We start from the raw sequence: 111535 nt of genomic DNA on the forward strand, positions 1-111535 counted from the left end.
GCACTGCTGATCGCCGTGATCGGAGTCGTCGACGACCTGTGGGACCTCGACTGGATGATCAAGCTCGGCGCGCAGTTCCTCGCGGCAGGGATCCTCACGATCGGGGGAGGGCTGCAGATCCTCTCCCTCCCGTTCGGCGATCTCATCGTCTTCTCGAGCTGGCTGAGCATCACGATCACGATGTTCGCGATCGTCGTGGTCATGAACGCCGTCAACTTCATCGACGGTCTCGACGGCCTCGTCGCTGGCGTCTGCCTCATCGCCAACGGCGTCTTCTTCGCCTACTCCTACATCTTCACGCGCGACTCCGGCGCCTCGAGCTACTTCAACCTCTCGACCTTCATCGCCGCCGTCCTCATCGGCGCCTGCATCGGTTTCCTGCCCTGGAACTGGAGTCCGGCGAAGCTCTTCATGGGCGACTCGGGCGCACTCGTGCTCGGTCTGCTGATGGCCGTCTCCGCGATCTCCCTCACCGGACAGATGGATCCTTCCGCGCTCGACCCCGAGCGTCTCGGGCGGTCCCAACTGCTCGGTGCGTTCATCCCGATCCTGCTGCCACTGATGGTGGTGCTGCTGCCGTTGCTCGATTTCGGCCTGGCGGTGCTGCGCCGCATGCACGCCGGCAAGTCGCCGTTCTCGCCGGACCGCAAGCACCTGCACCACCGCATGCTCGACCTCGGTCACCGCGACCGTGATGCCGTCCTCATCTTCTACGCCTGGACGGCGGTGATCTCGCTCGCCGTCCTCCTCATGTACGTCGGAGCCCGCGAGGACTGGCCGGGCCAGTACCTTCCCGGCGTGGGATTCGGTGTGGTCGGCATCGCGGCCTGCCTGGTTCTCACCCTGAAGCCCTCGCGACGAGCCGTCCCCGCAACCCCCGACTCCGACCCGACACCCGTGGAGCCCTCATGAGTCCGAACCCCGTTTCCAGCACGCCGATCCTTCGACGCACTCTCATCTGGTCGGGAGTCGCCACCGTGGTCCTCGCGATCGCCGCGGCGGTCGTGGGCTACCTCGTCGGGCAGGAGAACGGACTGATCAGCGGCCTGCTCGGTGTGCTCATCGCCGCCGTGTTCCTCGGGATCACCGGTGCGAGCATCCTGATCGCGAACCGGTGGTTCGGCGAGCCGCTCTACGTCCAGTTCTTCTTTGCGATCGTGCTCGGCGGGTGGTTGCTCAAGCTGATCGTGTTCTTCCTCGGCGTCATCGTCCTCAAGGACCAGCCCTGGCTCGACCCCGTGATCTTCTTCGTCGCGATCGTCGCCGGCGTGCTGATGTCGCTGATCGTCGACGCCGTCGTCCTCATGACGATGCGCCTTCCGAATGTCAGCGATGCATCGCTTCCCTCGGTCGCGCCGGAGGACGTCGCTCCGGGGGCCCCGACCGCCGACGAGGGCCCCCAGAGGTCTTAGGGCCGCCTCATACTCTGATAGTGTTGAGACGTGCCCGCCGCTCGCCCGCGAGCGCTTGCGCTGTGAAGCACACCGACCATCGTCGCCCCGGTTCTGACCGGTGCCCCGAAGCTGGAGCCCGCGCTGTTTAATCTTGCTGCGACCCTGACGCCACGACTTGCCACCGATGACGAGTTCCACGCTCCGTCGATCGCGGAGTTCTTCCCCGATGCGGTGTTCCAGATCGGCGACCTGGTCATCCACCGCATCCACCTGATCCAGTTCCTGGCCACGATCGCGGTCGTGCTGATCCTCTGGCTCGGAACGCGCAACATGCGCGTCGTCCCCGGGCGCTTCCAGAGCCTCGTCGAGATGGGCCTCGACTTCGTGCGAGTGAACGTCGCCGAGGACCTGCTCGGGCGCAAGGACGGCCGTCGCTTCCTGCCGATCCTCGCCACCATCTTCTTCATGGTGCTGTTCATGAACATCACGGGAATCATCCCGTTCCTGAACATCGCGGGTACGAGCATCATCGCCGTCCCGCTGCTGCTGGCCGTCGTCAGCTACGTCACCTTCATCTACGCCGGCATCAAGAAGAGCCCCAAGGGCTTCTTCAAGAACTCGCTGTTCCCGTCGGGCGTCCCCCCGTTCCTCTACATCATCGTGACGCCGCTCGAGTTCCTCTCGACATTCATCATCCGGCCCGTCACGCTGACCCTCCGACTGCTGATGAACATGATCGTCGGGCACCTGATGCTCGTCCTGTTCTTCTCCGCAACGCAGTTCTTCGTCATCACTCTCGGAGGGTGGTGGACGGCACTCGGCGCGGGCACGCTCGCGTTCGGCTTCGCGTTCACCCTGTTCGAGATCCTGGTGGCGTTCCTGCAGGCCTACGTCTTCACCATCCTCACCGCGGTCTACATCCAGCTCGCGGTCGCAGAAGAGCACTGAGCGGGTCGGCAACAACCGCCTTCCCACCCAACGAAAGGAAAAACCCGTGGACGCAACTACGGTTCTCGCTGAAATCTCCGGCAACATCGGCACCGTCGGCTACGGCCTCGCGGCTATCGGACCGGCCATCGGCGTGGGTATCGTCGTCGGCAAGACGATCGAGGGCGTCGCCCGTCAGCCCGAGCTGGCCGGTCGCCTCCAGGTCCTCATGTGGATCGGTATCGCCTTCACCGAGGCGCTCGCCTTCATCGGCATCGCGACCTACTTCATCTTCCAGTCCTGACAGACACCCTCTGCGATAAGGAGACAGGATGCTGAACGCTCTTGTCACGTACGCGGCGGAGGAGGCGGACCACAATCCGCTCATCCCCGCCTGGTACGACATCATCTGGTCGGCGGTCTGCTTCGTCGTGATCCTGGTCGTCGTCTGGAAGGTGGCGCTGCCCAAGCTCTACACCCTCCTCGACGCTCGCTCCAACGCGATCGAGGGCAACATCGCCAAGGCCGACGAGGCCCAGAAGCAGGCCGAGGCGGCTCTCGAGGAGTACACCCGTCAGCTCGCCGAGGCACGCACCGAGGCCGGTGAGATCCGAGAGGCCGCCCGCGAGGACGGCAAGAAGATCGTCGCCGAGGCCAAGGAAGCCGCTTCGTCCGAAGCAGCTCGCATCACGGCGACCGCGCACACGCAGATCGAGGCCGAGCGTCAGACCGCTCTCGTCTCGCTGCGCAGCGAGGTCGGCACGCTGGCCATCGACCTCGCCGGTGGCGTCGTCGGTGAGACGCTCTCCGACGATGCCCGCGCGACGGCGGTCGTCGACCGCTTCCTCGCCGACCTCGAAGCATCCGAGAAGGCGGCTCAGTAATGGGCAGCGCGACCACTCAGGCACTCGCGGCATCCATCCAGACGCTTGCCGCAGCGAAGGACGTCACCCTCGACACCGCGCGGGAGCTCTTCGCCGCCGCGCACGCCGTGGGCGATTCGTCTCAGCTGAGCGGCGCGCTGGCTGACCCGGCGGCCCCGGCAGCGGCACGGCAGAACGTCGTGACCGCGGTGTTCGGCGGGCTGTCGGCGAACACGCAGGCCGTGCTCAAGACGGTCGTCTCGGAACGCTGGTCCAACGCCGACGAGCTCGTCGACGGCATCGACGAGCTCGCGATCCGCGCCTCGGCGATCGCCGAGGCCGGCGCCGACATCGAGGGGGAGCTGTTCGGCTTCTCCCGCGTCGTCGCCGCGAACCCCGAGCTCGAGCTCGCACTGGGAAGCCGTCTCGGCGGTCAGGACGCGAAGTCGGCTCTCGTCGAGCGTCTGCTCTCCGGAGCGACCAGCGCCCCCGCGGCCCTGATCGTCTCCTCCCTCGTGCGTCAGCCGCGCGGGCGGCGGATCCGTCAGCTCCTCAACCGCGCCATGCGGATCGTCTCCGACCAGCGTGACCGCGTCGTCGCGACGGTCTACAGCGCGAGCGAGCTGAACGACGCGCAGCGCGCCCGCCTCGGCGAAGCGCTCTCGCGACGCTACGACGGTCAGGTGGCGCTCAACGTCGTCATCGACCCGACGATCATCGGTGGTCTGCGCGTGCAGATCGCCGACGACGTGATCGACGGCAGCATCTCCGCACGACTCGCCGACCTTCGCCAGAAGCTCGCGGGCTAACACGACTTCGCGCGGGGAACCGCGCACCCAGATACAAAGGGAAGACAATGGCAGAACTATCGATCAGCCCCGACGTCATCCGTGACGCGCTGAAGGACTTCGCCGCCGCTTACGAGCCCACCGGGGCCGCGGCGACCGAGGTCGGCACGGTCATCGACGCCGCTGATGGCATCGCGCACGTCGAAGGACTGCCCGGTGTCATGGCGAACGAGCTCGTGATCTTCGCCGACGGCACCAAGGGCCTCGCCCAGAGCCTCGACGAGCACGAGATCGGCGTCGTGGTCCTCGGCGACTTCGCCGGCATCGAGGCCGGTCAGGAAGTCACCCGCACGGGTGAGGTCCTCTCCGTCCCCGTCGGCGACGGCTACCTCGGCCGCGTGGTGGACCCGCTCGGAAACCCGATCGACGGCCTCGGCGCGATCGCCACCGAAGCCGTCCGCGAGCTCGAGCTGCAGGCGCCCGGCGTCATGCAGCGCAAGTCGGTGCACGAGCCGATGCAGACCGGCATCAAGGCCATCGACGCGATGATCCCCGTCGGCCGCGGCCAGCGTCAGCTGATCATCGGTGACCGCCAGACCGGTAAGACGGCCATCGCGATCGACACGATCATCAACCAGAAGGCCAACTGGGAGTCGGGCGACGTCAACAAGCAGGTTCGCTGCATCTACGTCGCCATCGGCCAGAAGGGCTCGACCATCGCTTCGGTGAAGGGCGCGCTCGAAGAGGCCGGCGCTCTGGAGTACACCACGATCGTGGCCGCTCCGGCATCCGACCCCGCGGGCTTCAAGTACCTCGCCCCCTACACCGGTTCGGCCATCGGTCAGCACTGGATGTACGGCGGCAAGCACGTCCTCATCATCTTCGACGACCTGTCGAAGCAGGCCGAGGCCTACCGTGCCGTCTCCCTTCTGCTGCGCCGCCCGCCGGGCCGCGAGGCTTACCCGGGTGACGTCTTCTACCTGCACTCGCGTCTGCTCGAGCGTTGCGCGAAGCTGTCCGACGAGCTCGGCGCCGGTTCCATGACGGGCCTCCCGATCATCGAGACCAAGGCGAACGACGTCTCGGCGTACATCCCGACCAACGTGATCTCGATCACCGACGGCCAGATCTTCCTGCAGTCCGACCTCTTCAACGCCAACCAGCGTCCGGCGGTCGACGTGGGTATCTCGGTGTCGCGAGTCGGTGGTGACGCTCAGGTCAAGTCGATCAAGAAGGTCTCCGGAACGCTGAAGCTCGAGCTCGCGCAGTACCGCTCGCTCGAGGCGTTCGCGATGTTCGCCTCCGACCTCGATGCCGCCTCGCGTCGTCAGCTGTCGCGCGGTGCACGTCTGACCGAGCTGCTCAAGCAGCCGCAGTACTCGCCGTACCCGGTCGAGGAGCAGGTCGTCTCGATCTGGGCCGGAACCAACGGCAAGCTCGACACGATCGAGGTCGAGGACGTCCTGCGCTTCGAGCGCGAACTGCTCGACTACCTGCGTCGCAACACCTCGGTGCTCGACACCCTGCGTGAGACCAACGTCCTCAGCGACGACACGGTCGCGGAGCTCGAGAAGCACACGGATGCCTTCGTCCTGGAGTTCCAGGGTGGCAAGGGACACGCCATCGGCGCCCCGGGCCACGAGGAGCACGCCGCTGCGGAGGCAGACGACGTCAACCAGGAGAAGATCGTCAAGGGTCGTCGCGCGTAATCGCGTGAGGTACTGATTTCATGGGCGCTCAACTCAGGGTCTACAAGCAGAAGATCAGTTCTGCTCAGACGACCAAGAAGATCACGAAGGCGATGGAACTCATCGCGGCTTCGCGCATCCAGAAGGCGATGGCACGCGTCAAGGCGTCCACCCCCTTCGCGCGAGCCGTGACGAGGGCCGTGTCCGCCGTCGCGACGCACTCGAACGTCGACCACCCGCTCACCCGTGAGCCCGAGAACATCAGCCGCTCCGCGGTCGTGATCTTCTCGTCGGACCGCGGTCTCGCCGGTGCCTTCAACTCGCAGATCCTCCGTGAGGGTCTCGAGGTGGCGGAGCTGCTGCGCGGTCAGGGCAAGGAGCCGGTGTTCTACCTCGTCGGTCGCAAGGCCGTCGGCTACTTCCAGTTCCGTCGCATCGCGGCGGCAGCGGAGTGGACCGGCGACACCGACACCCCGTCGTTCCACACGGCCGAGGAGATCTCGTCGACTCTGCTCGACGCGTTCTCGCGCGGAGGTGCGGGCGGCGGCGTCGACGAGATCCACCTCGTGTACAACCGCTTCGTCAGCATGATGACGCAGTCGCCGGAATCCGTGCGCCTGCTTCCGCTGGAGATCGCGGAGGCCGACGAGTCGGAGGCGGGCAGCGCTGTCTACCCGCTCTACGAATTCGAGCCCGACGCCGAGACCGTGCTCGACGCGATCCTGCCGGTGTACATCCAGAGCCGCGTCTTCAACGCCCTCCTGCAGTCGTCTGCCGCCAAGCAGGCTGCGACGCAGAAGGCGATGAAGTCCGCCAGCGACAACGCCGACAAGCTCATCACCGACTACACCCGTCTGCGCAACAACGCGCGCCAGGCGGAGATCACGCAGCAGATCGCGGAGATCGTCGGCGGCGCCGACGCCCTCTCGTCTGGCAAATAGACCATCAGGAAAGAGACGAAGAAATGACCACCACCGCTACGGCTGACCAGCCCGCGACCGCGGTCGTCGGGCGCGTCGCACGCGTCAACGGTCCGGTTGTCGACATCGAGTTCCCGCACGACTCGATCCCCGGCATCTACAACGCGCTGAAGACGACGATCACCATCGGCGAGGAGTCGACCGAGATCACCCTCGAGGTCGCTCAGCACCTCGGTGACGAGCTCGTCCGCGCCATCGCCCTGAAGCCGACCGACGGCATCGTCCGCGGCCAGGAGGTTCGCGACACCGGAGAGGCCATCTCGGTCCCGGTCGGCGACATCACCAAGGGCAAGGTCTTCAACGTGATCGGCGAGGTCCTCAACGGCGAGCCCGGTGAGACCCTCGAGGTCACGGAGCGCTGGCCGATCCACCGCAAGGCGCCCAACTTCGACCAGCTCGAGTCGAAGACCACGATGTTCGAGACGGGCATCAAGTCCATCGACCTCCTCACCCCGTACGTCCAGGGTGGAAAGATCGGTCTGTTCGGTGGAGCCGGTGTCGGTAAGACCGTCCTCATCCAGGAGATGATCCAGCGTGTGGCGCAGGACCACGGTGGAGTCTCGGTGTTCGCCGGTGTCGGTGAGCGCACCCGTGAGGGCAACGACCTGATCCACGAGATGGAAGAGGCGGGCGTCTTCGACAAGACCGCGCTCGTGTTCGGCCAGATGGACGAGCCGCCGGGGACGCGTCTTCGCGTCGCACTGTCGGCTCTGACGATGGCGGAGTACTTCCGTGACGTGCAGAAGCAGGACGTGCTGCTCTTCATCGACAACATCTTCCGCTTCACGCAGGCCGGTTCCGAGGTCTCCACGCTTCTCGGCCGTATGCCGTCCGCCGTGGGTTACCAGCCGAACCTCGCCGACGAGATGGGTGTGCTCCAGGAGCGCATCACCTCGACGCGTGGTCACTCGATCACCTCGCTGCAGGCGATCTACGTGCCGGCCGATGACTACACCGACCCGGCTCCGGCGACCACCTTCGCCCACCTCGACGCGACGACCGAGCTCTCTCGTGAGATCGCTTCGAAGGGTCTGTACCCGGCCATCGACCCGCTGACCTCGACGTCGCGCATCATGGACCCCCGCTACCTGGGCGAGGACCACTACCGCGTCGCCACGACGGTCAAGCAGATCCTCCAGAAGAACAAGGAGCTGCAGGAGATCATCGCCATCCTCGGTGTCGATGAGCTCTCCGAGGAAGACAAGATCGTCGTGTCGCGTGCGCGTCGCATCCAGCAGTTCCTCTCGCAGAACACCTACATGGCCAAGAAGTTCACGGGTGTCGAGGGTTCGACCGTCCCGCTCAAGGAGACCATCGAGTCCTTCGATGCGATCACCCGCGGTGACTTCGACCACGTGGCCGAGCAGGCCTTCTTCAACGTCGGTGGTATCGGCGACGTCGAAGAGCGCTGGGCGCAGATTCAGAAGGAGAACGCCTGACCATGGCGCTCAACGTCAGCCTCGTCTCCGCCGACGCGGAGGTCTGGACGGGGGAAGCGAGCCTCGTGATCGCCAAGACCGTCGAGGGTGAGATCGGCTTCATGTCCGGTCACGAGCCGGTGCTGGCCATCCTCGCCGAGGGCCAGGTCCGGATCACCCAGACCGATGGCACCAAGGTGCTCGCGAACGCGCAGGACGGCTTCCTCTCGATGGAGGGCAACGTCCTGACGATCGTCGCCGGCAACGCGGCGCTCATCGCCTAGCAGTCGACTACATGCGTCCGCCTCGGACCCGGTCTCGGGTTCCGAGGCGGACGCATCTGCATTCCCCGAGGACTCATGAAGATCCTTCTCCCTCCGTCCGAGACCAAGCATCCCGGCGGTACCGGTGATCCACTCGATCCCGCCGCACTGGCGCTGCCAGGGCTGCACGAGCATCGCACGGCGGTGATTGACGCTCTCGTCGATCTCGCGGCCGATGAGGAGCAGGCTCGACGGGTGCTGAAGCTGAGCGAACGCCAGGTGGGCGACATCGCCCACAATCGGATGCTGCGGAGCGCACCGACGATGCCCGCGATCGACCGCTACACCGGAGTGCTCTTCGATGCGCTCGACGCGCGTGCGCTCTCTCCGGCGTCGCGCCGCTGGCTGGGGGAGCACGTGTGGATCCACTCGGCACCGTTCGGGCCGGTCGGAGCGCTCGACGGCATTCCTCCCTACCGCCTCGCGGCGGGCACCGCCCTCCCGGGACTGGTCGCGATGCGCCGGCACTGGGCCGACGCCACCAGCGCCGCCCTCGCCGAAGCGGAACCCGCGTTCGTCCTGGATCTGCGGAGCGAAGCATACGTCGCTCTGGGCCCGATTCCCACTTCCGTGCCGTCGGCCTACGTCCGGGTCGTCACCGACGATGGCGACGGGGGAGCGCGGGCTCTCAACCATTTCAACAAGAAGTCGAAGGGTCAGTTCGTCCGCGCTCTCGCGGAGAGCCGTCCGCGGATCGGCTCGCTGCGATCGCTCCTCATCTGGGCGTCGAAAAACGACATCGTCCTTCGGCGCACCGAAGACGACCGGGTGCTCGAGCTGGTCGTCACGGAGTGACGCCCGTCCGCGCATGGGGAGATGTCCCCGTGCGTGTCGTTGCCGCGTCGTTATCTGCACCGCTATGGTGGGTCTCGCGGCGTGGATTACGCCACCAATTCGGATCCGGAGGGGATCATGAATCCTTACTACGACTCGAGCTACTGGGCATTCCTCGGTGGCGTCATCATCTTCAGCGTCATCATCGGCCTCGCCGCCTACGTGCTCGTCTCCCTCTTCTTCATGAAGATCTTCGAGAAGGCCGGTGTCGAGGGCAAGTGGCGCGCGTGGGTGCCCGTGTACAACTACATGGTCTTCGCCAAGCTGGGCGACATGTCGCCCTGGCCGGTGCTGATCGTGATCGGTCTTTCGCTCATCCCGTACCTGAACTTCCTCACCGGACTCGCGGCGGCAGCGCTCTTCGCCGTCATCGCATGGCGCGTCGGACTCAAGCTCCAGAAGGATGCGGTGTGGGTGGTCCTGTGGATCTTCCTCTCCATCGTCTGGCTCGGCATCAACGCGTTCGACAAGTCGCGATGGAACCCGAACATCCAGCCCGCTCCGTGGGCCGGAAACGGATTCTTCGCTGACCGCACCGTCTGGGCGGGCATCCCCGTCCAGCCTTCTGCCGCCGCTCCGCAGGCCGGATACGGCGCTCCCGGTTACGGCGCGGCCCCGCAGGGGTACGCACCCCCCGCTCCGCAGGGCTACGCCCCGCCGGCTCAGCCCGGATACGCACCTCCCGCACAGCCCGGATACGGCGCACCTGCGGCGCCCCCGGCGAGTGCACCCGCTACGCCGCCCGCGCCGCCGGCTCCGGCCGCACCGCCCGCGACTCCGCCGGCACCGCCCGCTGCTCCGCCGGCACCGCCCGCTGCTCCGCCTGCTCCGCCGACGGACCCCACGCAGCCTCCGGCCTGATCGTCCCGTGCGAAGAGCCCTCGACCTCACGGTCGGGGGCTCTTCCCGTCTTCACGGCGCTTCGGCCCGTCGCCGAAAACCGGCGCGCCGCTGGGATAGCGTGAGGGTATGGTCATGTCACAGCGCCGCGTCGGTGCGTCCGGACTCCTCGTCTCCGCCACAGGCCTCGGATGCAACAACTTCGGGCGGGCCGGCACCGCCACCGAGACGATCGAGGGCACGCGCGAGGTGATCTCCGCGGCGATCGCCAACGGCATCACCCTGTTCGACACGGCGGACATGTACGGCGCCGTGGCCGGAACGAGTGAGACGCTCATGGGGGAGGCCCTCCAGGGGCGGCGCGACAGCGTCGTGCTCGCGACGAAGTTCGGTCACGAACGCGACATGGGTTACGCCTTCCCCGCAGCCCGGGGATCTCGGCGCTACGTCCGTCGCGCGGTCGAGGAGTCCCTGCGTCGTCTGCAGACGGACTGGATCGATCTGTATCAGTTGCACCTGCCCGATCCCGAGACGCCGATCGCCGAGACCACCGATGCTCTCGACGAGCTGGTCCGTGAGGGCAAGATCCGCTATTACGGTCACTCGAACTTCACCGGTTGGCAGATCGCCGAGGCCGAGTTCACCTCCACCGCTCGCTCGAGCGGTCGCTTCGTCTCGGCGCAGAACCACTACTCGCTGCTCGCCCGCGCCGCCGAGAGGGAGGTCCTCCCCGCGGTCGAACGGTACGGGCTGGGTTTCTTCCCGTTCTTCCCCCTCCACAACGGGCTCCTCACGGGCAAGTTCACCCGCGAGGGTGGACCCGCGAGCAGCCGGATCATGTCGTCTCGGCGTCACGTATGGGAGAACGCGCCGTGGGAGGCGTTGGAGGCGTATCGCGTGTTCTGCGAGGAACGCGGGATCACGATGGTCGAGGCGACGTTCGGCTGGTTGCTGTCCCGTCCCGCGGTCTCCAGTGTCATCGCGGGCGCGACGTCGGCGGCGCAGGTGGAGTCGAATGCGCGCGCCGGCGATGCATGGCGACCCGACGCCGAGGAGCTCGCCGTCATCGATGCGCTCTTCCCGCTGCCTCAGGACCCGGGGGCGCAGGTGTGAGCGCGATCAGCGATTCGACTACGATGTGTGAGTACCTCGCGGCCGTCCGATCCGCCGTGGGACCATCGGAGGCAGCACGTGGCTGAGACGACAACGACGACGCGTAGCGTCACGGTCGCGCAGCGCCCGCTGCTGCTCTCCTGGGCGGGCACGACTGATCAGGGGCGCCGTCGCGACACGAATCAGGATGCATTCCTCGCGGAGTATCCGCTGTTCATCGTCGCCGATGGAATGGGTGGACACGCAGGAGGCGAGATCGCCAGCCGCAGCACGGTTCAGCGGCTGCAGGCACTGGTCGATGACGGATCCGTGGAGCGGCCGGCGATCGAGAAGGCGCTCGAACTCGCGGTGGCGGACATCGCGGATCACCCCGAGACCACCGACGAGGGAACCGGGACCACGCTGACCGGCGTGTTCCTGGAGCTTCAGGACGGGGAGCCGCACTGGGTGTCGCTGAACATCGGCGACTCACGCGTGTATCTCCTGCGCGACGATCGCCTCGTGCAGGTGACGACCGATCACTCGGTCGTCCAGGAACTCATCACGGCGGGGAAGCTGAGCCCGGAGGAAGCGGAAGGGCATCCCTACAGCAACGTGATCACACGGGCGGTCGGGGCGAGCGAGCTGACGCCGCCGGACTACCTGACGATCGAGGTCCGCGCCGGCGATCGGTTCGTGATCTGTTCGGACGGTCTCACTAAGGAGCTCACCGACTACGGCATCCAGCACTTCCTGCGGGAGAACCCTGAACCGGGGCCGGCCGTCGATGCGATGCTCGCCGCGGCCCTCGAGAACGGCGGCCGAGACAATGTCACCGTCATCATCGTGCAGGTGACCGATCCTGCGGACTCCTCCTCCACACCGGACGAGAACGGCGAATAGCCCCGATCGCCTGTGAGCGGAGCCCCTCCGCCGATCCCCATGCCGTCGAATGGAGGGCATGGATCCCCTCCCGATCGTGCTGCCGGCCACGCAGGTCCCGCCTCGACGCGCCCCTCTGCCGTTCCTCGCCGCCGGTATGCCCGTCGTCGCGGGCGTCGTTCTCTGGCTGATCACCGGCTCGCTCTTCTCCCTCTGCTTCGCCGCGCTCGGCCCCGTGATGATGGTGGCCTCGCTCATCGATTCGGGGCGCGGTCGTCGCAGGGAGCAGCGACGCATCCTCGAGGAGGATGAGCGGTCATGGGCGGTGGCGGAGGAACAGCTCTCCTCGCTGCACGGGGAGGAGAGAAACCGCCGCTGGGGCCAGCACCCCGACGCGGCCACCTGCACGCAGGAACCGCCGCTGCGCGGCACGGAGCCGCCCGAGGCGAGGACGCCCGTCGTGGTCGGTTCCGGTGCTGTCGCCAGCATCATCCGTACGACCGGTGGTGACGGTGAGCGGGCACGTGAACTCCAGGAACGTGCGCGTGTGCTCGAGTCCGCACCGATCCTCGTTCCCCTGGGCGCGGGAATCTGCGTGCGGGGCCCGCAGCCTCTCACCCTCGCCGTGGCGCGTGCGCTGGTACTGCAGCTCTCTCTGCGGTTCGCGCCGGGACAGCTGAAGCTCGTCGGCGAGGGGTTCCCCGACGGGGACTACGCCGGGCTTCCGCACTCGTCGTCCCTGCGGCGAGGATTCCGCCTCGGTGTCGGACCCGCGTCGATCCGGGAGGTCGAAGCGGACGCGACGATCTGGCTGGCGCGGTCCGGCGAAGAAGTACCCGACGGCATCCTCACCGTCCTGGATCTGCAGGAACCGCGGGAGTCCACGCTTCGAACCCCGGAGGGCGTCGTCACGATCGCCGCCGAAGGGGTCTCCCGCCAGCAATTCGAGACGATCGCCGCCCGCCGACTCGCCTCCGACGACGAGGCGGATGCCGTGCCGGAGGCGGTGGAGTTCTCTCAGCTCGTGCAGACACCGGCCGAATCAGGGCTGCGGGCGGTCATCGGTCGAGGAGCCGGTGCGGACGGAGAGGTCGACATCGTCGAAGACGGTCCGCACGCCATCGTCACCGGCACCACGGGTACCGGCAAGAGCGAGCTCCTGGTGACCTGGGTCACCGCGATAGCCGCGTCGTACGGCCCTGAGCGAGTGAACTTCGTCCTGGCCGACTTCAAGGGCGGAACGGCGTTCGAACCGCTCCGGGCGCTGGCCCAGGTGACCGCGGTCATGACGGATCTCGACGAGGCGGGAGCGCGACGCGGCGTGGAGAGCCTGCGCGCCGAATTGCGCCGTCGGGAGGGCGCTCTCGCCGCAGCCGGTGTGCGCGATATCGCCGACGTGGAGATTCCGCGACTCCTGATCGTCGTGGACGAGTTCGCGGCCCTCCTGCAGGACCATCCGGATCTCGGCGCCGTGTTCACCGACATCGCCGCGCGAGGCCGCGCGCTGGGGATGCATCTGATCCTCGGCACCCAACGCGCCTCCGGGGTGGTGAGGGACTCCCTCGCCGCGAACTGCCCGTTGCGGCTCAGCCTTCGGGTCAGCGATCCGTCCGACAGCCGCGCGATGATCGGGACGGCGGCCGCGGCGGAGATCCCCGGGGGAGTGAGCGCCCGAGGCCTCTGCCTCGTGCGCCGCCCGCAGGACGACGATGCCGAACCCCTTCGCGTCGCGTTGACCCGTGAGGACGACCTGAGCGGAGTGGCGAAGCGCTGGGCGCACCTGCCCAGGCCCGCGAGTCCCTGGCTGCTTCCGCTCGCCGAGATGATCCCGCTGCCGGAGGATGCGACGAGGACGGAGAGCTCGGAGATCCTCTGGGGAGTCGCCGACGTCCCGGAGTCGCAGGAGCAGCCGCGGCTCGTCATCCGGGCGGGCCAGGATCGCGGGATCGCCGTGATCGGCGCTCCCGGGTCGGGGCGCACCGCCGCTCTCCGCGTGCTCACCGCACAGGTGCCGGAGGCGCTGTGGATCCCCGCCGACCCGGAGCGGATGTGGGACGTCGTGCAGTCGCTGGTCGAGGGACGGACACGGATGCCCGCGCTCGTCCTCTGCGACGACCTCGACGCCCGTGCCGCGGAGCTGCCGCCCGAGTATGCGCAGACTCTGGTGCAGCGGTGGGAGCAGATCCTGCGTGGTGCGACCGGGAGCAGCGTCGTGATCACGGCGACGCGGTCGAGCGGGGCCATCGGGCGCGTGCTCGACGCGCTGCCGCGCCGAGCGCTGCTCCGCGCCGCGAGCAGGGTCGATCACGTCGCCGCCGGCGGAGAGAGCGCGACGTTCGACGAGCGTCGTCCACCCGGCCGTGCTCGCCTCGACGGCCACGAGACGCAGTTCTTCTGGAAGCCCGACGGAGCGGCGAGTGACGGGCGCGCGATCGGTGAGGGGCCGGAGCGCTGGGAGCCGGGAGCGGGGCTCCATGCCATCGTCACGGCCGGGGCCGCGTCGCTCGTCTCCGCGGTTCAGCAGGCATACCCCTCCGCGCGGGTGAGCGTGATCGGATCAGGGGCCGTCATCGGTGCGGGTCAGGGCTTCACGCAGACCCCGGGCGGAGAACACGAGCCGGTCGTCCTTCTCGGCGACACCGATGCCTGGCAGCGCGAGTGGTCGCTCTGGCAGCGCGTCCGCACGGACGGCGAGGTGCTCATCCGCGCGGAGCGGCCTTCGGATCTCCGGCAGTTGGTCGGGCACCGGGAACTGCCGCCGTTCGCGCGGCTTCACGCCGGACGGGTGTGGGCGGTGCGCGGAGCCGAGGCACCGCGGCGACTCGTGGTTCCCGCGCTCCTCGGTGAGCGGGAAACCTGGAGACGTGAGCCCGCGCCCGTGACGGTAGCGAGCGTCGGTGCGCAGCCGCCAGCGGACCAGCCCCGCACACGGCGGAGCCTGCGGGAACGTCGGGGATGAGGCCTCAGATACCGGGGGAGACGAGAACCCGACCGACCGGCTGTCCGCCGCCGAGCACGTCGAGCGAGAGCGCGTCGGCCAGGTCGGCGACATCACGATCCGTGAGTGCCCCGGCTCGCGCGAGCAGCGTCGCAGCCACGATGGTCGATGCGCGTGCTCCGCCGTCGAGCATCTTCAGAGCGACGGTCGTGCCGTTGGGGGCCACCATGACCATGACGCCCTCGGCGCCTCCCTTGGCGAAGACTCCGAGCTTCTCGATGGCGACGGTGTCGGGCCGCCCGGGACCCTCGATGGTCCAGGGGTGCTCGCGCACCGCGCGCACCAGGGAACCGGCGACGCGGTGAAGGGCGAACGGCGAGCGATCCGATGCCGTGCCGATCCGGTGGATCGCGCGGGCGAGGCCCGTCAGCGTCATCGCGTAGACCGGCGCGCCGCAGCCGTCGATCGACGTGTGGGAGATCTTCTCGCCGGTGAGACGCTCGATCACCTCGCGGATGTGCGCCTGCAGAGGGTGGCCCTCCTCCAGATACCCCTCCGTGGGCCAGCCGGTGGCGATGCAGGCCCGCAGCATCGCGGCGTGCTTGCCCGAGCAGTTCATCCGCACGCTCGCCTGCTGGCCGTGCTCCCGCACCATCTCGTCGCGGGTCGCCTGGTCGCTCGGCCAGGCCGGCGGGCAGGCGAGCGCGTCTTCGTTCAGACCACCGGCCGTCAGCATCTCCCGCACCGCGGCGGCATGCCGATCGGTCCCGATGTGACTCGCCGTCGACAGAGCGAGGTACTCGCCCTCGAGCGCGGCTCCCGCCGTGATGCAGGCGACCGCCTGCAGGGGCTTCATGCTGGAGCGCGGCAGGATGAGCGCATCGGCGTTGCCGAGACGCGCGACCACCTCTCCCTCAGAGGAGAGCACCACCGCCGCTCCCGCGTGTCGCGACTCGACGAAGCCGCTCCGCTCTACGACGGCGAGTTCGACGGAATCCTGAACGGTGAGAGTCTCCAGCACCCGTCCAGACTATCCCCGCCGCCCGACGAGTCGCCGAAGCGAGTGCGGCGCCGGGAGTGTCGGCGAGCGGTGGCACACTGGGGAGCATGGCAGAACACGCAACGCGCATCCTCGGAGAGCACCGTTATGCGCTCACGAGCATCTGGACCGGTAACACCGGGACCGGCACGAGCGGTTACCGCGACTATCGGCGCGACGTCGAGATCTCCGTCGAGGGAAAGCCGATGCTCCTCGCATCCGCCGACAAGCCTTTCCGCGGCGACCCCGCGCGATGGAACCCCGAGGACCTCCTCGTCGCAGCGCTGTCGGAATGCCACCTACTCTCGTACCTGCACGCGTGCGTCACCGCGGGCGTGGTCGTCCTCTCCTACCGCGACGACGCGACCGGCACGATGCGCGAAGACGGCGCGGGCGGCGGAGCGTTCTCCGAGGTCACGCTGCACCCGCAGGTCGTCGTCGCCGACGCTTCCATGATCGAGGCCGCGGAGCGCGCGCACGTGCAGGCCAACGAGTGGTGCTTCATCGCGAACTCGATGAACTTCCCCGTGCGGCACGAGGCCACGGTGACCGCCCTCGGCTGAGCGCTCGACGACCGTCAGCGACGCTCGTGCGGCAGTGCCTGCTTGATCTTCTCGATGGCTCCCTGCGCGGGAGCTTCGTTGTAAGCCCCGGCGAGTTCCTGGCCCGAGAGCGCGTGGATCGCGGCCATGATCTCGTCGGTCGCGAGACGACGCGCTCGACCGCTCGTCGCGGGGCCGTGCGGGGCGAGATCGAGGGGTTTGCCGAATCGCACCGTGATGCGCTCCTTCGTCGTGGGGATCTTCGCGCCGACCGGCATCACCTTGTCGGTTCCGATGAGCCCGACGGGGACGACGGGCGCTCCGGTCTGCAGAGCCAGGAAGGCGACGCCCGTGCGGCCCTTGTAGAGCCGACCGTCGGTGGAACGGGTGCCCTCCGGGTAGAGCGCTACGGCGAGTCCCTCATCGAGCAGCTGGCGCTGCAGGTCGAGTGCGTCCAGAGCAGCCTGTCCGGCACCGCGGCGTACCGGTATGGCTCCGATGGATTCGAAGAAGGTCTTGCTGAGCCAGCCCTTGGCGCCGGTGCCCTCGAAGTAACTGGATTTCGCGAGGAAATGCACCGGACGGGGGGCTGCAACCGGGATCGCGATGGAATCGATGAAGGACAGGTGGTTGCTGGCGAAGATCACGGCCCCGGTGCGCGGGACGTTCTCCTTGCCCTCGACGCGCGGACGATAGATCAGCCGTGCGAGCGGGCTGATGATGCTGCGCCCCAGCGCGTAGGCGAATCCGGCGTGACGAGGCTCCGCTGACTTCGAGGTCTCTGCGGTCTCTGCGGGGGACGATTCCGGGTCCACGGACGGCTCAGAGGTCATCAGAGAAGGCTACTCCGAGATCCATGCCGGCACTGGAATGAAGCGGTTGTGTCGCGTCTCCCAGCGCGGGCCAAGCGAAATGCGAGAGGATGAAGCGTCCCGCCCGCGATCTCGAAGGCTCAACTGTGCGCAAGCGTCCGCTCGTCCTCCTGTCCACCGTCGCCGCGGCGACCCTTCTGCTGGCCGGCTGCTCCGGCAGCGCTGAGCCGGAGAGCTCGGCCACGCCGGAGGAGACCGCAGGAGCGACGTCGTGCCTCGCCGACCTCGCATCCGGTGCCGGATCCGACGCCGTCACGGTCGAGGGAACGGACGGCGACGCGAAGGTGACGGTCCCCGCAGGCACCGAGATCACCGAGCCCGAGCGTTCGGTGATCACCGAGGGCGACGGCGACGAGGTGCTTCCCGGCGACCTCGTCTCGCTGCGTTACCAGCTCGTCGACGCGACGACCAACGAGGTGCTGAGCAGCTCCGAGCGCGGCCCGGACGGCATCCTCTCCGCGTTGCTCGCCTCGCAGCAGCAGCAGATCTCCGACCCCACGCAGTCGACCGTGTTCACGGTCGCGGCGGAGTGCCTCCCCGTCGGGTCGAGCGTCGTGCTCACCCTCCCCGCCTCGCAGGAGGGCCTGAACCCGAGCGTGCTCTACGTCCAGACGATCGAGAAGCTCCCGACCATCGCATCGGGTACGGACGTCGAGCCCGAAGCGGGGATGCCCACCGTCGAGCTCGACGCGGACGGCGCCCCCACCATCACTCTCCCGGACGGCGACGCTCCGGCCGAGACGAAGGTCGCGGTCCTGAAGCAGGGCGACGGCGCGACGGTCGCCGAGGGTGATCTCGTCACTGTTCAGTACCGCGGCATCAAGTGGTCGGACGGGGAAGAGTTCGACTCCAGCTGGAGCCGCGGAGCGGCCCCGGCGCAGTTCCCCACGACGGGTGTCGTGACCGGCTTCAAGAAGGCGCTCGAAGGCCAGAAGGTCGGATCGCAGGTCATCGTGACGATGCCGCCGTCCGAGGCGTACGGCGCGAGCGAGGGCAACGAGCTCCAGAACGAGAGCCTCGTGTTCGTCGTGGACATCCTCGCGACCACCCCGCCGGAGCAGGTCCAGCAGTAAGCGGCGGAGCCGAGGGCGTGTCATAGGCTGACGACATGCAGCGCATCATCGTCCTCGGCTCCACCGGCTCCATCGGCACGCAGGCGCTCGACGTCATCCGTGCCAACCCCCGCCGTTTCGAGCTGGTCGGTCTCGCTGCAGGCTCGAACGCAGAGATGCTGGGCGAGCAGGCCGAGAGCTTCCGTGTCGAGAGCACCGCTCTGGGGGCGGTCGAGGCCGAGCAGCTCGTGCGCGACGTCGACGCCGACGTGGTGCTGAACGCGATCACGGGATCGATCGGCCTCGGCTCGACACTCGCCGCTCTGAAGGCCGGACGCACGCTCGCCCTGGCGAACAAGGAATCCCTCATCGTGGGCGGCGAGCTGGTGCTCGCCGCGGCACGGCCCGGGCAGATCGTGCCCGTCGACTCCGAGCACTCCGCGATCGCGCAGGCGCTCCGCAGCGGAACGCACGCGGAGGTGCGTCGACTCGTCGTCACGGCATCCGGCGGTCCCTTCCGCGGGCGCACCCGGCAGGAGCTCGCCGAGGTCACGCCGGCCGAAGCCCTGGCCCACCCCACCTGGGATATGGGGCGCATGGTCACCACCAACTCCGCCACCCTCGTCAACAAGGGCCTCGAGGTCATCGAGGCGCACCTGCTCTTCGACATCGCCTACGACGACATCGACGTCGTGGTGCACCCGCAGTCGATCGTGCACTCGATGGTCGAATTCATCGACGGCTCGACCATCGCCCAGGCATCGCCGCCCGACATGCGCCTGCCGATCTCGCTGGGACTCGACTGGCCGAACCGCGTCGGCGGGGTGGGGCGCCCCCTCGATTGGAAGACCGCGTCCTCCTGGACGTTCGAACCTCTCGACGAGGAGGCCTTCCCCTCCGTCGCGCTCGCGAAGACCGTCGGACGTGCGGGAGCGACGTTCCCCGCCGTCTACAACGCCGCGAACGAGCAGGCGGTCGACGCCTTCCACGAAGGACGACTGCCGTTCCTGGGAATCGTCGACACGATCGCCCGCGTCGTGGATGCGCACGAACCGCCCGAGCAGCTCACGGTGGAGTCGCTCGCCGCAGCCGAGCTCTGGGCGCGGCAGAAGGCGGACCGGCTGATCGCCGCCGCCTGAGCCTCAGTCCTCGTCGGGGTAGGGCACGGGCCAACGCGAGTCCGGCACCGGCCACCCGGCCGCGCGCAGAGCGCGGCGGGCGAGTTCCCTGGCCGAGTACGGCGTGCGCACACCGCGGATATCGCGGTAGTCCTGGTGCCCGGGCCCTGCCCAGAGGATCGCATCGCCGTCCCCGACGAGCTCGACAGCGGCGACGATGGCCGTCTCCGGCGGCGAGTACTCGTGGATCTCGGCATCCGGACGTGCTTGCCGTGCGCCCGCCACCAGCGTCGCACGGATCGACTCGGGATCCTCGAAGCGGGGGTGGTGATCGGTCACGACGAGGATGTCGCTGCCCTGCACGGCCGTGCGGGCCATGTCGAATCGCTTGCTCGCGTCGCGGTCGCCATCGGCGCCGAAGAGCATGACGACGCGTCCCGGCGTCACGCGACGCACGGCGGCGAGTGTCTTCTCGAACGCGTCGGGAGAGTGGCCGAAGTCGACGAAAACGGCCGGGCCGCGTTCGCCCGACACGAGCTGCGTGCGCCCGGGCAGATACGCGCGGATGCCGCCGTCGCGCTCGAGGGCCGTGACGATCCGCTCCCAGGCGTAGCCGCCTTCGAGGAGCATCACGATCGCCAGTGCGGCATTCGCGGCCATGTGCGGGCCGATCACCGGGACCGTCGTCGTGAGGGTTCCCGCGGGGCCCGTCAGGGTGAAGGTGGTGCCGGCGGCGCGCTCGTCGTCGATCGTGACGACCCAGTCCGCGTTCGCTGCGGCCTCCGGGTCGGCGGCGATCAGCGGGGTGCCCACCGTCACGACCGGGATCTCGGCGCGTTCGACGACGATCGCGCCGGAGGGGGAGTCGAGGCAGATGACGCCGCGCTTCGACCGGTCGGGGCGGAAGAGCGGCAGCTTGGCCTCGAAGTACTCCTCCATGTCGGCGTAGTCGTCGAGGTGGTCGTGGCTGAGGTTGGTGAAGCCGGCCACGTCGAAGTGGATGCCGTCGACGCGGTGGCGCGAGAGCGCCTGGGCGCTCACCTCCACGGCCACGGCCTCGACCTCGCGCTCGCGCATGAGGGCGAGGAGGGCGTGGAACTCGGATGCTTCGGGCGTCGTCAGTCGCGAGACGATGACCTCGCCCGCGATGTGCCGTTCGGCGGTCGAGGAGAGCCCGGTGACGACGTCGATCTGGTCGAGGATGCCGGCGAGCAGATGGGAGACGCTCGTCTTGCCGTTGGTCCCGGTGGTCGCGAAGAGCAGGGGGAGAGGATCCTCGGCCCCGGTGCCGTAGACCCAGGCGCTCAGGTCGCCCAGGACCGCACGCGGATCGTCGACGATCAGGATCGGGAGGCCGACAGACTCGGCGATCGCGGCGCCGTCGTCGTCGGTGATGATCGCGACCGCGCCCTTCTCGGCGGCCGCGGCCGAGAACTCGGCGCCGTGGCGGTTCACGCCCCGGATCGCGACGAAGGCCTCTCCCGCGCGGAGGTCGGCGGTCGCGAGGGTGATGCCGCTGACGGCCACCCCCTGCAGCTCGCCGCGCGTGTCGCGAGCGAATCGGGAGGCGAGTTCGGACAGCTGACGCCGGGGCGGGTTCGCGGGGCGGAGCACGGGAGGCAGGCTCGGTTGTTGTTCAATCGACATGTCTCTTCCATGATCTCACGTGCCGGGCGTATTCCTAGGCTCCAGGCAGTAGCGTTGGCGCGTGGAAACCCTGCTCTATGTGGGTGGCATCCTGTTCATGCTGGTCGGGCTCGCGCTCTCGATCGGACTGCACGAGATCGGTCACCTCCTGCCCGCGAAGCTCTTCGGCGTGCGCGTCGGCCAGTACATGATCGGCTTCGGGCCGCGCATCTGGTCGCGTCGGATCGGCGAGACGGAGTACGGGTTCAAGCTGCTGCCGATCGGCGGGTTCATCTCGATGTCGGGCATGTACCCGGCCTCGAAGAACTCCCGCGCAGCGACAGGGATCTTCCGGTCGCTCGTCCAGGACGCGCGCGCCGCGAACGACGAGACGATCGCGGCGGGCGAGGAGGACCGCGTCTTCTACAAGCTCCCGGTCTGGAAGCGCGTGATCGTCATGCTCGGCGGGCCGTTCATGAACCTCGTTCTGGCGCTTCTCATCTTCACGGTTCTCGCTTCCGGGATCGGACTGCAGCAGGGCACCACGACGATCTCGTCGGTGACGGAGTGCGTGCTGCCGGCCGGTTCGTCGCAGACCGAGTGCACGGCCGACGACCCGGCCTCACCGGCGGCCGAAGCCGGGATCCTGCCCAACGACATCCTCGTCTCGATCGACGGCACCCCGGTGTCGACCTTCGCGGAGGCCACCGCGATCGTGCAGGCGGCGCCGGGCGAGACGCTCGACGTGGTCGTGCGGCGGGGCGGCACCGAGCAGAACCTCGAGATCACCCCGATCGTCGCCGAGCGCACGCTGACGGATGCCAGTGGCCGCCCGATCCTCGACGACGCCGGGGATCCGGTGGTGAAGGAGGTCGGCTACGTCGGGATGTTCGCGCAGATGGGCTACGTCCCGCAGCCGCTGTCGGTCGGACCCCAGATGGCCATCGAGAACGTGGGCCGTGTCGCGAATCTGATCGCGACGCTGCCCGTGCGCCTCTGGGACGTCGGCGTCTCCCTGTTCACCGGGAGCGAGCGTGATCCGAACGGACCGCTCAGCGTCGTCGGCGTCGGGCGGCTCGCCGGTGAGGTCGCCGCGACCGATGCGCCGGTGCTCAACCGTTTCGCCGTGCTGCTGAACCTGCTCGGCTCGTTGAACATCGCCCTCTTCGTCTTCAACCTGATCCCGCTGCTGCCGCTCGACGGCGGTCACATCGTCGTCGCGCTGTGGGAGGGGATCAAGCGCGGATGGGCGCGCCTGTTCCGTCGCCCGCCGCCCGCACCGGTCGACGCCACGAAGCTGGTGCCGCTCACCGTCGTGGTCGCGGTCCTGCTGATCGGGATGGGCGCACTTCTGCTCCTCGCCGATCTGTTCAACCCGGTGAACTTCCTGCAGTAGGGGGTCCGCTCAGCGGAGTGCGTGAGCGACGAGGCGTTCCAGGGTGCGGATGCCGTCGCGAGACAGGATCGACTCGAGGTGCCCCTGCACCGACGAGAAGCGCGGCCCGCGCAGAGCGTAGACGTCACCGCTGGTGGAATCGGCCGAGACCTCGGCGTCGCCGATGACGGTCGCACCGGGGGAGACCCGCGCGGTGAACGTGTTGTAGAAGCCGATCGACGCGTCCTCGCCGAAGACCGGGACCGACTTCTGCAGACCCTGGTGGGGAGCATCCAGCGGGGTCAGCGCGATGCCGAGGGAATCGGCGAGGATCTGGTGGCTGAGGCAGACCGCGAGGAGCGGCGCCGCCGCCGAGCGGCGGCGCGCGACGACGTCGCGCATCCGCGAGATGCGCGGGCTCTCGGTGTCGCGGGGGTCTCCCGGCCCGGGACCCGCGACGACCAGGTCGACCGCGTCGATATCGGCGTCGTGCACATCGCTCCACGTGGCGATCCGCACGTCGAGACCCAGGTGCCGCAGCTGATGCGCCAGCATCGTGGTGAAGCGGTCCTCCGCATCGACGACGAGTGCGGTGCGCCCGGCGAACGGACCCGAATCGTCATCGCCCTGCGGGTTCAGCCAGAAATCCGCCAGGCGTGCGTTCCGCGAGGAGAGCAGCGCCGCGACCGTGGGGTCGTCGGCGAGCGTCAGCGGGGCGCCCGGGGCATCCGCATCGCTGCGCTCCTCGGCGACTCGGTCGCGATCGATCGCCCCGATGGCGCCGAGCACACCGGCAGCCTTCCCATGGGTCTCGCTGACCTCACCGTGCGGATCGGAGTGGCGCACGAGCGTCGCTCCGACGGGCACCCGCACCTCCCCGCCCTTCAGGTACACGGTGCGGATGAGGATGGGGGCGTCGAGGTCATGACCGCCGTCGACGTTCGGGGTGAAGAGCGCGGCGACGCCGGAGTAGTAGCCACGCGGTTCGCGTTCGTGCCGGTGGATCACCGCGCAGGCGTTCTGCATGGGAGACCCGGTGACGGTGGGGGCGAACATCGTCTCGCGGAGGATGTCGCGCGGGTCGAGTCGGCTCCGGCCCCGCAGCATGTACTCGGTGTGCGTGAGCCGGGACATCTCCTTGAGGTGCGGCCCCGTGATGCGACCGCCGTCGGAGCAGACCGCGCTCATCATCTTGAGCTCTTCGTCGACGACCATGAAGAGCTCCTCGGTCTCCTTCGTCGATGACAGGAAGTCGACCAGTGTCTCCTTGGTCGCTCCTCCCGCGGGGTGGCGGAACGTGCCGGAGATCGGATTCATCGTGACGATTCCGTCGCGTGCGACGACGTGCGCCTCGGGGCTGGCGCCGACGGCGATGTGACCGGGGGTGAAGACGGCGAAAGTCCAGTAGGCGCCGCGCTCGCGCGTGAGCAGTGCGCGGAACCAGGTGAGGGCCGCGGTGCGCTCGTCGACGTCGATGCGTGCGGTGAAGTCGCGCCGGATGACGAAGTTCGCGCCCTCGCCGCGGCCGATCTCGTCGGCGATGACGCGTTCGACGATCGCGGCGTACTCGTCGTCGGCGATGTCGAAGCCGTCGTCATGCAGGGGGATCCGCGCTTCGGGCAGCGCGGTGAGGAGGTCGGGCGTCGGGAGGTGCAGATGCTCGTCGACGACGATGCAGCGCAGCGGCGCACCGTCGTCCTGCGAGACGAAACCGCGCTCGCGCACCTGGCGATACGGAACGAGGGCGAACACCTCGCGGGCGGCTCCGTCGACGGTCAGCGGGATGTCGGCGAGCAGATCGACGTCGACCACTTCGCCGGTGAGCAGCTCGACGGTGTCGGCGCCATCGCGCGCGATCAGCACGAAGGACGAACGCGGGTCGGCCGTGAGCGCGCCGAGTCGTGAGAGGGTCATCGATGTCTCCTGTGCAGGGCTCCGGCTCGGCGCAACGAAAAGACCGCCCCGGAGGCGGTCTGGATTCGTGGGAACGCGAACACACCGCCTAGGAGGCGGGCCACCAGGTGAAGTTCGCGAGCATGGGGCGAAACTACCACACCGGGGGTGCGTCGGCCGGGCGGATGACGGCCCGTTCCCCCGGCTCCGCTTCCAGCCTGCGCCCATCCTGGCGGCGTAGTCTGGAGCAGTGCCAGCAGTGAACCTCGGAATGCCGAAGATCCCCGAAGTCCTCGCCCCGCGCCGCAAGTCTCGCCAGATCAAGGTGGGCAAGGTGCTCGTGGGTGGGGATGCTCCCGTCACCGTTCAGTCGATGACGACGACGAAGACGACCGACATCAACGGGACCCTCCAGCAGATCGCCGAGCTCACGGCGTCCGGCTGCGAGATCGTGCGCGTGGCCGTTCCCCACCAGGACGACGCGGACGCGCTCAAGATCATCGCGATGAAGAGCCAGATCCCCGTGATCGCCGACATCCACTTCCAGCCGCGCTACATCTACACGGCGATCGACGCCGGATGCGGTGCCGTGCGGGTGAATCCCGGCAACATCCGCGAGTTCGACGGCAACGTCGGCAAGATCGCCGAGGCGGCGAAGGCCGCGGGCGTCTCCCTGCGCATCGGCGTGAACGCCGGTTCGCTCGACCGGCGCATCCTCGCCAAATACGGCAAGGCCACCGCCGAAGCGCTCGTCGAGAGCGCGGTCTGGGAGGCCTCGCTGTTCGAGGAGCACGACTTCCACGACTTCAAGATCTCCGTCAAGCACAACGACCCGATCGTGATGGTGAAGGCATACCGTCAGCTCGCCGAGCGCGGCGACTGGCCCCTCCACCTCGGCGTCACCGAGGCGGGACCGGCGTTCCAGGGCACGATCAAGAGCGCCACCGCGTTCGGCATCCTCCTCGGCGAGGGGATCGGCGACACCATCCGCGTCTCGCTCTCCGCCCCGCCGGCCGAAGAGGTCAAGGTCGGGCATCAGATCCTGCAGTCGCTGAACCTGCGCGAGCGCAAGCTCGAGATCGTCTCCTGCCCCTCGTGCGGCCGTGCGCAGGTCGACGTCTACACGCTCGCCGAGAACGTCACCGAGGGCCTCAAGGACATGACGGTGCCGCTGCGCGTGGCCGTCATGGGCTGTGTGGTCAACGGGCCGGGCGAGGCGCGCGAAGCAGACCTCGGAGTGGCGTCGGGCAACGGCAAGGGCCAGATCTTCGTCAAGGGCGAGGTCATCAAGACCGTGCCCGAAGCCGACATCGTCGCGACGCTGATCGAGGAGGCGAACCGGATCGCCGCCGAGATGGGTCCCGAAGCCCCGCTCGGCACCGCGCAGGTCGTCACCGTCTGACCCGGCAGGGAGAAGCAATGTCGTCGACAGTCGTGTCGTTCGCCCACGGTTCCGTCCGGGGCGAGAGCGTCATCACCCGTATCGAGCCGGTCGACGACGGCGCCGTGGTCGTCGTCGAGGCGACGCCCTTCCACCCGGTCGATCACACGTGGCCCGATCAGCCGGGCGATACGGGAACGATCGTCGTGGGCGAGGAGAGCGTCACGGTCGCGGAGGCGGTCATGGCCGCCGTCAGCGATGAGGGCGACTTCGCGATCGGCGCGGCGATCCCGGTGCGACGCGGGGCCGACGGGTGGACGTGGTTGGTCGCCCATCGCCTCGACGGCTCGGCGCCTGCGGGATTCACGGAGGGCGCGGCGGCCCGCCTCGTGGTCGACGAGCCGCACCGAGCGGGACTCAGCCGTGGTCATACGGCCTGCCATCTCGCGTCGCTGGCGCTCGATCTGGCCGTCGCCGACCTGTGGCGCAAGGACCCGGGAACCGATGCCCTCGGGACGCCCGACTTCGAGGGACGGGCGAATCAGTCCAGCCGTATCCACGAGGACGGCAGCGTCGACGAGTATCGCCTGGGAAAGAGCCTGCGGCGCGCGGGCTTCGACACCGAGACGTTCGCGGCGACGCTCGCCGAGCGGGAGGCATCGATCAACGCGCAGTTGACCGCGTGGGTGTCCTCCGCCGCGGCCAGCCGGATCGTCGCCGAGGGGCCGACGATCGTCGACCGGCGCCGGTGGCACTGCGAGCTCCCCGAGGGGGAGGCGGTGATCCTCTGCGGCGGTACGCACGTGGATTCGCTGGCGGCGTTCGAAGCGATCCGGGTGTCGCTCGATCTGAGCGATCCGCAGCTGCTCGTGATGACGACGACCGTCGTCCCCGCGACCTGACGCACGGTCAGTCCAAGGAGAACTCGATCTCGCCCGCACCGATGTCCGCACGCGCGACACGCAGGCGGACGACGTCTCCCGGGCGCGCATCGATCGGAACGGGTGCGGATGCCGTGACGGCGGGGTCCGCCAGTTGGATCCGCGCGCGCTCCCCGCGGAGCTCGATGATCGTCGCATCGACCCGGGAACCCACCAGCGGGGTGATGAGCGCGGCCTCGACGGCGTTCACGGTGGCGGCGTCGAGCCGGGAGGCGCGCTGCGACGAGTCCTGCATCAGACCGGGCAGGTCGGCGAGCGAGTCCCGCACCCACGAGGGCACGGCTTCACCGCGGGACACGGCGAGGCAGATCGTCAGCGTCCATCGGTCGACGAGTCGGCGCAGCGGCGCCGTCGCGTGGGCGTAGGGCGCGGCGATCGCGGCCTGCACGGTGTCGGTCGGTGTCGAGCCGTCGAAGGTCACGTAGCCGGCACCTCGGAATAGGGTCGCGGCCGCCTGCAGAACGGGAAGTGTCAGCGGGTCGGTGCGATCCAGGTCCCGGAGGAAGTCGCCGTAATCGCCGGTGGTCCAGGGCCGTCCCAGCGCCGCCGTCTGTCGGCGGAACGTGTCGAACGCCGCGTCGTCGGGGCGGGGCATCGTGCGCAGGATCCCCACCTCCGCCTCGAGCATGACTGAGGCGGCCGCCATGCCCGTCATGAGCGACAACTGCGCGTTCCACTCCTCGACGGGGAGGGGGCTGCGCCGTCGGATCGCGTATCCGCCGGCGTCGGTCCGGACGACCTCTTCGTCGGGCAGGTTCAGGCTGGCGCCGCCCCGGGCTCGCTCCTGCGCGATGCGCAGCCGGCCGATCTCGGGCAGGAGGGAGACGGGTCCGTCCTCGCCACGGTCGACCGCATCCTGGGCGCCGGCGTACTCGAGTTGCACCCGCGACCGGATCAGCGCTCGTTCGAGTGAGGTGCCGACGACGGTTCCGTCACCGTCGAGACCGAAGGTCCATACGAGAGCGGGGCGATCGACGTCGGGGAGCAAGGAGGCGCGGTCCTCGCTCAGGACGGGCGGATGCAGCGGGATCGATCCGTCGGCGGCGTAGAGCGTCTGGCCGCGGCGCCGCGCCTCGACATCGACGGCGCCCCCGGGGGAGACGAAGCCGGGGACATCCGCGATCGCGTAGCGCACGGTGTATCCGCGGCCGGCGCGCTCGAGATGGAACGCCTGGTCGAGATCGCGGGAGCCGGGCGGGTCGAGCGTCGCGAACGGCACGTCGCGCAGGTCGAGCTCGGGCGGCGGCGAGGGGGAGGAGAGTGCTTCGTCGAGCGCTTCGGCGGGAAAGTCGACCGGGGCATCGAGGTCTGCACGCAGTGCCGAGAGCGCGACGGCGAGCTCGGTCTGCGCGGCGGAGGGGTCGACGTGCGAACGACGCTGCGGCATGCGTCCACACTAGGCGGATCCTCAAGCGGAGGATCGTCATGGGGCGGTTCCCGGCGGCCCGATCGTCGGGGGTTCGCGTTAGCGTGGAGGACATGACCACTTCAGCCAAGGCTCAGACCCTCGTCGACCTCTATGACGCCCCCGAGATCCTCCGCGTCGTGAACGTATGGGATGTGGTGTCCGCGCGAGCGGTTGCCAAGCTCCCCGAGACCCGGGCGATCGCGACGGCCGGTCACGGCATCGCCGCATCGTTCGGCTACGACGACGGCACGATCCCGCGCGACATCATGCTCGACATGGTCGGCCGGATCGCGGCATCCGTCCACGTGCCGGTCACCGCCGACCTCGACGACGGTTACGACGACGCGGGGGAGACCACGCGTCTCGCCATCGCCGCCGGTGTCGTCGGCGCGAACGTCGAGGATCGCCTCAAGCCCCTCGACGAGTCGGTCGCCGTGGTGGAAGCCATCGTCAAGGCGGCCGAGGCGGAGGGCGTGCCGTTCGCCCTCAACGCACGCACCGACGCGTTCGTCCGCGCCGGCGGGCGCCCGGTCGAACAGAGCGTCGCCGACGCGATCCAGCGCGGTCGCGCGTTCATCGATGCCGGTGCCACGTCGGTGTTCGTACCCGGCATCCTCGACGCCCACGTCACTCGCCAGCTGGTCGAGGGCATCGGCGAGCGGAAGGTGAGCGTGATCGGCTTGCCGGGCGCGCTCAGCGCCGCCCAGTACGAGAAGCTCGGCGTCGCCCGTATCTCCTACGGCCCGCTCCCGCAGCGAGCCGCGTTGACGGCGCTGCAGGAGCTCGCCGCCAGCCTCTACAAGGGTGGCGTCGTGCCCGAGGGGCTCCCGGCGCTCAACTGAGTCATCCGCCGAAAGACGACGACCACGGGTCAGTAGACTTGGCCCGTGGTCACTCGTCTTTCGAACTTCTTCCTCCGTACTCTCCGTGAAGACCCTGCAGGTGCAGAGGTCGCGAGTCACAAGCTGCTGATCCGCGCCGGCTACATCCGGCCGCAGGCGGCGGGCATCTTCGCGTGGCTGCCACTGGGCCTGCGGGTCAAGTCGAAGATCGAGACCGTCGTGCGCGAGGAGATGGCCGCGGCCGGCGCGCAGGAGGTTCACTTCCCGGCGCTCATGCCGCGCGAGGCCTATGAGGCGACGGGGCGCTGGGACGAGTACGGCGACCTGCTCTTCCGCCTGAAGGACCGCAAGGGGGGCGACTATCTGCTCGCGCCCACCCACGAGGAGGCCTTCACGCAGCTCGTGAAGGATCTCTATTCCTCGTACAAGGACCTGCCGCTGACGATCTACCAGATCCAGGACAAGTACCGCGATGAGGCCCGCCCGCGTGCCGGTCTGCTGCGCGGACGCGAGTTCACGATGAAGGACGCCTACTCCTTCGATGCGTCCGACGAGGGGCTGGAGGCCAGCTACCAGGCGCAGCGCGATGCGTACGAGCGCATCTTCCAGCGGCTGGGGCTCGAGTACGTGATCGTCCAGGCGGATGCCGGGGCGATGGGCGGCTCGCGCAGCGAGGAGTTCCTGCACCCGACCCCGGTCGGCGAGGACACCTTCGTGCGCAGCGCCGGCGGATACGCCGCGAACGTCGAGGCGTTCACCACCGCCGTGCCCGACGCCGTCGCCTTCGACGCCGATGCCGCGCCGATCGTGTTCGACTCGCCGGACACCCCGACGATCGACACGCTCGTCGCGCATTCCAACGCCGTTCTCGACGGGGAGTACTCGGCCGCGGACACGCTCAAGAACGTCGTCCTCGCCCTCACGCACCTCGACGGCACGCGCGAGCTGGTCGTCGTCGGCATCCCGGGCGACCGCGAGGTCGACGAGAAGCGCGCCGAGGTGGCCTTCGCGCCGGCCGAGGTAGAGACCGCCACCCCGGAGGACTTCGCGAAGCATCCGCTGCTCGTGAAGGGCTACATCGGCCCGTGGTCGACCACGGGCGCGGTGCTGGGTGAGGAGTCCGCCACCGGGATCCGCTATCTCGTCGACCCGCGGGTCAGCGAGGGCACCAGCTGGATCACGGGGGCGAACATCGACCAGAAGCACGCGCACTCGGTGGTCGCCGGGCGCGACTTCACAGCCGACGGCATCGTCGAGATCGCCAACGTGCGCGCCGGCGACCCCGCCCCCGACGGATCCGGACCCGTGGAGCTCGCGCGCGGCATGGAGATCGGGCACGTCTTCCAGCTCGGGCGCAAGTACGCCGAGGCGCTCGGTCTCAAGGTGCTCGACGTCAACGGCAAGCTCGTCACGGTCACGATGGGCTCGTACGGCATCGGCGTCACGCGCATCCTGGCGATCATCGCCGAGCTCAACAACGACGACAAGGGGCTCATCTGGCCCGCCTCGGTCGCGCCGTTCGACGTGCAGGTCGTCGCCGCCGGCCGCGACCAGATCGCGTTCGACGTCGCGGCGGAGCTCTCGTCCGCTCTGGAGGGCATCGGGCTCGACGTGCTCTACGACGATCGCCCCAAGGTGTCACCCGGTGTGAAGTTCGGCGATGCCGAGCTCGTGGGCGTGCCGAAGATCGTGATCGTCGGGCGCGGCGCGGCCGAGGGCCAGGTCGAGCTGTGGGATCGCGCCACGGGAGACCGCGAGGCCGTGTCGATCGCCGAAGCCGTCGAACGACTCTCCCGCTGACGATCGAACGAACGCCGCGTCCCGTCGGGGCGCGGCGTTCGCGTTCTCGGTGTGGCACCTCGCGCCCGCTCAGCGGGTCGTGACACGCTGGACGCATGATCGACGAACCGCTCCCCGATGCCCTGAGTGCCGAGATCAACGCCGTGCTCGACGATGCCGGAGTGCATGCCGACCGTCGGCTCGTGATGAGGATGCTGCGCACCGCGATCCTGCTGGGGGAGGACGGCACCGACCGTCTCGACCTCAAGATCGCTTCAGCGGCGCTCGCGGAGATGCGCGACGCGTTCCGACTGTTCGCGCCGTACCGCGGTGTGCCCAAGGTCACGGTCTTCGGATCCGCTCGCACGCGCACCGACGATCCGCTGTACCGGCAGGCCCGCGACGTCGCGGCGGCGCTGGCGACCGATGGATGGATGGTCGTCACGGGTGCAGGGCCGGGGATCATGCAGGCCGCGGCGGAGGGAGCCGGGCCCGCACTCTCGCTCGGTGTCTCGATCCGCCTGCCCTTCGAAGAGAAGCCCAACGGGATCGTGTCGTCCGGGCAGGACCACGTCGTGGCGATGAAGTACTTCTTCACCCGCAAGCTGATGCTCATCAAGGAGTCGGAGGGGTTCATCTGCCTGCCCGGCGGGTTCGGCACGCTCGACGAGATGTTCGAGCTCCTCACCCTTCAGCAGACGGGCAAGGCGGAGCCGATGCCGATCGTGCTCCTCGACGAGACCGGTGGGCGGTTCTGGGAGGGGCTGCGCAGTTTCGTCGACGAGCACCTCGCGCCGGCGGGGGTGATCTCGGAGGGCGATTTCGATCGAGTGGTGATCACGGACTCCGTCGACGCCGCGCGGGCGGAGATCACGGGGTTCTGGCGCAACTACGATTCGCTGCGCTGGTTCGGGGACACCCTGGTGCTGCGGCTCCGGGCGGAACCGACGGATGCCGAGCTCGCCGACCTGAACGAGCGCTTCGCGTCGATGTTGGCGTCCGACCGCATCGAGCGCGCCACCCCGCGATCCGTGGAGATCGCCGATGGCGATGCCGTCGACCTTCCTCGCCTGGCGCTCCGCCTCGATCAGCGACGCGTGGGCGACCTGTTCCGATTGATCGGCGCGATCAACGCCCTGCCCTCCGCGGACGAGCTGCCGGAGAGGTCGCCGTCGGCCTGACGTGGCGACCCGTGGCGGGGGCGGGGTATCGTTGTACGGATGTCGCGTGTGTGATTCCGCGCGACGAGAGCTGAATAGGGAGCCGTCATGGATATCGAACTGAGCCTGCTGCGTGGAATCGAGAAGGAGAAGGGGATCCCCTTCGACGAACTCGTCGCGATCATCGAGCAGGCGATCCTGACCGCCTACTCCAAGCACGTCTCGGCCGAGGGCGACCTTCCCGAGGGCGTGCGCGTCGACCTCGATCGCAAGACCGGTCACGTCGCCGTTCTGCAGGCGGTCTCCGACGACGAGGGCGCCATCATCGGCGAGGAGGACGCGACGCCGAGCGACTTCGGCCGCATCGCCGCTTTCGCCGCCAAGCAGGTCATCAGCCAGCGCCTCCGCGACATCGCCGACGAGGCCGTGCTCGGCGAGTTCCGCGGCAAGGAGGGCGACATCGTCGCGGGCGTCATCCAGCAGGGGCCGAACCCGCGGATGATCCATGTGGATCTCGGTTCCGTCGAGGCCATCCTGCCCCCCGAGGAGCAGGTTCCCGGCGAGGAGTACACGCACGGATCACGCATCCGCGTCTACGTGACGAGTGTGGCGAAGGGGCTGAAGGGCCCGCAGATCACCGTCTCGCGCACGCACCCCGGTCTCGTCCGCAAGCTCTTCGCGCTCGAGGTCCCCGAGATCGCGGCCGGCCTCGTCGAGATCGTCTCCCTGGCCCGCGAGGCGGGGCACCGTTCGAAGATCGCGGTCAAGGCCAACGACCCGTCCATCAACGCCAAGGGCGCCTGCATCGGCGAGCTCGGCCGCCGCGTGCGCGCCGTCACCGAAGAGCTGTCGGGGGAGAAGATCGACATCGTCGACCACGACCCGGAGCTCGCGGCTTTCGTCGCGAACGCGCTCTCCCCGGCGAAGGTGACGAGCTCGTTCATCCTCGACGCCACCACCAAGGCGGTCCGAGCCCTCGTCCCCGATTACCAGCTTTCGCTGGCCATCGGCAAGGAGGGGCAGAACGCCCGTCTCGCCGCGAAGCTCACGGGCGCCAAGATCGACATCCAGCCGGACAGCGTCCTGGACTGAGCGCCGACCGTCCGCTCGGCACGCGCCGCCCGCGTGCCGAGCGAGAGGAAACGCAGGTGTAAGATGGAACCCGTACGAACGTGCGTCGGCTGTCGCATGCGTGCTCCCCGCTCCGCCCTCCTCAGGGTGGTGTCCCAGAACGGAATCCTCATCATCGATGAGCGCGCCGTCCTGCCGGGGCGAGGCGCATGGATGCATCCGACGCAGGAATGCATGGCGTCCGCACTGCGGCGCCGCGCTTTCGGACGAGCACTCCGTGTGTCCACCCCTGTGGACACGCAGACCATCGAGAAACGGCTGAACGGCTATGGAAACAAAGTGAACGGCTCGAAATGAGACCCGTCCGCGACTAATGGTCTGCCCTGTCTGGGCAGACTGCCCCAGACAGGAGAATTGTGGCTGGTAAACCACGCGTACACGAGATCGCCGCCGAACTCGGCGTCGACAGCAAGGTCGCACTTGCAAAGCTGAAGGAACTCGGCGAATTCGTCAAGAGTCCTTCATCGACCATCGAACCGCCGGTGGCGCGCAAGCTGCGCGCGGCGATCGATGCCGACCCCTCGCTCAAGGCATCCGCCGAGCCTGCTCCGGCTGCGAGCCCCGCCGCCAAGCAGGCAGCCGCCAAGCCGGCAGCGGCCAAGCCGACCGGCAAGTCGGCGCCGACCCCGGGCCCCAAGCCCGGTCCCAAGCCCGCACCCGCACCGGTCGTCGAGACGCCCGCTGCGGAGGCTCCCGCTAAGGAGTCTTCTGCGCCCGCGCCGGCCGCTCCGGCACCGGAGGCACCGGCACCCGCCGCGCCCGCCGGTGACAGCGGCGCGCCCAAGCCCGGCGCTCCGCGCCCGGGGAACAACCCGTTCTCCTCGGCCCAGGGCATGGGACAGCGTCCCACCGGTCCTCGCCCGGGGAACAACCCCTTCGCTTCGGCGCAGGGCATGGGACAGCGCCCGACTCCGGGCAACATCCCGCGCCCGCAGGCGCCGCGCCCCGGTGCACCCCGTCCGGGTGCTCCGCGTCCCGGCTCGCCCCGTCCCGGTGCCCCTCGTGGTGGCCAGGGCGGTCGTCCCGGTGCTCCGTTCCAGCAGCGTCCCGGCGGCCCCGGTCGTCCCGGCGGCGCCGGTGGACCCGGTGCCGGTCCCGGCGCGCGTCCCGGTGGTGGCTTCGCCGGTCGTCCCGGTGGCGGCGGCGGTCGTGGCCGTGGTCCCGGCGGTGGTACCGCCGGTGCGTTCGGTAAGGGCGGCGGCAAGAGCAAGCAGCGCAAGTCGCGGCGGGCGAAGCGGCAAGAGTTCGAGATGCGGAGCGCCCCGGTCGTCGGCGGCGTCAACGTCACCCGTGGAAACGGGGAGATCATCCGCATGCGCCGTGGTGCGTCGATCGCGGACTTCGCCGACAAGATCGAGACGCTGACCGGTTACACGGTCCAGCCCGGAACCCTCGTCACGATCCTCTTCAACCTGGGTGAGATGGCCACGGCCACCGAATCCCTGGACGAGGCCACGTTCGAGGTTCTCGGCGAGGAGCTCGGCTACAAGATCCAGATGGTCTCGCCCGAGGACGAGGACAAGGAGCTCCTCGAGGGCTTCGGTCTCGACCTCGAGAAGGAGCTGGAGGAGGAGAGCGACGACGACCTCGAGATCCGCCCGCCGGTCGTCACCGTCATGGGTCACGTCGATCACGGTAAGACCCGACTGCTCGACGCGATCCGTCAGACCAACGTCATCGAGGGTGAAGCCGGCGGCATCACCCAGCACATCGGTGCCTACCAGGTGTGGACGGAGCACGAGGGCATCGAGCGTGCCATCACCTTCATCGACACGCCGGGTCACGAGGCCTTCACGGCCATGCGTGCCCGTGGTGCCCAGGTCACCGACCTCGCGATCCTCGTGGTCGCGGCCGACGACGGCATCATGCCGCAGACGGTCGAGGCGCTCAACCACGCCCAGGCGGCGAACGTGCCGATCGTGGTCGCGGTGAACAAGGTCGACAAGCCGGACGCCAACCCGTCGAAGGTGCGCCAGCAGCTCACCGAGTACGGGCTGGTCGCCGAGGAGTTCGGTGGCGACGTTATGTTCGTCGACGTCTCGGCGCGTGCCAACACCGGCATCCAGGAGCTCCTCGACGCCGTGCTGCTCACGGCCGACGCGGGTCTCGACCTCACCGCCAACCCGAACAAGGCAGCTCGTGGTGTCGCCATCGAGGCGAAGCTCGACAAGGGCCGCGGTTCGGTCGCGACGGTGCTAATCCAGTCCGGAACGCTCCGCGTCGGAGACGCGATCGTCGCCGGCACCGCCTACGGACGTGTGCGTGCGATGGCCGACGAGAACGGCGAGCAGGTCCTCGAGGCCTACCCGTCGCGTCCGGTCCAGGTTCAGGGTCTGAACTCGGTGCCCCGCGCCGGTGACGTGTTCATCGTCACCGACGAGGACCGCATGGCTCGCCAGATCGCCGAGAAGCGTGAAGCGGTCGAGCGCAATGCGCAGCTGGCCAAGGCCCGCAAGCGCATCTCGCTCGAGGACTTCACCCGTGCGCTCGAAGAGGGCAAGGTCGAGTCGCTCAACCTCATCATCAAGGGTGACGTCTCGGGTGCCGTCGAGGCGCTCGAGGAATCGCTGCTCAAGATCGAGGTCGACGACTCCGTCCAGCTGCGCATCATCCACCGCGGTGTGGGTGCGATCACCGAGTCCGACGTCAACCTCGCGACGATCGACAACGCGATCATCGTGGGCTTCAACGTCCGCCCCGACACGAAGGCGCGCGAGCGCGCCTCCCGCGAAGGCGTGGACATCCGGTTCTACTCGGTCATCTACAACGCGATCGACGAGATCGAGAACTCCCTCAAGGGAATGCTCAAGCCGGAGTACGAAGAGGTCCAGTCGGGTGTCGCCGAGATCCGCGAGGTGTTCCGCTCCTCGAAGTTCGGCAACATCGCCGGTGTCATCGTGCGATCGGGAACGATCACGCGAAACGCCAAGGCCCGCGTCATCCGCGACGGAGTCGTCCTCGCGGACGGCCTGGCGATCGAATCGCTGCGTCGCTTCAAGGACGACGTCACCGAGGTGCGTACGGACTACGAAGCCGGTATCGGCCTCGGCAAGTACAACGACATCCAGATCGGTGACGAGATCGAGACGACCGAGCTGGTGGAGAAGCCGCGCGGCTGATCCTCGTTGAGTCGCTCCGGCGATGGATGCCATCGGGATAACGGGAACCCCCAAGACCCCGACTATCCCGATGGCATCCATCGCCTCCGCAACAGTTTCACGCCGCTGCGGCGGTTGAAGAGAGAGAATCAAGCATGGCTGGAGAACGACAGGCTCGCCTCGCCGACCGGATCCGCGTGATCCTCGCCGAGCGGCTCGAGAAGGGGCTGCGCGACCCGCGGCTCGGCTTCGTGACGATCACCGACGTACGCGTGAGCGGTGACCTCCAGCACGCGTCGGTGTTCTACACCGTTCTCGGCACCGAGGAGGAGCGCATCGCCAGCGGCGCGGCGCTGACCTCGGCCACGGGGATGCTGCGCAGCGAGGTGGGGCGACAGCTCAGCACCCGTCTGGTGCCCACGCTGGAGTTCATCCCCGATGCGCTCCCGGAGAACGCCGACCACATCACCGCGCTGCTGCGTCAGGCTCAGGAGCGCGACGCCGAGGTGGCGAAGCTCGCCTCCTCCGCCTCGCACGCCGGCGACGCCGACCCGTACGTGCGCGCGGAGGACGAGGACTCCGACCGCTGATCCCGCCTGCGCGGAGACGCGTTGGGTATATCGGTCGATGACCGTCGCGGTCGCGGTTCTGCTTGCTACCGTCGCACCGGATGAGAAGCGTCTCATCCGGTGCGAGGGGGTGCATCATCGACGGCGCAGTGGTGTCCGGAGGAACGAGTCACGCGTGGGCGACGGTCGGTCCGTTGCTCGGCGAGCTGATCGACGAACAGATCGGGTGCGCGCCGCACGTGCTGTCGCGCCTCATGGTCGATCTGCACGCGAATGCGCCCACGATCCGCCAGGTGGCGGCCGCGTTGACGCGCGGGCAGCGCCAGGGGCTGCTTCCGCTGCCGTCTCCTCTCCCGATGGTGCCCGCCGTCGTCGAGGCCTTCAGAGGGCTCGATCTCTCGGCGCGTGATCGCGCCCTTCTCTTCGCGCTGGCCGTGACGCTGACCGACGAGCTGGAGCCGCTCCTGGCCTTCGACGGACGCACGGCCGAGGATCTCGCGGCATCCGCGATCGGCGGGCATCTCGACCTGCACGCGGGCCGCATCCGTCTGCAGGACCGGCGACTCGCGATCTGGATATCCGCGGGCATGGGGTCGGGCGAGGCCGCCCGGGTGCACGCGCGTCTGCACGAGGTTTTCGCGCGGCAGCGGCGCACGATCGAGGCGGACTGGCATCGAGCGCGCGCGTCGCTGGAGATGGACCCCGGATCCGCCCGCGAACTCACGCGGATCGCGAGAGGGCTGTCGGAAGCGGGGCACGCCGATCGCGCCCTGATGATCGCGCGCGAGGCGGCCGCGCACGCCGCGGGGCGGGATCTCGACGAAGCCCGGATGGTCGCCGGCGCGGCCGCGATCGGGGGCGGGTACGCGCTCGAGGCTGCCGCCTGGCTCGGCACCCTGTTCCCGCACGGAACGGAGCGCTATCGGTTGCAGGGCCTCGCCGGCCTGCTCATCGCACAGGCTCACCTGCAGGGGTCGGTTCCCGAGATCGACCTGGAAGCGCTGCGCCCGGCCTCGGATGCACCGGAGGACTGGTACTCGATCGCTCGGGGAGCGGCGCTGGCCGTGCCCCTGTGCGCGGAGCGCGGTGACCGACGGGGCATGCGCGCCTGGCGGGAGTCGCTGCGGTACGCCTCCGCCCGGGTCGGTGTCGAGTCGAAGCTCCGAGACCCCGCAGTCGCTCTCGCGTGGCTGCTCGTGGGCGAGTCCGAAGAAGACGATGCCGAGGGCACGGGTCCGGTGACGGGTGGCCTGATGCGCGCGCTGACCTCCGCTCTCGACGGACGGATCGACGTCGGGCTGCGCCTGCTCGCCCATGAGGACGCGCTCGCGTCCGGGGTGGATCCGCTCGTAGAGGGATTCGAGCGGAGTCCGCTCGTCGATGCGTACCGCGCGGTCGCGCACGCCCTGCTCCTGGTCTGGCGCGGTGACATGGGCGAGGCACGCGAGCATCTGCTCACGGCATCCATGACGCTCCCGGTGAGCATGCCGTTCGCCGGACTCGGTGTCGTTCTCGCCCGCAGGCTCGACCTCGCCGTGCTCGGAGAGCTGGGACCCTTCGCTCGTGCGCTGACCTGTGCGCTGCCGTCGGCTCAGCGGATCGATCTGCTGGTCGATCAGGGTATCGAGGCGTTCCTCGACGGAGATTTCGACGGAGCCGCCGGATTCGTCCGGCTGTGGCGCGAGCTCGGGGCACCGCAGACGTCGTTCGCCGTTCCCGGACTCGAGGAGATCCGCCCGGGCGGTGACGAGGAGCCGGCTGTGCGTCTCATCGAGCCCCCGGAGGTCAGCCTCGCCCGCTCGCTCCGTACACGCGTCGCCACCGCTCCCGATGTGCGCTGGCACTCCGAGCGCGACGAGGTCCTGCGCGCGGCGCGCACTCTGCGGTCGCCGTTCGCGCGCGCTCGCATCGAGGCGATGCTCGGTACCCGTGCGGCGATCCGCGGTGAGGCGGTCGTCGCTCGCGAGCACCTGCGCACGGCGCTCAGCCTGTTCGAGCTCTCGGGGGCTCACGCCTGGGCGCGATCGGTCGTGCGCCGGATCGCGACCCTCGATGCCGATGACGCATCGTCGGCGATCGATCCGCTGGCGGCGTGCCGGGCGGCATGGTCGCAGCAGCTCACCGCGCGCGAGCTCGAGGTCGCGATGCGGGCGGCGGCCGGCGCGAGCAACCGGGAGATCTCGGAAGCGCTGGTGGTGTCGGTGCGCACGGTCGAGGTGCACATCGGACGGGCGTTCGCGAAGCTCGGCGTGCGCTCGCGGGTCGAGCTCACCGTGCTGGCTCACCGGACCAATCAGCTGCTGTGAGGAGTCAGCGCGGTAGCGCGATCTCTCCGTTCCCGGCCTCGGCGAGCCCGTCCGCGACGAGCGAGTCGATCGCGCGATCCCGTTGCAACGGATCCGGCCAGTCCGGCAGCAGATCCTCCAGGGCGATGCCTGCGGGGGCGATCTCCCTGAGTACGCGCAGCACCGCGCCGCGCGCCTGCCGATCCGATCCTTCGTAGGCCGCCTGCTTTCGGCGGGTGTCCACCGTCGCGGGACTCCCTGCGGCGAGCCACGCGCACCGGTCGGCGATCGGGCACTCCTCGCAGACCGGCGCGCGTGCGGTGCACACGGTGGCTCCGAGCTCCATGACGGCGGCATTGAACACCGCCGCGGCGGAGTCGTCCACCGGCATCTGCGCCTCCATCAGGGCGAGGTCGCGCCGTGAGGGAGGGCCCGGGTGCGCGATGCCGTCGACGGCGCGCGCGAGCACCCGGCGCGTGTTGGTGTCGACCACCGGATGCCGGTCGCCGTACGAGAAGACGGCGACCGCGCGGGCGGTGTAGTCGCCGATCCCGGTGAGCGCGAGTAGCGCGGGGACGTCTCGGGGGACCGTTCCGTCGTGCTCGCGGACGACCTCCGTCGCCGCACGGTGGAGCCAGAGCGCGCGGCGCGGATAGCCGAGGTTCGCCCATTGCTGCACGACCTCGGCGGGGGAGGCCGTGGCCATGTCCGCCGGCGACGGCCAGCGCTCCAGCCACGCATCGAGACGGGGGATCACACGGGCGACGGGCGTCTGCTGCAGCATGAACTCGCTCACGAGCACGCCCCAGGCGCCGAAACGCTCGTGGAACTCCGGCCGACGCCAGGGCAGATCGCGAGCCGCGGAACGGTACCAGTCGATGACCGGGGCGGCGATCTCCCGGTCGCGGTTCTCGGGCGTCTCCGGCATCCGACAAGCCTATTCGAGCCGTGACCGCGTGTTCGCCCGTGCGGCCGGGCACCGTAGGCTGGAGGGATGGTTCTGCCGGGCATCCTCCTCGTCGACAAGCCCGCAGGGCTGACCAGCCACGACGTCGTCGCGCGCACGCGTCGTGCGTTCGGCACCCGCAAGGTCGGGCACGCCGGCACGCTCGACCCGATGGCGACCGGACTGCTCGTGATCGGCATCGAGGGCGCCACCCGGCTCCTCACCTACGTCGTGGGCGCCGGCAAGACCTACGAGGCGACCATCCGTCTCGGACAGGCCACGGGCACCGACGACGCCGACGGAGAGATCACCGCGCACGCGGATCCCGCCGCCTGGGCGGACGTCTCCGACGCACGCATCGCCGCGGAGATCTCGGCCCTGACCGGTGAGATCTCGCAGGTTCCCAGCGCCGTGTCCGCGATCAAGGTCGACGGTCGCCGCGCATACGATCGCGTCCGTGCGGGGGAGGAGGTCGTCCTCGACGCAAGGAACGTCGTCGTCTCGCGCTTCGATGTCGTCGGCGACAGAGCGGGTGACGGCATCCGCGATCTCGACGTGATCGTGGACTGCTCGTCCGGTACGTACATCCGGTCGCTGGCACGCGACCTCGGTGCCGCGCTGGGCGTCGGCGGGCACCTCACCGCGCTGCGGCGTACCCGGGTGGGGGCGTTCGACGTCGCGAATGCCGTCGACATCGATTCCCTCGAGGGGGCTCCGGTCCTCACCCCTGCGCAGGCCGCGGAGCTCATCCTGCCCACGCTGCCCGTCTCCGCCGAGGAAGCGCGGGATCTGCGCCACGGGAAGCGACTCACCGGCCAAGCCGGCCGGATCGATGCACCGCTGGTCGCGGCCATCGACGACGAGGGCGTTCTCGTCGGTGTCGTCGAGAAACGCGGAGGCGACCTCAAGAGCGCCATGAACATGCCGGAGAGTGCCCGATGATCCTGTGGTTCACCCTCGCCCAGATCGTGGTGGCGGTCGTCGCCGGAGCGTTCTGCGTCGTGGCGGGACTCGCCGGCCGTCGCCCGAGCGACTGGTCCGTCGGCGCCGTCGCCCTCGTCGAGGCCCTGCTGGTCGCCCAGGTGGTCACCGCGATCATCGCTCCGCTCGTGGGGAACCCGCCCACGGGGGATCTCCTCGAGTTCTGGGTCTATCTCGTCTCCGCCGTGCTCCTGCCGATCGGGGCCGTGCTCTGGGCGTTGATGGAGCGCAGCCGCTGGAGCACCGTCATCCTCGGAGTCGCCGCCCTGGCCATCGCGATCATGGTGTGGCGCATGCACGTCATCTGGACCGTGCAGATCGCGTAACCCGGAGCCGCACACGGACGTCGGTCCCCTCTGGCGCATCTAGGATGGAATGCGCTATGAGCACCACCGCCCCCACCACCAGGATGACCGGAATCGGTCGCGTCCTCGTGATCGTCTACGCCGTCATGGCGCTCGCGGCCACCGGCCGGAGCTTCGTGCAGATCTTCCGACGGTTCGACGAGGCTCCTCTCGCGTACTCGCTCTCGGCCGTCGCCGCCGTCGTCTACATCCTCGCGACCCTGGCGCTCGTGCTCGCGAGGCGGCGCGGCTGGTACACGGTGGCCTGGGTGGCGATCGTCTTCGAGCTCACGGGTGTCCTGGTCGTGGGCCTGCTCAGCATCCTGATCCCCGAGCAGTTCCAGCACGAGACCGTGTGGTCGCTGTTCGGACGCGGATACCTCTTCATCCCGCTGGTGCTCCCGGTGTTCGGCATCTGGTGGCTGCGGACCAACCGGCCGGACGTCGCGCGGACGACCGTCGAGGTCGACGCGTGATCGTCTTCCGCGATCTCGCCGAGGTCCCGGAGGGCTTCGGCCCCAGCATCGTGGCGATCGGCAAGTTCGACGGGGTGCACGCCGGCCATCGTGCCGTGATCCGACGGCTCGAGGAACGAGCGGCCGAGACGGGCGCGCGTTCCGTCGCCGTCACCTTCGACCGCAACCCGCTGGCGATCCTGCGACCCGACCGCTGCCCCGAGAACGTCGTGACGGTGGAGCGCAAACTCGAGCTCCTCGGCGAGCTCGGTCTGGATGCCACGCTGCTGCTCACCTTCGATGAGGAGATGGCCTCGCTCAGCGCCGAGGACTTCGTGACCGAGATCCTGGTCGCGGCTCTCGGGGTCTCGACCGTCCTCGTGGGCGAGGACTTCCGCTTCGGGAACCGCGGTGCGGGCACCCCCGAGCTGCTGCGCGAGATGGGGCCCAGCCACGGGTTCACCGTCGAGGTGGTCGATGACGTCTACCTTCCCGGCTCCGCACGACGGGTGTCATCGACGTGGATCCGCGAGCTCCTCATCGCCGGCGATGTCACCGGCGCCGCACGGGTGCTTGGACGCTCGCCCGATGTGCGCGGCGTCGTCGTCCACGGCCTCAAGCGGGGACGGGAGTTGGGATACCCGACCGCGAACCTGTCGGCCGTCGTCGATGCGTTCGTCCCGGCCGACGGCGTGTACGCCGGATGGTTGATCGACCACGACACGGGCATCCGTCACCCCGCCGCGATCTCCATCGGGACGAACCCGACCTTCGACGACGTGCTCGAGCGTCAGGTCGAGGCGCACGTGCTCGGCGAGACGGGTCTCGACCTCTACGGGCACGACGTCACCGTCGAGTTCACCGAGCGTCTGCGCGGCATGGTCGCCTTCGAGGGCATCGAGAAGCTCACGGCGCAGATCGCCGCCGACGTGGCGGATGCGGAGCGCGTGCTGCGCGAGCAGACCGCCTGATCGTTCCGCCGCGCGCGTCGCCACGGGGGTTCCCCGCCCGGGATGGCGTAGAGTGGTCGCAGTCATCGTCGAATCTTCCGCGTCCTGCGCGCATCGGCGAGATGATCGATCTACATCCGCACGGTCCTGGCTCACGCCACACGCGGACAACAGAGCGCCGGAGCCCCTGGGGCGTTCCGGCCTTCACGCTCAGGAGGAGCATGCCGACCACGGCAACCGCCGCCACACGGCGCAAGAAGTCGTCTCGTCGCGATGACGAGGCGCCCCTCATCCCGATCCTCGCGCGCAAGGTGCGCGAGATCGAGGCCAAGTCCCAGCGCGGAAAGCTGGGACCGACCAACCGTGTCAAGTTCCAGGTGATTGCGTTCCTGGTGCGCGAAGAGCGCGCCAGAGTCAAAGCGGATGCCGACATCGGTGATGCCGCACGCGCCGAGCTGCTCAAGCGGCTCGACGGCGTCGCGACCATCCTCGCCAAGACGGCGGCGCGCGACACGTCACTCATCCAGCTGCTCGAAGCGGACCAGGCGACCTCGCCGGTCGCCAAGCGCATGCGCCGCGACTGGCTGCTCGAGTCCGGTGCGGAGCTCGCTCCGGAAGAGTTGATCATCGCCGATGCCGCGCCGGTGCAGATCTCCGTCGTTCCCGCGGCGATCGCCGAGCGTCAGGTGACCCCGCCGTCGGTCGAGGCCCGTCAGCTCGCGAACCCGTTCCTCGCCCCCGATCTCACGCCGCGTGTGACCACCGTCCCGCGCCGTCGCCTCGACGGCTGGGAGCTGATGGGCCCGCTGTACAAGGCGTTCGAGACCGGTGCGGGCGGCTCGGCCGCCAGCATGGAGCTGCCTCCGGCCCCCGAGTACGACCACATCTCGCCGAAGGGTCTCGAGGTGATGGTGCATCAGTCCCGCTTCCTCGAGGCGGTTCGCGACGGGCATCGCAGCTTCCTCCTGGCCGATGAGCCCGGCCTGGGCAAGACCGCCCAGTCGGTTCTCGCCGCCTCGGTCGCGGGCGCCTACCCGCTCCTGGTCGTGGTCCCGAACGTCGTCAAGATGAACTGGGCGCGCGAGGTCGAGCGGTGGACGCCGCAGCGGCGTGCGACCGTGATCCAGGGCGACGGCGACGACATCGACGCCTTCGCCGACATCTTCATCGTCAACTACGAGATCCTCGATCGGCATCTCTCGTGGCTGTCGTCGATCGGACTGCGCGGCATGGTCGTCGACGAGGCGCACTTCATCAAGAACCTGTCGTCGCAGCGCTCGCAGAACGTGCTGTCATTGGCGTCTCGTGTGCGCGAGCGCACGCCCGGCGGGAAGCCGCTCATGCTGGCCCTGACCGGTACGCCGCTGATCAACGACGTCGAGGACTTCGACGCGATCTGGCGGTTCCTCGGCTGGACCACGGGGGAGAAGCCCGGTCCGGAGCTCATGGAGAAGCTCGACGCGACCGGATTCACTCCGGCCGACAAGGCGTTCTACCCCGAGGCGCGCGACGCCGTCATCTCGATGGGGATCGTCCGCCGCAAGAAGAAGGACGTCGCAGCCGACCTGCCCGACAAGCTGATCGCCGATCTCCCCGTGCAGCTCGACGACGAGTTCGGGCGGAGCATCCGCCAGGCCGAGCGCGAGCTGGGGGAGCGTCTCGCCGCCCGCTACCGTCGGATCATCGAGGCCCGTGGCGATCGCGGCCTCGCGCCGGGCGAGATCGACGACGACATCGTGCGTCTCGTCGCCCAGAACGAGCTCGAGGAGTCGAAGGCCGCCGGAACCGGGGGCGACAACGTCTTCACCATGGTCCGGCGTATCGGCCAGGCCAAGGCGTCGCTCGCCGCCGACTACGCGGCGCAGCTGCAGCGCTCGGTGGGCAAGGTCGTGTTCTTCGCGAAGCACATCGACGTGATGGATCAGGCGGAGGCGCACTTCGCCGCCGCGGGCATCCGCTCGGTCTCGATCCGTGGTGACCAGACGACCACGGTCCGTCAGCAGGCGATCGACGACTTCAACGGCGACCCCGAGGTCGGCATCGCGGTCTGCTCCCTGACGGCAGCGGGCGTCGGTCTCAACCTGCAGGCGGCATCGAACGTCGTGCTCGCCGAGCTGTCGTGGACGGCGGCCGAGCAGACGCAGGCCATCGACCGCGTGCACCGCATCGGTCAGGACGAGCCGGTCACCGCGTGGCGCATCATCGCCGCGCACACGATCGACACGAAGATCGCCGAGCTCATCGATCAGAAGCAGGGCCTGGCTGCTCGTGCGCTCGACGGCGAGGCCGTCGACGATGCGGCAGCCGAGCCCGTGCAGCTCGGGGCGCTCATGCATCTGCTGCGAGAGACGTTGCACAGCTCGTGAAAAGTCGTTAAGAATCACGATTCTTGATCGCGATTCGACAGCCGAGAAGGGTCATCCGGAGAAGTTGTGCCGGATGGCCCTTTCTCGTCGGCAAGATCTCCGGTTTTCGACGTGCTCGAATGGCGCTCGATGGGCGCATGGCACTAGTGTCGATCGCAGGCAGCGTCGCCTTTCCCCTTTCCTTCTCCCGAGCGTCTGAGGCAACAGCATGAAGATCGGAATCCTGACGAGCGGTGGCGATTGCCCCGGACTCAACGCGGTGATCCGCGGCGTCGTGCTCAAGGGCACGACCACTTACGACATCGAGTTCGTCGGCATCCGCGACGGGTGGCGAGGGGTCGTCGACGGCGACTTCTTCCCGCTCACGCGCCACGAGGTCAAGGGCCTCTCGAAGGTCGGCGGAACGATCCTCGGCACCAGCCGGACGAACCCGTACGAGGGGCCGCGGGGCGGCGCCGAGAACATCGCGAAGACGCTCGCGGCGCACAACATCGACGGCATCCTGGCGATCGGCGGAGAGGGCACGCTCGCGGCCGCCAACCGCCTCGCGAACGACGGCATCAACGTGATCGGTGTGCCGAAGACGATCGACAACGATCTGCGAGCGACCGACTACTCGTTCGGCTTCGACACCGCGGTGAACATCGCCACCGATGCCATGGACCGCCTGCGCACCACCGGCGATTCGCATCAGCGCTGCATGGTGGCCGAGGTCATGGGCCGCCACGTCGGGTGGATCGCACTGCACGCGGGTATGGCCGCCGGCGCGCACGTCATCTGCATTCCCGAGGTGCCGATGTCGATCGACGAGATCACCGCTCTCGTCTCGAGCGCGCACGACCGCGGTCGTGCGCCGCTCGTCGTCGTCTCCGAGGGCTTCACGCTCACCGGGATGGACACCGCGTACAGCGACAAGGGGCTCGACGCGTTCAACCGTCCCCGGCTCGGTGGCATCAGCGAGGTGCTCGCCCCCGAGATCGAGCGCATCACCGGTATCGAGACGCGTTCGACGGTGCTCGGACACATCCAGCGCGGAGGGTCGCCCTCCGGATTCGACCGGGTCCTCGCGACACGCCTCGGCCTGCACGCGGCGGATTCGCTCGTCGCCAAGTCCTGGGGTCGGATGGTCTCGCTGCGCGGCACCGACATCGTCGAGGTGCCGTTTGCCGAGGCGCTGGGCGAGCTGAACACGGTTCCCCGCAGCCGTTACGACGAGGCCGCAGCCCTCTTCGGCTGAGCGCGTCAGGTGGAATCAGGCGATCGCGCCGCATCCGGCCGCTCCTCGACGGAACGGACCCATGCGGCGCGATCGCCTTCTGCTTCGCGCGGTCAGTCGGCGAGGCCGAGCGTGTCGAGCAGCCAGGCGAGCTCGAACGCACGCTCGCGCCAGGAGTTGTAGCGCCCGCTGACCCCGCCGTGCCCGGCGACCATCTCGCACTTGAGCAGGACGTCGGAGGCTCCGGCCTCCCGCAGACGCGCGACCCACTTCGCCGGCTCGACGTAGAGGACGCGCGTGTCGTTGAGCGACGTCACCGCGAGGATGCGCGGGTACTGCACGCCGTCGCGGACGTTCTCGTACGGCGAGTAGGACTTCATGTACGCGTAGACGTCGGCGTCGTGGAGTGGATCGCCCCACTCGTCCCACTCGATGACGGTGAGGGGGAGCGACGGATCGAGGATCGTCGTGAGGGCGTCCACGAACGGGACGGCGGCGAGCACGCCGGTGAACAGTTCGGGAGCGAGGTTGGTGACGGCGCCCATCAGGAGTCCGCCGGCGCTGCCGCCCTCGGCGACCAGGCGGTCGGGAGCGGTCACCCCGGTGTCGACGAGGTGACGCGCGCTCGCGACGAAGTCCGTGAAGGTGTTGCGCTTGTGCAGCAGCTTTCCGTCCTCGTACCACTGACGGCCCATCTCGCCGCCGCCGCGGACGTGCGCCACGGCGAAGACGACGCCGCGATCGAGTTCCGACAGGCGGGCCACCGAGAACCCGGGATCGATCGAGTGCTCGTAGGAGCCGTAGCCGTAGAGGTGCAGAGGGCGCGGAGTTTCGCCGGGGGCGCCGAACTCCTTCTTCCACACCAGCGAGATCGGCACTCGGGTGCCGTCGTCGGCCGTCGCCCAGTCCCGCCGCTGCCCGTACTCGGTCGGATCGTAGCCGCCGAGCACGGTGACGCGCTTGCGGAGCAGCAGCTCCTTCGTCGCGAGGTCGAGGTCGTACACGGTGCCCGGAGTGACGAACGACGTGTATCCGAGGCGGAGGAAGGGGGAGTGCCACTCCGGGTTGCCGCTCACTCCGGCCGAGTACAGCGGTTCGTCGAAGGGGATGTCCGCGACGGCATCCGTCGTGTAGTCGAGCAGACCCACCCGCTCCAGGCCTTCCGCCCGGTACTCGACCGTCGCGAAGTCGCGGAACGCATCGACGCCGAGCAGCCGCCGACCGGGCTCGTGCGGCAGGATGATGCGTCGCGCACCCTGGGGTGCCTCGGCCGCGACCGAGACCAGTTCGAAGTCGAGGGCATCGTCGTTGTGGAGGATGAGCAGTCGGTCCTCACCATCGACGACCGCGTGCTCGACCGAGTACTCGACGCCTTCGGCGCGTGGCCAGACGATCCGCGGCTCCGCCGTGAGAGGCCCGGCGAGATCGACCAGGTACTCCTCGCTCGTGATGCTCGAGCCGACGCCGATGACCAGGTACTTCCGGCTGCGGGTGATGCCCGCGCCGAGCCAGAACTTCTCGTCGGGTTCGTGGAACAGCTGGACGTCCTCGGACACCGGGGTTCCGAGCGCGTGCAGCCAGAGAGTGTCGGGACGCCAGGCGTCGTCGCGCGTCGTGTAGAGGATGGCCGAGCCGTCGGGCGTGAAGAACGCGCCGGCGGTGTTCGGGATCTCGTCGGCCAGGGTCTCGCCGGTGGTGAGGTCGCGCACACGGATCGTGTAGACCTCGTCGCCCTCGAAGTCGGTCGACCAGAGCAGCTTCGTCGCGTCGTCGGAGGTGTCGAACGCTCCGAGGGAGAAGAACTCGTGACCCTCGGCCTCGACGTTCCCGTCGAGGAGCACGACCTCGCCGGGAACGGCGACGTTCGGCGTCAGCTGCGGGGGAGTCCAGTCGTCGGCGTCGGCCGCCGCACGGCAGTGGATCGGGTACTGAGCCCCCTCGACCGTGCGGCTGTAGTACCACCAGTCGCCGCGGCGGGTCGGCACCGAGAGATCGGTCTCCTGCACGCGGCCCTTGATCTCCTCGAACAGCGTCTCGCGGAGTCCGGCGAGGTGCGCGGTCTCGGCATCCGTGTGCGCGTTCTCGGCCTCGAGGTGCGCGACGACCTCGGGGGACTCCTTCTCGCGCAACCATTCGTACGGGTCGTCGAACGTGTCGCCGTGGTGGGTGCGGAGGGTCGAGCGTCGGTCTGCGATCGGGGCGTTGGTCACCGCTCCACGCTATCCCAGGTCGAGTTGACCGGCACCGGGGACGGTGGGAGGATTCAACGGGGCCGGTTAACGGAAGTCAAACCCACGGTGAACTCTTCGTTCGTCACGTCGATCCCGTCGACATCTCCCTCTTCCTCAACGACCGAAAGCGAACGGTGGAAACCGCAGCCCTCCTCGTCGTGCTGGTGATCCTGCTGGCACTCTTCTTCGACTTCACCAACGGCTTCCACGACACCGCGAACGCGATGGCCACGCCCATCGCCACCGGTGCCCTCAAGCCCAAGACCGCCGTGCTCCTCGCCGCGGTGCTGAACCTCGTCGGCGCCTTCCTGTCGACCGAGGTCTCCAAGACCGTCTCGCACGGGATCATCCACGAGGACGGCATCCAAGCCGCCGTCTTCCTGCCGATGATCTTCGCCGGGCTCATCGGCGCGATCACCTGGAACATGCTCACGTGGCTGCTCGGGCTGCCCTCGAGCTCGTCGCACGCGCTGTTCGGCGGTCTCATCGGCGCGACGCTGGTGGGCGTGGGCGTGCAGGGCATCGACTTCGGGATGGTGCTGTCGAAGATCATCCTTCCCGCTCTGATCGCGCCGGTCACCGCCGGGATCATCGCCTTCGTCGCCACCAAGGCGGCGTACTCGATCACCCGTCGCTACGACGGCAAGCCCGACGGCCGTGACGGTTTCCGCTGGGGGCAGATCTTCACGTCCTCGCTCGTCGCACTCGCGCACGGAACCAATGACGCGCAGAAGACGATGGGTGTCATCACCCTCGCCCTCATCACCGTGGGATGGCAGAACGCCGATCAGGCCGACCCGTACCTCTGGGTGATCATCGCCTGTGCGGTGACGATCGCTCTCGGCACGTACCTCGGCGGATGGCGGATCATCCGCACCCTCGGCAAGGGCCTCACCGACGTGAAGCCGGCGCAGGGCTTCTCGGCCGAGAGCGCGACGGCGGCCACGATCCTCGCCTCGAGCGCATTCGGCTTCGCGCTCTCGACGACGCAGGTCGCCTCCGGCTCGGTGATCGGTTCCGGTCTGGGCCGCCGTGGGTCGACGGTGCGCTGGCGGACGGCCGGTCGCATCGCGATCGGCTGGCTCCTCACGCTTCCGGCCGCCGGCGCGGTCGGTGCGCTGGCTGCGCTCATCGCCCTCTGGCTCGGAGGCTGGGGCATCGCGATCGACGCGGTCCTCGCCCTCGCCGTCATCATCGGGCTCTTCCTGCGCTCGCGGCGTGACGCGGTCACGCCCGCGAACGCGATGAGCGATGTGGCCGAGTCCGGCCTCGCGATCGATCTGCCGGATGCCCCGCCGCCCACGCGCCGCCAGCAGCGGATCGAGCAGGCCAAGGCCGAAGCCAAGGCCCGCAAGCAGGCGAAGGCGGATGCGCGAGCGCAGGGCAAGAACGGCACGCGCACCAAGAGCACGACCGCGGTCCGCGACGAGGCCGGTACCGAGAAGGGAACGGGCGAATGAGCGTCTCCATCGATTGGCTCGCCTTCTTCCAGGTGTTCGTCGCGGCGCTGATCGGCGCCGTCGCGATCGTCACCTTCTACGCCTTGGGTCTGCGCCTGCTGGTGCGCAGCGGGCACGCTCCGGTCGTGAGCCCGGCGGAGTTCACGGACGCGATCACGGTCATCACCGAGAAGGACCTCCGGCGAGCCGAGAAGCAGGCCGCCAAGGCGGCGCGCAAGAGCCCGCTCACCGACGGGCAGAAGCGCCTGTCGCTCGTCGGTGCGTACGGATGCTTCGGACTCTGTGCGCTCGCGGTCGTCGCCGGCATCATCATCATCGTCGTCGGCCACTGACGGGCCAGGGCGCTCCGGCGTCCCACCCCCGTCGTAGGCTGGTGCCATGCCAGGGCCCTACGTCTTCGGTCGGCATCAGCCGGCGTCGCACACGATCATCCATGTCAGCGACCCGCACTTCCTCGCCGGAGGCGCGCGCTTGGGCGGGCGCTACGACGTCGACGACACGTTCGCGCGCACGCTGGTCGCGATCCGAGCGGTTCACCCCTCTCCGGCAGCGATCGTCCTCACCGGTGACCTGACCGATCTGGGGGAGCCCGACGCCTATCGTCGCCTGCGTGCGGCGGTCGAGCCGGTCGCCGAGGAACTCGGGACGCAGGTGATCTGGGTCGCGGGAAACCACGACGAGCGACCCGCTCTGCGGGAGGGACTGCTGGACGCGCCCGCGACGGAGGAAGCAGTCACCGGTGTCTGGGAGATCGACGGTCTGCGCATCATCGCGCTCGACACGTCGGTGCCCGGGTGGCACCACGGCGACCTCGACGACGGCCAGCTCGCCTGGCTCGCCGACGTTCTGCGGACGCCTGCTCCGCAGGGCACGCTGCTGGCCATGCACCACCCGCCCCTGCCGAGCCACCTCCCGCTGTTCGACATCCTCGAACTGCGCCATCAGGAGAAGCTCGAGGCCGTGATTCGGGGGAGCGACGTGCGGGGCATCCTCGCCGGTCACCTCCACTACTCGTCGACCGGGGTGTTCGCCGGGGTGCCCGTGAGCGTCGCCTCCGCCACCTGTTACACGATGAACGTCGCGCGTCCGGCGGCCGAGGTCAACGGGATGGATGCCGCGCAGGCGTTCAACCTCGTGCACGTCTACCCCGACACCCTCACGCATACGGTCGTGCCGGTGACGACGGCGCCCACCGGCGAGTACTTCTCGGAGGCGTGGCTCGAGAAGATGGCGGCGCTGGATCCCGAGGCGCGTCTGGAGGCGTTCTCGCGGAAGCCGACGCGCTGATGCGGTGCCCCGAGCGCGGCGAAGGCGCGGGCGTAGACTGGAGTCATCCCCCACTCCACTCATTCGCCACGACCCACAAGGATGTGACATGGCATCTGCCGCGCCGACCCTGACCCGTACTGAGACCGACTCCCTCGGGAGCATGGAGATTCCCGCCGACGCGTATTGGGGCATCCACACCGCCCGCGCCGACGAGAACTTCCCGATCACGAAGCGCCCGATCTCGGTCTACCCGGATCTCGTTCGCGCCCTCGCGATGGTCAAGCAGGCGAGTGCCCGCGCGAATCGCGAGATCGGAGTGCTCGATCCGGAGCGGGCGGATCTGATCGACCGCGCGGCCCAGCGCGTCATCGACGGCGAGTTCCACGACCAGTTCACGGTCGGGGTGATCCAGGGCGGTGCCGGCACCTCGACGAACATGAACGCGAACGAGGTCATCACCAACATCGCGCTCGAGATGGCGGGACACGAGAAGGGCGACTACGCGTTCCTCTCGCCGATCGACCACACCAACCGCAGCCAGTCCACCAACGACGTGTACCCGACCGCCGTGAAGATCGGCCTGTCGCTGACCCTGCGGGCGCTGCTCGAGGAGCTCGACCTGCTGCGCCGATCGTTCCTGGCGAAGTCGGGGGAGTTCCACGACGTACTGAAGGTCGGACGCACGCAGTTGCAGGACGCCGTGCCGATGACGCTCGGCCAGGAGTTCCACGGTTTCGCGACGACCCTCGGCGAGGATCACAGCCGGCTCACCGAAAACGCCTCGCTCATGTTCGAGATCAACATGGGCGCGACGGCGATCGGCACCGGCATCACGACCCATTCCGACTACGCGCCCGCCGTCCTCAAGCACCTGCGTGAGATCACCGGCCTCGACCTCGAGACCGCCACCGACCTCGTCGAGTCGACGAGCGACACCGGTGCGTTCATGTCGTTCTCATCGTCGCTCAAGCGCAACGCCATCAAGCTCTCGAAGATCTGCAACGACCTGCGCCTGCTCTCGTCGGGGCCGCAGGCCGGTTTCGGCGAGATCAACCTCCCCGCCCGCCAGGCGGGCTCGAGCATCATGCCGGGCAAGGTCAACCCCGTGATCCCCGAGGTCGTCAACCAGGTCGCCTTCGCCGTCGTGGGCGCGGACATGACGGTGACGATGGCGGTCGAGGGCGGGCAGCTCCAGCTCAATGCCTTCGAGCCGGTGATCGCGCACTCGATCTTCCAGTCGATCACCTGGATGCGCCAGGCGATGTGGACCCTGCGGGTGAACTGCGTCGACGGCATCACGGCCAACCGCGACCGCCTCGGGACCATGGTGGGTGCCTCGGTCGGCGTGATCACGGCGCTCACCCCCTTCATCGGGTACGCGGCCGCGGCAGCGCTCGCGAAGACCGCTCTGCTCACCAACCGGAGCGTCGCCGACCTTGTCGTCGAGGCCGGCCTCATGTCGCGGGAAGAGGTCACCAAGCAGCTGTCGCCCGCGCGTCTGTCCGGACTCGAGGCCGTCACGGCCGCGATCCCGATCATCCCGACCGACGATCTCATCGAGATCTGAGCGGACACGGAAGAAGGGCGGATGCTTCGGCATCCGCCCTTCTTCGATTCCGCGTCCCGACGACGATCAGTCGAGGATGCGGCAGTGCGTCGTGAGTTCGCCGATGCCGTCGATGCCGACGGTGACGGTCGAACGGTCGCGGAGGAAGATCTGCGGATCGCGGGAGTAGCCGGCACCGCCCGGGCTGCCGGTGGAGATGAGCGTGCCGGGCAGCAGCGTGAGCGACTGCGAGAGGTGCGCGATGAGCGTCGCGACCGAGCGCACCATCTGGCCGGTCGTCGCGTCCTGCACGGTGTGACCGTCGACGACGGTCCAGATGTGCAGATCCTGCGGGTCGGCGATCTCGTCGGCGGTGACCGCGAAGGGCCCCGTCGGAGTGAAGCCGTCGAAGGACTTGCAACGCGACCACTGCGCCTCCGCGAACTGGATGTTCCGCGCGGTGATGTCGTTGACGACCGTATAGCCCCAGACGTGGGAGAGTGCGTCGCTCGCCGCGACGTTCTTCGCCGGGGTGCCGATCAGAACACCGAGCTCCGCCTCGTAGTCGACCGCTTCGCTGAGGGCGCGGGGCCAGGAGGTCGTCTGCTGGTGACCCGTCAGCGAGTTCGGCCACAGGGTGAAGACGGTCGGTGCGGCGTCGGTCTTGAGACCCAGCTCGCTCGAGTGGGCCGCGTAGTTCAGTCCCACGGCCAGCACGGCCGGGGGCGCCAGAACCGCCGAGGCGAACGACCAATCGGTGAGCGGATGCCGAGGCGCGGCGCCGTCGGCGAGGGCAGAGCGGAGCAGGTCGAGTGCGGTGTCCCCGCGTTCGATGAGCTGCTGCAGCGTCGCCGGAGCGTCGGTGAGGAGGTCGGAGACGAGGATGGCGTCGGCGTCTTCCACCACGGCGAGAACCGCAGAGGGGGAATCCGGACGGCGCAGATGAGCGAACCGCATGCCTCTACGCTACCCGGTGGCTGCGCCCTGTCCGCGGAGGCGTCCGGTATACCGCTACCGGCACCGCTGTGGCCCCTATGCTCGTGGCTATGAGTTTCGGAGGACCGTCCCAGCCGCAGCAGCCGTCGCCGTACACCCAGCCGCCGGCCCCGCAGCAGCCTCCAGCCGTGCAGCAGCCTCCCGCCCCGCAGCAGCCCCCGGCCCCCCAGTTCTCGCAGCAGCAGTACGCGCAGTCGGCCTACACGCCCCGGCAGTTCTCGCAGCAGCCGGCGTATGCCTCGGCTCTCGCGCAGCCGACGCCGTACACTCCGCCCGCTCCGGCCGCGCCCTCTCCCGCCGAGGGGCTGCCGGCGCTCCCCGTGCCGACGCGCAAGGGGCGCAGCGTATCGATCTGGCTCTTCGGATTCCTCGGGCTGCTCCTCCTGGCGCTGATCGGGTACTTCGTCGTGGCACTCGGGCCCTCGGCATCCGTCATCGGGCTGGTGCTCGCGCTCATCCCACTCGCGATCGTGTTCCTCGGCGTGAGACTGATCGATCGATGGGAGCCCGAGCCCAAGAGTCTCGTGATCTTCGCGATCGCGTGGGGTGCCGTCGCCGCGGTCGGCCTCACACTGCTGGTCGATCTCGCGCTCACCTTCGCCTTCGGGTTCCGCTCGGAGGAGCTGGCCGCGGTCGTGCAGGCCCCCATCGTCGAGGAGTTCTGGAAGGGATTCGGCGTCTTCCTCATCTTCCTCGTGGCACGTCGCGCGTTCGACGGTCCGATCGACGGCGTCGTCTACGGCGCGCTCGTCGGCGCGGGGTTCGCGTTCACCGAGAACATCCAGTACTTCGCGATCAGCCTGATCGAGGGCGGGGGAGAGCAGCTCTCGGTGACCTTCGTCGTGCGCGCGCTCCTCTCGCCGTTCGCCCATGCGATGTTCACGTCACTGACGGGACTCGCGATCGGACTCGCAGCACGCCGTCACTCCTCGGCATGGGCGGCCCTCGGCGCGGGGCTCCTCGGCCTGCTGGGCGCGATCCTGCTGCACGCACTGTGGAACGGATCCGCGACCTACGCCGACTTCTTCCTGCTGTATTTCACGCTGCAGGTCCCGCTGTTCGCCGGGTTCATCATCGGCATCGTCGCGTTGCGCCGGGAGGAGGCACGACTGACGAAGGCGCGTCTGAGCGACTACGCGGCAGCGGGGTGGTTCACTCCCGAGGAGGTCACGATGCTCGCGACACCGGCGGGGCGCAAGGTCGGGATGGCCTGGGCGGCGCGGTTGCGCGGAGATCGTCGACCCCTGATGCGCGAGTTCATCAAGGACGCGACGACACTGGCATCCGTCCGCCAGCGGGCGATCACCGGACGGGATCCGCTCGCGTCGGACGACGAGCGCGCGCTCCTCATCCGCACCCGCGCGACGCGCGCCGCGCTGCTCGCGTACTGAGCGACCCGGGGTGGGACCCCGCCCCGAACAGACTCAGCGCCCGGTGCTGCGGCGATGCCTGCATGTCTCCCGGGCGCTGAGTTGGCTTGAAACCAGGGTGCACCCGCCTCCCGGGAGTGTCAAGGGCGACTTCGTCGGGTGTTCGCTGTGAGCAGGTGCGGTCGCGTTGACCGGTCGGCGTCCACTCGGGTTGGATGGAGTCATGACTGATCGTACGAAGCCCGAGTTCGACGCCCCCACCGGTCCTGCCCCCGCAGAGCTGGTCATCCGCGACATCATCGAGGGTGACGGCACCGAGGCCAAGCCCGGCGACACCGTCACCGTGCACTACGCCGGTGTCGAGTTCGAGTCCGGCGAGGAGTTCGACTCCTCGTGGGGCCGCGGTGAGACCATCCAGTTCCCCCTGCGCGGCCTGATCCAGGGCTGGCAGGACGGCATCCCCGGCATGAAGGTCGGCGGCCGTCGCGAGCTCACCATCCCGCCGCACCTCGCCTACGGACCGGCCGGGGGAGGACACTTCCTCTCCGGCAAGTCGCTGATCTTCATCATCGACCTCGTCGCCGTCGGCTGATCCCACGACGTTCACGAAGACGCCTCGTCCCGTTCGCGGGCGGGGCGTCTTCCGTTGCACTCAGGAGATTCTTATTCATGGGAATATATCTTTCGAGAGCACGGTTCCCTTTCCTGTCGCCATTCGAGCGGCCCCCACGTCCCAAGGAGATCCCATGACCAGCATCGACATCCCCGGCTACCGCCCCGGCACCTACGTCCTCGACCCCTCCCACAGCGAGGTCACCTTCAGCGTCCGTCACATGATGATCTCGAAGGTGCGCGGCACCTTCGGCGTGAAGAGCGCGACGCTGACCGCTCCCGAGAACCCGCTCGAGACCACGGTCGAGGCGAGCGTCGACGTCTCGTCCGTCGACACGAAGGACGAGGGTCGCGACCAGCACCTGCGTTCGGCCGACTTCTTCGACACCGAGAACTTCCCGACCATGGACTTCGTCTCCACCGGTGCCCGTGCCGAGAACGGCGAGCTGTACGTCGACGGTGACCTCACCATCCGCGGCATCACCAAGCCCGTCAGCTTCGAGGTCGACTTCGGTGGCTTCGGTTCCGACCCGTGGGGCAACTACAAGGCCGGCGCATCGGCCAAGGCCGTCATCAACCGCGAGGACTTCGGCCTGACGTGGAACGCCGCCCTCGAGACCGGCGGCGTGCTCGTCGGCAAGGACGTCACGATCAACCTCGACCTGCAGGCTGCACTGCAGCAGGACTGATCCGCGTGCGATGAGGACCCCGGGCCGTTCACGGCTCGGGGTTCTCTGCGTCGTAGTCGCGGAAGCGCGCGCTGCGCCGCATCAGGATGGCGACCAGCGCGATCACGATCACCCCGCCCAGCACGGGCGGGAACCAGAGCGCTGTGAACGTCGAGAGGGTGCCTGCGTACAGCGCGCCGACCCGGGGCCCGCCCGCCACGACGACGATGAAGACGCCCTGGAGGCGGCCGCGCATGGCATCGGGCACCGCCGCCTGCATCATGGTGTTGCGGTAGATCGAGCTCACGTTGTCGGCCGCTCCGGAGAACGCGAGCGCGATGCACGCCACGACGATGAGGGCGATGTTCGGTGCGGCCTCGGAAGCCGGCGGGAGGAAGGCGCCCGTGAGCAGGACGATCCCGAACGCCAGGATCGACGCGCCGTACGCCTGGACGGCTCGGGCGATGCCGCGTCCGTGCCAGCGGTACTGCACCACGCGGCCGGAGAACAGGCTCGAGGCGAAGGTGCCCAGTGCGACGGCGGCGGTGAGAAGCCCGGTCGTCACGGCGCCACCGCCGAGCAGGATAGTGCCGAGGGCGGGGAAGAGCACGAGCGGCTGGCCGAAGGTCATCGCGATGATGTCGACGATGTACTGCATGCGGATGTTGCCGGCCCGTCGGAGGAATCGCCAGCCATCGACGAGGGAGGCCAGTCCGGGGCGCACGATGTCGCCTTCGGGGCGGAGTGCGGGCAGGGTCCAGAGTCCGAGGAACATCGACAGCATGAGGACGACGTCGATCGTGTAGGTCCATCCGTACCCGGTCAGGGCGACCAGGATCCCGGCGAGGGCTGGGCCCGCCATGACGGTGAGACCCATCGAGATCCCGTTCAGAGCGGATGCCGGCGCGAGCAGGTCGCGCGGGATCAGGCGCGGAACGATGGCGGTGCGGGTCGCCATGCCGACCGAGTTCGCGGCCGCGGTGATCATGCTCAGGGCGTAGAGCCACCAGATCGTTTCCGAGCCGGTCCACGTCAGCGCGGCGAGCAGCGCTGTGGACGCGAAGGTGACCGTCGCGGCGATGAGTGCGACGCGTCGTCGGTCGAACGCGTCGGCGAGCATGCCGCCGTAGAGTCCGGCGAGGACCATCGGGACGAGCCCTGCGACCGCAATCATCGAGACCGCGAAGGTGCTGCCGGTGAGGCTGAACACGTGCAGCATCACGGTGACGAGTGTCAGCTGCCCGCCGATGCCGGCGAGGGCAGATCCGATCCACATCCGAGCGAACGCGGGGCTCGCCTTCAGAGGGGAGAGGTCGATGAGATGTCCGCGTGATCCGCTCATCGCGATGCCTGGCCGTGCTGCACCTGTCGAGCGTATCCGAGGGGCAACGGGTGGGCGCGGATCGCGGTCGTCGGCAGGGGGCTGGGGCTGGTAGACTCTTCAGGTTGCCGTTTGATCGGCCGCGGATAAAGAGAGCCCTCGCATCAGGCGTCGGGCGCCGCGCAACAAGCTGAAAGGGGATCGAATCTATGGCACTCGAAGCAGACGTCAAGAAGGCGATCATCGAAGAGTACGCGACGCACCCCGGTGACACCGGATCCCCCGAGGTGCAGGCCGCAATGCTGACGCAGCGCATCAAGGACCTCACCGAGCACCTGAAGGAGCACAAGCACGACCACCACTCGCGTCGTGGTCTGTTCCTGCTCGTCGGTCAGCGCCGTCGTCTCCTCGGCTACCTCCAGAGCGTCGACATCGAGCGTTACCGCTCGCTGATCGCTCGCCTGGGTCTTCGCCGATAAGGCAGAGTACGCCAGCGTACAATCGCGCAAAACATTCTTGAGAAGGCCGCCCCAGGTGTGGGGCGGCCTTCGTCATTTCCCGGGGAGGGTTGATCTCGCTCCCGCTTTCCCGTAGGAAAGTAAGAAGCTTTCCCCGTGGAAAGCGGAGGAGGTCGAATCATGGACCAGAAGCCCGTCGCGGGCCAGGAGGCGCTCGTTCCGCCCGATGCGGAGACTGCCCGGCGGTATCTCGAGGAGGCGCGAGCGGTGACCGGTCGTCGGCAGCGCGCCGTCGATCGGCGGGCGCTCGCGTGGTTGCAGATCGTCAGTGCGGTGGTCACGGCTGCCTTCCTCGTGGCCAGCGTGATCGCACTTCGCCGGCCGGCGGACAACGGAGCGCAGGCCCTTCTGTTCGCCTTCCTCGTCTACGGTCAGATCTTCAGCGGCTCCGCTCAGCGCAGCGGACTGCAGTGGCGTTTCACCCGCGGGCAGTGGCCGTTGGTGGTCTCCGGTGCAGCCGCGATGGTCCTTGCACTCGTCGCCTTCGGGTTCGCCGTTTTCGTGCCCGACGTTCCGTGGTGGGTGACGGTGCTCCCCGGCGCACTCGTCCTCCTCGTCTTCGGCGGGTACGGGGCCGTGCGACTGGCGCGCGCGTCGAGCGACCCGCCCGGACCGGACGTACCCCGCGTGCCTCTACCGAGGGGTGCCCGTGTCGGCACGCTCGGCGTCGGTGTCGTTCTCGGAGCGCTCCTGATGCTCTCCGTCGCCCCGGCGGGCGTCCTCGCGAGCGTGCTCCTGCTGCTGCTCGCCCTGTGCGTGCTCGCCTGGTTCTGCGCCGGTGCGACCGATCTCGGTCTTCCCGCCATCGGTGCGCTCTGGCGGTGGCCGCACGAGGTGGGTCTCGCGATCGGCTTCATCCTTCTGGTCGGGCTGACGATCTTCGACGTCGGGCGCGCGGAGGGCGGAGCGACGGCAGGTGTGATCGCCGGATGCGGCGTCGTGCTGCTCTTCGTCGGATTGACGTTCGTGCCGGGGCGTGGTGTGCGTGGCTGACCGGTCAGCCCATCCGCGCACGCGACTCGATGACAACTTCGCGTCGCCGCTCCGGTTCTCACTGATGGCGACGCTGGGTGAGGGAATCGAACTCGACTTCGCGACGCTGCGCGAGATCCTGCAGTGCGCCGATTCGCCGCTGAGCAAGTCGATCAGCCACCTGCACGCCGCAGGTTACGTCACGGTGCGCAAGGCGAGTCTGGGGAGCAGGCAGCGAACGTGGGTGCGCTCGACCGGCGAAGGGCGGGAAGCCTTCGCCGGTCATCTCCAGGCGTTGCGGGAGATCGTCGCACTCGGCGGCGGCGCGTCGCTGTGAGGGTCAGGCGTCGGCGCCCACGAGGTCGGCATGATGGATCGCCGCGACGTCGGGGTGTGCGCGCAGCCGCGACTTGAGCGCGTTCTCGCCGTAGAGAGCGTGGATCGGGTTGCTCGGATCCTCGGTCACCCCCGTGGCCTCGGCGGCGAGATCGGCGGGGAGCTCGATCAGCGGCAACCGCTTGTCGAGCGCGGGGTTGAAGAAGAACGGGATCGAGATGCGCTCGTTCGGCGCCTGCGGAGAGACGACGCGGTGATTGGTGGCCTTGAGATAGCCGCCGGTCGCGTACTCGAGGAGCTCGCCGATGTTCACGACGAAGGCTCCGGGCACCGGGGGAGCGTCGACCCACTCGCCGTCGCGCTCGACCTGCAATCCGCCCTTGCCGGGCTCGACCCACAGCAGCGTGAGCACACCGGAGTCCTTGTGCGCACCGACGCCCTGCTGGGGTTCCGGCTCATGCGTGCCCGGGTAGCGGACGATCTTGATCAGGGTGGAGGGTTCGCCGAAGTGCTCGTCGAAGTACGACGAGTCCGCACCGAGGGTCTCGGCCCACGCGCGCAGGAGCTTGCGCGCGACCTCCGAGAGCGTCGCGTGCCACTCGGCGACGATCTCCTGCAGCTCGGGCTGCGCGGCGGGCCAGAGGTTCGGTCCGATGAGGCGGTTGAACGCCGGGCCGCCGTCGATCGCGTCGCGCTCGGGGCCGATGTCGATCTGCTCGCGCCAGTCGACCTTGCCCTGCGTCCGCTCTCCACCGATGCGCGTGTACCCGCGGAAGTGCGGGCTGTTGACGTTCTCGATCGCCAACTTGTCGGCCTCGGGCAGCGCGAAGAAGTCCAGCGCGGCCCGGTGCAGGCGTGCCTCGAGGGCGGGGGAGATGCCCGTGCCGGTGAGGTAGAAGAACCCGACATCGTGCGTGGCGGCGCGCAGGTCCTCGCGGAAGCGCGCGGCGGCCGCGGGTCCCTCGTCGAGCTGGGAGAGGTCGAGGATCGGGAGCGAGAGTTCAGCCATGGCACGAGAGTACGTCGCCGCCGCGCCGGGACGGGTGTGTGTTGCGGAGGATTACCGTGGTGCTAAAGTCTCGTAGGTAAGGGATGCCTTACCTCAGTAATATTCTGCAGAGAGATCCCTCCGTGCTCGCCACTTTCCTCATCGGCCTCCGTGAAGGCCTGGAAGCCGCCCTCGTCGTCGGCATCCTCGTCGCCTACCTCGGACGCCTCGGTCGGCGTGACGTGCTGCCGCGGCTGTGGGTCGGCGTCGGGCTCGCGGTCGCCCTCGCCCTCGGCATCGGCGCCGTCCTGACCTTCGGGGCGTACGAGCTCACCTTCGTGGCGCAGGAGCTGATCGGCGGGCTGCTCTCGTTGCTCGCGGTCGCCATGGTGACGTGGATGATTTTCTGGATGCAGAAGGCCGGGCGCACGATGAAGGCCACGCTCGAGGGCGGCATCGACCGTGCGCTCACGCAGGGCGGGCTGTGGGCCCTCGTCGCGATCGGCTTCGTCTCGGTCGCCCGCGAGGGGATCGAGACCACCCTGCTCCTGTGGTCGATGGTGCAGTCGTTCGGCGACGCGCCCTCCGCTCTGCTCGGAGCACTCCTCGGGCTCGCCACCGCGGTGGTGATCGGTGCCCTGATCGCGCGCGGTGCCGTGCGCCTCGACCTGCGGCGCTTCTTCGCCTGGACCGGCGGCTTCCTGGTGATCGTCGCCGGAGGCGTTCTCGCCTACGCGTTCATGGATCTGCAGGAGGCCGGGGCACTGCCCGGACCCTTCACTGCCGCCGCCCCCATCGATGCGGTGACCGGAGCCGTGGCCGTCGGCTGGCAGGCGTTCCCGTTCGGGTGGGCGTTCGACGTGACGTCGGCGATCGCTCCCGACAGCGCCTGGGCCGCCATCCTGCAGGCCACCGTCGGGTTCATGCCGCGGATGACCTGGCTGCAGGTGACCGCCTGGGCCGTCTACATCGCGGTCGTCGGCTTCCTCTTCGTGCGCGGTCTCCGCTCGCCTCGTCCCTCGGCATCCGCTCCGCTCGCCTCGTCGAACGCCGCGGACGCATCGGTTTCCTCACCCACACAGCAAGGAGCAGCATGACCACCTCCCACCGGATCCTCGGCGCCGTCGCCGCGACGGGCGCGGCCGCGCTCGTGCTCAGCGGCTGCGTCGCGAAGAGCGATGTCGCCGCCGGCGCGGCCTTCGACGTCTCATCGACCGACAGCGCCTGCTCGGTATCGGGCACCACGGCCGAGAGCGGCACCCTGACGTTCGAGGTCACCAACGACAGCGGTCAGGTCTCGGAGTTCTACCTGCTCGCCGACGACGGGCTGCGGATCGTCGGCGAGGTCGAGAACATCGCGCCCTCCGCCTCGCGCACCCTGACCGTCGTGGCGCAGCCGGGCGACTACTTCACGCTCTGCAAGCCCGGGATGATCGGCGAGGGCGTCGGCAAGTCGGCGTTCACCGTCACCGGTGAGCGCGTCACGGTCGACGGTCCCGACGCCGAGCAGAAGCAGCAGGCCGTCGACCTCTACGCCGCCTTCGTGAAGGACCAGGTCGGCCAGCTCGTTCCTGCGGTCGAGGACCTCGTCGCGGCATACGAGGCGGGCGATGACGACACCGCTCGGAGCCTCTTCCCCCTCACGCGCGCCTTCTACGAGCGCATCGAGCCGGTCGCCGAGGCGCTGGGCGACCTCGACCCGCGCATCGACTACCGCGAAGTCGACGCCGTGGCCGAGGGGCTCGACTGGACGGGCTTCCACCGCATCGAGAAGGACCTCTGGGTTCCCGCGCAGGACGCCTTGAACGCGGACGGCGAGACGCCGGCCTGGCAGGATTGGGCGCCGTCGACGACCGAGGAGCGCGCCGACTTCGGCGACCTGCTGCTCGCCGACGTGCAGGAGCTGTACGACTACGTGCACTCCGACGACTTCACCGAGACGCTCGACGATCAGGGGATCGGCGGAATCTCCAACGGCGCCATCGCGCTGCTCGACGAGGTCGCGACTGGCAAGATCTCCGGCGAGGAGGACTGGTGGTCGGGCACCGACCTCTACGACTTCGCCGCGAACGTCGAGGGATCGAAGATGGCGTTCTCGCTGGTGCAGGACTTCGCCGAGGCGCAGGGCGACGACGGGGCTGCGCTCGTCGCGGAGATCGAGTCCGGCTACGCGGCGCTCGAGGAATCGCTCGCGGCGCACGGCTCGCTGACCGACGGCTTCGTCGGGTACTCCGAACTCACGGATGCCGACAAGCGCGAGTTCACCGACCTCATCAACGCGCTCGCCGAGCCGCTCTCGCAGCTCACCGGCACGGTTCTCGACTGAGCACCGGGATCGACGGAAGGGTACGATCACGCACGTGAACGACACAGGAGCGGATGCCGCGGCCGACTCGTCCTCCGACGAGGCGGTGGCCGCGGCATCCGCGCCGACCGGCCTCAGCCGCCGGGGCCTGCTCGGCCTGGCGATCGGCGGGGGAGTCGCGGGCCTGGCCGTCGGCGCGGGCGCCGGGCTGTCCGGCGGCGTCGCCCTCGGGCGCGCACGGGCCGCCGAGGACGCCCTCGCCGCCTATGACTTCTTCGGGGAGCATCAGGCGGGGATCGCGACGCCGGTGCAGGATCACCTGCACTTCGCGTCGTTCGACATGATGCCGCGCACGGATCGCGACGATCTCGTCTCACTCCTGCAGGACTGGACGTACGCGGCATCGCGCATGACCCAGGGCCTCGACGTCAGCGCGACGGGAGCGGTCGGCGGGTCGGCGGAGGAGCCGCCGGACGATACCGGCGAGGCGCAGGGCCTCCCTGCTTCCGGGCTCACGATCACGATCGGCTTCGGTCCCGGTCTGTTCGAGAACGAGGACGGCGACCGGTACGGGATCGCCGCGTCCCGTCCCGCCGCTCTCGAACGGCTGCCGGCCTTCCTCGGCGACGACCTCGACCCGCAGGCGTCGCACGGGGACCTCTGCATCCAGGCCTGCGCCGACGATCCCCAGGTGGCCGTGCACGCCATCCGCAACCTCAGCCGCATCGCCTTCGGCCGCGCGCGTCTGCGCTGGTCGCAACTGGGCTTCGGCAAGACGTCGCGCACGACAGCGGCGCAGGCCACTCCGCGCAATCTCTTCGGGTTCAAGGACGGCACCGCGAACATCCTCGCCGACGACACCGCCGCGCTCGACGCCCACGTCTGGGTCGCGGACTCCGACGAACCGGCCTGGATGGCGGGCGGGTCCTACCTCGTCGCCCGCAAGATCGCGATGCTCATCGAGACCTGGGATCGCGTGCGGCTGTCGGAGCAGGACATGATCATCGGACGGGACAAGGGGGAGGGTGCGCCGCTCTCCGGGGGCACCGAACTCACCGAGCCCGACTTCACCGGCTCCGCGATCGACGCCAACGCGCACGTGCGACTCGCCCACCCCGAGCAGAACGGCGGCATCCGGATCCTGCGGCGCGGGTACAACTACGTCGACGGGAACAACGACCTCGGGCGGCTGGACGCCGGGCTCTTCTTCCTGTCGTACCAGCGCGACCCCGCGCAGTTCATCACGTTGCAGCGCCGGTTGTCGACCGACCTCATGAACGAGTACCTGCGCCACGTCGGCTCGGGGATCTGGGCGATCCCGCGCGGGGCGACCGCGGGGTCGTACATCGGGGCGGAGCTCTTCGCCTGATCCGCCGCCCGGGCGGCGGATCGGTTCACTCCGCGATCATGCGCATGATCGCGGCGGTGACGGCATCCGCCCCGAAATGATCCTGGGCGGTGATCGTGACGACGGCGTCGCCGGCGAAGATCACCAGCTGCCCGTGGGCGCCGTGCAGGCGCCATCCCGCGCCCGGACCGTCCCACCCGGCCAGGGCATACCTCTCGTAGCCGGGGTTCTGGCCACATGCGACCCACTCGGAATGCATCCGGTCGATCCAGTGCGCGTCGAGCAGGCGGTGCCCCTGCCACTCTCCACGATCGCGGATGAGGCGTCCGATCCGGGCCATCTCCTCGGTGCGCAGGAAGAGTCCGCCGCCCGCGACGATCCGACCGTTCGGGCAGCGCTCCCACTGCGTGTCGACGATGCCGAGCGGCGCGAACAGGCGCGGTTCGAGGTAGGCGTGCACGTCGCCCACGTGCTCGGCGAGCACGCGCATCGCCGTGTACGTGCTCGCGTTCGAGTACTGGAAGGCGCGTCCGGGCGTCGGTCGGCGGAGGAACTCCGCCGCGAGGTCCGGCCAGTCCGTCATCATCGTCTCCGACCACGGGAGATCGATTCCGCTCGACATGGTGAGCAGGTCGCGCAGCGTGACCTGCTCGACCCCGGCTCCGAGCTCCCAGCCGGGAAGGGAAGCCGCCACGGGTGCGTCGACGGAGATCAACCCCTCGTCGGCGGCGATGCCTGCGGCGAGCACGCACACGCCCTTGGCGACCGACTGGATGTCGATCCGCTCGTCGGGCGCCCAGCGATGCTCGGCGGTCTCGTCGCCGATGAGGACGTGCAGACCGAGGGCGCCGAACCCGTCGGTCTCGATCTCATCGACGATGCGGTCGCGGAGGGTCGAGGCTCGGGTCACGTCGTCCAGGCTATCGCGGCCGTCGCGAGCCGGTCGGGTCGTTGCGCCGTCCCTCGCGGGAGGTCAGCTCGGGGTCGCGGAAGAGCCACTTCGGTCGCGGCTCGACGAGGGGACGGAACACCCGTCGGACGGGCTTCGTGGCGAGCGCGAGTGCGACGACGACCGAGAGCACTGTGACGAGCGGCAGCCAGATCCAGGTGGGTTCGAGGTCGCGCAGGATGCCGGACTCGCGGAACGGGTAGAGAACGAAGGAGTGCAGAAGGAAGACGTACATCGTGTACTGGCCGAACGTGGTCCACCAGTACGTGCCGCGGGGGATCAGCGCGAAGAACGCCGCGCACAGCAGCACCGCGAGCAGCATCAGCGCGATGCGCACACCGCCGGCCCACCACTGCTCGCCGCCGAGCCCGAGGTCGGCGTAGGAGTCCTCGTAGAAGAGCCAGTGGCGCAGATCGAACTCCTGCCAGAACGGGAGCCAGTTCCAGGCCGCCCACCCGGTGCCAGCGAGCACGGCGACCGCGACGACTCGGATCCACCAGGGGCGGAAGTCGAGCAGGCGCAGGCGGGCCACGACATCCCGCTCGCGCAGCCACCAGCCGAGAGTGAAGAAGGGGAGGAGGCCGAGCGTGCGCGAGAGCGAGAAGGTGCTGTCGATGTTGGGGAGGTAGCCCACGCCGATCGAGATCGCGACGGTCCAGAGCAGCGGCCAGCGCAGCAGCGCGAGGTAGGGGAGGACGAGGCGGAAGATCCCGAGGGCGAGGAGGAACCAGAGCGTCCAGGACGGCTGCGTCGGGTTGGGGTTCGCCTGGCCCTCGACGAGCCACTTCGTGAGCGTCCAGAGCGTCTCGAAGATGACGTACGGCAGGAGGATGTCGGTGATCACCCGAGCCATCTGCGTCTTGGTCGGCGAGCCCGACTTCGAGAAGTATCCCGAGATGATCGCGAACGCCGGCATGTGGAAGGCGTAGAGGGCGAGGTAGAAGGCGAACGCGATGTCGGAGTCGTAGATGAGACGCTGGATCGCGTGGCCCAGCACCACCAGCACGATGCAGGCGTAGCGTGCGTTGTCCCAGAACGGGACGCGGCGTCGGGGGCGCGGAGTGGTTCCTGTCGCCGGCGGTGTGGAGTCCGCTCCGGTGGTGCTCATGCTCCGAGGCTACCGCCGGGAATAAAGTTGGTGCGATCGCGTTGACTCATATACATTCAAGTGAATAGAACCGGATGCAATCTTCGGGTTCGGAGAAGTTGGAGAGAAATCATGAGCGAGCAGTCAGGGGCACCCGCGATGCAGTTCGGCATCATGTCGGTGAGCGACATCACGCGCGACCCCACCACCGGAGTGACGCCGAGCGAGCAGGAGCGCATCAAGGCGACGCTGGCGATCGCGAAGCACGCCGAAGAGGTCGGCCTCGACGTCTTCGCCGTCGGCGAGCACCACAACCCTCCGTTCTGGTCGTCCAGCCCCACCACGTTCCTCGCCGCCCTCGCGGCGCAGACCGAGCGCCTCATCGTCTCCACCTCGACGACGCTCATCACGACCAATGACCCCGTGCGCATCGCCGAGGAGTACGCGATGCTCCAGCACGTGTCCGACGGTCGGATGGACCTCATGCTCGGGCGCGGTAACACCGGCCCCGTCTACCCCTGGTTCGGCCAGGACATCCGCCAGGGCCTGCCCCTCGCGATCGAGAACTACGCGCTGCTGCACAAGCTGTGGCGCGAGGACGTCGTCGACTGGGAGGGCAAGTTCCGCACGCCGCTGCAGGGCTTCACCTCCACCCCGCGCCCGCTCGACGGCATCGCGCCGTTCGTGTGGCACGGATCGATCCGCACGCCGGAGATCGCCGAACAGGCCGCCTACTACGGCGACGGCTTCTTCGCGAACAACATCTTCTGGCCCAAGGAGCACTACCAGCGCCTGATCGAGCTGTACCGTCAGCGCTACGCCCACTACGGCCACGGCACGCCCGAGCAGGCGATCGTCGGTCTCGGCGGACAGGTCTTCATGGCGGCCAAGTCACAGGACGCGGTGAACCAGTTCCGCCCCTACTTCGACAATGCACCGGTGTACGGTCACGGTCCGAGCATGGAGGACTTCACCGAGATGACGCCGCTCACGGTCGGATCGCCGCAGCAGGTCATCGACCGCTACGCCGGCATGCGCGACCACTACGGCGACTACCAGCGTCAGCTGTTCCTGATGGACCACGCGGGTCTCCCGCTCAAGGCCGTCCTCGAGCAGCTCGACATCCTGGGTGGCGAGGTCGTGCCCGTTCTGCGCAAGGAGCTGGCGGAGAACCGTCCGGAATCGGTGCCGGATGCTCCGACGCACGCCGCGCGCGTGAAGGCTGAGTTCGGCGACGGACCCACCCGCCAGGCCCGCCCGGGTGCCAACCGTGGCGACAACCTCACCGGCGACAGCCCCTACCAGGACACGCCGGCCCCCGCCGGCGCGTCGTTCGGCCTCGGCCGCAAGGAGGCGTGAGATGACCACGCGTCGCATCGCCGTCGTCTCGGCCGGGCTCTCGAACCCGTCGTCCACCCGGATGCTCGCGGATCGACTCGCCGCGGAAACCGTGAAAGAACTCGCCGCTCGCGAGATCGACGCGACGGTCGACGTGATCGAGCTGCGCGACTACGCGCACGACATCACGAACAACCTGCTCACGGGATTCGCTCCGCCCGCTCTCGAGACCGCGATCAACACGGTCGTCTCGGCGGACGCCCTCATCGCGGTGACGCCGATCTTCTCGACGAGCTACTCGGGACTCTTCAAGTCGTTCATCGACGTGCTCGACCCCGACGCGCTCACGGGAAAGCCGGTGCTCATCGGTGCGAATGCGGGCACGGCCCGTCACTCGCTCGCGATCGACTACGCCATCCGGCCGCTCTTCGCCTACCTCCACGCCGACGCGGTCTCGACCGGCGTCTTCGCGGCGTCGAGCGACTGGGGTGGCGCGGGTGACGACGTCGCCCCGCTCGCCAAGCGCGTCGAGAAGGGGGCGCGCGAGCTGGCCGACGTCATCGCGCGCCGGGAGGCGGCTGTCGCGACCGATCCGTTCGATCCCGCGACCTACCTCGGCGAGGGACGCTCGTTCGGGCACATGCTCGGAGGCCTCGCCGGCGAGTGAGTACAGGGCATGACGCCATCGAGAATGTCCGTGGGGCATCGTACGGTGGCGTCATGTCAGCCTCCCAAGCAATCGCCGCCCTCCGTCGTTCGTTCGCGGGGCGGATGCTGCTGCCCGACGATGTCGGTTTCGACGGCGCACGGGCGCCGTGGAACCTCTCGATCGATCAGCATCCCGCGCTGGTGGCGAATCCTCGAGACGTCGACGATCTCCGGGCGCTGCTCGTCGCGGCACGCGAGACCGGGATGGCCCTCGCGGTGCAGCCCGGCGGTCACGGGGCGGGGAGCGATGTGACCGGGGCGATCCTGGTGCGCATGGCCGACTTCGACATGCTCGACATCGATATGGCTGCGGGGATCGCCGTCGTCGGTGCCGGTGTGCGGTGGGGGCGCGTGATCGAGGCGCTCGAGGGCTCGGGATGGGTCGCTCCGGCGGGGAGCAGTCCGGTCGTCACCGTGGCCGGTTACACGCTCGGCGGCGGTCATTCCCTGTTCAGCCGCACGGCGGGTCTCGGGTCGGACAACCTGCGTGCCGCATGGGTGCTGCGCACCGACGGGCGCCACGAGCGCGTCGACGACGGGAGCGACCCCGATCTCATGTGGGCACTGCGCGGCGCGGGCGGGGTCGTCGGCATCGTCACCGCGCTCGAGATCGATCTGGTGCCCGCCCCTGCCGTCTGGGGCGCGACGCTGGTCTTCGACGTCGCGGATGCCGAGGCGGTCCTCCGCGGTGTGCGCGACCTGGCCCCGATCGCACCGCCGACGCTGAACGCGTCGGTCACGTCGACCCGCATGCCCGACGCGCCGCAGCTGCCCGAAGCGATTCGCGGCAAGAGCTTCGTGACGGTGCAGCTCATCTCGACCGCGGGCCCGGCCGATGATCTGCTCGAGCGCGTACGGAGCGTCGCGCCCGTGCAGCAAGAGGCGGTGGGGGAGACCTCTCCCGTCACCATCGCTGCGCAATCGGGGGAACCGACCGAGCCCACGCCGAGCCGTGGCGCCTCGGCGGCGCTGGCCAGTCTCGACGACGAAACGATCGATGCGCTTCTCTCGTTCCATCTGCACGATGACCAGTGGCCGGTGATCGGAATCGAGTTCCGCATGCTCGGAGGGGCGCTGGCAACACCGCGGCGCGCGGGATTCGCCGGTCTCGAATCGGCCGGATGGCTCGTGTACGCGCTCGCTCCGCTGTTCCCGGGCGCTCCGGTTCAGCCCGGTGAGGCGAGCCTCGCGCGTTTCCGCGAGATCGTCACCCCGGCATCCGCCGAGCGCACGGTTCCCACCTTCCTCGCGCCCGGGCAGACGCTCGCCGGGGCGGCGACCGGCGAGGCGCTCGCACGCCTGCGTGCGGTGCGGGAGCGGTTCGACCCGGATGGCCTCCTCCACCACGGACGTCTTCCGCGCTGAGCGCCCCGCATGCACGGCAGCCGGTGCACGCGTGGGCTCAGGTTCCGTCGCCTCGTCGCCACGCGTACTCGGTCTCCGGGCGACCGCGGGCGCCATAGCGTGCCCCGCGGTCGGCGAGGCCCTCAGCGGCGAGGTGTTCGAGGTACCTCCGAGCGGCGACGCGCGACATCCCCAGCTCGGCCGCAGCCTCGCTCGCCGAGAGCGGTCCGCTGCGCCGCAGCGCGGCCGTCACCCGATCCAGAGAGGAGGGTGAGAGGCCCTTCGGCAGGGGAATGCTCCCGGTCGACCTCCCCAGCAGCGCGTCGATCTCGGCCTGGGTCGCTTCTCCGTCCGTCGCCCGCGCCTGCGTGCGATGCGCGCGGTACTGCACCAGTCGCTCCTGGAAGACGGAGAACGAGAACGGTTTGACGAGGTACTGGAAGACACCGAGCGCCGCCATCTGACGGACCGTCTCGGCGTCTCGCACCGCGGTGATCGCGATCACGTCGACGGCGGCGGAGCGGGCGCGGAGGGTGCGCAGCACATCGAGTCCGGAGCCGTCGGGCATCGTCACGTCGAGGAGCACGAGGTCGAATCCGTCGCCGTTCGCGCGGTCCAGGATCGCCTGCACCGCGGCGCGTGCTCCGGTGCACTCCCCGGCGACGACGAATCCGTCGAGCCGGTCGATGTAGTTCCGATGCAGCTCGAGCGTGAGGGCGTCATCGTCGACGAGCAGCACACGGATCATCGCCTGCCCCGCCCGCGCGCAGCCGGAAGGGTCACGTGGAAGGTGGTCGGATCGTCGCGGACCTCGATCCGACCACCGGCATCGAGCACGAGAGCGCGCACGAGCGCCAACCCGACCCCTCGCCCTGCGGCGCCCGCTTCCTTCGTCGAGAATCCGGAGGCGAAGATCTCGTCGCGCAGCGAAGCGGGGACACCGGGGCCGCTGTCGGCCACGTCGAGCTCGATCCCGTCGCTCGGCGAGCAACGCAGTGTGACCGACACCCACCTGTCGTCGGCATCCGTCACGGCATCCATCGCGTTGTCGATCAGGTTGCCCAGGAGCGACACGCTGTCGACGGGCGACAGCGGCGTCGGCGGAGTGTCGGGCGCGATGGTCATGCGCCAGTCGATTCCGCGCTCCTTCGCCTGGGAGGCCTTGCCGAGCAGCAGTGCTCCGACGGTGGGGTCGCCGTGCCGGCGGGCGGTGACCTGGTCCACCAGCGACTGGCTCTGCCGCGAGGTCTCGGTGAGGATCTCGATGGCCTCGTCGATGCGCCCCAGTTCGAGAAGCGCGACAGCGGTATGCATGCGGTTGCCGTGCTCATGTGTCTGAGCGCGCAGCGCGTCGCCGAGGGTACGGATCGACTCGTAGGACGACACGGCGTCTCTCACCTGGCCCGGGGGCAGGTCCCCGGCGATCCGTCGAGTGATCCGCCGTGCCGCCCAGGCGCCGAGTGCCCCGGCCGCCACGAGGGCGGCGGTGATGCCGAGGGAGAGGGGCAGGCGTCGCAGCAGCGTTTCGCTGATGGTCTCTGTCGTGACGCCGGCGGCCACCCAGCCGAGGAGAGTCCCGTCCGTGCCCGTCACCGGGACGATGGTGCGGACCGAGGGGCCCAGTGTGCCGGTGAATTCCTCGGTGAGAGGCGCCGGACGATCGGGGATGGTGCCGAGATAGGGCTTCCCGATCTCATCGAGATCGGGATGGGTCACGCGGATGCCGGTGGTCGTCATGATCGTGATGAAGTCGAGCTCCGCGGCGTCGACGACCTCCAGGGCGTACGGTTCGAGCGTGCGCGTCGCGCGCTCCCGGTCCGCGTCCGCGAGCGATGACGAGACGAGCGGTGACGCGGCGAGCGCGACGGCGGTGGACGCGGTCACCCGCTCGGCCTCCGCCCGCGTGGCGCGCTGCGCCTCGACGACCAGGAACAGCGCCACCAGGGCGCCGATGACGACGGCGGACACCAGCAGGACGAGGAACACGCGCGAGGCCGCGCTGCGATCGGAGCGGGCGTGCGACATCGCGTCTCCCTTCGTCTGCGGTGGCGAATGTGACCAATACGACCACAAATGGTGCCGTCTCGGGAAGTCGGCGAACGTGGGCACACCGCCGGCGACGACGCCGGTCCCGAACGACGACGTTCATCTCCGAGGAGGAACAATGGCCATCACCACCGGATTCACGCTGCCCGGCTTCCACTGGAGGCGCGGCAAGCAGTCCTGGGACCGTCACACCTGGCTCTACGTGTCGGTGATCATCGCGGTCGTGCTCGGCGCACTCGTCGGGCTGATCTGGCCCGAGGTCGGGCAGAGCTTCGAGCCGCTCGGCAAGGGATTCGTGGCGCTGATCAAGATGATGATCGCCCCGATCATCTTCTGCACGATCGTCGTCGGGGTCGGGTCGATCGCCAAGGCCGCGACGGTCGGGAAGATCGGCGGACTCGCGCTGCTGTACTTCATGGTGATGTCGACCTTCGCCCTGGCCATCGGGCTGGTCGTCGGCAACCTCATCCACCCGGGATCGGGCCTCGACATGGCCGGCGCGACGTACGACGCCGACACTGCGGAGGCGAAGAGCACCCAGGACTTCATCCTCGGGATCATCCCGGCGACGTTCTTCTCGGCGTTCACCGGAGAGAGCGTGCTGCAGGTGCTCTTCATCGCGCTGCTCACGGGCTTCGCGCTGCAGGGGTTGGGCGACCGCGGCGCACCGATCATGGACGCGGTCAAGAACCTCCAGAAGGTCGTTTTCCGCATTCTCGGGATGATCCTCTGGCTGGCACCACTCGGCGCCTTCGGAGCGATCGCCGCGGTCGTCGGCAAGACGGGCATCTCGGCGATCTGGAGCCTCGGCATCCTGATGGTGGCGTTCTATATCACGTGCATTCTGTTCATCGTCGTGATCCTGGGCGTTCTGCTGTACGCCGTGACGCGGGTCAACATCTTCCGGTTGATGAAGTACCTGGGCCGGGAGTACCTGCTGATCGTCGGCACGTCGTCGTCGGAGTCGGCCCTTCCGCGGCTGATCGCGAAGATGGAGCACATCGGGGTGTCGAAGCCCGTCGTCGGCATCACCGTTCCCACCGGTTACTCGTTCAACCTCGACGGAACGGCCATCTACCTCACCATGGCCTCGCTGTTCATCGCGACCGGCATGGGGCAGCCGATGTCGATCGGCGAGCAGATCGGTCTGCTGGTCTTCATGATCATCGCGAGCAAGGGAGCGGCCGGGGTCACCGGCGCGGGACTCGCGACGCTGGCCGGTGGACTGCAGGCCTACCGTCCCGATCTCGTCGACGGCGTGGGCGTGATCGTCGGCATCGACCGGTTCATGTCCGAGGGACGCGCTCTCACCAACTTCACCGGCAACGCGGTCGCGACGCTCCTGATCGGCACGTGGACGAAGCAGATCGATCGCGATCGGGTCGGTCGGGTGCTCAGGGGCGACCTGCCGTTCGACGAATCACTGCTGGACGGGGTCGACGACCACGGGATGTCCGACGGCAGCGAGGCTGCTGACGTGCACGAGCTCAAGGAGTCCGCGCTCGACGAGATGTCGGCGAAGGAGGAGCGCGCGCGTCGGCGTGCGCTGCAGAGCTGACTCGAACACCGGATGAAGGATGCGGGAGCCGACGGACATGTCGGCTCCCGCATCGGTGGTCAACCGCTCTTGCGTCGGAACTCGCGCCGCGTCTGCGGGGCCGCACCGCCGTGGACGGCGGAATCGCCATCCAGGTGGGACTCGCCCTGGCGGTGCTGCGCGTTCTTCTTCTCGAGCGCTTCCTTGAACTTGCGCTTCATCTCCTCGGAGGAGGAGGTGGCGCCTTCTTCGGTGCTCATGTCCGCCAGCCTAGGCCACCGGCGTCTCGTCCGGGAGGTCTCGCCTGCTGCGGCGCGTGATCAGATCGATGAGCAGGCCGAGACCGATCGCCACCGCGACCGACACGGGGATCGCCACGATCGGTCCGCCCGGGAGGAGCGCGGCGACGGCTGCGCCGATCGAGGCCTGGTACGCGGCCCATCCGAGTGCTGCCACGGTGACCAGGGCGAGATAGCGCGGAGGATGCACGCGAGAAGCTCCGGCGACGAGGTTGATCGCAAGACGGGCGAACGGAACGAACCGTGCGGTGAAGAGAACCGTGGCCATCCCGCCGTCCAGTCTGCGGCGGGCCCAGTCGAGCGCCCGTCGGAAGCGAGGCGCGCGCATCCACCCCCAGCGTTCGGTTCCGACGAAGCGCCCGATCAGGTAGCACGCGATGTCGCCGAGAGCCGCCGCGGCTGCGGCGCAGGCGATGACGGCCCAGAGCGGGGGAGCGCCCGTCGAGACGGATGCCGCGCCCAGAGCCGTCACCGCGACCTCTCCGGGGATCACCACCAGGAAGGCGTCACCGAACACGAGAAGGCACATGACCGCGAGCGCCCAGGGGCCGGCGAGGATATCGGCGAGGAGATCGGTGGGCACGTCCTCAACGGTGCCCTCCGGCGGTGAACGGCAACTGAAATCCGGATAGCCGGTGACGGGCTTTCGTGCATCCGGTGAACATCTGGTGCGCGCCCCGCGAATCGGCCTCGACCGTCGATCGCTGCCTCCATCCTGGGGGTGTGAGAGTCGCGATCGTGACAGAGTCCTTCCTTCCGCACATGAACGGTGTGACCGGATCCGTCCTGCAGATCCTGCGTCACCTCGAACGACACGGGCACGATGCCCACGTCATCGCCCCCGCCGCGAACGGCATTCCGCAGCACATGCACGGTGCCCCGATCGAGGCGATCCCGAGCCTCGCACTCCCGGGATACCGCAACGTCCGCGTCGGCACCTCGCCGGCCTCGCGCCTGGCGGTCTCCCTCCGGCGCTTCCGCCCGGACGTCGTGCACCTGGCGTCACCGTTCGCGCTGGGATGGCGGGGCGTGCTCGCCGCAGAACGGCTCGAGGTGGCGTCGGTCGCGGCCTACCAGACCGACGTCGCGGCCTACACCGAGCGCTATCGCGTCGCCGCGACGACGGGGATCGCACAGACGCACATCGCCCGGCTCCATCGGCGCGCGACGCTGACCCTCGCCCCCTCGTCGGAGTCCGCCCGGCAACTCGAGCACCTCGGCGTCGACCGGATCCGCCGGTGGGGGAGAGGCGTCGACGCGGAACGCTTCCAGCCCGCACGCCGTGATGAGAGTCTGCGCGCCCGGTGGGGTGGGGAGGTCGTCATCGGGTACGTGGGCCGCCTCGCCCCGGAGAAGCAGGTCGAGGACCTCGTCGCTCTGCGTTCCCTCCCCGGCGCGCGCCTCGTCATCGTCGGAGACGGACCGAGCAGAGCGCGCCTGCAGGCGATGCTGCCGGATGCCGTCTTCCTCGGTCACCTCGACGGCGATGCGCTCGCCACCGCCGTCGCCTCGTTCGACGTCTTCGTGCATCCCGGGGAGAGCGAGACCTTCGGACAGACGTTGCAGGAAGCGCACGCGAGCGGTGTGCCCGTGGTGGCCACCGGTCGCGGCGGGCCCCTCGACCTCGTCCGGATGGGGATCGACGGATGGCTCTACCGCCCGGGAGACCTCGACGACCTGCGGATGCGGGTGGCCGACCTGGCGGGCGACGCCCGCAAACGCCGGGCGTTCGGTGAAGCCGGCCACAACGCGGTGCAGGAGCGTTCCTGGGACAGCGTGTGCGGGCGACTCCTCGAGCACTTCGACGAGGCCCGCACGTTGAAGCGGGTCGACACCTCGCTCCGCGCTCGCCGCAGCGTCCGCCCCGAGACGCCCCTGCCCGTCGTCTCCGCACGGTGGCAGAGGTACATCGCGCTCGGCGACTCCCTCACCGAGGGGCTGTGCGATCCCGCCCCCGACGGCGCGCTGCGCGGATGGGCCGACCGCCTCGCCCTCCTGCTGGCCTCGCGGGGAGGGCTCCACTACGCCAATCTCGCCATCCGCTCCAAGCGGGTCGCCGATGTGTGCGGCCCTCAGCTGGACCGCGCCCTGCAACTCCGTCCCGACCTGGTCTCCGTGCTCATCGGTGCCAACGACCTGGTGAAGCACCGCGTCGACATCCCCGCGCTCGCCGCGGAGCTCGAGCGTGCGATCGTGCGTCTGCGGGCGACGGGAGCCACGGTCGTCCTCGTGACGCCGTTCCTGCCGGGTCGGCGTGCGGCGGCGATCTACACGGCCCGGTTCGCGGCGTTCGCCACGGCGCTCGGGGGCATCGCCGCGCGTACGGGCTCGGTGCTGATCGACACCGACCTGCACCCGGCGCTGCGCGAGCGCGAGCACTGGGGGGAGGACCTCGTGCACCTCAGCAGCAGCGGTCACCGCTTCCTGGCGTATCGCGCGGGCGAGATCCTCGGGGTTCCGCACGCCGAGGCCCTCGGCGCCCTCGACGCCTCCCTGCACGAGCAGATCGACATCGGTACCGGACTGTGGTGGTCCCGCCATGCCCTGCCCTGGGTGTGGCGGCGGCTGCACGGCCGTGCAGCCGGCGACGGCCGTGTCGCGAAGCACGACGACTACGTCTACCTGGGGCGCTCGACGGCGCAGCGCGGCGTACCGGCGGGGCGGGGGTGAAATCGGGCGTCCCTGGTAGGGTTGGGGAGGCTGACCTGTGTCGGCCGGACAACTTCACATCGACTCATGGAGCGATCGGCGGAGGAGCTGGTCCCCTGTGGTGGGTTCCTCGGCAGACGTCATGTCGGGTGGCTTTCTACTGGTGGCCAGCGCAGGCGACATTCGCGAGAGTGCTCGCGCGCCCTTATCCTGCCGTTCCGCTCCTTCATGAACACGCTCGCGCGTCACACGGATTCGCGAGTCTAAACAAAGAAGGAGAGACCTCTTGGAAGGTCCTGAAATCACCGCCACCGAGGCCGTTCTCGACAACGGCCGCTTCGGCACCCGTACCATCCGCTTCGAGACCGGCCGCCTCGCGCAGCAGGCTCAGGGCGCAGTCGCCGCGTACCTCGACGGCGAGACCATGCTCCTCTCGGCCACCAGCGCCGGCAAGCACCCGCGTGAGGGCTTCGACTTCTTCCCGCTGACGGTCGACGTCGAGGAGCGCTCCTACGCCGCCGGCAAGATCCCCGGCTCGTTCTTCCGTCGCGAGGGTCGTCCCTCCACCGAGGCGATCCTGGTCTGCCGTCTGATCGACCGTCCGCTGCGTCCGTCGTTCGTCGACGGCCTGCGCAACGAGGTCCAGATCGTCATCACGGTCCTCTCGATCGCTCCGGGAGAGTTCTACGACGCTCTCGCGATCAACGCGGCATCCGCGTCGACGCAGATCTCGGGTCTCCCGTTCTCCGGCCCCGTCGCCGGTGTGCGCCTGGCGTTCATCCCCGGCCAGGGCGAGCACGCCGACCAGTGGGTCGCGTTCCCGACGGCCGAGCAGGTCAGTGAGGCCGTGTTCGACCTCATCGTCGCCGGTCGCGTGGTCACCAAGGCCGACGGCACCGAAGACGTCGCGATCATGATGGTCGAGGCCGAGGCGACCGAGGGCAGCTGGAACCTCATCAAGGCGGGCGCCACCAAGCCCGACGAGGCCGTCGTCGCCCAGGGCCTCGAGGCCTCGAAGCCGTTCATCGCGCAGCTCGTCAAGGCTCAGGCCGAGCTCGCCGCCACCGCGTCCAAGGAGCCGGGCGTGTACCCGGTCTTCCCGCCGTACTCGAGCGAGGTCTACGACTTCGTCGCGGGTCGTGCGTACGACGAGCTGGTGAACGTCTACCAGATCGCCGACAAGACCGAGCGCCAGAACGCCGACGACGCGATCAAGGACCGCGTCAAGGCGGAGCTCATCGCGGCGACTGAGGCTGGTGAGCTGCCCGCTGGCGCACCCCTCGAGTTCTCGGGTGCGTACAAGTCGGTCACGAAGAAGATCGTCCGCGGTCGCATCCTCACCGAGAGCGTCCGCATCGACGGTCGCGGCCTGGCCGACATCCGTCCGCTCGACGCCGAGGTGCAGGTCATCCCGCGCGTGCACGGCTCCGCGATCTTCCAGCGCGGCGAGACCCAGATCATGGGCGTCACCACGTTGAACATGCTCAAGATGGAGCAGCAGATCGACTCGCTGTCGCCCACGACGAGCAAGCGCTACATGCACCACTACAACTTCCCGCCCTACTCGACCGGTGAGACCGGCCGCGTGGGTTCGCCGAAGCGTCGCGAGATCGGGCACGGCTTCCTCGCCGAGCGCGCCCTCGTGCCGGTGCTGCCGAGCCGCGAGGAGTTCCCCTACGCGATCCGTCAGGTCTCGGAGGCGCTCAGCTCCAACGGTTCGACGTCGATGGGCTCCGTCTGCGCGTCGACCCTCTCGCTGCTGAACGCGGGTGTGCCGCTGCGCGCCCCCGTCGCCGGTATCGCGATGGGTCTCGTCTCCGACGAGGTCGACGGTGAGACCCGCTACGCCGCCCTCACCGACATCCTCGGTGCGGAGGACGCGCTCGGCGACATGGACTTCAAGGTCGCCGGTACCAGCGAGTTCGTCACGGCGATCCAGCTCGACACGAAGCTCGACGGCATCCCGTCATCGGTGCTCGCGGGCGCGCTGACCCAGGCGCGCGACGCGCGTCTGACGATCCTCAACGTCCTCAACGCCGCGATCGACGCGCCCGACGAGATGGCGCCGACCGCGCCGCGCGTCATCAGCGTCCAGATCCCGGTCGACAAGATCGGCGAGCTGATCGGCCCGAAGGGCAAGACGATCAACGCGATCCAGGACGAGACCGGCGCGCAGATCTCCATCGAGGAGGACGGCACCGTCTACATCGGCGCGACCGACGGCCCCTCGGCCGAGGCCGCCCGCGCTCAGGTCAACGCGATCGCCAACCCGACCAACCCGGAGGTCGGCGAGCAGTTCCTCGGCACCGTCGTGAAGATCGCCACCTTCGGTGCGTTCGTCTCGCTGCTGCCCGGCAAGGACGGCCTGCTGCACGTCACCGAGGTGCGCAAGCTCGCCGGTGGCAAGCGCGTCGAGAACGTCGACGACGTGCTCTCGGTCGGTCAGAAGATCCTCGTGAAGATCACGAAGATCGACGACCGCGGCAAGCTCTCGCTCGAGCCCGTGATCGACGAGGCCCCCGCGGCCGACGCCGCTCCGGCCGAGGAGGTCGCGGCCGAGTAATCGGCTCCGTACGACGAGGCCCGGTGCCTTCCCGCAGGGGAGGGCATCGGGCCTCGTCGTTCTCGTGATCGAACTGTTATGGGAAGTTTGCCCGCCGTTCCGCGGATTGGTCGGCGAGTTCGCCGGTTTCGCATACCCTCGAAGTACGCACCGGGGGGTGCATGAATGCAGGTACGAAGATCGGATCGCACCGATCGACGTGGGGGTGAGAGTATGCGATTGTTCGGTGTAGGCGCAGGGGCCCCGGATGATCGCGCGCTCGCACAGGGTGCGGAGCATCCTTCCGCCCCGATCCCGATCGTGGGTCCGGGGGTCGGCGAGACCATCCGCGTCCCGCTCGGTGAGACCGGGCTCGAGACATTCCCGCTCATGCTCGGCGCCGCCGAGTTCGGGTGGAACGTCGATCTCGAGACGAGCCACGGCATCCTCGATCGCTACATCGAGTTCGGCGGCAACGCCGTGCACACCGCCGACGGGTTCTCGGGCGGTCGCAGCGAGCACATCATCGGTCAGTGGTTGCGGTCCCGCGGGCTGCGCGACGAGGTCGTGCTGAGCGCGCGCATCGGTGCGCACGCGGACAACCCGGGGCTCGGGTCGGTCAACCTCGTGCGCGCGGTCGAGGGGTCGCTGACGCGGTTGGGCACCGAACGCATCGACGTGCTCTACCTCGATGCCACTCTCGACGCCACGACGAATCTCGAAGACACCCTCGCGACCGTGGAGTGGCTGGTCGACGCCGGCAAGGTGGCGGCCGTCGGCGCGTTCGGATTCGCACCGGAGCGTCTGGTCGAGGCGCGCATCCTCGCGTCGGCGGGCTATCCGCGCATCGAGGTCGTCGACGCCCCGTACAACCTGATCCGCCGCCAGTCGTTCGAAGGTGATCTCCGCCTCGTCGCCGGTGCGCAGAACCTCGCGGTGACCCCGTCGCACGCGCTCGAGCACGGATTCCTCTCGGGCCGCCACCGGAACAAGTCCGTCGCCTCCCGCGGAGTGCGGGGCGAGCAGCTGCGGGGCAACCTCAACCGTCGCGGCATCCGCATCCTCCGCGCGCTCGATCAGATCGCGGAGGAGCTGAGCGTGCCGGTCGCCGCCGTCTCGATCGCCTGGTTGCTCGCCCAGAGGTCGATCGTCGCACCGATCGTCAACACCTTCGCCGCCGAGCACGTCGACGAGCTCATGCAGGGGGCGGGCGTCGCCCTGTCGCGCGCGCAGCTCGCCGATCTCGCGCGAGCGGGCGCCTGAGCGGCTTCACACGACTGTCATATGCGTGGCATAGGGTGGAGTGAGAGCCCGGCAGATGCTGGCGATGAAGCGAGCGAGTAGTGACGCACTATATCTATCTGGTCAGACACGGTGAACATCAGGATGCCGAGCACGGCCTGGCCGACGGACCCCTTTCCCCGCGTGGACAGCGCCAAGCCGAGTTGATCGCCGACCGCCTGGGCGGACTCCCGCTCGATGCCGTCTGGCACTCTCCGCTGCTGCGGGCGAACGAGACGGCACGGGCGATCGCGGCCCGCCTGCCCTCCGTCGATCCCAAGCCGACCTCGTTGCTGTTCGACTGCGTCCCGACCGGCATGACCGAGGAGACTCCGGCCGCGTTCGAGCCGTTCTTCGGATCGATCACCGACGCGGAGATCGAGGCCGGCGGCGCGCAGATGTACGACGCCGTCAACGAATTCCTCGTGCGCAAGACCGGCGAGGTGCACGAGGTTCTCATCACCCACAACTTCGTGATCTCGTGGTTCGTGCGCGAGGTGCTCGGGGCGCCGGAGTGGCGGTGGATGACGTTGAATCAGGCCCACTGCGGTCTCACCGTCATCGCGCAGAAGCAGGGCCGTCCGTGGACGCTGCTGAACCACAACGACACCGGCCATCTGCCCATGGAGCTCCGCACGGGTATTCCGGACGCGATCCCGGTCTGAGTCGACGGCGGTTACCGCGCGCCCCCGGCCGTGCCGCGCAGTGCCCGAAATAGACTGGTACCCATGACCACGCAGGTAGCAATCGTCGGCGGGACCGGCAAGCTCGGGGCGATCATCCACGCCGTCATCGACGACCTGGACGGGTTCGAGGTGAGCCGCATCCTGTCCTCGTCGAGCGACCTGTCGGAGCTCGTGGGTGCCGACCTGGTGATCGACGCGTCGACGCCCCAGGTGAGCATCGACGTCGTGCGCTCGGCGGTCGAGCACGGGCAGAACGTGCTCGTCGCGACATCGGGCTGGTCGGCCGAGCGCATCGCGCTCGTGCGACCTCTGGTCGAAGCCGCAGGGACCGCCGCGGTGTTCATCCCCAACTTCTCGCTCGGTTCGGTGCTCGGCTCCGCTCTCGCCGCTGCAGCGGCACCGTTCTTCGACTCCGCTGAGATCGTCGAGGCGCATCGCGAGACGAAGATCGATTCGCCCAGCGGCACTGCCGTGCGTACCGCCGAACTCATCGCGGCCGCGCGTTCCGAGCAGGGGCCGGTGAGCGCCCCGCACGCCGATCAGCGGGCCCGAGGTCAGCAGGTCGGCAGCGTCCCGATCCACTCGCTCCGTCGTCCCGGTGTGATCGCGAAGCAGGAGGTGGTGCTCGCGGGACCCGGCGAGTCGCTGACGTTCACGCACGACACCGTCGAGCCCGCCCTCGCCTATGCCCCCGGCATCCGTCTCGCGGTGCCGTTCGCTCGGGACGCGACGGGGGTCGTCGTCGGTCTCGAGAACATGATCGACATCGGCATCCGCTCATGATCTCCCGCATCGGCGTCGGAGTGATGGCCCTGTGCCTCGCGCTCTACATCGTCGTGGTGGGCTATCGCGCCGTGCTGATGCTCGGCACCGGCGAGCCGATCGCGATCGCGATCGGCATCGCGCTGCTCGTCATGCCGTTGATCGGCGCCTGGGCGCTGATCCGCGAGATGCAGTTCGGCTTCGCCGCGGACCGGCTCGGGCGCACGCTCGATGCCGAAGGCGGGATGCCGGAGGCGGAGACGGAGCTGACCCCGAGCGGACGCATCGCCCGGGCGGATGCCGACCCGCTGATCGAGCGATACACCGCCGCGGCGGAGGCCGCTCCGGAGGAGTGGCGCGCGCGATTCCGGCTGGGTGTGGTGCAGGATGCCGCGGGGCGACGCAAGGACGCCCGCGCGAGCATCCGCGAGGCGATCAGGCTCTCGCGCGGCTGATCGCCGCCGGCTCAGGCCAGAGTGGCTTCGAGGGTGATGTCGATGCCCGCGAGCGCCTGGGAGACCGGGCATCCGGACTTCGCCTCTTCGGCGATCTCCTGGAACGCCTCGGGGGAGAGCCCGGGCACCACCGCGTTGACGTTGAGGTGGCTGCCGGTGATACCGACGCCCGGCTTGAAGGTGACGGATGCGCTCGCGTTCACGCGCTCCGGCGGGGTGCCGTTCTCGCTCAGCGCGTGAGCCAGGGCCATGCTGAAGCACGACGCGTGCGCGGCGGCGATGAGCTCCTCCGGGGTCGTGGTGGTGTCGCTGCCCTCACTGCGTGCCTTCCAGTCGATGGGGAAGGTGCCGAGCTTCGACGACGAGAACGCGACGGTGCCGGAGCCCTCCGCCAGTGATCCGGTCCAGGTGGTGGTCGCTTCGCTGGTGACGGGCATGATTCCTCCGGTTCTCGCACTGCGGATGCGCAGCGTCGCGTCGTCGCCAGCCTAGCGAGCGGCGCTCTCCGGGGGAACGTGTCAGGCCGTGCGCGTGCGTCCGAGGAGTCCCGCGCGCTGGAGCAGCAGGTACAGCTGGCAGCCGAGGCACAGGCCGATGGCGGCGTTCAGGAATGCGGCGATGAAGGCGGCGGCGGTGGAGATCGGGAGCGCCCAGGGGACACCGGCGAGCTGAAGTACGAGGCCGATGGTGACGACGAACAGACCGACTCCCTGCGCGAAACGCGGCGGACGGGGGTCTTCGAGCTCGGTCGGGGGCGCGAGACGCGGACGGATCGCGCGGCGGAAGAGCACTCCCCACGGAGCGGTCGCGGGGGAGAGGATGCTCCAGAGGAAGAGAAGTGCGATCACCGCGGTGAGAAGGAAGGCGGGATCGAGTGCGCGATCCGAGAGCGGCGCATCCGCGATCACCCATTGGCTGCCGGACGTGAACGTCGAGTCGGAGAGAGGCTGGTAGGCGAACCACCCGAACGTCGCCACGCCCCGAGCCGTCGCGAGTCCGGTGAGTCCGAGGAACGTTGCGATCAGCAGCAGGACGGCCGTGATGGTCGCGGCGAAACGCGGACCGCGGGGATCGATGCCGGCGGGAGAGGACATGGGTGCTCCTGACGTCGTTTCAGAGGGAGGCGAGGGCTTCGGTGAGGGCGCGTCGCTGCGGCACGCCGTGGAATCGGGAACGCACGGCACCGGACTCGTCCACGAGGAACGTGGTCGGGGTCTGGAGCACGTGATAGCGCGAGGAGAGATCGGGGCGATGGGTGAGATCGACCTCGATGTGGCGGAGGCCGTCGTCCTCCTCGGCATAGGAGCGCAGCATCCGGCGCACCTGGGGGCAGCGCGCGCACATCTCGGTGCTGAACTGCACGAGCGTGGCTTTCGATCCGAGCTCGGCGGGAACGGCATCCTGTGCATCGAATCGCAGCGCTCCGCCCGCCCTGCGGCGTCCGTCCCGGCGCTTCGCGACTGCGCCGATCACGACCGCGAACGCCACGAGCGCGGCGAGGATCGCGAGGGCGACGACGGGAGACATGCATCGAGGGTACGGCGCGGGTGCGGATGGAGGGGCCGATGTGTCCGACGATGACGGCAGCGAGCGGATGCACCTCCGCCCGTGTCGTGATGCGGGAAGGTATTCTGGCTCTCATGAGCGCAGCCGTCCCGACGCCGTACGAAGACCTCCTCCGCGACGTCCTCGAGAACGGAACGCACAAGTCCGATCGCACCGGAACGGGGACGACGAGCGTGTTCGGTCGGCAGATCCGCTTCGACCTGTCGCAGGGCTTTCCGCTGATCACCACCAAGCGTGTGCACTTCAAGTCGATCGCCTACGAGCTGCTGTGGTTCCTGCGCGGCGAGTCGAACGTGCGATGGCTGCAGGAGAACGGCGTGACGATCTGGGACGAGTGGGCGGACGACGCCGGGGAACTCGGTCCCGTCTACGGCGTGCAGTGGCGTTCGTGGCCGACACCGGCGGGGGAGAGCATCGATCAGCTGGCCGAGGTGATCGAGCAGATCCGCCGCTCGCCGGACTCCCGTCGCCTGATCGTGTCCGCCTGGAACCCCGCCGACATCCCCGACATGGCCCTCGCGCCCTGCCACGCGCTCTTCCAGTTCTACGTCGCCGACGGAAAGTTGTCCTGCCAGCTCTACCAGCGCAGTGCCGATATGTTCCTCGGCGTCCCGTTCAACATCGCGTCCTACGCGCTCCTCACCCTGATGATCGCCCAGCAGGTCGGTCTCGAGCCCGGCGACTTCGTGTGGACGGGCGGTGACTGCCACATCTACGACAATCACATCGAGCAGGTCACCGAGCAGCTCACCCGCGACCCGTACCCGTATCCGACGCTGCGCTTCGCGCGCACGCCCGAGTCGATCTTCGACTACACCTTCGAGGACTTCGTCGTCGAGGACTACCAGCACCACGCCCCGATCCGCGCGGCGGTCGCGGTATGACCTGGGTCGGCCTGATCTGGGCGGAGGCGGCCGGTGGCGTCATCGGCGCCGAAGGTGGCATGCCGTGGCACGTTCCCGAGGACCTGGCGCACTTCAAGGAGGTCACGCTGGGTGCCCCCGTCGTGATGGGGCGCAAGACGTGGGACTCGCTGCCCGAGCGGTTCCGCCCGCTGGCCGGTCGCGAGAACATCGTCATCACCCGCCAGCAGGACTGGAGCGCCGAGGGTGCACGCCGAGCGGTGACGGTCGCCGAGGCGGTGCGCGGCCAGGATCGTGTCTGGATCATCGGGGGAGCCGAGATCTTCCGGCAGGTGATCGGTGACGCCGATCGGCTCGAGGTCACCGAGCTGGACCTCGAGGTCGACGGCGACGCGTACGCTCCCGCGAAGACCGGATGGCGCCTGGTCGACGAGGGGGAGTGGCTCACCTCCCGCACCGGCGTGCGCTACCGCTTCCTCGGATACGAGCGCTGATGCCCACCGCGCTGATCACCGGAGCGAGCGCCGGCCTCGGGGCCGAGTTCGCACGTCAGCTCGCGCGGCGCCGCGCCGACCTCGTGCTGGTCGCGCGGTCGGAGGAGACCCTGTCGTCGTTCGCGGCCGAGCTGCGCAGCGAGTTCGGCGTCGCCGTCGAGGTGCTTCCGGCCGATCTCGCGATCGAGGAGGGCGTCGAGCGGGTCGAGCAGCGACTCGAGCGCGCGGACGACCCGATCGACCTGCTCGTCAACAACGCCGGGTTCGGTTTGCCCCTGCAGTTCGCCGACAACGACATCGCCGACGAGGTGCGTCACCTGCGGGTGCACGTCGAAGCCTCGATGCGCCTCATGCACGCCGCGCTGCAGACCATGCGCGGTCGGGGAGGGCGCATCATCAACGTGGCCTCGGTGGCCGGATTCATCTCGCGTTCGACCTATTCCGCCTGCAAGGCGTGGCTGATCCAGTTCAGCCGGTGGGCCAACGCCGAATACGCACGGGACGGGGTCAGCGTGACCGCGCTGTGCCCCGGGTTCACCCACACGAGCTTCCACGAGCGGATGGGCCTGGCTCCGGGGCACGAGGGCGTTCCGGCGATCATGTGGCTCGACGCGAGCGACGTGGTGCGCGAGGGACTGCGAGACGCCGCGCGCGGGAAGTCCGTGTCGGTGCCGTCGCTGCGGTACAAGGTGATCGTGGCCGTGGCGGGTCTGCTTCCGCGGTCGGTCACGGCAGGGATCGCGCGGCGCGGACGGGTCTGACGATCCGGCTCAGCGGAACCGTCCCAGGCGGATACCGGCGAGGGCGAGGGCACCGATCGTCTCGCCGTCCTTGATGCGTCCCTCGGCGATCATCGCGAGCGCATCGGCGAACGGCACCCAGGAGACCTGGTCGATGCCCTCCTCGCGCTGACTCTCCGCGGCCGTCGCGGGGTCGGACGCGGTTAGTCCACGGGCCAGGAAGACGTGCTCCGGAGCATCCGCGACGCCGTTGAGCGCGTTCATGATGCCGAGCTCGTGCCATTCGGATGCCGTGAATCCGGTCTCCTCGAGAAGCTCGCGCCGTGCGGCGACGAGCGGATCCTCGCCGTCGCTGCCGCCGGCGGGCACCTCGATCGAGATCCCCGTCGTGTAGCGCTCGAGGGTGACGAGACAGACGCGCTCCTCATCGTCGAGCGCGACCACGAAGACGGCGGGATGCTGCATCCGCACGACCCCGTAGATGCCGTCGTCCCCGCCGGGGGCGGTGACCTTGTCCTCGCGTACCTCGATCCAGCGGTTGGCGTAGACGGTGTCGGACTCGTGCGTGACCCATGCCATGCCACGAGCCTAGTTCGCGGCCGCGTCCTCGTGAGGTCGGGCCGAGACGATACTCTGGTTGCATGACGCACTCGGGCAACCCATTCGGACAGGTTCTCGTCGCGCTCGTCACTCCGATGACGGCCGACGGCGAAGTCGACTGGCCCGCCGTCGAGAAGCACATCGATGACGTCATCACCGCGGGTGCTGACGGTGTCGTCGTGACGGGAACGACCGGCGAGACCTCGACCCTGACGGACCCCGAGAAGCTCAAGCTCGTCGAGATCGGCAAGTCCGTCTCCGCCGGTCGCGCCAAGATCATCACGGGAGGCGGGTCGAACGAGACCGCCCACGCGATCGAGCTGTACAAGGCGAGCGAGAAGGCCGGCGCCGACGGCATCATGATCGTCACGCCGTACTACAACAAGCCGACTCAGGCCGGCATCCTCACGCACTTCCGACTGGTGGCCGATGCCACCGACCTGCCGGTGATCCTGTACGACATCCCCGGGCGCACTGGTGTGCCGATCAAGTACGAGACCATCCTCCGCCTGGCGAAGCACCCGAACATCCTCGCGGTCAAGGACGCCAAGGGCGACTTCTCCGAGGTGAGCCGAGTGCTCAACCAGACCGATCTCATGTACTTCTCGGGTGATGACGCGAACGTGCTCCCGCACCTCGCCATCGGCGCAACGGGCCTGATCGGTGTGACCGCGAACATCACCGCGACTCCCTACCGCACGATCGTCGACGCCGTGAACCGGGGCGATCTCGCCACCGCGACCGCCGAGCACAAGCGTCTCGAGCCGCTCGTGCGCGCCGTGATGACCCACGTTCCCGGAACGGTCGCCGCCAAGTACATCCTCCACGGCCTCGGCCGCATCTCCAGCCCGCGCGTGCGTCTTCCGCTCGTCGGGCCGGAGGAGTGGGAGGCCGCACTCATCGAAGACGAGCTCGATCTCGTCGCCGGCGTCCCGGGCGCCGATTTCTCGAACTTCCGCCCCGACCGCAACGCGGCCGCCGGTGGTGCCCTGCCCAAGGTGCACGGCACGACGCGCTGAGTCGCGTCGCCATGAACGAACGGACGCGCCGAGTGTCCGACTGAGGAGACAGCATGTCCATTCCCCTGGCCGAACCGTCCGCTCTCGACGAAGGAACGCTGCGGGTCATCCCGATCGGCGGTCTCGGCGAGATCGGTCGGAACATGACGATGTTCGAGTACGACGGCAAGATCCTGATCGTCGACTGCGGTGTGCTCTTCCCCGAGGAGCACCAACCCGGCGTCGACCTGATCCTCCCGGACTTCGAGCCGATCCGCGATCGCCTCGACGACATCGTCGGCGTCGTGCTCACGCACGGCCACGAAGACCACATCGGGGCCGTTCCGTACCTCCTGCGCCTCAAGGGCGACATCCCCCTGATCGGGTCGGGTCTGACCCTGGCACTCGTCGAGGCGAAGCTCAAGGAACACCGCATCAAGGCGTTCACGCTGACGGTCAAGGAAGGTCAGCAGGAGAAGGTCGGCCCCTTCGATCTCGAGTTCGTGGCCGTGAACCACTCCATCCCCGATGCTCTGGCCGTCGCCATCCGCACGCCGGCGGGCATGGTGCTCGCCACCGGTGACTTCAAGATGGACCAGCTGCCGCTCGACGGACGCATCACCGACCTCCGCGCGTTCTCGCGCCTGGGGGAGGAAGGAGTCGACCTCTTCCTGGTGGACTCGACCAATGCGGATGTGCCGGGCTTCACCCCGACCGAGCGGTCGATCGGACCGGTGCTCGACCAGGTGATCGGCAAGGCGCCACGCCGTGTGATCGTCGCGAGCTTCTCGAGCCATGTGCACCGCGTGCAGCAGGTCATCGACGCCGCGCACGCCCACGGGCGGCGCGTGGCGTTCCTCGGCCGCAGCATGGTGCGCAACATGACCATCGCCGAGCAGCTCGGGTACCTGAAGGTGCCGGCCGGTGTGCTCATCGACTTCAAGAAGGCGCGCGATCTCCCCGACGAGCAGATCGTCTACATGTCGACCGGTTCGCAGGGCGAGCCGATGGCGGTGCTCAGCCGCATGGCGAACATGGATCACGCGATCGAGGTCAGCGAGGGCGACACCGTCATCCTCGCCTCGAGCCTCATCCCGGGAAACGAGAACGCCGTCTACCGCGTGATCGACGGTCTCACCAAGCTCGGCGCGAACGTCGTTCACAAGGCGAACGCCCGCGTGCACGTCTCGGGACACGCCGCGGCGGGGGAGCTGCTCTACTGCTACAACATCCTCAAGCCCAAGAACGTGCTGCCGGTGCACGGTGAGTACCGTCACCTCATCGCGAACGCCAAGCTGGCGCAGGACACGGGGATCGACGAGGAGCGCACGATCATCGCCTCCAACGGCACCGTCATCGACCTGCGCGACGGCGTGGCGTCGGTCGTCGGACAGCTCGACCTCGGCTTCGTGTACGTCGACGGCTCGACGGTCGGCGAGATCACGGATGCCGATCTCAAGGACCGTCGGATCCTGGGCGAGGAGGGCTTCATCTCGGTCATCGTGGTGGTGGATGCCGCGACCGGACGCATCATCTCCGGGCCGGAGATCCACGCGCGCGGCGTCGCCGAGGACGACTCGGTCTTCGACGACGTGACTCCGAAGATCATCGCTGCGCTCAAGGAGGCCTCCGGCAACGGCGTGCGCGACACCCACGCACTCTCGCAGGTCGTCCGTCGCACGATCGGCCGGTGGGTCAACCAGCGTCTGCGCCGCCGTCCGATGATCGTCCCTCTCGTGATCGAGGCGTGATCAGCGGGATCGGCTGAAAGCCGCGTCGATACGGGGGAATGTCGACCGTGGGCCGTAACGTGAGGGCATGGCCAGGAGTACGACCAAGTCCGAGCGCGCGTCCGGGAGCGCGCCGTCCCGCCCCTCGCGGCGGGCGGCTCCCCAAGCCTCGCCTGCGCCCAAGAAGCCGGCAGCGAAGAAGCCCGTACCGAAGAAGTACATCGACGAGCTCGACAAGCCGCCGGTGGCGGTCCGGGCGTGGACCGGACTCGCACACGGCGTCGGCGGGCTCTTCCGCGCCTTCGGCCCGGAGACGCTGGAGAAGGACGACCGTCGGGATGGGTTCCCGTTCCTGCTGGTCCTGCTGGCGATCCTCGGTGCGGTGAACGAGTGGTTCTTCATCGGCAACGAGGTCGCCGCGAACATCAGTGCGTACTCGGTGGGGATGCTCGTCGGGCGGATCGCCTTCTTCATGCCGGTGCTCCTGCTCCTGCTCGCCGGTTGGCTGTTCCGCCATCCTTCGTCGGTCCACGACAACGGTCGCATCGGCATCGGATTCGGTCTCTTCGTGCTCGCCCTCGCGGGCATCAGCCATGTCGCCGCCGGTGCTCCGGACGGCGCGGGAACCGCCGCGCGCGCGCACCCGAACATGGGAATGGCCGCCATCAGCGAGGCGGGGGGAGTCTTCGGCTGGCTCGTCGGTGAGCCGCTCGCGCTGGTGCATTCCGCCGTGGCGTACGTCGTGCTCGGGCTCATCATCGTGCTGAGCATCCTCATCCTCACCAAGACGCCGCCCAACCGCATCGGGCGACGCCTCGGCGACCTCTACGCCTGGATGTTCGACGCCGAGCGCCCGGAGCCGAAGGCGGAGACGCCCGATATCGACGATGCCGACAAGACCGACGACGAGAACGTCCTGCCCTGGTGGCGCCGCAACAAGAGCGGCCGCGAAGAGGACCCCGACGAGGGCACCCTCGGCTCCGACGACATCACTGCGCTCCTCTCGACGGCGGAGCCGACCCCGGCATACGACCAGGCCGTCGTCGTCGAGAACCCGTACGACTCCGCCACCGAGGTTCTGTCCGACGTGCGCTCCGTCGCCGATTCCCTCGCCGAGCAGCAGACGACGGCCCTTCTCGACGACGACTCCGACACCGGTGAGGCGCCCGAGCTCCCGGGCCTCGACGGCTTCGGGACCGAGGGCCCGGGAGACCGCGGCCCCCAGGCGCCGGTCGCGCCGTACATCCTTCCGTCGCCGGGCCTCCTGGTCGAGGGACCGCCCCCGGTCATGCGCTCCGAAGCTACCGACAAGGTGATCGAACAGATCACCAGCGTGCTCACGCAGTTCAAGGTCGACGCGAAGGTCACCGGCTTCTCGCGCGGACCGACGGTGACGCAGTACGAGGTCGAGGTGGGCCACGGCGTCAAGGTCGAGAAGATCCTGCAGCTGAGCAACAACTTCGCCTACGCCGTCGCCTCGAACGACGTGCGCATCCTTTCGCCGATCCCCGGTAAGAGCGCGATCGGTATCGAGATCCCGAACGCCGACAAGGAGATGGTCGCGCTCGGCGACGTGCTCCGCTCACCGGCCGCGCAGAAGAGCACGCACCCGATGACGATCGGCGTGGGCAAGGACGTCGGCGGCAACATCGTCATCGCGAACCTGGCGAAGATGCCCCACCTCCTGGTCGCCGGCTCCACCGGTTCCGGAAAGTCCAGCTTCGTGAACTCGATGATCACGAGCCTGCTGATGCGTGCGCGCCCGGCGGACGTGCGCATGGTGCTGATCGACCCGAAGCGCGTCGAGCTCACCAGCTATGCGGGTGTGCCGCACCTGATCACTCCGATCATCACCAACCCGAAGAAGGCGGCCGAGGCGCTGCAGTGGGTCGTCAAGGAGATGGACATGCGATACGACGACCTCGCGTCGTTCGGATTCCGTCACATCGACGACTTCAACCGCGCGGTGCGCGCCGGCGAGGTCGAGGTACCCGTCGGCAGCGAGCGCGTGCTCAAGCCGTATCCGTACCTTCTCGTCGTGGTCGATGAGCTCGCCGACCTCATGATGGTCGCCCCGCGCGACGTCGAGGACTCGATCGTGCGCATCACCCAGCTCGCCCGTGCGTCCGGCATCCACCTGGTGCTCGCGACCCAACGCCCGAGCGTCGACGTGGTGACCGGCCTGATCAAGGCCAACGTGCCATCCCGTCTCGCGTTCGCGGTGACGAGCGTCACCGACAGCCGCGTGATCCTCGACAGCCCGGGTGCCGACAAGCTCATCGGACAGGGTGACGCACTGTTCTCGCCGATGGGTTCCTCGAAGCCGTTCCGTCTGCAGGGTGCGTGGGTCGACGAGAAGGAGATCGACGCGGTCGTCAAGCACGTGACGCGACAGGCCCGGCCCGAGTACCGCAACGACGTCCAGGAGGCGCTGGAGCCGCGCAAGAAGGAGGTCGACGAAGACATCGGCGACGACCTCGAGCTGCTGTTGGCCGCCGCCGAGCTGGTCGTCTCCTCGCAGTTCGGTTCGACCTCGATGCTGCAGCGCAAGCTCCGCGTCGGCTTCGCCAAGGCCGGACGCCTGATGGATCTGCTCGAGTCGCGCGAGATCGTCGGCCCGTCCGAGGGTTCCAAGGCTCGTGACGTGCTCGTCACGGCGGAGCAGCTCGGGGGAGTGATGGCGAAGCTGCGCGGTGAAGATGTTCCCGCGGCGCCCAGCGCGGCGCCGGCGGCTCCCGCCCCGGCGCCGACGGCGGCGATGGCCTCCGATCCTCTCGACGCGCAGTTCGAGGGTCTTCCCGTCGTCGAGGCCGAGGGCGATGAAGACGCCTGGGGCCTGACGGGACGCGACTGATGGCGATTCCTCGGCAGCTGCCCAACGCGATCACAATCGCGCGCATCCCGCTCGCGGTGGTGTTCTTCGTCCTGCTCCTGCTCGGAGGTACCTACGGGGTTCCCGATCTCGCGCTGCGCTGGACTGCGGCCATCCTGTTCATCTTCGCCATCTCGACCGACTGGGTCGACGGCTACCTCGCCCGCCGCTACGAGATCGTCAGCGATTTCGGCAAGCTCTGGGATCCGATCGCCGACAAGCTGTTGACGGGGGCCGGTTTCATCGGACTCGCGATCCTCGGCGAGGTGTCCTGGTGGATCGTTGCGATCATCCTCGTTCGCGAGTGGGGCATCACGATCCATCGCCTGATGATCGTCAACGAGCACGTCGTCGCGGCGGCGTGGATGGGCAAGGTGAAGACCGCCGTGCAGGGTGTCGCTCTGGCCTGGGCGCTGATGCCTCTGCACGTGGTGATCGGCCTTCCCGTCTGGACCCTCATCACCTTCGTGCTCATGCTCGTGGTGCTGGTGCTGACCATCTGGAGCGGGATCGACTACGTCGTCGCCCAGGTGCGCGGGGCGCGTCGGAGTCGATGACCGACCTCGCGGCATCCGTGATCGAGACGCTCGGGCGTCGCGACTGGACACTCGGCGTGGCGGAATCGCTCACGGGCGGGGCGGTGATCGCCGAACTCGTCGGCGTGCCGGGTGCGTCCTCCGTGGTCCTCGGAGGAGTGGTGGCGTACGCGACGCCGGTCAAGCACACGCTCCTCGGCGTAGACGAGTCGCTCCTCGACCGTGAAGGTCCGGTGCATCCTGAGGTCGCGCGGCAGATGGCTCGGGGCATTCGGCGCGCTGTGAGCGTGGACGGCATCGACGCGGCGGTCGGCGTCGCGACGACGGGAATCGCCGGCCCCGTCTCGCCCGATGGGCAACCTGTCGGAACCGTGCACATCGCCGTCGCCACGCCGGAGCGAGTCGAGGCGCGACCGTTCCTCTTCCTCGGTGACCGGAATCGGATCCGGTCGGCGTCCGTTCGAGCCGCCCTCGAGATGCTCCGAGAAATGTGCCGGGAATAGTCGCCGTCGCGACGAGGTTATTGATTTCGTGCTCACACTCAAACCACAGAGTGCAGTTGTAGATTTTATGAAGGTCGGCGAGGTTATACTGGCCATCACTTCGGGGGAGACTCCGAGAAACCGATTGGGGAGGAGGTTCCGATGATTCTTGTACGACAGGAAATCGGCGATGTGCTGAGGGACTTCCGTCTGCAGAAGGGGCGCACCCTTCGGCAGGTCGCGAGCAAGGCTTCCGTGGCGCTCGGCTATCTGAGCGAAGTGGAGCGCGGTCAGAAGGAAGCGTCGAGCGAGATCCTCGCATCCGTCGCTGATGCGCTCGACGTCCCCATCTCCACCATCATGCGCGAGGTCGGAGATCGCATCTCTGTGCTCGAGGGCATCCAGGTGTTCCCCGACGTCGTTCCCGACGATCTGGTCGCCTCGATCGAGCCCGAGCTCTCGCTCCGCTGATCCCACGCACCCCGTCGTTGCGCGATGCGTCGAAGTGAGTTCCTGCGTGCCGTCGAGGACGAGTTCCCCGGCCGCACGTCGTCGGTGTTGAACGATCTGGTGCTGACCCCGCTCGCCGGTCGCACGGCGAAAGAGGCTCTGGCTGCCGGGATACCCCCGCGAGAGATCTGGTTCGCGCTCTGCGACGAGATGGAAGTGCCCGAGAACCGACGGCACGGTGCCGGTCGGCTGGAGCCGCGTCGGCGCTGAGTTCGCGCATGCGTTCGATCGATGTCCAGATCGGATGCCGGGATCCGGCGTGTCGTCGAATATTCGTTCGAAGCGGGCGTAGTCTTCTGCACAGTGGTTCAGACGTTCGTGTTCTCCACTGTTCGTGTGACTCGACGACGCAATGTCGGAGGCTCCTCGTACGGTGAAGACATGGCCACCGAGCCATACGCCTTGTCGGAGAGTTGCTTCCAGCCGGAAGCGCCGCGACAGCCTACAGGCGGCACCACGCGAAGCAGAAGGAGCACGACATGCCATCTCCCGCCGACCGCGAGAAGTCCCTCGAGACCGCACTCGCCCAGATCGACCGCCAGTTCGGAAAGGGCTCGGTCATGCGGCTGGGCAGCGACGAGCGCGCACCCGTCGCAGTCATCCCCACCGGCTCCATCGCCCTCGACGTCGCTCTCGGCGTCGGAGGCCTCCCGCGTGGCCGCATCGTCGAGATCTACGGCCCGGAGTCCTCGGGTAAGACCACGCTCACGCTGCACGCGATCGCCAACGCCCAGCGCGCCGGTGGTATCGCGGCGTTCATCGATGCCGAGCACGCGCTCGACCCCGATTACGCTGCCAAGCTCGGCGTCGACATCGACGCACTGCTCGTCTCGCAGCCCGACACGGGTGAGCAGGCGCTCGAGATCGCCGACATGCTCGTGCGCTCCGGTGCCATCGATCTGATCGTCATCGACTCCGTGGCAGCGCTCGTGCCCCGCGCCGAGATCGAAGGTGAGATGGGCGACTCGCACGTGGGTCTGCAGGCGCGACTGATGTCGCAGGCGCTTCGCAAGCTCACCGGTGGTCTGAACCAGACCAACACCACGATGATCTTCATCAACCAGCTGCGCGAGAAGATCGGTGTGTTCTTCGGCTCTCCCGAAACGACCGCCGGTGGTAAGGCGCTCAAGTTCTATGCATCGGTTCGCCTCGATATCCGTCGTATCGAGACCCTGAAGGACGGCACCGACGCGGTGGGTAACCGTACCCGCGTGAAGGTCGTCAAGAACAAGATGGCCCCGCCCTTCAAGCAGGCGGAGTTCGACATCCTCTACGGAGTGGGCATCTCCCGCGAGGGTAGCCTGATCGATTTCGGTGTCGAGCACGGAATCGTCAAGAAGTCGGGGTCGTGGTACACCTACGACGGCGACCAGCTTGGTCAGGGCAAGGAGAACGCCCGTACGTTCCTCCTGAACAACACCGACGTAGCACTCGCCATCGAGACACAGATCCTGCAGAAGCTCGGCATCGGCGGCGCGGCTGCTCCCGCGGCTCCGGCAGATGAGCTCGCCGAGCGTCGCCCGGCCTGATCATGAACGGTGAGAACGGGGGCGGTCCGCATCAGGACATCGGGCGGGTCGCCCCCGTCATCCCTCTTTTCGGAGCGCGGGGCGTCACCCCGCCGACCGCGACCGCGAGGACTCCCGATACAGCGGTGGAGCCACCCGCTCCAGTATCCGCTTCTATCTCACTCGTCTCGTTCGTCGACGACCGAATCGCCGGCGACGATGCGCCGGACCCGGTCGAGGTTCGAAAAGCGGCCGAAGAGAGTCTGGTGCGCAAGCTCCGTACTCGATCGCTCTCGGTCTCCGAGGCCCGGCAGGTCTTGAGGACTCACGGGCTCGATGGCACACAGATCGACGACGTCATCGACGACTTCCTCCGGCGCCGGTACCTCGACGATCAGGAGCTCGCGCAGATGCTCGTGGCCGCGGGGGTCGATCGTAAGGGCCAGGGTCGTGTCGCCATCTCCCGCTCGCTCTCGCAGCGCGGGATCCCGCGCGACGTGATCGCCGCAGCGCTCGACGAACTGCCGGACGACGACGCGGAGCGCGCGCTGGAGTTCGCTCGCACCAAGGCCCGCTCGCTCAGCCGCCTCGACCACGACACCGCTCTCCGGCGTCTGCTCGGACAGCTCGCTCGTCGTGGGTACGGCGGATCCGTCGCGACGAACGCGGCGAAGACGGCGTTGAACGAGGCATCGTTCGGGACGAAGAGCTCTGGCGTGCGCTTCGTCGAGTCGGACTGACGCGTCAGCCCGGAGGAGCCGTCTCCCGCTCGTACAATGGAGAGATCATGACTACTCCGCGCAGTAAACCGACGATCATCGCCTCGTCGTCGGCAGCCGTCGACGTCGACGGTCGTCAGAGATCCTACGAAGTACGCACGTTCGGCTGCCAGATGAACGTGCACGATTCCGAGCGTCTCTCCGGCTCACTGGAGAGTGCAGGCTACGTTCGCGCCGCGGCCGGTGACGAAGCCGATGTCGTCATCATCAACACCTGCGCGGTGCGCGACAACGCGGCGGGGAAGCTCTACGGAACACTCGGCCAGCTCGCTGGCGTCAAGCGCCGCAAGGACGGAATGCAGATCGCGGTCGGCGGATGTCTCGCGCAGATGGACAAGCAAACCGTGCTCGACAAGGCTCCGTGGGTCGATGTCGTCTTCGGCACGCACAACATGGGCTCGCTGCCGCGTCTCCTCGAGCGCGCACGCCACAATGGCGATGCCGAACTCGAGATCCTCGAGTCGCTCGAAGTGTTCCCCTCCACGCTCCCGACCAAGCGCGACGCCGCGCACAGCGGCTGGGTGTCGATCTCGGTGGGCTGCAACAACACCTGCACCTTCTGCATCGTGCCGAGCCTGCGCGGCAAGGAGAAGGACCGGCGTCCCGGCGACATCCTCAACGAGATCCGACTGCTCGTCGAGGACGGAGCGATCGAGGTCACCCTCCTCGGACAGAACGTCAACTCCTACGGGGTCGAGTTCGGTGATCGTCAGGCGTTCAGCAAGCTGCTGCGTGCCGCCGGCGAGATCGAAGGGCTCGAGCGCATCCGCTTCACCAGCCCGCATCCCGCCGCGTTTACCGACGATGTGATCGATGCGATGGCCGAGACGCCCAACGTGATGCCGCAGCTGCACATGCCGTTGCAGTCCGGCAGCGACCGCATCCTCAAGGCAATGCGCCGCTCCTACCGCAGTGAGAAGTTCCTCGGCATCCTCGATCGTGTGCGCGATCGGATGCCCGACGCGGCCATCACGACCGACATCATCGTCGGTTTCCCCGGCGAGACCGACGAGGATTTCGAAGACACGATGCGCGTCGTCGAGCTCTCCCGGTTTTCCAGCGCCTTCACGTTCCAGTACTCGATCCGGGAGGGCACCCCTGCCGCGACGATGGAGGATCAGGTTCCGAAGGCCGTCGTGCAGGAGCGCTACGACCGCCTGCTCGCGTTGCAGGAGCGGATCTCGCTCGAAGAGAACCAGAAGCAGGTCGGTCGGTCGGTCGAGGTTCTCGTATCGACGGGCGAGGGGAAGAAGGACGCCGAGACGCATCGGCTCACCGGACGCGCTCAGGACAACCGTCTCGTGCACTTCGAGGTCACACCGGGCTCCGACCTGCCCCGTCCGGGCGATGTCGTCACCGTGACGATCACCCACGCGGCGCCGTTCCATCTCCTCGCTGATGACCCGATCGGTGCGCCGTTGCAGATCCGCCGCACGCGTGGAGGCGACGCCTGGGATCGCGCGCAGTCCGAGTCGTGCGCGGTCTCCGCTCCGGTGGGCGACGGCGGTCCTCGTGCCGTGTCGCTCGGGCTCCCCACCCTGCGTGTCGGAGTGTGAACGACTCCGCCGATACTGCGCCCGAGGCGGCGCCGCGTCTCTGGGCGGTGGTCGGTGCCACCGGTACGGGCAAGAGCGAACTCGCACTGAACATCGCCGAGGGACTGAGATCACGCGGGAATCCGGCTGAGATCATCAACGTCGACGCGATGCAGCTGTATCGCGGTATGGACATCGGCACCGCCAAGCTTCCTCTCGATGAACGACGGGGAATTCCGCACCATCTCTTCGACGTCCGCGAGGTCGACGAGGAGGCGGCGGTCGCCTGGTACCAGCCCGAGGCGAGGGCCGCCGTCCTCGACGTGCAGAGCCGCGGTGGTGACGCGATCCTCGTCGGCGGGTCGGGACTCTACGTCTCGAGCGTCGTCTTCGACTTCCGGTTCCCGCCTCGTGACGAGTCCGTCCGCGTGCGCCTCGAAGCGGAACTCGCCGAACACGGAGCGGACGCCCTACTCTCTCGGCTGAAGGTAGCGGACCCTGCGACGGCGGCGCGTATCGATCCGAAGAATTCCCGCCGCATCGTGCGTGCGCTGGAAGTGCTCGAACAGGGAGCCACCACACACGGCGCCGCTCTGCCGACCACGCCGACGCTCTGGCAGCGGAGCACGCGCGTGATCGGTGTGCACGTCGAACGCTCCGCACTCGTCGAACGGCTCGATGCCCGCGTGGAGCGGATGTGGGCCGAGGGGCTTCTCGGAGAGGTGGAGCGGCTCCGCTCTCAGGGACTTGAACGAGGCGTCACGGCAAGCCGCGCGATCGGTTATGCGCAGGCGCTGGGTCAACTGGACGGTCGTCTCGACCAAGCCGAAGCCATCGCCGAGACCCAGGCCCTCACCCGCCGTTACGCGCGGCGACAGGTGTCGTGGTTCAAGAGGTACCCCGCGATCGAATGGGTCGAGCATCCGATCGATGTCGCGGCGCTGATCGCCGACTGACCGATGTCGGTGGCCGCTGGGATCATGACCACATGGCGACCCATTTCTACACGGCCTCGAGCCTTGACGGCTTCATCGCGACGGCGGATCACTCCCTCGAGTGGCTGCTGAGCCAGGACTTCGACCAGGACGGTCCCATGGCCTACCCGGCGTTCGTCGAGGGGATCGGTGCTCTCGCGATGGGCGCATCGACCTACGAGTGGCTGTTGCGCGCGCAGGGCGAGGAACCCTGGCCCTATACGCAGCCCACCTGGGTGTTCACGCATCGAGAGCTCGCTGTTCCCTCCGGCGCCGACGTGCGTTTCGTCCGGGGAGACGTGAGCGACGCGCACGCGGCCATGCGGCTCGCAGCCGGCGGCGATGACATCTGGGTCGTCGGTGGTGGCGACCTCGCCGGCCAGTTCGCCGACGCCGGTCTGCTCGACGAGGTGTGGATCCAGTTCGCGCCCGTGACGCTCGGGGCTGGGGCGCCCCTGTTTCCCCGCGCCCTGGAGTTCGAGTTGCTCGACGTGGCTCGTAACCGCGGCTTCCTCTGCGGTCACTACCGCGTCGTCAAATAGCGCCCGCCCCGGATAGGCTCGTTCTTCGGCGCGATCCGGGAGGCGTCGATGAACAGGAGCACCATGGCGTGGAACGTGCGGGCATTCGAACAGGCCGACACCGATGCGGTCATCGAGCTGTGGACCGAGGCCGGACTCACACGGCCCTGGAACGATCCCCGCCTCGACATCGAGCGTAAGCTGCGCGTGCAACCCGAGCTGTTCCTCGTCGCGACGGACCCGGAAGGCGTGACGGTCCTCGGTTCGGTCATGGCCGGGTACGACGGCCATCGCGGATGGCTCTACTACCTCGCCACAGCGGCTTCCCATCGCGGCCGCGGCATCGCGCGTGAACTGGTCGCCGAGGCGGAACGGCTGCTGCTGGCGCTCGGATGCCCGAAAGTGCAGCTCATGGTCCGCGAGGGCAACGAAGGGGTGCTGGGCTTCTACGATGCGCTCGGATACGAGCGGTTCGCGGTGGCGAACACCGGCAAGCGGCTCATCGCCGACGCATAGCCGAGATCCCTAGACTGGGAGCATGGTCGCATTCACCAAGGGTCACGGCACGGGCAACGATTTCGTCATCATCGCCGACCCCGACGGTGCTCTCGACCTCACCGCCGATCAGGTCGCGGCACTCTGCGACCGTAACTTCGGTATCGGCGCCGACGGTGTGCTGCGAGTCGTCCGCTCCGCCGCGATCGCCGACGGTGCTGCAGCGCTGGCCGAGGAGCCGGATGCCGAGTGGTTCATGGACTACCGCAACGCCGACGGTTCGATCGCCGAGATGTGCGGCAACGGCATCCGTGTCTTCGCGCACTACCTCCTGTGGGCGGGCCTCGCCGTCATCGAGTCGGGGTCGACGCTCCCGATCGGAACCCGCGCCGGGGTGCGCGACGTCACCCGCAGCGAGAACGGATACCAGGTCGACCTCGGCCGCTGGCGTCTCGACGGCGACGAACCGTTGGTGACCGCCAGCGGGCTCGCGGTCACCCGACCCGGTCTGGGAATCGACGTGGGAAATCCGCACGTCGTCGTGGCCGTCGCGAGTGAGGCGGAACTGGCTTCTCTCGACCTCCACCGTCCTCCGCTCCTCGATCCGCTCCCGCCCGCCGGTGCCAACGTGGAGTTCGTCGTGCCGGGCGAACCCCTGGTGCGCGACGGCATCGGCCATGTGCGCATGCGGGTGTTCGAGCGCGGGGTGGGCGAGACTCTCAGCTGTGGAACGGGCGTGGCCGCCACGGCCCTCGCCGTTCGTCACTGGGCGGGGGAGCAGGCGCCCGACAACTGGCGCGTCGAAATTCCCGGCGGAACGCTCGGAGTGCGGATGTTCGCCGCCGAGGACGGAGAGCACGTCGCTCTCGCCGGTCCCGCCCAACTCGCTTTCCACGGCGAAATCGAACTCGCCTGAGCTCAGCGCCCCGCCCGCGGGCCGGCGAGCGGTCGCCGACGCCTCAGGCGATCGTGATGGGCTCGGTCGGGGGAGTCCCGTGCTTGCGCACCTTGAGCACGCGGTAGCCCTTGCTGGTCGCGGTGCGATAGACCGTGAAGCCGGGGTGGAACGTCGAACCGATCCAGCGCTGGAGGGAGTCGGCGCCGAGGTTTCGCTGCACGACCAGCCAGGCGTCACTGCGCTCGTCGAGGCGCGGAATCCACTTCTCGAGCAGATCGTGCAGAACGTTCTTGCCCACGCGGATCGGCGGGTTCGAGCGGATCGTCCGGAAGGTCACATCGGCGGGAACATCCTCGGGCAACGAGGCGTTGACATTGGTGAGCCCGAGAGCTGCCGCGTTGCGGCGGACGAGATCGAGGGCACGCTCGTTCACGTCCACGGCCCAGACCTTCGCATGGGGCGCGGCGAGTGCCATCGACAGCGTGATAGGACCCCAGCCGCTGCCGAGGTCGAGAAGATTGCCCCCCGGAGGAACGGGAGGCATGTTGGCGAGAAGCACTGACGTACCGGCGTCCAGGCGATCCGGGCTGAAGACACCGCCGGCGGTGGTGAGTTCGAGCTCGCGGCCTGCGAGCGTCACACGGATCGTTCGCAGGTTCTCAGGACTGGCCGGGGCCGCAGTGAAGTAGTGATCGGACCCCATACGGTGAGCGTACCGGAGAGCGCGGGCTAAGGTTAAGGCTCGAAACGAAAGCAAGAGATCAGGGACGGATGACGGAAACCACCACACAGCACGAAGACGGCGATGCACTCGATCGTGTGCTCGCTCATGCCGAGAGTCGCTCGGAAGTCCGCGTGTTCGGAGCAGCACAGGCGCTGCAGGACCGGTCGACGGCGGCGCACGCCGCATCGGACGGTGACCAGTGGGACCTGGAGGATCGTCATGCGCTTCGTCGCGTCGGCGGCCTCTCGACCGAACTCGAAGACGTCACCGAGGTCGAGTACCGGCAGCTCCGACTCGAGAACGTCGTGCTCGTCGGGGTCTACCCGCAGGGCGCGCAGACCGACGCCGAGAACTCCCTCCGCGAACTCGCGGCCCTTGCCGAGACCGCGGGCGCCGTCGTGCTCGATGGTGTGCTGCAGCGTCGGCCCCACCCTGACGCCGCCACCTACCTCGGTCGCGGAAAGGCCCAGGAACTCAAGGACATCGTGGCCGCTGTCGGCGCGGACACGGTCATCGCCGACACGGAGCTGGCGCCGAGCCAGCGCCGTGCGCTCGAGGACGTCGTGAAGGTCAAGGTCATCGATCGCACGACCGTGATCCTCGACATCTTCAGCCAGCACGCCAAAAGTCGTGAGGGCAAGGCGCAGGTCGAACTCGCCCAGCTCGAGTACCTCCTGCCGCGTCTGCGCGGCTGGGGTGACTCGATGAGCCGCCAGGCGGGTGGACAGGTCGGTGCCGGTGGCGCCGGAATGGGCTCGCGCGGCCCGGGTGAGACCAAGATCGAGCTCGACCGCCGACGCATCCGCACGAAGATGGCGCTTCTGCGTCGTCAGATCCGCGACTTCGGTCCGGCTCGCGAGGCGAAGCGCGCGGAGCGCAAGCGCAACACGATCCCCTCCGTGGCGATCGCCGGGTACACGAACGCGGGCAAGTCGAGCTTGCTCAACGCTCTGACGAGCGCCGGCGTGCTCGTCGAGAACGCCCTGTTCGCGACGCTGGATGCGACCGTCCGTCGCTCCGAGACCGCTGACGGACGCGTGTTCACGCTGACCGACACGGTCGGGTTCGTCCGCAACCTGCCGCATCAGCTCGTCGAGGCTTTCCGGTCGACGCTCGAGGAGGTCGGTGACGCCGACGTCGTGCTCCACGTCGTCGACGGCTCCCACCCCGATCCGGCCGGTCAGTTGCAGACCGTTCGCGATGTGATGGGCGACGTCGGTGTGCGCGACATGCCCGAGCTCGTCGTCTTCAACAAGGCCGACCTGATCGATGACGACGAGCGACTCGTGCTGCGCGGTCTCGAGCCGAAGGCGCACTTCGTGTCGTCGCGCTCGGGGGAGGGCATCGCCGAGCTTCGTGCTGCGATCGAAGAGGCGCTCCCGAAGCCGGCCGTCGAGGTGCACGCCGTGGTTCCGTACGATCGGGGCGACCTGGTCGCCGCGATCCATGAGACCGGGATGCTGCTCGCCGTCGACCATCGCGAAGAGGGCACCGCGGTGCACGCTCGGGTGTCGGAGCGGCTCGCCGCCGATCTCGCACCCTACGCGAGCTGAGACCGACCGCAGCGGTCAGGAGGCGATGAACCGCCCCTCGACCGTGGCGGAGACGACGATCTCCTCCGGTTCGTACTCCATTCCGGGTGAGGCGTCTGCCATCGCGAAAGCCGCCCCGCGCGCCTTCAGCATGGGTGCCGCGGGCTGCGCCTCGCGATTCGAGATGAGTCCGACATCGGCGATCTCGACGGGCGTGACCGAATCGCGTCCGAGGGCGCCAGCATAGGCCTCGGCGCGGGTGACGGCGACACCGACGGCCGCGGCGGCGACCTCGCGCTCGATGCGAGCCCGCGTCTCGGGCGTGAGGTGCCAGTTCACCCAGCCGACCTCGACGCCGTCCCAGGCGGAGATGTCGGACACCCAGACCGACAACTCGGATGCTTCGGTGAACGTGGCTGTGAAGTCGATGCTCGCGTAGTACACCGGGGCGAGTCGCTTGCCCTCGTTGTTCCACGGCCTCTCGGCGCGCACCGAGAGGCGCTTGCTCGACCAGTCGACGACTGTCTGAGCGTCGCTGCGCTCGGTGATGCTCGCCCGCAGCGGCTCGGCGAGACGCATGACCGTGTCGACGACCGCCGCACGCTCGGGGCCCTCGGAGCGGACGGTGACGCGGATGGTGGCGCGCTCCGGCGCGACGCGCGCCTCGTGCTCGCCGCGGACGGTGACGGTGACATCGCTCATGGGGCCGACTCTACGCCAGGCACCCGACGCACGGATGACGGCGACTGCTCAGCGCCGGGAATGGCAGGTGCACAGGATCCGTTGTATCCTGTGAAGCTGGGTGCCACGGCATCCGGATGAAAACTCCACAGTGCGACAGCGGCTCCTTCGAGAGAAGGACCACGGGGCTGATCGGTTTCGACAGCGCCTGTGAATCCACGAGAAGCGGGCCGAGGATGCAGAGTTATCTCGTAAACGCTCTCTGCAAAACAATAGTTGCCGAAACCAAGCGCAACGACTTCGCCCTCGCTGCATAAGCGAGCCCGATAGTCCGTCAGGCCGTATGTGATTCCGATACGGATCCTGGCGTCATCTAGGAATCTTGCTGCGTGGTGGCGTCTGGACGCCACGTGGGACTCTTCCCAGGCTGGGCTCGTCGACTTAGGTGTCTGTGACAAAGGTCGGAGCCGAGCAGAACGTCTTCACAGACTGCGCCCGGAGAAGGCGTGGAGACTCAGCGTTGGACGGGGGTTCGATTCCCCCCAGCTCCACCAGGTCGCTGTCGCAGAGAAAGCCCCGTGTTCCCTACTCTCGTATGGGAACATGGGGCTTTTTTGAGTTCACCCCACCTGTGGATTGACCGGCCCGTGGGCACGGAACGGGCACGCTTCGATCAGGCTGTGAGGGCCGACCGAGCGCAGCGCGGCCGCGGCGGACTGCTGGCTGCGCGCGTTGATGAGCTCGGCCACGCTGTCGAGGTCGTCGTCGAAAAGGTCGGCGTACGTATCTAGCGTCATCGCCGCCGACTTGTGACCGAGCATCCTCTGCACGACCTTCACGTTCGCGCCCGCGCTGATGGCGAGCGACACTGCGGTGTGCCGCAGGTCATGCAACGTGAGCAAGGGGGATCTCAGCGCGGCGCAGCGCGGCCACGAACCATGAGCCCGACGTCGACGACGTGCGCGCCGCAGCAGGTGCCCGCCAGCGGCGTTCGAGAACACGAGCGTGCGGGCCCTTCCCATCGACAAGAGTTTCGAGCGCCTTCGTGAGAAACGCCGGGAATGGCACGGTGCGACGCCCCCATGACTTCGGCTCACCGACGTGGATGGTGCCATCGAAATGCACCGCGTTCTCACGAACGTGGAACCGCAGTCGCAGGAAGTTGAGGTGCTTTACCCGCAGGCCGATGGCCTCGCCCCAACGGATGCCGCTGTAGGCGAGCACCAGGACGAGCAGAGCGAGTTGCGGGTCCGAGACGCACGCGGCGAGCCGGCCGACTTCGGCATCCGAGAGATATCGCGGAAGCCCCGCTTCTTCGTCTGAGTCTTGTCTGGCTTCCGGCAGCGCACCATGTACCGCCGACCGCTGCTCGTGTTCTACGGCTCGATCGTCCCGGCCACGTCAGGCGACCTCGCCGCGATGCGCCCATTGTCCGGCGCACATGCGCGCGTCGACGTAGGTCGTGTCCCCAATGCGCTGCAGCCCCGCAGATCGTCGATGCGGTTGCCGAGGTGCTGCCCGGCCCGGTGGTCGCATGGCTGCTCGCCGCGATCTCGACGCTCGCCGCGATCAGCGCAACGATCTCCCGCGTGATGGCGATCCCCGCCGTCGACGCCTGGCTCCGCAAGATCGGCGCCGGCTCCACGCCTGCACGCTTCTACGTCGCACAGATCAACGGCAACGCGACCCCGCTGACCCGCCGTCAGTACCGCGCCATGCTCGACGGCGCAGATACTGGCACCGACGACACGGCGAAGCTCCGCGCCGCGAGCTCTGAGCACAACGATCGCATCGGACTCTGAACGCAGAAGACCCCCACCTAGCCTCCAGGCCGGGTGGGGGTCATCGGTCGTTTCTGATCAGAACCGGTATGCGAGCTCGTTCGCATGAGCGGTGCTCGCGAGCAGTGCGACGACCTCGCGCTGCTTAGCATCCGTGTGCGCGCCCTCGCAGCCGCAACTTCGTAGTCGTCGTGCGGTCAACCGAGCTTGGCGAGGATGCGGTTGGTGTTCACGACCGCAAGTCGCGCCCATGTCCACACGCCGCCACCCTCCTGCACGCCGGTCTCGGCGTTGGTGACCGCGCCGTTCGCCAGGTTGACGACCGAGCCGGGGATGCCGAAGGAGCTGAGCTGCCCCAGGAACTGCGTCGGGGTCAGCTCGATCCATGCGTCCGTGGCTGACACGATGTTGCGCGTCAGGGTGGCGTCCGGCTGGGTGTTCAGGCTCTTGATGAATCCGGGCGCCACCAGGTACGCGCGGCCGTTGCAAACGATGGGATATGCCATGTCGTCCTCCTCGGGGACAGGTTCAGGATCGGGGGCGTTGTCGCCGATGTAGTTTTCGAAGTCGACTGAGTTCTTGAACCCAAGCTGGAACGGCGAGCCGCCAATCCAGAGGGAAACGTGCACGTGTGCGCCATAACCGGTGTCGCTGCCGAATCCGGATGCGCCTGAGTACGCGATGAGCTGCCCTCGCGCAACACGGGTCCCAACGGGAACCGCGCTGGAGTCGAGGTGAAGGTAGCGGATGTAGTTACCGTCATCCGCTTGAAGCGCGAGGTATCGGCCGGTCGCGGTCGAGGTCGTGTCTTTGCGATCGACGATGACGCCGTCGGTTGCAGCGACGACTGGGGTTCCGCGGCCCACCGAGTAGTCGGTGCCGGGCTCCCCGGACGTGGGGTTACGGTTCTTGTGCCCCTGCCATGAATCGGAGATGGGCACGTTGCCGCACGGCCGTATATACGTCCCCGCAGCAGTTGCAGTTTCCCCCGGTGAGAAGACTCGCCAACTGACGAAAGCCGAGCCCAGCGCTACTCCTGACGCGAGCAACATGGTTCGTCGAGTGAGTGAAGGCAACATGGTCGCTGACGTCTCGGGTTCCGCTGCGCTATCTGAGTCGCACACTATTCGCCTCCCTCGTTCTCGCCGTCAATCAGGCGCTGGATCTGTGCTTCAGGAAGGCGCTCGACCGAAGCAGACGACAGCTCAATCTCGGGAGTCTCGGGAGAGCCGCCGATGGTGCACTGCGCCTCGCCGTCCACCCCCGAGGTCCGGGCGGGAACGAGCACCAGCCATTCGGGTTCAACATTTCGCTGCTCGATGCGGGTATTTCCTGGATCGAACTGCACGTCTTGCGCGAAGGCGGAAGACGTCGCGTCGATGCAGATGTTGGCGAGCTCGTCGGCCGTAAAATCGCCGAACGTGTCGCTCGTTGATGTCGGGACGGTATCTGCTGGTGCGGCGGCCATAGCGCATCCGCTCAGGGATACTGCGCCGATGACTGCTGCGATTACTAGCGCTACGCGGATGGTGCGGGGTGGACTCATGGTGCGACCGTATCGAGCGGCATACTGGTCGCGCTGTCCCCTCTTTGGCCTACAGACACCTATTCGAATGCATCGATAGCGTGGCTCAGGGTGTGCCTACGGGGCGTCGAGGACTTGTACGGCGTTGCACCAGACCCAGCAGCGGAAGGTCCGCTCGCCGGCGCGGAACTCGATACCGCGTTGCTTGGCGTCGCGGCGAACCGGGTCGCCGGGATCGTCGGCGGGCGCGTGGTTGAGCGGCCGTGCACAAACGCGTGCGGGCGGATGGTGACGTCGGTGATGCGACCCCAGCAATGAGAGCATGCGCCCGTCGACGGAACGCTCGGAGAGTCGCACCAAGCAGGGTGGTATTCGCGGATGGATGTCGCGTCCGGCCAAAAGCTGACCTCGACGCTCGGCATACTGGACCCATGCAGCCCGAACACCTGAGAGCCGTCGTCGCCCTCGTGCTGGTCCTCGGCGCCGTGGTTCACCGCATACGGGTTGATCTCGGCCGTCGCCGACGCCCGGAACGAACGCTGGGCGGGGGATCGGGCAGAGTTCGATTCCCCCAGCTCCACCAGGTCGCTGTCGCAAGCCAAGAGGCCCGCCTCCCAAGTAACCACTGGGGAGGCGGGCCTCTTGGCGTTCTGGATAACTTGTCAGGCGGCGAGGCCCGCCCACGCTTGCCCACATCTGGTGCTGTCGCGCGCTCGTCGAGGCGGTTCGCCACGTCATGGAGCGTCCGCTAATCTCGCTCACTCGTCCCTGAGCGCAATAGGCTGACCGCCATGGACAACGGGTCGTTCTTCTTCCTCCTTGCGGTCGGTCCGGCAGCGCTCGCGATGTTCGGGATCGGCTTCGCCATCAACGCACTTGTCGGCTCGGTCGTCGCCGCGCGATCAGAGCGCCACGCGAGTCGAGTGGCCCACCCAAAGCCCTCCCGCGGACGCTGACGCTGACGCTGACGGGAACCCGAGGGTCTTCTTCGTGGGGGCGACGGCGGTTACTTCTCCGCCGACCCGTCGTCACCGTGCGTCGGCGGTACCGTGGGCGGCTCGCCCTTGGCATCTTCTGCGCCGAGGTTGTCGTTCTCCTCGGGGCCCGGGGACTGTTCCGTGCTGATGTCGTTGCGATCGCTGTCTGCGTTCATGGCGTCACCTTCTTTCTCGGTCGGATGGGGGAGCGATGCGGCGCTCTAGAGCGGGATCGTCGGTTCCTGCGGGTTCGGCGCCAACGGCTCGTCCGGGTTCGGCGCGAGCGGTTCGTCCGGAACGGGGGCGAGAGGCTCGCCCGGTGTGGGATCGAGCGGTTCGGGCCTGGTGGGCTGCTCGCCCGGTGCGAGCGGAGTGGAGAACGGGTCGGACATGTTCGCTCCTTCCGCGGCGCGGTCTGCGTCGCTGGTCCTGAGCGAACCACGCGCAGCCATCTACGTCTGCTCCCTTGCCCTTTTCGCGCGGATGTGATGCCGTGCAGGCCTTCCGCACGAGGGGTCCATGGTGCACTCTGGGAGCGACCGAGAGGGGCAGTCATGGGAGAGTTCGTCATCGGAGCGACGATCGAGGGTGCCGAGCCGGTGCAGCTCGACCCACGACGATTCAATCGGCACACGTTCTGGTGCGGCCAGAGCGGCAGCGGCAAGACGTACGCGCTGGGCGTGGTGCTCGAGCAGCTGCTCCTGCACACGGAGCTCCCCGTGCTGGTCTTCGATCCCAACGCGGATTTCGTGCGGTTGCGTGAGATCCGCCCCGGCACCGATGACGCAGCGGCGCGCCGACTGGGCGATCTCGATGTACGTGTGTTCCGCTCCGGCCGTGCGGAGGGCGAGCGTCTGCGGGTGCGCTACGTGGACCTCTCGCCGGCGGCCAAGGCCGCTGTGCTGCGCATCGATCCGATCGCGGATGCCGAGGAGTACAACGCGCTGCTGCACACGCAGGTGTCGTCCGGGCAGTTCGATTCGGCGGAGATGATCCGCGGCCTCCGCGAGAGCGGGGAGGCGGTGAAGGTGCGACTCGCGAATCGCATGGAGAACCTCCAAGTGCTCGAATGGGAGCTGTGGTCGCGTGGTGCGGCATCCGTCGTCGACGTGATCAGCGAGCGCCCGAGGGTGACGGTCCTCGACCTCGGAGGCTTCGATCATCCGGCCGAACCCGGCGTCGCCGCCCTGGCCGTGCTGGAGGATCTCTGGGCGCGTCGGGAAGAGCGCCGACCGCTGCTGATCGTGATCGACGAGGCTCATAACCTCTGCGTTCCGAAGCCGACGACGGCCGTGGAACGGGAGTTGACGGCGCGCCTCGTGCAGATCGCCGCGGAGGGCCGGAAGTTCGGGCTGTGGCTCCTCCTGTCGACACAGCGCCCCACGAAGATCCACCCGAACGTGCTGTCGCAGTGCGACAACCTCGGGCTGATGCGCGTCAACGCTCCACGCGATCTCGCCGAACTCGCCGAAGTGTTCGGGTTCGCCTCGGAGGACGCCATCCGTCGTGCGCAGACTTTCGCGCAGGGTCAGGCGCTGTTCGCCGGCGGTTTCATCGCCGAGCCGACGTTCGTGCAGATGGGAGCGCGTCTCACCGAGGAGGCGGGCGGCGACGTCCGTGTACCGATGGCGTAAGCTCCGACGCGCTCAGGACTCCTCGGGGATCGGCGTCTGCACGGGGATGGCTCCGGTCCGCAGACGCTCGACGGTCTCCTTCTCGACGAGAACCGGCACGTAATCCTGGATGCGCCCGCCGCTGAGGCGTTCGTGCTCCTCGTGGGCGATGTGCTCGATGCTCTCCCGCGGAACGTCGGGGAATCGGGTGGCGATCCGGTCGAGCATCGCGGCGGTGTTCGCTTCGTCGTTGCGTTCGCTCATGGGCCGATTGTCTCCCGGCTGCCCGGCATCCGCAATGGAGTCCCCTCAGTCGGCGCCTTCGATGAGGAGGAGGCCCTGCTTGGTGTCGGCGAGCTTCACCCACCCGTCGCCGAACAGGTAGGTCATGCCGTACCCGTCGTCGTCGGTGCCCATCGCGTACTGCGGATCCTCGGTGATGTACACGCCCTCGGGACCGTCTTCGCGATGCCACCCCGCGGCCAGGAGCGACGTCTGCGCATCGCTCGCCGCGCCCGCGCTCAGCTCGGCCCAACCGTAGAGCTGGCCGTGATCGGAGGCGACGGCGTAGTCGCCCCAGAAGCACAACAGCCCCTCGTCCTCCGGGATCGTGGTGTCGCCGATGACGAAGTCCTTGGTCTCGGCCGTCCACCCCGCTTCGGTGAGCGCGGCGACCGTGCCGGGCGAGATCATCGACTCGCACGTGAGCGCTGCGGAGGTGGGTTCGGGGTCCGGCGTCGCGGCCGGCTCGACGCTCGCCTGCGGCGCCGACGTCGCGGGATCGGTCGTCGGGGTCGGGGCGGTCTCGCCAGGGGCGGAGCACGCCGTCAGAGCGGCGAGGAGGAACGCTGCTCCGGCGGTGATGGAAACGATGCGGGGAGGGATCATCGCGGGCCTCGGGAGATCAGGGATGCAGGAAGGTGAGGAAAGCGTCGTGCAGGATGCCGTTGGTGGCGAGTGTCGAGCGCGTCGAGATCGTCTCGGCCCCCGCGTAGTCGGTCATCGAGCCGCCCGCCTCGCGGACGATCGGCACCGCGGCGGCGATGTCGTACTCCTTGACATCGAACTCGGCGACCATGTCGAGGCGTCCCTCGGCCAGGAGCATGTACGAGAAGACGTCGCCGTAGGCGCGGTCGCGCCAGACCCGATCCGCGAGCGCGATGAGAGTGTCGATGCGTCCGGCATCCGCCCACTGCGCGATGCTCTGGAAGCTGACGCTGGCGTCGTCGAGCGACGAGACGGAGGAGACGTGCAGTCGGCGCGGCTCCTTCTCCGTCGCCGTCCAGGCACCCTCGTCGGGCGAGGCCCACCAGCGTCGGCCGAGCGCGGGCATGCTCACGACGCCGACCTGCGGAACGCCGTCGACGGCGAGGGCGATCATCGTGCCCCAGAGCGGCACACCGCGCAGGAAGTTGGCGGTGCCGTCGATCGGATCGATGATCCACTGGCGGTGAGTGTCGCCTTCGGCGCCGAACTCCTCGCCGAAGATGCCGTCCTCCGGGCGCTCGGTCGCGAGGATGTCGCGGATCGCGCGTTCGGTCGCGAGGTCGGCATCGGTGACGTGGGAGTTGTCGGCCTTGGTCGAGATCCGCAGATCGGCGGCGTCGAACCGGGGGAGCGACTGCGCATCGGCCGCGTCGGCCAGACGCAGGGCGAGTTCGAGATCGCTGCGGAAGTCGGATGCGCGGGGGATGGCGGTCACGCCACCAGCGTAGTCGCCCGTGCGGAGGGTCTCGATCGGGGCATGACCGTGCGGTGACGCGGCAGAGAAGACGTGCCCGAGAAGCAGAAAAGCCCCGAAGACTGGCGAGAGTCAACGAGGCTGATCCGTGCACCCCCTGGGACTTGAACCCAGAACCCACTGATTAAGAGAGAGTGCGGAGGGCAATTCTTCAGCAGCCCTTGGTGGCCCATAGCGGCCCACTCTGACCCGTCCTAGCCCGCAATTCTGCGGATGTTCCAGCGATTGAGAGTCCGCTCCAGGCCAGAAGGGACCGAGACAGGCTGGCGTGGTCGGAGGGGTTCTGGAGGGGTTTTGCCACTCATTTGACCGGTCTGCGCTTTCTGCATTCTCATGGTGTTCTCGCCGCACCGAGCGGCCCCACCGAAGGGAAACGACATGAGCACGACCGAACCGACATTCCGACTCGGCACCGACCTGCCCGCCCGCGCGCACTACGACGTCGTGTCTGTCATGAAGCACACCGACGAGCACGTTGGGGCGGCCTTCCCCGCGTTCGAGGGTCTTCGCGAGTATTACCTCCAGATGGAGGAGCGACCGGCGTTCAACCTGTTCGCAGTGGCGACCGCGAAGCAGCTGCTGGACTGGACGGCTGGGGCCTATCTCAGCGAGAACGACCTGCTGTTCGTCGTTTGAGCCACTGCGCGCCACGCTCACCACTTAAAAAGCCTCGACTGTCCCGGTGTACCGGAGTCGGGGCTTTCTTCACGTCCCGGCCAGGCGTGTGTGCTCTGCGATGACTTTCGACCGGTTACCCGATGGGATCAATAGCGCACCAGTTAGTGAATTCAGAAATAAAGGATGCAATGTGCACGTTACAGAGCGCCAAAAAAACTTCGTCAATTCGTCCGACTACCCATATGAGACGAGCGAGAATAGGTTTACCAGCCGGAAAAGCAGG

111 protein-coding genes and 1 other RNA gene (1 of these 112 running past the window's edge) are annotated in these 111535 nt (G+C 68.5%); 81 read left to right on the forward strand and 31 right to left on the reverse strand.

Features of this window, described 5'->3' with window-relative positions:
* From ACTJKK_RS01820 to ACTJKK_RS01890, 15 genes are all read left to right on the forward strand, one after another.
* Nucleotides 1–912, forward strand: partial view of a glycosyltransferase family 4 protein gene (locus ACTJKK_RS01820; protein WP_440746802.1) — the 3' portion only. The gene continues 258 nt to the left of window position 1, outside the view; the window shows 912 of its 1170 coding nt (coding positions 259–1170); its start codon lies beyond the left edge, outside the window; the stop codon is at nucleotides 910–912.
* Nucleotides 909–1412: a hypothetical protein gene (locus tag ACTJKK_RS01825; protein WP_440746803.1), complete on the forward strand. Its 504-nt coding sequence runs from the start codon at nucleotides 909–911 to the stop codon at nucleotides 1410–1412. The genes ACTJKK_RS01820 and ACTJKK_RS01825 overlap by 4 nt, the downstream gene beginning before the upstream one ends.
* Nucleotides 1413–1535: 123 nt before the next feature.
* Nucleotides 1536–2342 carry a F0F1 ATP synthase subunit A gene (gene atpB, locus ACTJKK_RS01830; RefSeq protein ID WP_372491578.1) on the forward strand — a complete coding sequence of 269 codons (807 nt, stop codon included), beginning with the start codon at nucleotides 1536–1538 and terminating at the stop codon, nucleotides 2340–2342.
* A gap of 46 nt (nucleotides 2343–2388) precedes the next feature.
* A complete protein-coding gene (atpE, locus tag ACTJKK_RS01835; RefSeq protein WP_045258877.1) occupies nucleotides 2389–2625 on the forward strand; it encodes an ATP synthase F0 subunit C in 237 nt (78 codons plus the stop codon).
* A 28-nt stretch (nucleotides 2626–2653) separates the two neighbouring features.
* Nucleotides 2654–3205 (forward strand): F0F1 ATP synthase subunit B, encoded by a 552-nt coding sequence (locus ACTJKK_RS01840; protein ID WP_247632434.1) that lies wholly within the window; start codon nucleotides 2654–2656, stop codon nucleotides 3203–3205.
* Entirely contained in the window at nucleotides 3205–3993 is a 789-nt protein-coding gene (locus ACTJKK_RS01845; RefSeq protein ID WP_247622779.1) for a F0F1 ATP synthase subunit delta, read from the forward strand. Before ACTJKK_RS01840 ends, ACTJKK_RS01845 begins: the two co-directional genes overlap by 1 nt.
* Before the next feature lie 47 nt (nucleotides 3994–4040).
* Nucleotides 4041–5681 carry a F0F1 ATP synthase subunit alpha gene (gene atpA, locus ACTJKK_RS01850; protein WP_247622778.1) on the forward strand — a complete coding sequence of 547 codons (1641 nt, stop codon included), beginning with the start codon at nucleotides 4041–4043 and terminating at the stop codon, nucleotides 5679–5681.
* A gap of 20 nt (nucleotides 5682–5701) precedes the next feature.
* Nucleotides 5702–6601: a F0F1 ATP synthase subunit gamma gene (locus tag ACTJKK_RS01855; protein WP_247622777.1), complete on the forward strand. Its 900-nt coding sequence runs from the start codon at nucleotides 5702–5704 to the stop codon at nucleotides 6599–6601.
* A 23-nt stretch (nucleotides 6602–6624) separates the two neighbouring features.
* On the forward strand, nucleotides 6625–8079 hold the full coding sequence (atpD, locus tag ACTJKK_RS01860; protein WP_247622776.1) for a F0F1 ATP synthase subunit beta: 1455 nt from the start codon (nucleotides 6625–6627) through the stop codon (nucleotides 8077–8079).
* Nucleotides 8080–8081: 2 nt separating this feature from the next.
* Complete coding sequence (locus ACTJKK_RS01865) at nucleotides 8082–8342, forward strand: F0F1 ATP synthase subunit epsilon (RefSeq protein ID WP_247622775.1); 261 nt, start codon at nucleotides 8082–8084, stop codon at nucleotides 8340–8342.
* Nucleotides 8343–8417: 75 nt separating this feature from the next.
* Nucleotides 8418–9176 (forward strand): YaaA family protein, encoded by a 759-nt coding sequence (locus ACTJKK_RS01870; protein WP_440746804.1) that lies wholly within the window; start codon nucleotides 8418–8420, stop codon nucleotides 9174–9176.
* 117 nt (nucleotides 9177–9293) lie between these two features.
* On the forward strand, nucleotides 9294–10076 hold the full coding sequence (locus ACTJKK_RS01875) for a large exoprotein (protein WP_440746805.1): 783 nt from the start codon (nucleotides 9294–9296) through the stop codon (nucleotides 10074–10076).
* A 108-nt stretch (nucleotides 10077–10184) separates the two neighbouring features.
* Nucleotides 10185–11168 (forward strand): aldo/keto reductase, encoded by a 984-nt coding sequence (locus tag ACTJKK_RS01880; protein ID WP_247955976.1) that lies wholly within the window; start codon nucleotides 10185–10187, stop codon nucleotides 11166–11168.
* Nucleotides 11169–11246: 78 nt separating this feature from the next.
* Entirely contained in the window at nucleotides 11247–12050 is an 804-nt protein-coding gene (locus ACTJKK_RS01885) for a PP2C family protein-serine/threonine phosphatase (protein WP_247632430.1), read from the forward strand.
* Nucleotides 12051–12108: 58 nt separating this feature from the next.
* Nucleotides 12109–14988: an FtsK/SpoIIIE domain-containing protein gene (locus ACTJKK_RS01890; protein ID WP_440746806.1), complete on the forward strand. Its 2880-nt coding sequence runs from the start codon at nucleotides 12109–12111 to the stop codon at nucleotides 14986–14988.
* A gap of 4 nt (nucleotides 14989–14992) precedes the next feature.
* On the opposite strand, the gene ACTJKK_RS01895 is transcribed toward ACTJKK_RS01890, so the two are convergent.
* The gene (locus tag ACTJKK_RS01895; RefSeq protein WP_440746807.1) at nucleotides 14993–15988 is read right to left on the reverse strand and encodes an asparaginase; all 996 of its coding nucleotides are present in this window, start codon (nucleotides 15986–15988) and stop codon (nucleotides 14993–14995) included.
* Nucleotides 15989–16074: 86 nt separating this feature from the next.
* Here ACTJKK_RS01895 and ACTJKK_RS01900 point away from each other — a divergent pair, with 86 nt between their 5' ends.
* The gene (locus ACTJKK_RS01900) at nucleotides 16075–16569 is read left to right on the forward strand and encodes an OsmC family protein (RefSeq protein ID WP_247632427.1); all 495 of its coding nucleotides are present in this window, start codon (nucleotides 16075–16077) and stop codon (nucleotides 16567–16569) included.
* 14 nt (nucleotides 16570–16583) lie between these two features.
* Here ACTJKK_RS01900 and ACTJKK_RS01905 read toward each other — a convergent pair whose 3' ends face one another.
* Nucleotides 16584–17381 carry a lysophospholipid acyltransferase family protein gene (locus ACTJKK_RS01905; RefSeq protein ID WP_247622768.1) on the reverse strand — a complete coding sequence of 266 codons (798 nt, stop codon included), beginning with the start codon at nucleotides 17379–17381 and terminating at the stop codon, nucleotides 16584–16586.
* Between the two features lie 89 nt (nucleotides 17382–17470).
* Here ACTJKK_RS01905 and ACTJKK_RS01910 point away from each other — a divergent pair, with 89 nt between their 5' ends.
* Nucleotides 17471–18493, forward strand: coding sequence for an FKBP-type peptidyl-prolyl cis-trans isomerase (locus ACTJKK_RS01910; RefSeq protein ID WP_440746808.1), 1023 nt, complete (start codon nucleotides 17471–17473; stop codon nucleotides 18491–18493).
* A 35-nt stretch (nucleotides 18494–18528) separates the two neighbouring features.
* Complete coding sequence (dxr, locus tag ACTJKK_RS01915; protein ID WP_440746809.1) at nucleotides 18529–19611, forward strand: 1-deoxy-D-xylulose-5-phosphate reductoisomerase; 1083 nt, start codon at nucleotides 18529–18531, stop codon at nucleotides 19609–19611.
* A gap of 3 nt (nucleotides 19612–19614) precedes the next feature.
* Here the strand turns inward: dxr and ACTJKK_RS01920 are convergent, their stop codons facing one another.
* The gene (locus ACTJKK_RS01920) at nucleotides 19615–21237 is read right to left on the reverse strand and encodes a Mur ligase family protein (RefSeq protein WP_440746810.1); all 1623 of its coding nucleotides are present in this window, start codon (nucleotides 21235–21237) and stop codon (nucleotides 19615–19617) included.
* Between the two features lie 61 nt (nucleotides 21238–21298).
* On the opposite strand from ACTJKK_RS01920, the gene ACTJKK_RS01925 reads away from it, so the two are divergent.
* Entirely contained in the window at nucleotides 21299–22612 is a 1314-nt protein-coding gene (locus ACTJKK_RS01925; RefSeq protein WP_336640541.1) for a M50 family metallopeptidase, read from the forward strand.
* Nucleotides 22613–22621: 9 nt separating this feature from the next.
* Here ACTJKK_RS01925 and ACTJKK_RS01930 read toward each other — a convergent pair whose 3' ends face one another.
* The gene (locus tag ACTJKK_RS01930) at nucleotides 22622–24505 is read right to left on the reverse strand and encodes a chorismate-binding protein (protein WP_440746811.1); all 1884 of its coding nucleotides are present in this window, start codon (nucleotides 24503–24505) and stop codon (nucleotides 22622–22624) included.
* A gap of 250 nt (nucleotides 24506–24755) precedes the next feature.
* On the opposite strand from ACTJKK_RS01930, the gene ispG reads away from it, so the two are divergent.
* Both ispG and ACTJKK_RS01940 read left to right on the forward strand, forming a co-directional pair.
* Nucleotides 24756–25886, forward strand: a complete 1131-nt coding sequence (ispG, locus tag ACTJKK_RS01935; protein WP_247624699.1) for a flavodoxin-dependent (E)-4-hydroxy-3-methylbut-2-enyl-diphosphate synthase — start codon at nucleotides 24756–24758, stop codon at nucleotides 25884–25886.
* Between the two features lie 17 nt (nucleotides 25887–25903).
* On the forward strand, nucleotides 25904–26767 hold the full coding sequence (locus tag ACTJKK_RS01940; protein ID WP_440746812.1) for a hypothetical protein: 864 nt from the start codon (nucleotides 25904–25906) through the stop codon (nucleotides 26765–26767).
* A gap of 7 nt (nucleotides 26768–26774) precedes the next feature.
* Here the strand turns inward: ACTJKK_RS01940 and ACTJKK_RS01945 are convergent, their stop codons facing one another.
* Nucleotides 26775–28193, reverse strand: coding sequence for an RNB domain-containing ribonuclease (locus tag ACTJKK_RS01945; protein ID WP_440746813.1), 1419 nt, complete (start codon nucleotides 28191–28193; stop codon nucleotides 26775–26777).
* A gap of 92 nt (nucleotides 28194–28285) precedes the next feature.
* Between ACTJKK_RS01945 and ACTJKK_RS01950 the strand changes: the two genes are divergently transcribed.
* From ACTJKK_RS01950 to ACTJKK_RS01985, 8 genes are all read left to right on the forward strand, one after another.
* Entirely contained in the window at nucleotides 28286–29056 is a 771-nt protein-coding gene (locus ACTJKK_RS01950; protein WP_247632419.1) for an isocitrate lyase/PEP mutase family protein, read from the forward strand.
* Nucleotides 29057–29101: 45 nt separating this feature from the next.
* Nucleotides 29102–30856: a proline--tRNA ligase gene (locus ACTJKK_RS01955; RefSeq protein WP_336640537.1), complete on the forward strand. Its 1755-nt coding sequence runs from the start codon at nucleotides 29102–29104 to the stop codon at nucleotides 30854–30856.
* 95 nt (nucleotides 30857–30951) lie between these two features.
* Nucleotides 30952–32016 (forward strand): TIGR00730 family Rossman fold protein, encoded by a 1065-nt coding sequence (locus ACTJKK_RS01960; protein ID WP_247955986.1) that lies wholly within the window; start codon nucleotides 30952–30954, stop codon nucleotides 32014–32016.
* Between the two features lie 87 nt (nucleotides 32017–32103).
* On the forward strand, nucleotides 32104–33087 hold the full coding sequence (gene nusA / locus ACTJKK_RS01965; RefSeq protein WP_247622757.1) for a transcription termination factor NusA: 984 nt from the start codon (nucleotides 32104–32106) through the stop codon (nucleotides 33085–33087).
* A 63-nt stretch (nucleotides 33088–33150) separates the two neighbouring features.
* Nucleotides 33151–33423, forward strand: a complete 273-nt coding sequence (locus ACTJKK_RS01970; RefSeq protein WP_281731225.1) for a YlxR family protein — start codon at nucleotides 33151–33153, stop codon at nucleotides 33421–33423.
* Between the two features lie 59 nt (nucleotides 33424–33482).
* A complete protein-coding gene (gene infB / locus ACTJKK_RS01975) occupies nucleotides 33483–36245 on the forward strand; it encodes a translation initiation factor IF-2 (protein WP_440746814.1) in 2763 nt (920 codons plus the stop codon).
* Between the two features lie 134 nt (nucleotides 36246–36379).
* Nucleotides 36380–36814 (forward strand): 30S ribosome-binding factor RbfA, encoded by a 435-nt coding sequence (rbfA, locus tag ACTJKK_RS01980; protein ID WP_247622754.1) that lies wholly within the window; start codon nucleotides 36380–36382, stop codon nucleotides 36812–36814.
* 131 nt (nucleotides 36815–36945) lie between these two features.
* The gene (locus ACTJKK_RS01985) at nucleotides 36946–39099 is read left to right on the forward strand and encodes a helix-turn-helix domain-containing protein (protein WP_247955988.1); all 2154 of its coding nucleotides are present in this window, start codon (nucleotides 36946–36948) and stop codon (nucleotides 39097–39099) included.
* Nucleotides 39100–39103: 4 nt separating this feature from the next.
* Here the strand turns inward: ACTJKK_RS01985 and ACTJKK_RS01990 are convergent, their stop codons facing one another.
* A complete protein-coding gene (locus ACTJKK_RS01990) occupies nucleotides 39104–40006 on the reverse strand; it encodes an A/G-specific adenine glycosylase (protein WP_440746815.1) in 903 nt (300 codons plus the stop codon).
* A 66-nt stretch (nucleotides 40007–40072) separates the two neighbouring features.
* Here ACTJKK_RS01990 and truB point away from each other — a divergent pair, with 66 nt between their 5' ends.
* The 6 genes from truB to ACTJKK_RS02020 all read left to right on the forward strand — a co-directional run bounded on the left by truB (nucleotide 40073) and on the right by ACTJKK_RS02020 (nucleotide 46357).
* Entirely contained in the window at nucleotides 40073–40966 is an 894-nt protein-coding gene (gene truB / locus ACTJKK_RS01995; protein WP_440746816.1) for a tRNA pseudouridine(55) synthase TruB, read from the forward strand.
* On the forward strand, nucleotides 40963–41331 hold the full coding sequence (locus tag ACTJKK_RS02000; protein ID WP_440746817.1) for a hypothetical protein: 369 nt from the start codon (nucleotides 40963–40965) through the stop codon (nucleotides 41329–41331). Before truB ends, ACTJKK_RS02000 begins: the two co-directional genes overlap by 4 nt.
* Nucleotides 41332–41387: 56 nt before the next feature.
* Nucleotides 41388–41825, forward strand: a complete 438-nt coding sequence (locus tag ACTJKK_RS02005; RefSeq protein ID WP_247622749.1) for a hypothetical protein — start codon at nucleotides 41388–41390, stop codon at nucleotides 41823–41825.
* Complete coding sequence (locus ACTJKK_RS02010) at nucleotides 41822–42775, forward strand: bifunctional riboflavin kinase/FAD synthetase (RefSeq protein WP_440746818.1); 954 nt, start codon at nucleotides 41822–41824, stop codon at nucleotides 42773–42775. The genes ACTJKK_RS02005 and ACTJKK_RS02010 overlap by 4 nt, the downstream gene beginning before the upstream one ends.
* A gap of 200 nt (nucleotides 42776–42975) precedes the next feature.
* The gene (locus ACTJKK_RS02015) at nucleotides 42976–45120 is read left to right on the forward strand and encodes a DEAD/DEAH box helicase (protein ID WP_440746819.1); all 2145 of its coding nucleotides are present in this window, start codon (nucleotides 42976–42978) and stop codon (nucleotides 45118–45120) included.
* Nucleotides 45121–45328: 208 nt separating this feature from the next.
* Nucleotides 45329–46357 (forward strand): ATP-dependent 6-phosphofructokinase, encoded by a 1029-nt coding sequence (locus ACTJKK_RS02020; RefSeq protein ID WP_440746820.1) that lies wholly within the window; start codon nucleotides 45329–45331, stop codon nucleotides 46355–46357.
* Between the two features lie 92 nt (nucleotides 46358–46449).
* Here the strand turns inward: ACTJKK_RS02020 and ACTJKK_RS02025 are convergent, their stop codons facing one another.
* Nucleotides 46450–48546 carry a S9 family peptidase gene (locus ACTJKK_RS02025; RefSeq protein ID WP_440746821.1) on the reverse strand — a complete coding sequence of 699 codons (2097 nt, stop codon included), beginning with the start codon at nucleotides 48544–48546 and terminating at the stop codon, nucleotides 46450–46452.
* Between the two features lie 155 nt (nucleotides 48547–48701).
* Between ACTJKK_RS02025 and ACTJKK_RS02030 the strand changes: the two genes are divergently transcribed.
* The 4 genes from ACTJKK_RS02030 (at nucleotide 48702) to ACTJKK_RS02045 (ending at nucleotide 52863) form a co-directional block, all read left to right on the forward strand.
* Nucleotides 48702–50027, forward strand: coding sequence for an inorganic phosphate transporter (locus tag ACTJKK_RS02030; RefSeq protein WP_247632408.1), 1326 nt, complete (start codon nucleotides 48702–48704; stop codon nucleotides 50025–50027).
* Complete coding sequence (locus ACTJKK_RS02035) at nucleotides 50024–50359, forward strand: peptidase (RefSeq protein ID WP_440746822.1); 336 nt, start codon at nucleotides 50024–50026, stop codon at nucleotides 50357–50359. Before ACTJKK_RS02030 ends, ACTJKK_RS02035 begins: the two co-directional genes overlap by 4 nt.
* 46 nt (nucleotides 50360–50405) lie before the next feature.
* Nucleotides 50406–51314, forward strand: a complete 909-nt coding sequence (locus ACTJKK_RS02040; RefSeq protein WP_440746823.1) for a phosphodiesterase — start codon at nucleotides 50406–50408, stop codon at nucleotides 51312–51314.
* A gap of 88 nt (nucleotides 51315–51402) precedes the next feature.
* Nucleotides 51403–52863, forward strand: coding sequence for an aspartate ammonia-lyase (locus ACTJKK_RS02045; protein WP_247622741.1), 1461 nt, complete (start codon nucleotides 51403–51405; stop codon nucleotides 52861–52863).
* 66 nt (nucleotides 52864–52929) lie between these two features.
* Here ACTJKK_RS02045 and ACTJKK_RS02050 read toward each other — a convergent pair whose 3' ends face one another.
* A complete protein-coding gene (locus ACTJKK_RS02050; protein ID WP_440746824.1) occupies nucleotides 52930–53799 on the reverse strand; it encodes a fumarylacetoacetate hydrolase family protein in 870 nt (289 codons plus the stop codon).
* An 89-nt stretch (nucleotides 53800–53888) separates the two neighbouring features.
* On the opposite strand from ACTJKK_RS02050, the gene ACTJKK_RS02055 reads away from it, so the two are divergent.
* The 3 genes from ACTJKK_RS02055 (at nucleotide 53889) to ACTJKK_RS02065 (ending at nucleotide 56509) form a co-directional block, all read left to right on the forward strand.
* Nucleotides 53889–55229, forward strand: coding sequence for a PrsW family intramembrane metalloprotease (locus ACTJKK_RS02055; RefSeq protein ID WP_440746825.1), 1341 nt, complete (start codon nucleotides 53889–53891; stop codon nucleotides 55227–55229).
* Nucleotides 55230–55431: 202 nt separating this feature from the next.
* Nucleotides 55432–55800: an FKBP-type peptidyl-prolyl cis-trans isomerase gene (locus ACTJKK_RS02060; RefSeq protein ID WP_247622738.1), complete on the forward strand. Its 369-nt coding sequence runs from the start codon at nucleotides 55432–55434 to the stop codon at nucleotides 55798–55800.
* A 154-nt stretch (nucleotides 55801–55954) separates the two neighbouring features.
* Nucleotides 55955–56509 (forward strand): YceI family protein, encoded by a 555-nt coding sequence (locus ACTJKK_RS02065; RefSeq protein ID WP_247632403.1) that lies wholly within the window; start codon nucleotides 55955–55957, stop codon nucleotides 56507–56509.
* Between the two features lie 28 nt (nucleotides 56510–56537).
* On the opposite strand, the gene ACTJKK_RS02070 is transcribed toward ACTJKK_RS02065, so the two are convergent.
* Nucleotides 56538–57830: an MFS transporter gene (locus ACTJKK_RS02070; RefSeq protein ID WP_440746826.1), complete on the reverse strand. Its 1293-nt coding sequence runs from the start codon at nucleotides 57828–57830 to the stop codon at nucleotides 56538–56540.
* A 188-nt stretch (nucleotides 57831–58018) separates the two neighbouring features.
* On the opposite strand from ACTJKK_RS02070, the gene rpsO reads away from it, so the two are divergent.
* The 3 genes from rpsO (at nucleotide 58019) to ACTJKK_RS02085 (ending at nucleotide 59636) form a co-directional block, all read left to right on the forward strand.
* Nucleotides 58019–58288, forward strand: a complete 270-nt coding sequence (gene rpsO, locus ACTJKK_RS02075) for a 30S ribosomal protein S15 (protein WP_017203073.1) — start codon at nucleotides 58019–58021, stop codon at nucleotides 58286–58288.
* Between the two features lie 159 nt (nucleotides 58289–58447).
* Nucleotides 58448–59320, forward strand: coding sequence for a hypothetical protein (locus ACTJKK_RS02080; protein WP_440746827.1), 873 nt, complete (start codon nucleotides 58448–58450; stop codon nucleotides 59318–59320).
* On the forward strand, nucleotides 59313–59636 hold the full coding sequence (locus tag ACTJKK_RS02085) for a transcriptional regulator (RefSeq protein ID WP_440746828.1): 324 nt from the start codon (nucleotides 59313–59315) through the stop codon (nucleotides 59634–59636). The genes ACTJKK_RS02080 and ACTJKK_RS02085 overlap by 8 nt, the downstream gene beginning before the upstream one ends.
* 3 nt (nucleotides 59637–59639) lie before the next feature.
* Here the strand turns inward: ACTJKK_RS02085 and ACTJKK_RS02090 are convergent, their stop codons facing one another.
* The gene (locus tag ACTJKK_RS02090) at nucleotides 59640–60644 is read right to left on the reverse strand and encodes an isopenicillin N synthase family dioxygenase (protein ID WP_247632399.1); all 1005 of its coding nucleotides are present in this window, start codon (nucleotides 60642–60644) and stop codon (nucleotides 59640–59642) included.
* Between the two features lie 122 nt (nucleotides 60645–60766).
* Here ACTJKK_RS02090 and efeU point away from each other — a divergent pair, with 122 nt between their 5' ends.
* The 3 genes from efeU to efeB are packed head-to-tail and all read left to right on the forward strand — an operon-like array spanning nucleotide 60767 to nucleotide 64297.
* Nucleotides 60767–61720, forward strand: a complete 954-nt coding sequence (efeU, locus tag ACTJKK_RS02095; RefSeq protein WP_440746829.1) for an iron uptake transporter permease EfeU — start codon at nucleotides 60767–60769, stop codon at nucleotides 61718–61720.
* The gene (gene efeO / locus ACTJKK_RS02100; RefSeq protein WP_440746830.1) at nucleotides 61717–62949 is read left to right on the forward strand and encodes an iron uptake system protein EfeO; all 1233 of its coding nucleotides are present in this window, start codon (nucleotides 61717–61719) and stop codon (nucleotides 62947–62949) included. The genes efeU and efeO overlap by 4 nt, the downstream gene beginning before the upstream one ends.
* 34 nt (nucleotides 62950–62983) lie before the next feature.
* Nucleotides 62984–64297, forward strand: a complete 1314-nt coding sequence (efeB, locus tag ACTJKK_RS02105) for an iron uptake transporter deferrochelatase/peroxidase subunit (protein WP_440746831.1) — start codon at nucleotides 62984–62986, stop codon at nucleotides 64295–64297.
* Nucleotides 64298–64322: 25 nt separating this feature from the next.
* Here the strand turns inward: efeB and ACTJKK_RS02110 are convergent, their stop codons facing one another.
* Both ACTJKK_RS02110 and ACTJKK_RS02115 read right to left on the reverse strand, forming a co-directional pair.
* Nucleotides 64323–65186, reverse strand: a complete 864-nt coding sequence (locus ACTJKK_RS02110) for a serine hydrolase domain-containing protein (RefSeq protein WP_440746832.1) — start codon at nucleotides 65184–65186, stop codon at nucleotides 64323–64325.
* Between the two features lie 10 nt (nucleotides 65187–65196).
* The gene (locus ACTJKK_RS02115; RefSeq protein WP_440746833.1) at nucleotides 65197–66333 is read right to left on the reverse strand and encodes an acyltransferase family protein; all 1137 of its coding nucleotides are present in this window, start codon (nucleotides 66331–66333) and stop codon (nucleotides 65197–65199) included.
* 111 nt (nucleotides 66334–66444) lie between these two features.
* Here ACTJKK_RS02115 and ACTJKK_RS02120 point away from each other — a divergent pair, with 111 nt between their 5' ends.
* Genes ACTJKK_RS02120 through ACTJKK_RS02130 form a run of 3 tightly spaced genes read left to right on the forward strand, consistent with a single transcriptional unit; the run spans nucleotide 66445 to nucleotide 69723 of the window.
* The gene (locus tag ACTJKK_RS02120; RefSeq protein ID WP_440746834.1) at nucleotides 66445–67671 is read left to right on the forward strand and encodes an LLM class flavin-dependent oxidoreductase; all 1227 of its coding nucleotides are present in this window, start codon (nucleotides 66445–66447) and stop codon (nucleotides 67669–67671) included.
* Nucleotide 67672: 1 nt separating this feature from the next.
* Complete coding sequence (locus tag ACTJKK_RS02125) at nucleotides 67673–68317, forward strand: FMN reductase (protein ID WP_247632393.1); 645 nt, start codon at nucleotides 67673–67675, stop codon at nucleotides 68315–68317.
* 53 nt (nucleotides 68318–68370) lie between these two features.
* Nucleotides 68371–69723: an FAD-binding oxidoreductase gene (locus ACTJKK_RS02130; protein WP_440746835.1), complete on the forward strand. Its 1353-nt coding sequence runs from the start codon at nucleotides 68371–68373 to the stop codon at nucleotides 69721–69723.
* 37 nt (nucleotides 69724–69760) lie between these two features.
* Here ACTJKK_RS02130 and ACTJKK_RS02135 read toward each other — a convergent pair whose 3' ends face one another.
* Together ACTJKK_RS02135 and ACTJKK_RS02140 are read right to left on the reverse strand one after the other, a co-directional pair.
* Nucleotides 69761–70450, reverse strand: a complete 690-nt coding sequence (locus ACTJKK_RS02135; protein ID WP_440746836.1) for a response regulator — start codon at nucleotides 70448–70450, stop codon at nucleotides 69761–69763.
* Nucleotides 70447–71727 (reverse strand): ATP-binding protein, encoded by a 1281-nt coding sequence (locus tag ACTJKK_RS02140; RefSeq protein ID WP_440746837.1) that lies wholly within the window; start codon nucleotides 71725–71727, stop codon nucleotides 70447–70449. The genes ACTJKK_RS02135 and ACTJKK_RS02140 overlap by 4 nt, the downstream gene beginning before the upstream one ends.
* Before the next feature lie 139 nt (nucleotides 71728–71866).
* On the opposite strand from ACTJKK_RS02140, the gene ACTJKK_RS02145 reads away from it, so the two are divergent.
* Nucleotides 71867–73306, forward strand: a complete 1440-nt coding sequence (locus ACTJKK_RS02145; RefSeq protein ID WP_440746838.1) for a cation:dicarboxylate symporter family transporter — start codon at nucleotides 71867–71869, stop codon at nucleotides 73304–73306.
* 59 nt (nucleotides 73307–73365) lie between these two features.
* Here ACTJKK_RS02145 and ACTJKK_RS02150 read toward each other — a convergent pair whose 3' ends face one another.
* The gene (locus ACTJKK_RS02150; RefSeq protein WP_247622721.1) at nucleotides 73366–73545 is read right to left on the reverse strand and encodes a DUF5302 domain-containing protein; all 180 of its coding nucleotides are present in this window, start codon (nucleotides 73543–73545) and stop codon (nucleotides 73366–73368) included.
* A gap of 10 nt (nucleotides 73546–73555) precedes the next feature.
* Nucleotides 73556–74167, reverse strand: a complete 612-nt coding sequence (locus tag ACTJKK_RS02155) for a DedA family protein (protein WP_440746839.1) — start codon at nucleotides 74165–74167, stop codon at nucleotides 73556–73558.
* A gap of 155 nt (nucleotides 74168–74322) precedes the next feature.
* On the opposite strand from ACTJKK_RS02155, the gene ACTJKK_RS02160 reads away from it, so the two are divergent.
* From ACTJKK_RS02160 to ACTJKK_RS02185, 6 genes are all read left to right on the forward strand, one after another.
* Nucleotides 74323–76254 carry a GDSL-type esterase/lipase family protein gene (locus tag ACTJKK_RS02160; RefSeq protein WP_440746840.1) on the forward strand — a complete coding sequence of 644 codons (1932 nt, stop codon included), beginning with the start codon at nucleotides 74323–74325 and terminating at the stop codon, nucleotides 76252–76254.
* A 265-nt stretch (nucleotides 76255–76519) separates the two neighbouring features.
* On the forward strand, nucleotides 76520–78796 hold the full coding sequence (locus ACTJKK_RS02165; protein WP_440746841.1) for a polyribonucleotide nucleotidyltransferase: 2277 nt from the start codon (nucleotides 76520–76522) through the stop codon (nucleotides 78794–78796).
* 213 nt (nucleotides 78797–79009) lie between these two features.
* Nucleotides 79010–80038, forward strand: coding sequence for an aldo/keto reductase (locus ACTJKK_RS02170; RefSeq protein WP_440746842.1), 1029 nt, complete (start codon nucleotides 79010–79012; stop codon nucleotides 80036–80038).
* Nucleotides 80039–80118: 80 nt separating this feature from the next.
* Nucleotides 80119–80721: a histidine phosphatase family protein gene (locus tag ACTJKK_RS02175; protein WP_247622716.1), complete on the forward strand. Its 603-nt coding sequence runs from the start codon at nucleotides 80119–80121 to the stop codon at nucleotides 80719–80721.
* 63 nt (nucleotides 80722–80784) lie between these two features.
* A complete protein-coding gene (gene dapB, locus ACTJKK_RS02180) occupies nucleotides 80785–81525 on the forward strand; it encodes a 4-hydroxy-tetrahydrodipicolinate reductase (RefSeq protein ID WP_247622715.1) in 741 nt (246 codons plus the stop codon).
* Nucleotides 81522–81959, forward strand: a complete 438-nt coding sequence (locus ACTJKK_RS02185; RefSeq protein WP_247632385.1) for a hypothetical protein — start codon at nucleotides 81522–81524, stop codon at nucleotides 81957–81959. Before dapB ends, ACTJKK_RS02185 begins: the two co-directional genes overlap by 4 nt.
* 11 nt (nucleotides 81960–81970) lie before the next feature.
* Here ACTJKK_RS02185 and ACTJKK_RS02190 read toward each other — a convergent pair whose 3' ends face one another.
* The 3 genes from ACTJKK_RS02190 to ACTJKK_RS02200 all read right to left on the reverse strand — a co-directional run bounded on the left by ACTJKK_RS02190 (nucleotide 81971) and on the right by ACTJKK_RS02200 (nucleotide 83486).
* On the reverse strand, nucleotides 81971–82396 hold the full coding sequence (locus ACTJKK_RS02190) for an OsmC family peroxiredoxin (RefSeq protein WP_404596531.1): 426 nt from the start codon (nucleotides 82394–82396) through the stop codon (nucleotides 81971–81973).
* Nucleotides 82397–82477: 81 nt separating this feature from the next.
* Nucleotides 82478–83053 (reverse strand): DUF4395 domain-containing protein, encoded by a 576-nt coding sequence (locus tag ACTJKK_RS02195; protein ID WP_440746843.1) that lies wholly within the window; start codon nucleotides 83051–83053, stop codon nucleotides 82478–82480.
* Between the two features lie 19 nt (nucleotides 83054–83072).
* A complete protein-coding gene (locus ACTJKK_RS02200; RefSeq protein WP_440746844.1) occupies nucleotides 83073–83486 on the reverse strand; it encodes a thioredoxin family protein in 414 nt (137 codons plus the stop codon).
* Between the two features lie 113 nt (nucleotides 83487–83599).
* Here ACTJKK_RS02200 and ACTJKK_RS02205 point away from each other — a divergent pair, with 113 nt between their 5' ends.
* Genes ACTJKK_RS02205 through ACTJKK_RS02215 form a run of 3 tightly spaced genes read left to right on the forward strand, consistent with a single transcriptional unit; the run spans nucleotide 83600 to nucleotide 85643 of the window.
* On the forward strand, nucleotides 83600–84409 hold the full coding sequence (locus ACTJKK_RS02205; RefSeq protein ID WP_247622710.1) for a thymidylate synthase: 810 nt from the start codon (nucleotides 83600–83602) through the stop codon (nucleotides 84407–84409).
* A complete protein-coding gene (locus ACTJKK_RS02210) occupies nucleotides 84406–84882 on the forward strand; it encodes a dihydrofolate reductase (protein ID WP_440746845.1) in 477 nt (158 codons plus the stop codon). The genes ACTJKK_RS02205 and ACTJKK_RS02210 overlap by 4 nt, the downstream gene beginning before the upstream one ends.
* Nucleotides 84882–85643 carry an SDR family NAD(P)-dependent oxidoreductase gene (locus tag ACTJKK_RS02215; protein ID WP_440746846.1) on the forward strand — a complete coding sequence of 254 codons (762 nt, stop codon included), beginning with the start codon at nucleotides 84882–84884 and terminating at the stop codon, nucleotides 85641–85643. Before ACTJKK_RS02210 ends, ACTJKK_RS02215 begins: the two co-directional genes overlap by 1 nt.
* Before the next feature lie 9 nt (nucleotides 85644–85652).
* On the opposite strand, the gene ACTJKK_RS02220 is transcribed toward ACTJKK_RS02215, so the two are convergent.
* Nucleotides 85653–86201, reverse strand: coding sequence for an NUDIX domain-containing protein (locus ACTJKK_RS02220; RefSeq protein ID WP_440746847.1), 549 nt, complete (start codon nucleotides 86199–86201; stop codon nucleotides 85653–85655).
* Nucleotides 86202–86263: 62 nt separating this feature from the next.
* Here ACTJKK_RS02220 and dapA point away from each other — a divergent pair, with 62 nt between their 5' ends.
* From dapA to dapF, 14 genes are all read left to right on the forward strand, one after another.
* Nucleotides 86264–87241, forward strand: a complete 978-nt coding sequence (gene dapA / locus ACTJKK_RS02225; protein WP_247622706.1) for a 4-hydroxy-tetrahydrodipicolinate synthase — start codon at nucleotides 86264–86266, stop codon at nucleotides 87239–87241.
* A 53-nt stretch (nucleotides 87242–87294) separates the two neighbouring features.
* The gene (locus ACTJKK_RS02230; RefSeq protein WP_440746848.1) at nucleotides 87295–88971 is read left to right on the forward strand and encodes a ribonuclease J; all 1677 of its coding nucleotides are present in this window, start codon (nucleotides 87295–87297) and stop codon (nucleotides 88969–88971) included.
* A 67-nt stretch (nucleotides 88972–89038) separates the two neighbouring features.
* Nucleotides 89039–91804 (forward strand): DNA translocase FtsK, encoded by a 2766-nt coding sequence (locus ACTJKK_RS02235; RefSeq protein ID WP_440746849.1) that lies wholly within the window; start codon nucleotides 89039–89041, stop codon nucleotides 91802–91804.
* Nucleotides 91804–92379, forward strand: coding sequence for a CDP-diacylglycerol--glycerol-3-phosphate 3-phosphatidyltransferase (gene pgsA / locus ACTJKK_RS02240; RefSeq protein WP_440746850.1), 576 nt, complete (start codon nucleotides 91804–91806; stop codon nucleotides 92377–92379). Before ACTJKK_RS02235 ends, pgsA begins: the two co-directional genes overlap by 1 nt.
* Nucleotides 92376–92861: a CinA family protein gene (locus ACTJKK_RS02245; RefSeq protein ID WP_440746851.1), complete on the forward strand. Its 486-nt coding sequence runs from the start codon at nucleotides 92376–92378 to the stop codon at nucleotides 92859–92861. Before pgsA ends, ACTJKK_RS02245 begins: the two co-directional genes overlap by 4 nt.
* Before the next feature lie 141 nt (nucleotides 92862–93002).
* Entirely contained in the window at nucleotides 93003–93311 is a 309-nt protein-coding gene (locus ACTJKK_RS02250) for a helix-turn-helix domain-containing protein (RefSeq protein ID WP_046014377.1), read from the forward strand.
* Nucleotides 93312–93335: 24 nt separating this feature from the next.
* On the forward strand, nucleotides 93336–93560 hold the full coding sequence (locus ACTJKK_RS02255) for a DUF3046 domain-containing protein (RefSeq protein ID WP_247632374.1): 225 nt from the start codon (nucleotides 93336–93338) through the stop codon (nucleotides 93558–93560).
* A gap of 269 nt (nucleotides 93561–93829) precedes the next feature.
* The gene (gene recA, locus ACTJKK_RS02260; protein WP_247622700.1) at nucleotides 93830–94879 is read left to right on the forward strand and encodes a recombinase RecA; all 1050 of its coding nucleotides are present in this window, start codon (nucleotides 93830–93832) and stop codon (nucleotides 94877–94879) included.
* 245 nt (nucleotides 94880–95124) lie between these two features.
* Entirely contained in the window at nucleotides 95125–95598 is a 474-nt protein-coding gene (locus tag ACTJKK_RS02265; protein WP_247632372.1) for a regulatory protein RecX, read from the forward strand.
* Between the two features lie 47 nt (nucleotides 95599–95645).
* The gene (miaB, locus tag ACTJKK_RS02270) at nucleotides 95646–97193 is read left to right on the forward strand and encodes a tRNA (N6-isopentenyl adenosine(37)-C2)-methylthiotransferase MiaB (RefSeq protein WP_440746852.1); all 1548 of its coding nucleotides are present in this window, start codon (nucleotides 95646–95648) and stop codon (nucleotides 97191–97193) included.
* Complete coding sequence (gene miaA, locus ACTJKK_RS02275; RefSeq protein WP_247622697.1) at nucleotides 97190–98128, forward strand: tRNA (adenosine(37)-N6)-dimethylallyltransferase MiaA; 939 nt, start codon at nucleotides 97190–97192, stop codon at nucleotides 98126–98128. The genes miaB and miaA overlap by 4 nt, the downstream gene beginning before the upstream one ends.
* A 32-nt stretch (nucleotides 98129–98160) precedes the next feature.
* Nucleotides 98161–98688 carry a dihydrofolate reductase family protein gene (locus ACTJKK_RS02280; protein ID WP_440746853.1) on the forward strand — a complete coding sequence of 176 codons (528 nt, stop codon included), beginning with the start codon at nucleotides 98161–98163 and terminating at the stop codon, nucleotides 98686–98688.
* 48 nt (nucleotides 98689–98736) lie between these two features.
* Complete coding sequence (locus tag ACTJKK_RS02285) at nucleotides 98737–99183, forward strand: GNAT family acetyltransferase (RefSeq protein ID WP_440746854.1); 447 nt, start codon at nucleotides 98737–98739, stop codon at nucleotides 99181–99183.
* 22 nt (nucleotides 99184–99205) lie between these two features.
* Complete coding sequence (dapF, locus tag ACTJKK_RS02290) at nucleotides 99206–100078, forward strand: diaminopimelate epimerase (RefSeq protein WP_440746855.1); 873 nt, start codon at nucleotides 99206–99208, stop codon at nucleotides 100076–100078.
* Nucleotides 100079–100121: 43 nt separating this feature from the next.
* Here dapF and ACTJKK_RS02295 read toward each other — a convergent pair whose 3' ends face one another.
* Nucleotides 100122–100763 (reverse strand): class I SAM-dependent methyltransferase, encoded by a 642-nt coding sequence (locus tag ACTJKK_RS02295; RefSeq protein ID WP_247956016.1) that lies wholly within the window; start codon nucleotides 100761–100763, stop codon nucleotides 100122–100124.
* Between the two features lie 68 nt (nucleotides 100764–100831).
* Here ACTJKK_RS02295 and hflX point away from each other — a divergent pair, with 68 nt between their 5' ends.
* The gene (gene hflX, locus ACTJKK_RS02300; protein ID WP_247622692.1) at nucleotides 100832–102337 is read left to right on the forward strand and encodes a GTPase HflX; all 1506 of its coding nucleotides are present in this window, start codon (nucleotides 100832–100834) and stop codon (nucleotides 102335–102337) included.
* Between the two features lie 15 nt (nucleotides 102338–102352).
* Here hflX and ACTJKK_RS02305 read toward each other — a convergent pair whose 3' ends face one another.
* Entirely contained in the window at nucleotides 102353–103018 is a 666-nt protein-coding gene (locus tag ACTJKK_RS02305) for an SIMPL domain-containing protein (RefSeq protein ID WP_440746856.1), read from the reverse strand.
* Between the two features lie 163 nt (nucleotides 103019–103181).
* On the opposite strand from ACTJKK_RS02305, the gene ssrA reads away from it, so the two are divergent.
* Nucleotides 103182–103551: a transfer-messenger RNA gene (gene ssrA / locus ACTJKK_RS02310) on the forward strand.
* 66 nt (nucleotides 103552–103617) lie between these two features.
* On the opposite strand, the gene ACTJKK_RS02315 is transcribed toward ssrA, so the two are convergent.
* Both ACTJKK_RS02315 and ACTJKK_RS02320 read right to left on the reverse strand, forming a co-directional pair.
* Nucleotides 103618–103866 (reverse strand): hypothetical protein, encoded by a 249-nt coding sequence (locus ACTJKK_RS02315; RefSeq protein ID WP_440746857.1) that lies wholly within the window; start codon nucleotides 103864–103866, stop codon nucleotides 103618–103620.
* Nucleotides 103867–103882: 16 nt separating this feature from the next.
* Entirely contained in the window at nucleotides 103883–104221 is a 339-nt protein-coding gene (locus ACTJKK_RS02320; RefSeq protein ID WP_440746858.1) for a hypothetical protein, read from the reverse strand.
* A 287-nt stretch (nucleotides 104222–104508) separates the two neighbouring features.
* Here ACTJKK_RS02320 and ACTJKK_RS02325 point away from each other — a divergent pair, with 287 nt between their 5' ends.
* Nucleotides 104509–104799, forward strand: a complete 291-nt coding sequence (locus ACTJKK_RS02325) for a hypothetical protein (RefSeq protein ID WP_440746859.1) — start codon at nucleotides 104509–104511, stop codon at nucleotides 104797–104799.
* A 176-nt stretch (nucleotides 104800–104975) separates the two neighbouring features.
* Here the strand turns inward: ACTJKK_RS02325 and ACTJKK_RS02330 are convergent, their stop codons facing one another.
* Together ACTJKK_RS02330 and ACTJKK_RS02335 are read right to left on the reverse strand one after the other, a co-directional pair.
* Entirely contained in the window at nucleotides 104976–105719 is a 744-nt protein-coding gene (locus ACTJKK_RS02330) for a M23 family metallopeptidase (protein WP_440746860.1), read from the reverse strand.
* 182 nt (nucleotides 105720–105901) lie between these two features.
* On the reverse strand, nucleotides 105902–106246 hold the full coding sequence (locus ACTJKK_RS02335; protein WP_440746861.1) for a hypothetical protein: 345 nt from the start codon (nucleotides 106244–106246) through the stop codon (nucleotides 105902–105904).
* Nucleotides 106247–107094: 848 nt separating this feature from the next.
* On the opposite strand from ACTJKK_RS02335, the gene ACTJKK_RS02340 reads away from it, so the two are divergent.
* Complete coding sequence (locus ACTJKK_RS02340) at nucleotides 107095–107259, forward strand: hypothetical protein (protein ID WP_440746862.1); 165 nt, start codon at nucleotides 107095–107097, stop codon at nucleotides 107257–107259.
* Nucleotides 107260–107309: 50 nt separating this feature from the next.
* Here ACTJKK_RS02340 and ACTJKK_RS02345 read toward each other — a convergent pair whose 3' ends face one another.
* Both ACTJKK_RS02345 and ACTJKK_RS02350 read right to left on the reverse strand, forming a co-directional pair.
* Nucleotides 107310–107456 carry a hypothetical protein gene (locus tag ACTJKK_RS02345; protein WP_440746863.1) on the reverse strand — a complete coding sequence of 49 codons (147 nt, stop codon included), beginning with the start codon at nucleotides 107454–107456 and terminating at the stop codon, nucleotides 107310–107312.
* Nucleotides 107457–107501: 45 nt separating this feature from the next.
* Complete coding sequence (locus tag ACTJKK_RS02350) at nucleotides 107502–107672, reverse strand: hypothetical protein (protein WP_247956018.1); 171 nt, start codon at nucleotides 107670–107672, stop codon at nucleotides 107502–107504.
* Between the two features lie 162 nt (nucleotides 107673–107834).
* Between ACTJKK_RS02350 and ACTJKK_RS02355 the strand changes: the two genes are divergently transcribed.
* The gene (locus tag ACTJKK_RS02355; protein ID WP_440746864.1) at nucleotides 107835–108914 is read left to right on the forward strand and encodes an ATP-binding protein; all 1080 of its coding nucleotides are present in this window, start codon (nucleotides 107835–107837) and stop codon (nucleotides 108912–108914) included.
* Nucleotides 108915–108926: 12 nt separating this feature from the next.
* On the opposite strand, the gene ACTJKK_RS02360 is transcribed toward ACTJKK_RS02355, so the two are convergent.
* From ACTJKK_RS02360 to ACTJKK_RS02370, 3 genes are read right to left on the reverse strand one after another with little or no spacing between them, the layout of a single operon-like run.
* Complete coding sequence (locus tag ACTJKK_RS02360; RefSeq protein WP_247632363.1) at nucleotides 108927–109157, reverse strand: three-helix bundle dimerization domain-containing protein; 231 nt, start codon at nucleotides 109155–109157, stop codon at nucleotides 108927–108929.
* Nucleotides 109158–109202: 45 nt separating this feature from the next.
* On the reverse strand, nucleotides 109203–109781 hold the full coding sequence (locus ACTJKK_RS02365) for a hypothetical protein (protein ID WP_440746865.1): 579 nt from the start codon (nucleotides 109779–109781) through the stop codon (nucleotides 109203–109205).
* A 16-nt stretch (nucleotides 109782–109797) separates the two neighbouring features.
* On the reverse strand, nucleotides 109798–110595 hold the full coding sequence (locus ACTJKK_RS02370; protein WP_440746866.1) for an inositol monophosphatase family protein: 798 nt from the start codon (nucleotides 110593–110595) through the stop codon (nucleotides 109798–109800).
* A 417-nt stretch (nucleotides 110596–111012) separates the two neighbouring features.
* Here ACTJKK_RS02370 and ACTJKK_RS02375 point away from each other — a divergent pair, with 417 nt between their 5' ends.
* Nucleotides 111013–111270 carry a hypothetical protein gene (locus ACTJKK_RS02375; protein ID WP_440746867.1) on the forward strand — a complete coding sequence of 86 codons (258 nt, stop codon included), beginning with the start codon at nucleotides 111013–111015 and terminating at the stop codon, nucleotides 111268–111270.
* The last annotated feature ends 265 nt before the right edge of the window (nucleotides 111271–111535 follow it).

This window comes from Microbacterium sp. 22179, assembly GCF_052045715.1.
Taxonomy (GTDB): domain Bacteria; phylum Actinomycetota; class Actinomycetes; order Actinomycetales; family Microbacteriaceae; genus Microbacterium; species Microbacterium galbinum.

Coding starts and splice junctions, on each gene's coding strand:
- ACTJKK_RS01825 (WP_440746803.1), top strand. CDS start 909: ATGAGTCCGAACCCCGTTTCCAGCACGCCGATCCTTCGACGCACTCTC.
- ACTJKK_RS01840 (WP_247632434.1), top strand. CDS start 2,654: ATGCTGAACGCTCTTGTCACGTACGCGGCGGAGGAGGCGGACCACAAT.
- ACTJKK_RS01845 (WP_247622779.1), top strand. CDS start 3,205: ATGGGCAGCGCGACCACTCAGGCACTCGCGGCATCCATCCAGACGCTT.
- atpA (WP_247622778.1), top strand. CDS start 4,041: ATGGCAGAACTATCGATCAGCCCCGACGTCATCCGTGACGCGCTGAAG.
- ACTJKK_RS01855 (WP_247622777.1), top strand. CDS start 5,702: ATGGGCGCTCAACTCAGGGTCTACAAGCAGAAGATCAGTTCTGCTCAG.
- atpD (WP_247622776.1), top strand. CDS start 6,625: ATGACCACCACCGCTACGGCTGACCAGCCCGCGACCGCGGTCGTCGGG.
- ACTJKK_RS01865 (WP_247622775.1), top strand. CDS start 8,082: ATGGCGCTCAACGTCAGCCTCGTCTCCGCCGACGCGGAGGTCTGGACG.
- ACTJKK_RS01870 (WP_440746804.1), top strand. CDS start 8,418: ATGAAGATCCTTCTCCCTCCGTCCGAGACCAAGCATCCCGGCGGTACC.
- ACTJKK_RS01875 (WP_440746805.1), top strand. CDS start 9,294: ATGAATCCTTACTACGACTCGAGCTACTGGGCATTCCTCGGTGGCGTC.
- ACTJKK_RS01880 (WP_247955976.1), top strand. CDS start 10,185: ATGGTCATGTCACAGCGCCGCGTCGGTGCGTCCGGACTCCTCGTCTCC.
- ACTJKK_RS01890 (WP_440746806.1), top strand. CDS start 12,109: ATGGATCCCCTCCCGATCGTGCTGCCGGCCACGCAGGTCCCGCCTCGA.
- ACTJKK_RS01900 (WP_247632427.1), top strand. CDS start 16,075: ATGGCAGAACACGCAACGCGCATCCTCGGAGAGCACCGTTATGCGCTC.
- ACTJKK_RS01905 (WP_247622768.1), bottom strand. CDS start 17,381: ATGACCTCTGAGCCGTCCGTGGACCCGGAATCGTCCCCCGCAGAGACC.
- ACTJKK_RS01910 (WP_440746808.1), top strand. CDS start 17,471: ATGAAGCGTCCCGCCCGCGATCTCGAAGGCTCAACTGTGCGCAAGCGT.
- dxr (WP_440746809.1), top strand. CDS start 18,529: ATGCAGCGCATCATCGTCCTCGGCTCCACCGGCTCCATCGGCACGCAG.
- ACTJKK_RS01920 (WP_440746810.1), bottom strand. CDS start 21,237: ATGTCGATTGAACAACAACCGAGCCTGCCTCCCGTGCTCCGCCCCGCG.
- ACTJKK_RS01930 (WP_440746811.1), bottom strand. CDS start 24,505: ATGACCCTCTCACGACTCGGCGCGCTCACGGCCGACCCGCGTTCGTCC.
- ispG (WP_247624699.1), top strand. CDS start 24,756: ATGCCGAAGATCCCCGAAGTCCTCGCCCCGCGCCGCAAGTCTCGCCAG.
- ACTJKK_RS01940 (WP_440746812.1), top strand. CDS start 25,904: ATGTCGTCGACAGTCGTGTCGTTCGCCCACGGTTCCGTCCGGGGCGAG.
- ACTJKK_RS01945 (WP_440746813.1), bottom strand. CDS start 28,193: ATGCCGCAGCGTCGTTCGCACGTCGACCCCTCCGCCGCGCAGACCGAG.
- ACTJKK_RS01950 (WP_247632419.1), top strand. CDS start 28,286: ATGACCACTTCAGCCAAGGCTCAGACCCTCGTCGACCTCTATGACGCC.
- ACTJKK_RS01960 (WP_247955986.1), top strand. CDS start 30,952: ATGATCGACGAACCGCTCCCCGATGCCCTGAGTGCCGAGATCAACGCC.
- nusA (WP_247622757.1), top strand. CDS start 32,104: ATGGATATCGAACTGAGCCTGCTGCGTGGAATCGAGAAGGAGAAGGGG.
- ACTJKK_RS01970 (WP_281731225.1), top strand. CDS start 33,151: ATGGAACCCGTACGAACGTGCGTCGGCTGTCGCATGCGTGCTCCCCGC.
- rbfA (WP_247622754.1), top strand. CDS start 36,380: ATGGCTGGAGAACGACAGGCTCGCCTCGCCGACCGGATCCGCGTGATC.
- ACTJKK_RS01990 (WP_440746815.1), bottom strand. CDS start 40,006: ATGCCGGAGACGCCCGAGAACCGCGACCGGGAGATCGCCGCCCCGGTC.
- truB (WP_440746816.1), top strand. CDS start 40,073: ATGGTTCTGCCGGGCATCCTCCTCGTCGACAAGCCCGCAGGGCTGACC.
- ACTJKK_RS02000 (WP_440746817.1), top strand. CDS start 40,963: ATGATCCTGTGGTTCACCCTCGCCCAGATCGTGGTGGCGGTCGTCGCC.
- ACTJKK_RS02005 (WP_247622749.1), top strand. CDS start 41,388: ATGAGCACCACCGCCCCCACCACCAGGATGACCGGAATCGGTCGCGTC.
- ACTJKK_RS02015 (WP_440746819.1), top strand. CDS start 42,976: ATGCCGACCACGGCAACCGCCGCCACACGGCGCAAGAAGTCGTCTCGT.
- ACTJKK_RS02020 (WP_440746820.1), top strand. CDS start 45,329: ATGAAGATCGGAATCCTGACGAGCGGTGGCGATTGCCCCGGACTCAAC.
- ACTJKK_RS02035 (WP_440746822.1), top strand. CDS start 50,024: ATGAGCGTCTCCATCGATTGGCTCGCCTTCTTCCAGGTGTTCGTCGCG.
- ACTJKK_RS02040 (WP_440746823.1), top strand. CDS start 50,406: ATGCCAGGGCCCTACGTCTTCGGTCGGCATCAGCCGGCGTCGCACACG.
- ACTJKK_RS02045 (WP_247622741.1), top strand. CDS start 51,403: ATGGCATCTGCCGCGCCGACCCTGACCCGTACTGAGACCGACTCCCTC.
- ACTJKK_RS02050 (WP_440746824.1), bottom strand. CDS start 53,799: ATGCGGTTCGCTCATCTGCGCCGTCCGGATTCCCCCTCTGCGGTTCTC.
- ACTJKK_RS02055 (WP_440746825.1), top strand. CDS start 53,889: ATGAGTTTCGGAGGACCGTCCCAGCCGCAGCAGCCGTCGCCGTACACC.
- ACTJKK_RS02060 (WP_247622738.1), top strand. CDS start 55,432: ATGACTGATCGTACGAAGCCCGAGTTCGACGCCCCCACCGGTCCTGCC.
- ACTJKK_RS02065 (WP_247632403.1), top strand. CDS start 55,955: ATGACCAGCATCGACATCCCCGGCTACCGCCCCGGCACCTACGTCCTC.
- ACTJKK_RS02070 (WP_440746826.1), bottom strand. CDS start 57,830: ATGAGCGGATCACGCGGACATCTCATCGACCTCTCCCCTCTGAAGGCG.
- rpsO (WP_017203073.1), top strand. CDS start 58,019: ATGGCACTCGAAGCAGACGTCAAGAAGGCGATCATCGAAGAGTACGCG.
- ACTJKK_RS02080 (WP_440746827.1), top strand. CDS start 58,448: ATGGACCAGAAGCCCGTCGCGGGCCAGGAGGCGCTCGTTCCGCCCGAT.
- ACTJKK_RS02090 (WP_247632399.1), bottom strand. CDS start 60,644: ATGGCTGAACTCTCGCTCCCGATCCTCGACCTCTCCCAGCTCGACGAG.
- efeO (WP_440746830.1), top strand. CDS start 61,717: ATGACCACCTCCCACCGGATCCTCGGCGCCGTCGCCGCGACGGGCGCG.
- ACTJKK_RS02115 (WP_440746833.1), bottom strand. CDS start 66,333: ATGAGCACCACCGGAGCGGACTCCACACCGCCGGCGACAGGAACCACT.
- ACTJKK_RS02120 (WP_440746834.1), top strand. CDS start 66,445: ATGAGCGAGCAGTCAGGGGCACCCGCGATGCAGTTCGGCATCATGTCG.
- ACTJKK_RS02125 (WP_247632393.1), top strand. CDS start 67,673: ATGACCACGCGTCGCATCGCCGTCGTCTCGGCCGGGCTCTCGAACCCG.
- ACTJKK_RS02130 (WP_440746835.1), top strand. CDS start 68,371: ATGTCAGCCTCCCAAGCAATCGCCGCCCTCCGTCGTTCGTTCGCGGGG.
- ACTJKK_RS02135 (WP_440746836.1), bottom strand. CDS start 70,450: ATGATCCGTGTGCTGCTCGTCGACGATGACGCCCTCACGCTCGAGCTG.
- ACTJKK_RS02140 (WP_440746837.1), bottom strand. CDS start 71,727: ATGTCGCACGCCCGCTCCGATCGCAGCGCGGCCTCGCGCGTGTTCCTC.
- ACTJKK_RS02145 (WP_440746838.1), top strand. CDS start 71,867: ATGGCCATCACCACCGGATTCACGCTGCCCGGCTTCCACTGGAGGCGC.
- ACTJKK_RS02150 (WP_247622721.1), bottom strand. CDS start 73,545: ATGAGCACCGAAGAAGGCGCCACCTCCTCCTCCGAGGAGATGAAGCGC.
- ACTJKK_RS02170 (WP_440746842.1), top strand. CDS start 79,010: ATGCGATTGTTCGGTGTAGGCGCAGGGGCCCCGGATGATCGCGCGCTC.
- dapB (WP_247622715.1), top strand. CDS start 80,785: ATGACCACGCAGGTAGCAATCGTCGGCGGGACCGGCAAGCTCGGGGCG.
- ACTJKK_RS02185 (WP_247632385.1), top strand. CDS start 81,522: ATGATCTCCCGCATCGGCGTCGGAGTGATGGCCCTGTGCCTCGCGCTC.
- ACTJKK_RS02190 (WP_404596531.1), bottom strand. CDS start 82,396: ATGCCCGTCACCAGCGAAGCGACCACCACCTGGACCGGATCACTGGCG.
- ACTJKK_RS02195 (WP_440746843.1), bottom strand. CDS start 83,053: ATGTCCTCTCCCGCCGGCATCGATCCCCGCGGTCCGCGTTTCGCCGCG.
- ACTJKK_RS02200 (WP_440746844.1), bottom strand. CDS start 83,486: ATGTCTCCCGTCGTCGCCCTCGCGATCCTCGCCGCGCTCGTGGCGTTC.
- ACTJKK_RS02205 (WP_247622710.1), top strand. CDS start 83,600: ATGAGCGCAGCCGTCCCGACGCCGTACGAAGACCTCCTCCGCGACGTC.
- ACTJKK_RS02210 (WP_440746845.1), top strand. CDS start 84,406: ATGACCTGGGTCGGCCTGATCTGGGCGGAGGCGGCCGGTGGCGTCATC.
- ACTJKK_RS02215 (WP_440746846.1), top strand. CDS start 84,882: ATGCCCACCGCGCTGATCACCGGAGCGAGCGCCGGCCTCGGGGCCGAG.
- ACTJKK_RS02220 (WP_440746847.1), bottom strand. CDS start 86,201: ATGGCATGGGTCACGCACGAGTCCGACACCGTCTACGCCAACCGCTGG.
- dapA (WP_247622706.1), top strand. CDS start 86,264: ATGACGCACTCGGGCAACCCATTCGGACAGGTTCTCGTCGCGCTCGTC.
- ACTJKK_RS02230 (WP_440746848.1), top strand. CDS start 87,295: ATGTCCATTCCCCTGGCCGAACCGTCCGCTCTCGACGAAGGAACGCTG.
- ACTJKK_RS02235 (WP_440746849.1), top strand. CDS start 89,039: ATGGCCAGGAGTACGACCAAGTCCGAGCGCGCGTCCGGGAGCGCGCCG.
- pgsA (WP_440746850.1), top strand. CDS start 91,804: ATGGCGATTCCTCGGCAGCTGCCCAACGCGATCACAATCGCGCGCATC.
- ACTJKK_RS02245 (WP_440746851.1), top strand. CDS start 92,376: ATGACCGACCTCGCGGCATCCGTGATCGAGACGCTCGGGCGTCGCGAC.
- ACTJKK_RS02250 (WP_046014377.1), top strand. CDS start 93,003: ATGATTCTTGTACGACAGGAAATCGGCGATGTGCTGAGGGACTTCCGT.
- ACTJKK_RS02255 (WP_247632374.1), top strand. CDS start 93,336: ATGCGTCGAAGTGAGTTCCTGCGTGCCGTCGAGGACGAGTTCCCCGGC.
- recA (WP_247622700.1), top strand. CDS start 93,830: ATGCCATCTCCCGCCGACCGCGAGAAGTCCCTCGAGACCGCACTCGCC.
- miaB (WP_440746852.1), top strand. CDS start 95,646: ATGACTACTCCGCGCAGTAAACCGACGATCATCGCCTCGTCGTCGGCA.
- ACTJKK_RS02280 (WP_440746853.1), top strand. CDS start 98,161: ATGGCGACCCATTTCTACACGGCCTCGAGCCTTGACGGCTTCATCGCG.
- ACTJKK_RS02285 (WP_440746854.1), top strand. CDS start 98,737: ATGAACAGGAGCACCATGGCGTGGAACGTGCGGGCATTCGAACAGGCC.
- dapF (WP_440746855.1), top strand. CDS start 99,206: ATGGTCGCATTCACCAAGGGTCACGGCACGGGCAACGATTTCGTCATC.
- ACTJKK_RS02295 (WP_247956016.1), bottom strand. CDS start 100,763: ATGGGGTCCGATCACTACTTCACTGCGGCCCCGGCCAGTCCTGAGAAC.
- hflX (WP_247622692.1), top strand. CDS start 100,832: ATGACGGAAACCACCACACAGCACGAAGACGGCGATGCACTCGATCGT.
- ACTJKK_RS02305 (WP_440746856.1), bottom strand. CDS start 103,018: ATGAGCGATGTCACCGTCACCGTCCGCGGCGAGCACGAGGCGCGCGTC.
- ACTJKK_RS02335 (WP_440746861.1), bottom strand. CDS start 106,246: ATGGCCGCCGCACCAGCAGATACCGTCCCGACATCAACGAGCGACACG.
- ACTJKK_RS02340 (WP_440746862.1), top strand. CDS start 107,095: ATGGACAACGGGTCGTTCTTCTTCCTCCTTGCGGTCGGTCCGGCAGCG.
- ACTJKK_RS02345 (WP_440746863.1), bottom strand. CDS start 107,456: ATGAACGCAGACAGCGATCGCAACGACATCAGCACGGAACAGTCCCCG.
- ACTJKK_RS02350 (WP_247956018.1), bottom strand. CDS start 107,672: ATGTCCGACCCGTTCTCCACTCCGCTCGCACCGGGCGAGCAGCCCACC.
- ACTJKK_RS02355 (WP_440746864.1), top strand. CDS start 107,835: ATGGGAGAGTTCGTCATCGGAGCGACGATCGAGGGTGCCGAGCCGGTG.
- ACTJKK_RS02360 (WP_247632363.1), bottom strand. CDS start 109,157: ATGAGCGAACGCAACGACGAAGCGAACACCGCCGCGATGCTCGACCGG.
- ACTJKK_RS02365 (WP_440746865.1), bottom strand. CDS start 109,781: ATGATCCCTCCCCGCATCGTTTCCATCACCGCCGGAGCAGCGTTCCTC.
- ACTJKK_RS02375 (WP_440746867.1), top strand. CDS start 111,013: ATGAGCACGACCGAACCGACATTCCGACTCGGCACCGACCTGCCCGCC.